Source organism: Pseudarthrobacter polychromogenes, assembly GCF_014644495.1.
In the GTDB taxonomy this organism is placed as follows: domain Bacteria; phylum Actinomycetota; class Actinomycetes; order Actinomycetales; family Micrococcaceae; genus Arthrobacter; species Arthrobacter polychromogenes.
Map to the genome: position 1 here is coordinate 1 of NZ_BMKU01000012.1, position 115343 is coordinate 115343.

At 66.3% G+C, this 115343-nt stretch carries 98 protein-coding genes, 7 tRNA genes, 3 pseudogenes and 1 riboswitch (1 of these 109 running past the window's edge); of the genes and pseudogenes, 47 read left to right on the plus strand and 61 right to left on the minus strand.

Annotation, left to right across the window (positions count from 1 at the left end; genetic code table 11):
- Positions 1–152 precede the first annotated feature (152 nt).
- From IEX43_RS16380 to IEX43_RS16390, 3 genes are read left to right on the plus strand one after another with little or no spacing between them, the layout of a single operon-like run.
- On the plus strand, positions 153–1433 hold the full coding sequence (locus IEX43_RS16380; protein ID WP_188812699.1) for a Y-family DNA polymerase: 1281 nt from the start codon (positions 153–155) through the stop codon (positions 1431–1433).
- A gap of 36 nt (positions 1434–1469) precedes the next feature.
- Positions 1470–1784, plus strand: coding sequence for a hypothetical protein (locus IEX43_RS16385; RefSeq protein ID WP_188812701.1), 315 nt, complete (start codon positions 1470–1472; stop codon positions 1782–1784).
- Between the two features lie 25 nt (positions 1785–1809).
- Positions 1810–2832 (plus strand): ATP-dependent DNA ligase, encoded by a 1023-nt coding sequence (locus IEX43_RS16390; protein WP_188812703.1) that lies wholly within the window; start codon positions 1810–1812, stop codon positions 2830–2832.
- On the opposite strand, the gene IEX43_RS16395 is transcribed toward IEX43_RS16390, so the two are convergent.
- The 6 genes and pseudogenes from IEX43_RS16395 to IEX43_RS16415 all read right to left on the minus strand — a co-directional run bounded on the left by IEX43_RS16395 (position 2829) and on the right by IEX43_RS16415 (position 6778).
- Positions 2829–2975 carry a hypothetical protein gene (locus IEX43_RS16395; protein WP_188812869.1) on the minus strand — a complete coding sequence of 49 codons (147 nt, stop codon included), beginning with the start codon at positions 2973–2975 and terminating at the stop codon, positions 2829–2831. The two genes, IEX43_RS16390 and IEX43_RS16395, sit on opposite strands and share 4 nt — an antisense overlap.
- 9 nt (positions 2976–2984) lie before the next feature.
- Positions 2985–3980, minus strand: coding sequence for a hypothetical protein (locus IEX43_RS16400; RefSeq protein ID WP_188812705.1), 996 nt, complete (start codon positions 3978–3980; stop codon positions 2985–2987).
- Positions 3981–4963: 983 nt separating this feature from the next.
- Complete coding sequence (locus IEX43_RS16405) at positions 4964–5185, minus strand: hypothetical protein (RefSeq protein WP_188812707.1); 222 nt, start codon at positions 5183–5185, stop codon at positions 4964–4966.
- Between the two features lie 197 nt (positions 5186–5382).
- Entirely contained in the window at positions 5383–5790 is a 408-nt protein-coding gene (gene mscL, locus IEX43_RS16410; RefSeq protein WP_188812709.1) for a large conductance mechanosensitive channel protein MscL, read from the minus strand.
- Between the two features lie 190 nt (positions 5791–5980).
- Positions 5981–6263 (minus strand): annotated as a pseudogene (locus IEX43_RS20340) (IS21 family transposase); the annotation flags it as partial.
- A gap of 371 nt (positions 6264–6634) precedes the next feature.
- On the minus strand, positions 6635–6778 hold the full coding sequence (locus IEX43_RS16415) for a hypothetical protein (protein ID WP_188812711.1): 144 nt from the start codon (positions 6776–6778) through the stop codon (positions 6635–6637).
- 286 nt (positions 6779–7064) lie between these two features.
- Here IEX43_RS16415 and IEX43_RS16420 point away from each other — a divergent pair, with 286 nt between their 5' ends.
- From IEX43_RS16420 to IEX43_RS20465, 10 genes and pseudogenes are all read left to right on the plus strand, one after another.
- The gene (locus tag IEX43_RS16420; protein WP_188812713.1) at positions 7065–7508 is read left to right on the plus strand and encodes a hypothetical protein; all 444 of its coding nucleotides are present in this window, start codon (positions 7065–7067) and stop codon (positions 7506–7508) included.
- A 125-nt stretch (positions 7509–7633) separates the two neighbouring features.
- Positions 7634–7794 (plus strand): annotated as a pseudogene (locus tag IEX43_RS20345) (IS5/IS1182 family transposase); the annotation flags it as partial.
- Positions 7795–8556: 762 nt separating this feature from the next.
- Positions 8557–9153, plus strand: coding sequence for a recombinase family protein (locus tag IEX43_RS16425; protein ID WP_188812715.1), 597 nt, complete (start codon positions 8557–8559; stop codon positions 9151–9153).
- Between the two features lie 6 nt (positions 9154–9159).
- The gene (locus tag IEX43_RS16430) at positions 9160–10545 is read left to right on the plus strand and encodes a Mu transposase C-terminal domain-containing protein (RefSeq protein WP_188812848.1); all 1386 of its coding nucleotides are present in this window, start codon (positions 9160–9162) and stop codon (positions 10543–10545) included.
- Positions 10545–11351, plus strand: coding sequence for an AAA family ATPase (locus IEX43_RS16435; protein WP_188812850.1), 807 nt, complete (start codon positions 10545–10547; stop codon positions 11349–11351). Before IEX43_RS16430 ends, IEX43_RS16435 begins: the two co-directional genes overlap by 1 nt.
- Positions 11352–12322: 971 nt before the next feature.
- Entirely contained in the window at positions 12323–12556 is a 234-nt protein-coding gene (locus IEX43_RS16440; protein ID WP_156380227.1) for a hypothetical protein, read from the plus strand.
- Between the two features lie 375 nt (positions 12557–12931).
- On the plus strand, positions 12932–13999 hold the full coding sequence (locus tag IEX43_RS16445; protein WP_229666507.1) for a serine hydrolase domain-containing protein: 1068 nt from the start codon (positions 12932–12934) through the stop codon (positions 13997–13999).
- A gap of 85 nt (positions 14000–14084) precedes the next feature.
- Complete coding sequence (locus IEX43_RS16450; RefSeq protein ID WP_229666508.1) at positions 14085–14414, plus strand: cupin domain-containing protein; 330 nt, start codon at positions 14085–14087, stop codon at positions 14412–14414.
- A 458-nt stretch (positions 14415–14872) separates the two neighbouring features.
- A complete protein-coding gene (locus tag IEX43_RS16455; protein ID WP_188812720.1) occupies positions 14873–15415 on the plus strand; it encodes a hypothetical protein in 543 nt (180 codons plus the stop codon).
- 193 nt (positions 15416–15608) lie between these two features.
- Positions 15609–16028: pseudogene (locus IEX43_RS20465) on the plus strand (IS1634 family transposase); the annotation flags it as partial.
- 1462 nt (positions 16029–17490) lie between these two features.
- Here IEX43_RS20465 and IEX43_RS16465 read toward each other — a convergent pair.
- A tRNA-Leu gene (locus tag IEX43_RS16465) sits at positions 17491–17572 on the minus strand.
- 203 nt (positions 17573–17775) lie between these two features.
- Between IEX43_RS16465 and IEX43_RS16470 the strand changes: the two genes are divergently transcribed.
- A complete protein-coding gene (locus tag IEX43_RS16470; RefSeq protein ID WP_009358190.1) occupies positions 17776–18381 on the plus strand; it encodes an ANTAR domain-containing response regulator in 606 nt (201 codons plus the stop codon).
- Between the two features lie 105 nt (positions 18382–18486).
- Here the strand turns inward: IEX43_RS16470 and pyk are convergent, their stop codons facing one another.
- The 11 genes from pyk to hisI all read right to left on the minus strand — a co-directional run bounded on the left by pyk (position 18487) and on the right by hisI (position 33843).
- Positions 18487–19977 carry a pyruvate kinase gene (gene pyk / locus IEX43_RS16475; protein ID WP_188812724.1) on the minus strand — a complete coding sequence of 497 codons (1491 nt, stop codon included), beginning with the start codon at positions 19975–19977 and terminating at the stop codon, positions 18487–18489.
- Positions 19978–20041: 64 nt separating this feature from the next.
- The gene (locus IEX43_RS16480) at positions 20042–21499 is read right to left on the minus strand and encodes a glutamate synthase subunit beta (protein WP_188812726.1); all 1458 of its coding nucleotides are present in this window, start codon (positions 21497–21499) and stop codon (positions 20042–20044) included.
- Positions 21492–26105: a glutamate synthase large subunit gene (gene gltB / locus IEX43_RS16485; RefSeq protein WP_188812728.1), complete on the minus strand. Its 4614-nt coding sequence runs from the start codon at positions 26103–26105 to the stop codon at positions 21492–21494. Before gltB ends, IEX43_RS16480 begins: the two co-directional genes overlap by 8 nt.
- Before the next feature lie 263 nt (positions 26106–26368).
- Entirely contained in the window at positions 26369–27523 is a 1155-nt protein-coding gene (gene lgt / locus IEX43_RS16490; protein ID WP_188812730.1) for a prolipoprotein diacylglyceryl transferase, read from the minus strand.
- A 4-nt stretch (positions 27524–27527) separates the two neighbouring features.
- On the minus strand, positions 27528–28352 hold the full coding sequence (trpA, locus tag IEX43_RS16495; protein WP_188812732.1) for a tryptophan synthase subunit alpha: 825 nt from the start codon (positions 28350–28352) through the stop codon (positions 27528–27530).
- Positions 28349–29689: a tryptophan synthase subunit beta gene (gene trpB / locus IEX43_RS16500; RefSeq protein ID WP_188812734.1), complete on the minus strand. Its 1341-nt coding sequence runs from the start codon at positions 29687–29689 to the stop codon at positions 28349–28351. The genes trpA and trpB overlap by 4 nt, the downstream gene beginning before the upstream one ends.
- 113 nt (positions 29690–29802) lie before the next feature.
- Positions 29803–30624 (minus strand): indole-3-glycerol phosphate synthase TrpC, encoded by an 822-nt coding sequence (trpC, locus tag IEX43_RS16505; protein WP_188812736.1) that lies wholly within the window; start codon positions 30622–30624, stop codon positions 29803–29805.
- Positions 30624–30911: an HGxxPAAW family protein gene (locus tag IEX43_RS16510; RefSeq protein WP_066275356.1), complete on the minus strand. Its 288-nt coding sequence runs from the start codon at positions 30909–30911 to the stop codon at positions 30624–30626. Before IEX43_RS16510 ends, trpC begins: the two co-directional genes overlap by 1 nt.
- 103 nt (positions 30912–31014) lie before the next feature.
- A complete protein-coding gene (locus IEX43_RS16515) occupies positions 31015–31719 on the minus strand; it encodes a Trp biosynthesis-associated membrane protein (RefSeq protein WP_188812737.1) in 705 nt (234 codons plus the stop codon).
- A complete protein-coding gene (locus IEX43_RS16520) occupies positions 31719–33281 on the minus strand; it encodes an anthranilate synthase component I (RefSeq protein WP_188812739.1) in 1563 nt (520 codons plus the stop codon). Before IEX43_RS16520 ends, IEX43_RS16515 begins: the two co-directional genes overlap by 1 nt.
- A 118-nt stretch (positions 33282–33399) precedes the next feature.
- A complete protein-coding gene (gene hisI / locus IEX43_RS16525; RefSeq protein WP_188729999.1) occupies positions 33400–33843 on the minus strand; it encodes a phosphoribosyl-AMP cyclohydrolase in 444 nt (147 codons plus the stop codon).
- A 111-nt stretch (positions 33844–33954) separates the two neighbouring features.
- Here hisI and IEX43_RS16530 point away from each other — a divergent pair, with 111 nt between their 5' ends.
- Complete coding sequence (locus IEX43_RS16530) at positions 33955–34599, plus strand: TIGR03085 family metal-binding protein (protein WP_188812852.1); 645 nt, start codon at positions 33955–33957, stop codon at positions 34597–34599.
- 82 nt (positions 34600–34681) lie between these two features.
- Here the strand turns inward: IEX43_RS16530 and hisF are convergent, their stop codons facing one another.
- From hisF to IEX43_RS16600, 14 genes are all read right to left on the minus strand, one after another.
- The gene (gene hisF / locus IEX43_RS16535; protein ID WP_188812741.1) at positions 34682–35458 is read right to left on the minus strand and encodes an imidazole glycerol phosphate synthase subunit HisF; all 777 of its coding nucleotides are present in this window, start codon (positions 35456–35458) and stop codon (positions 34682–34684) included.
- Positions 35459–35530: 72 nt separating this feature from the next.
- Positions 35531–36391: an ATP phosphoribosyltransferase gene (gene hisG / locus IEX43_RS16540; protein ID WP_066275344.1), complete on the minus strand. Its 861-nt coding sequence runs from the start codon at positions 36389–36391 to the stop codon at positions 35531–35533.
- A gap of 90 nt (positions 36392–36481) precedes the next feature.
- Positions 36482–36745, minus strand: coding sequence for a phosphoribosyl-ATP diphosphatase (locus tag IEX43_RS16545; protein ID WP_015936881.1), 264 nt, complete (start codon positions 36743–36745; stop codon positions 36482–36484).
- Positions 36746–36847: 102 nt separating this feature from the next.
- Positions 36848–37336: a 6,7-dimethyl-8-ribityllumazine synthase gene (ribH, locus tag IEX43_RS16550; protein ID WP_188812743.1), complete on the minus strand. Its 489-nt coding sequence runs from the start codon at positions 37334–37336 to the stop codon at positions 36848–36850.
- Between the two features lie 72 nt (positions 37337–37408).
- Positions 37409–38197 (minus strand): GTP cyclohydrolase II, encoded by a 789-nt coding sequence (ribA, locus tag IEX43_RS16555; RefSeq protein ID WP_229666509.1) that lies wholly within the window; start codon positions 38195–38197, stop codon positions 37409–37411.
- Positions 38194–38925 carry a 3,4-dihydroxy-2-butanone-4-phosphate synthase gene (gene ribB, locus IEX43_RS16560; protein ID WP_377102747.1) on the minus strand — a complete coding sequence of 244 codons (732 nt, stop codon included), beginning with the start codon at positions 38923–38925 and terminating at the stop codon, positions 38194–38196. Before ribB ends, ribA begins: the two co-directional genes overlap by 4 nt.
- Entirely contained in the window at positions 38922–39566 is a 645-nt protein-coding gene (locus IEX43_RS16565; protein WP_188812745.1) for a riboflavin synthase, read from the minus strand. Before IEX43_RS16565 ends, ribB begins: the two co-directional genes overlap by 4 nt.
- Positions 39566–40747, minus strand: a complete 1182-nt coding sequence (gene ribD / locus IEX43_RS16570) for a bifunctional diaminohydroxyphosphoribosylaminopyrimidine deaminase/5-amino-6-(5-phosphoribosylamino)uracil reductase RibD (RefSeq protein WP_188812856.1) — start codon at positions 40745–40747, stop codon at positions 39566–39568. Before ribD ends, IEX43_RS16565 begins: the two co-directional genes overlap by 1 nt.
- 176 nt (positions 40748–40923) lie before the next feature.
- Positions 40924–41073, minus strand: a riboswitch (FMN riboswitch).
- 39 nt (positions 41074–41112) lie between these two features.
- Positions 41113–41793, minus strand: coding sequence for a ribulose-phosphate 3-epimerase (rpe, locus tag IEX43_RS16575; RefSeq protein WP_188812858.1), 681 nt, complete (start codon positions 41791–41793; stop codon positions 41113–41115).
- 35 nt (positions 41794–41828) lie between these two features.
- The gene (locus IEX43_RS16580) at positions 41829–43400 is read right to left on the minus strand and encodes an RsmB/NOP family class I SAM-dependent RNA methyltransferase (RefSeq protein WP_188812747.1); all 1572 of its coding nucleotides are present in this window, start codon (positions 43398–43400) and stop codon (positions 41829–41831) included.
- On the minus strand, positions 43397–44317 hold the full coding sequence (gene fmt / locus IEX43_RS16585; RefSeq protein WP_188812749.1) for a methionyl-tRNA formyltransferase: 921 nt from the start codon (positions 44315–44317) through the stop codon (positions 43397–43399). Before fmt ends, IEX43_RS16580 begins: the two co-directional genes overlap by 4 nt.
- Positions 44314–44913, minus strand: a complete 600-nt coding sequence (gene def, locus IEX43_RS16590; RefSeq protein ID WP_188812751.1) for a peptide deformylase — start codon at positions 44911–44913, stop codon at positions 44314–44316. The genes fmt and def overlap by 4 nt, the downstream gene beginning before the upstream one ends.
- A gap of 93 nt (positions 44914–45006) precedes the next feature.
- Positions 45007–45867, minus strand: coding sequence for a cytochrome (locus IEX43_RS16595; protein ID WP_188812753.1), 861 nt, complete (start codon positions 45865–45867; stop codon positions 45007–45009).
- A gap of 101 nt (positions 45868–45968) precedes the next feature.
- Positions 45969–46040 (minus strand) — tRNA-Val (locus tag IEX43_RS16600).
- Between the two features lie 306 nt (positions 46041–46346).
- Here IEX43_RS16600 and IEX43_RS16605 point away from each other — a divergent pair.
- The 7 genes from IEX43_RS16605 to IEX43_RS16635 all read left to right on the plus strand — a co-directional run bounded on the left by IEX43_RS16605 (position 46347) and on the right by IEX43_RS16635 (position 48764).
- Positions 46347–46419: transfer RNA gene (locus tag IEX43_RS16605), tRNA-Gly, on the plus strand.
- A gap of 47 nt (positions 46420–46466) precedes the next feature.
- Positions 46467–46537 (plus strand) — tRNA-Cys (locus IEX43_RS16610).
- 41 nt (positions 46538–46578) lie between these two features.
- Positions 46579–46653, plus strand: a tRNA-Val gene (locus IEX43_RS16615).
- A 59-nt stretch (positions 46654–46712) separates the two neighbouring features.
- Positions 46713–46785: transfer RNA gene (locus IEX43_RS16620), tRNA-Gly, on the plus strand.
- Between the two features lie 41 nt (positions 46786–46826).
- Positions 46827–46898 (plus strand) — tRNA-Val (locus tag IEX43_RS16625).
- A gap of 224 nt (positions 46899–47122) precedes the next feature.
- Positions 47123–47386, plus strand: coding sequence for an antitoxin (locus IEX43_RS16630; protein WP_174179273.1), 264 nt, complete (start codon positions 47123–47125; stop codon positions 47384–47386).
- Between the two features lie 154 nt (positions 47387–47540).
- Positions 47541–48764, plus strand: a complete 1224-nt coding sequence (locus IEX43_RS16635; protein WP_188812755.1) for a benzoate/H(+) symporter BenE family transporter — start codon at positions 47541–47543, stop codon at positions 48762–48764.
- A gap of 16 nt (positions 48765–48780) precedes the next feature.
- Here the strand turns inward: IEX43_RS16635 and zapE are convergent, their stop codons facing one another.
- Positions 48781–49818: a cell division protein ZapE gene (zapE, locus tag IEX43_RS16640; RefSeq protein ID WP_188812757.1), complete on the minus strand. Its 1038-nt coding sequence runs from the start codon at positions 49816–49818 to the stop codon at positions 48781–48783.
- Positions 49819–50079: 261 nt separating this feature from the next.
- On the opposite strand from zapE, the gene IEX43_RS16645 reads away from it, so the two are divergent.
- Genes IEX43_RS16645 through ybaK form a run of 3 tightly spaced genes read left to right on the plus strand, consistent with a single transcriptional unit; the run spans position 50080 to position 52018 of the window.
- Positions 50080–51003 (plus strand): sulfurtransferase, encoded by a 924-nt coding sequence (locus tag IEX43_RS16645; protein ID WP_188812760.1) that lies wholly within the window; start codon positions 50080–50082, stop codon positions 51001–51003.
- Between the two features lie 38 nt (positions 51004–51041).
- Positions 51042–51500: a SufE family protein gene (locus IEX43_RS16650; RefSeq protein WP_188812762.1), complete on the plus strand. Its 459-nt coding sequence runs from the start codon at positions 51042–51044 to the stop codon at positions 51498–51500.
- 20 nt (positions 51501–51520) lie between these two features.
- Positions 51521–52018, plus strand: coding sequence for a Cys-tRNA(Pro) deacylase (gene ybaK, locus IEX43_RS16655; RefSeq protein ID WP_188812764.1), 498 nt, complete (start codon positions 51521–51523; stop codon positions 52016–52018).
- Between the two features lie 5 nt (positions 52019–52023).
- Here the strand turns inward: ybaK and IEX43_RS16660 are convergent, their stop codons facing one another.
- Positions 52024–53298: an alpha/beta hydrolase family protein gene (locus IEX43_RS16660; RefSeq protein ID WP_188812765.1), complete on the minus strand. Its 1275-nt coding sequence runs from the start codon at positions 53296–53298 to the stop codon at positions 52024–52026.
- Between the two features lie 125 nt (positions 53299–53423).
- On the opposite strand from IEX43_RS16660, the gene IEX43_RS16665 reads away from it, so the two are divergent.
- The 9 genes from IEX43_RS16665 (at position 53424) to IEX43_RS16705 (ending at position 63676) form a co-directional block, all read left to right on the plus strand.
- A complete protein-coding gene (locus IEX43_RS16665) occupies positions 53424–53915 on the plus strand; it encodes a hypothetical protein (protein ID WP_188812767.1) in 492 nt (163 codons plus the stop codon).
- A 14-nt stretch (positions 53916–53929) separates the two neighbouring features.
- Positions 53930–54439, plus strand: a complete 510-nt coding sequence (gene msrB, locus IEX43_RS16670) for a peptide-methionine (R)-S-oxide reductase MsrB (protein WP_188812769.1) — start codon at positions 53930–53932, stop codon at positions 54437–54439.
- A 143-nt stretch (positions 54440–54582) separates the two neighbouring features.
- A complete protein-coding gene (locus IEX43_RS16675; protein WP_188812770.1) occupies positions 54583–55950 on the plus strand; it encodes a DUF6421 family protein in 1368 nt (455 codons plus the stop codon).
- On the plus strand, positions 55947–56666 hold the full coding sequence (locus IEX43_RS16680; RefSeq protein WP_188812772.1) for an SDR family oxidoreductase: 720 nt from the start codon (positions 55947–55949) through the stop codon (positions 56664–56666). The genes IEX43_RS16675 and IEX43_RS16680 overlap by 4 nt, the downstream gene beginning before the upstream one ends.
- Before the next feature lie 30 nt (positions 56667–56696).
- On the plus strand, positions 56697–57782 hold the full coding sequence (locus tag IEX43_RS16685; protein WP_188812860.1) for a threonine aldolase family protein: 1086 nt from the start codon (positions 56697–56699) through the stop codon (positions 57780–57782).
- 75 nt (positions 57783–57857) lie between these two features.
- The gene (locus IEX43_RS16690; RefSeq protein ID WP_188812774.1) at positions 57858–58508 is read left to right on the plus strand and encodes a DUF3000 domain-containing protein; all 651 of its coding nucleotides are present in this window, start codon (positions 57858–57860) and stop codon (positions 58506–58508) included.
- A 114-nt stretch (positions 58509–58622) separates the two neighbouring features.
- Positions 58623–59957 carry an HRDC domain-containing protein gene (locus IEX43_RS16695; protein ID WP_188812776.1) on the plus strand — a complete coding sequence of 445 codons (1335 nt, stop codon included), beginning with the start codon at positions 58623–58625 and terminating at the stop codon, positions 59955–59957.
- Between the two features lie 276 nt (positions 59958–60233).
- Entirely contained in the window at positions 60234–61520 is a 1287-nt protein-coding gene (locus IEX43_RS16700) for a thiolase family protein (protein WP_229666510.1), read from the plus strand.
- A complete protein-coding gene (locus IEX43_RS16705) occupies positions 61517–63676 on the plus strand; it encodes a 3-hydroxyacyl-CoA dehydrogenase NAD-binding domain-containing protein (protein ID WP_188812778.1) in 2160 nt (719 codons plus the stop codon). The genes IEX43_RS16700 and IEX43_RS16705 overlap by 4 nt, the downstream gene beginning before the upstream one ends.
- Here IEX43_RS16705 and IEX43_RS16710 read toward each other — a convergent pair whose 3' ends face one another.
- Genes IEX43_RS16710 through IEX43_RS16720 form a run of 3 tightly spaced genes read right to left on the minus strand, consistent with a single transcriptional unit; the run spans position 63677 to position 66843 of the window.
- On the minus strand, positions 63677–65263 hold the full coding sequence (locus IEX43_RS16710; protein ID WP_188812780.1) for an ABC transporter ATP-binding protein: 1587 nt from the start codon (positions 65261–65263) through the stop codon (positions 63677–63679).
- Between the two features lie 3 nt (positions 65264–65266).
- Positions 65267–66010, minus strand: a complete 744-nt coding sequence (locus IEX43_RS16715; RefSeq protein WP_188812782.1) for an energy-coupling factor transporter transmembrane component T — start codon at positions 66008–66010, stop codon at positions 65267–65269.
- 17 nt (positions 66011–66027) lie between these two features.
- Positions 66028–66843, minus strand: coding sequence for an ECF transporter S component (locus IEX43_RS16720; protein ID WP_188812783.1), 816 nt, complete (start codon positions 66841–66843; stop codon positions 66028–66030).
- Between the two features lie 214 nt (positions 66844–67057).
- On the opposite strand from IEX43_RS16720, the gene IEX43_RS16725 reads away from it, so the two are divergent.
- Positions 67058–68482: a mycothione reductase gene (locus IEX43_RS16725; protein WP_188812785.1), complete on the plus strand. Its 1425-nt coding sequence runs from the start codon at positions 67058–67060 to the stop codon at positions 68480–68482.
- Between the two features lie 21 nt (positions 68483–68503).
- Here IEX43_RS16725 and IEX43_RS16730 read toward each other — a convergent pair whose 3' ends face one another.
- From IEX43_RS16730 to IEX43_RS16765, 8 genes are all read right to left on the minus strand, one after another.
- Positions 68504–69529, minus strand: coding sequence for a nucleoside hydrolase (locus tag IEX43_RS16730; RefSeq protein ID WP_188812787.1), 1026 nt, complete (start codon positions 69527–69529; stop codon positions 68504–68506).
- A 7-nt stretch (positions 69530–69536) separates the two neighbouring features.
- The gene (locus tag IEX43_RS16735) at positions 69537–70514 is read right to left on the minus strand and encodes an aldo/keto reductase (protein ID WP_188812789.1); all 978 of its coding nucleotides are present in this window, start codon (positions 70512–70514) and stop codon (positions 69537–69539) included.
- A gap of 7 nt (positions 70515–70521) precedes the next feature.
- Positions 70522–71082 (minus strand): hypothetical protein, encoded by a 561-nt coding sequence (locus IEX43_RS16740; protein WP_188812791.1) that lies wholly within the window; start codon positions 71080–71082, stop codon positions 70522–70524.
- Positions 71079–71696, minus strand: coding sequence for a DUF402 domain-containing protein (locus IEX43_RS16745; protein ID WP_188812793.1), 618 nt, complete (start codon positions 71694–71696; stop codon positions 71079–71081). Before IEX43_RS16745 ends, IEX43_RS16740 begins: the two co-directional genes overlap by 4 nt.
- Positions 71693–73666, minus strand: a complete 1974-nt coding sequence (gene dxs / locus IEX43_RS16750; RefSeq protein ID WP_188812795.1) for a 1-deoxy-D-xylulose-5-phosphate synthase — start codon at positions 73664–73666, stop codon at positions 71693–71695. The genes IEX43_RS16745 and dxs overlap by 4 nt, the downstream gene beginning before the upstream one ends.
- Positions 73667–73807: 141 nt before the next feature.
- Complete coding sequence (locus IEX43_RS16755) at positions 73808–76633, minus strand: aconitate hydratase (RefSeq protein ID WP_188812796.1); 2826 nt, start codon at positions 76631–76633, stop codon at positions 73808–73810.
- 179 nt (positions 76634–76812) lie between these two features.
- Positions 76813–78198 carry a class I SAM-dependent RNA methyltransferase gene (locus tag IEX43_RS16760; RefSeq protein WP_188812798.1) on the minus strand — a complete coding sequence of 462 codons (1386 nt, stop codon included), beginning with the start codon at positions 78196–78198 and terminating at the stop codon, positions 76813–76815.
- Positions 78195–80171, minus strand: a complete 1977-nt coding sequence (locus IEX43_RS16765) for an APC family permease (RefSeq protein WP_188730065.1) — start codon at positions 80169–80171, stop codon at positions 78195–78197. Before IEX43_RS16765 ends, IEX43_RS16760 begins: the two co-directional genes overlap by 4 nt.
- Before the next feature lie 120 nt (positions 80172–80291).
- On the opposite strand from IEX43_RS16765, the gene IEX43_RS16770 reads away from it, so the two are divergent.
- A complete protein-coding gene (locus IEX43_RS16770; RefSeq protein WP_104187624.1) occupies positions 80292–80966 on the plus strand; it encodes a potassium channel family protein in 675 nt (224 codons plus the stop codon).
- Positions 80963–81703 (plus strand): potassium channel family protein, encoded by a 741-nt coding sequence (locus tag IEX43_RS16775; protein ID WP_104187621.1) that lies wholly within the window; start codon positions 80963–80965, stop codon positions 81701–81703. Before IEX43_RS16770 ends, IEX43_RS16775 begins: the two co-directional genes overlap by 4 nt.
- Here the strand turns inward: IEX43_RS16775 and IEX43_RS16780 are convergent.
- From IEX43_RS16780 to dut, 4 genes are all read right to left on the minus strand, one after another.
- Positions 81700–82491: a DUF3159 domain-containing protein gene (locus IEX43_RS16780; protein WP_188812800.1), complete on the minus strand. Its 792-nt coding sequence runs from the start codon at positions 82489–82491 to the stop codon at positions 81700–81702. The two genes, IEX43_RS16775 and IEX43_RS16780, sit on opposite strands and share 4 nt — an antisense overlap.
- A complete protein-coding gene (locus tag IEX43_RS16785; protein WP_188812802.1) occupies positions 82488–82847 on the minus strand; it encodes an OB-fold nucleic acid binding domain-containing protein in 360 nt (119 codons plus the stop codon). Before IEX43_RS16785 ends, IEX43_RS16780 begins: the two co-directional genes overlap by 4 nt.
- On the minus strand, positions 82840–83583 hold the full coding sequence (locus IEX43_RS16790; RefSeq protein ID WP_188812804.1) for a DUF3710 domain-containing protein: 744 nt from the start codon (positions 83581–83583) through the stop codon (positions 82840–82842). The genes IEX43_RS16785 and IEX43_RS16790 overlap by 8 nt, the downstream gene beginning before the upstream one ends.
- Positions 83584–83691: 108 nt before the next feature.
- Entirely contained in the window at positions 83692–84222 is a 531-nt protein-coding gene (gene dut, locus IEX43_RS16795) for a dUTP diphosphatase (RefSeq protein ID WP_188812806.1), read from the minus strand.
- 190 nt (positions 84223–84412) lie between these two features.
- Here dut and IEX43_RS16800 point away from each other — a divergent pair, with 190 nt between their 5' ends.
- Together IEX43_RS16800 and sepH are read left to right on the plus strand one after the other, a co-directional pair.
- Positions 84413–84901, plus strand: coding sequence for a DUF3093 domain-containing protein (locus IEX43_RS16800; protein WP_188812808.1), 489 nt, complete (start codon positions 84413–84415; stop codon positions 84899–84901).
- Between the two features lie 123 nt (positions 84902–85024).
- Positions 85025–86365, plus strand: coding sequence for a septation protein SepH (sepH, locus tag IEX43_RS16805; RefSeq protein ID WP_188812810.1), 1341 nt, complete (start codon positions 85025–85027; stop codon positions 86363–86365).
- Between the two features lie 56 nt (positions 86366–86421).
- On the opposite strand, the gene IEX43_RS16810 is transcribed toward sepH, so the two are convergent.
- The 4 genes from IEX43_RS16810 to IEX43_RS16825 are packed head-to-tail and all read right to left on the minus strand — an operon-like array spanning position 86422 to position 91901.
- Positions 86422–87147, minus strand: a complete 726-nt coding sequence (locus IEX43_RS16810) for a thymidine kinase (RefSeq protein ID WP_188812812.1) — start codon at positions 87145–87147, stop codon at positions 86422–86424.
- Complete coding sequence (locus tag IEX43_RS16815; RefSeq protein WP_188812814.1) at positions 87140–88432, minus strand: alkaline phosphatase family protein; 1293 nt, start codon at positions 88430–88432, stop codon at positions 87140–87142. The genes IEX43_RS16810 and IEX43_RS16815 overlap by 8 nt, the downstream gene beginning before the upstream one ends.
- Position 88433: 1 nt before the next feature.
- The gene (locus IEX43_RS16820; RefSeq protein ID WP_104187600.1) at positions 88434–89174 is read right to left on the minus strand and encodes a DUF5998 family protein; all 741 of its coding nucleotides are present in this window, start codon (positions 89172–89174) and stop codon (positions 88434–88436) included.
- Between the two features lie 42 nt (positions 89175–89216).
- A complete protein-coding gene (locus IEX43_RS16825) occupies positions 89217–91901 on the minus strand; it encodes a bifunctional acetate--CoA ligase family protein/GNAT family N-acetyltransferase (protein ID WP_188812816.1) in 2685 nt (894 codons plus the stop codon).
- Positions 91902–91989: 88 nt separating this feature from the next.
- On the opposite strand from IEX43_RS16825, the gene IEX43_RS16830 reads away from it, so the two are divergent.
- Both IEX43_RS16830 and IEX43_RS16835 read left to right on the plus strand, forming a co-directional pair.
- Positions 91990–94506 (plus strand): DNA gyrase/topoisomerase IV subunit A, encoded by a 2517-nt coding sequence (locus IEX43_RS16830; protein WP_188812818.1) that lies wholly within the window; start codon positions 91990–91992, stop codon positions 94504–94506.
- Positions 94507–94525: 19 nt separating this feature from the next.
- Positions 94526–95044: a DinB family protein gene (locus tag IEX43_RS16835; protein WP_188812820.1), complete on the plus strand. Its 519-nt coding sequence runs from the start codon at positions 94526–94528 to the stop codon at positions 95042–95044.
- Here IEX43_RS16835 and cydD read toward each other — a convergent pair.
- Genes cydD through IEX43_RS16850 form a run of 3 tightly spaced genes read right to left on the minus strand, consistent with a single transcriptional unit; the run spans position 95026 to position 101255 of the window.
- A complete protein-coding gene (gene cydD / locus IEX43_RS16840; protein WP_188812822.1) occupies positions 95026–98568 on the minus strand; it encodes a thiol reductant ABC exporter subunit CydD in 3543 nt (1180 codons plus the stop codon). The genes IEX43_RS16835 and cydD overlap by 19 nt on opposite strands.
- 1 nt (position 98569) lies before the next feature.
- Entirely contained in the window at positions 98570–99619 is a 1050-nt protein-coding gene (gene cydB / locus IEX43_RS16845; protein ID WP_188812824.1) for a cytochrome d ubiquinol oxidase subunit II, read from the minus strand.
- Positions 99620–99650: 31 nt separating this feature from the next.
- A complete protein-coding gene (locus IEX43_RS16850; protein ID WP_188812863.1) occupies positions 99651–101255 on the minus strand; it encodes a cytochrome ubiquinol oxidase subunit I in 1605 nt (534 codons plus the stop codon).
- Positions 101256–101525: 270 nt separating this feature from the next.
- Here IEX43_RS16850 and IEX43_RS16855 point away from each other — a divergent pair, with 270 nt between their 5' ends.
- Both IEX43_RS16855 and IEX43_RS16860 read left to right on the plus strand, forming a co-directional pair.
- Complete coding sequence (locus tag IEX43_RS16855; protein ID WP_013600699.1) at positions 101526–101912, plus strand: BlaI/MecI/CopY family transcriptional regulator; 387 nt, start codon at positions 101526–101528, stop codon at positions 101910–101912.
- Between the two features lie 6 nt (positions 101913–101918).
- Positions 101919–102911 carry a M56 family metallopeptidase gene (locus IEX43_RS16860; RefSeq protein WP_188812826.1) on the plus strand — a complete coding sequence of 331 codons (993 nt, stop codon included), beginning with the start codon at positions 101919–101921 and terminating at the stop codon, positions 102909–102911.
- A gap of 51 nt (positions 102912–102962) precedes the next feature.
- Here the strand turns inward: IEX43_RS16860 and IEX43_RS16865 are convergent, their stop codons facing one another.
- Positions 102963–105071 (minus strand): DNA gyrase/topoisomerase IV subunit B, encoded by a 2109-nt coding sequence (locus tag IEX43_RS16865; protein WP_188812828.1) that lies wholly within the window; start codon positions 105069–105071, stop codon positions 102963–102965.
- 256 nt (positions 105072–105327) lie between these two features.
- Between IEX43_RS16865 and IEX43_RS16870 the strand changes: the two genes are divergently transcribed.
- The gene (locus IEX43_RS16870) at positions 105328–105549 is read left to right on the plus strand and encodes a DUF7455 domain-containing protein (RefSeq protein ID WP_013600696.1); all 222 of its coding nucleotides are present in this window, start codon (positions 105328–105330) and stop codon (positions 105547–105549) included.
- A gap of 220 nt (positions 105550–105769) precedes the next feature.
- Here IEX43_RS16870 and IEX43_RS16875 read toward each other — a convergent pair whose 3' ends face one another.
- The 4 genes from IEX43_RS16875 to IEX43_RS16890 form a co-directional block, all read right to left on the minus strand.
- Positions 105770–107074 (minus strand): RNA polymerase sigma factor, encoded by a 1305-nt coding sequence (locus IEX43_RS16875; protein WP_188812830.1) that lies wholly within the window; start codon positions 107072–107074, stop codon positions 105770–105772.
- A 302-nt stretch (positions 107075–107376) separates the two neighbouring features.
- A complete protein-coding gene (locus IEX43_RS16880; RefSeq protein ID WP_188812832.1) occupies positions 107377–108627 on the minus strand; it encodes a DUF4192 domain-containing protein in 1251 nt (416 codons plus the stop codon).
- Positions 108628–108727: 100 nt separating this feature from the next.
- Positions 108728–110074, minus strand: coding sequence for an MFS transporter (locus IEX43_RS16885; RefSeq protein ID WP_188812834.1), 1347 nt, complete (start codon positions 110072–110074; stop codon positions 108728–108730).
- A 50-nt stretch (positions 110075–110124) separates the two neighbouring features.
- Positions 110125–111063 carry a proteasome assembly chaperone family protein gene (locus IEX43_RS16890; RefSeq protein ID WP_188812836.1) on the minus strand — a complete coding sequence of 313 codons (939 nt, stop codon included), beginning with the start codon at positions 111061–111063 and terminating at the stop codon, positions 110125–110127.
- Between the two features lie 258 nt (positions 111064–111321).
- Between IEX43_RS16890 and IEX43_RS16895 the strand changes: the two genes are divergently transcribed.
- From IEX43_RS16895 to sucB, 3 genes are all read left to right on the plus strand, one after another.
- On the plus strand, positions 111322–112845 hold the full coding sequence (locus IEX43_RS16895) for a leucyl aminopeptidase (RefSeq protein WP_188812838.1): 1524 nt from the start codon (positions 111322–111324) through the stop codon (positions 112843–112845).
- A 261-nt stretch (positions 112846–113106) separates the two neighbouring features.
- Positions 113107–114489 (plus strand): dihydrolipoyl dehydrogenase, encoded by a 1383-nt coding sequence (lpdA, locus tag IEX43_RS16900; protein WP_188812840.1) that lies wholly within the window; start codon positions 113107–113109, stop codon positions 114487–114489.
- Between the two features lie 113 nt (positions 114490–114602).
- Positions 114603–115343 carry the beginning of a 2-oxoglutarate dehydrogenase, E2 component, dihydrolipoamide succinyltransferase gene (sucB, locus tag IEX43_RS16905; protein ID WP_188812842.1) on the plus strand. Its footprint extends 1032 nt past the window's final position, so the window shows 741 of its 1773 coding nt (coding positions 1–741); its start codon is at positions 114603–114605; its stop codon lies beyond the right edge, outside the window.

Consider the following 115343-nt stretch of genomic DNA (forward strand, 5'->3'; position numbering starts at 1 on the left):
TAGCATTAGGTATCGAACATATATTCGACAAAGGGCGTGTCATGAGCATCTCGATGGGTCAATCTGTGCTAGGCGAAGTGCCCCCTACCAGCTCACGAGGAGGGAAAAGCGCGGGCATCAAAAACGCGCATTACCGGCATAAGCCGGCCTTGATGCGGCACATGCCGCAGATCGCCCACGTAGACGTGAACTGCTTCTACGCCTCTGCCGAGCGGGCGTTTAACCCTTCCTTGGAAGGCAAGCCCGTCATCGTGCTGTCCAACAACGACGGCTGCGCTGTCACCCGCTCCCCCGAGGCAAAAGCCCTGGGCATCGGCATGGGCGATCCCTGGTTCAAGCTCGCCCCGCGGGCGAAGGAATGGGGCCTGATCGCACTTTCCAGCAACTACGAATTGTATGGCGATATTAGCTCCCGGGTGATGGAGTTGCTGGGCCGCTACTCGGCCTGGCTGGAGGTCTACAGCATCGACGAGGCCTTCCTCGGCGTCAAAGGCTCCCCTGCAGAGCTTTTAGCAATGGGCCGGTCGATGAAAGCGGCCGTCCGCCGGAACGTCGGCGTGCCGGTCTGCGTCGGGATCGCGCCGACGAAGACGCTGGCAAAGCTGGCCAATAAGTGGGCGAAGAACAACAAGGCCTTTGCCGGGGTGTGCCACTGGGACTCCGTCCCCGCAGCGGAGCGGGAGGCACTGCTGGGCCGGCTGTCGGTAGAGGAGGTGTGGGGCATCGCCGGGCGGCTGACCAGACGGCTGAACGTGATGGGCATCTTCACCATCGCTGACTTGGTCCGGGCCGATCCGGTCGCGATTCGGGACAAGTTCAATGTCGTGATGATGCGTACGGTCCTGGAGCTGCAGGGAACCCCCTGTATCCCTATGGAAGAGGAACGGATCGGGCGGGACCAGCTGATCTTTTCCCGCTCGTTCGCCAAACCCATCACCACCGCCGCGGGGATCCGGCAGGTCATGAGCGTGTACGGGCAGCAGGCCTCGGCGCGGCTGGCCAAACACGGGCTGCAGGCCAAGGTCCTGACCGCGTTCGCCGGAACCTCGCACTTCAACCCCAAAGACACCTCTTACCCGTCGGTGTGCGTGCCGTTGCCGATGCCGACCGCTGACCCGGTGATCCTGACCAAGGCCGGGCACGCCCTGCTGCCCAGGATTGTCGAAGGCGTCCGGTACGCCAGGGCCGGGATCATGGTCACCGACCTGCGCCCCAGCGGAAACCAGGCACCGCTGTCACTGTTCGAGAACCCCCACGAGGAACGGCACATCGGAACCCTGCTGGAGGACGTCACCCGCCGGTACGGCCGCGGGTCCATCGGCCTGGGCCACGGCGGGATCCGCGGCGGGCCGGACTGGACCATGAAACGAGACATGCTCTCTCCCAGATACACCACCCATTGGGACGAACTCCCCCTCGTCAAAGCCGCCTGACCAGCCCTCTGCACCACTTAGGAAGACACCAAACTCATGACCATCACCCCGGAAGCCCCTACCCTCAATGCCCCGGTGGACGTCCGTTTCACCAAGGCCGGCACTCCCCTGGCCGTCCGCTACGACGGCCGCATTTGGGCTGTCACCGAAGAACCTGTCCACTGGTTCACCAGGGACTCATGGTGGGAGACCCGCCGCAGCGTCCCCGTAGGCGTCGGGAACGTCGTCGATATCGAACACTGGCGCGTCCAGGTTCGCCTCGGCGGCTCGGACACGCAGCTGCGGACCTTTGAACTGCGCCGCGAACCCCTCGCGGAGCAGTGGGTGCTGGAGGCCATCACTGACATCTGAGCCAGCTCCTGCGTAGCGTAGGGTCATGGGAATCACGGCCGGGTTGCCGGCGGGGCTTGCACCGCCGGTAAAAGTCGCTCTGGCTCGCGCCGTGGACAAGATGCCTCGTGGTGGCGCATCGCACGGGGACCTGCTGTTTGAACCCAAGTGGGACGGGTACAGGTGTGTTGCGGTTCGTGATGACCGAGGGGCCACGCTGTGGTCCCGGCAAGGGAAGGAACTGTCGAAGTACTTCCCTGAACTTTGCGCCGCGATCGTTACGGCCGTACCCCAAGGATGCGTGATCGACGGCGAAGCCGTGATCTGGAACCAGGGCCGGCTGAACTTCACCGCCCTGCAGCAACGCCTGAATGCCGGAGCAAAGACCCTGCCCGGCTTGGTAGCAGCGGCGCCTGCCAATTACGTGGCGTTCGACGTTCTGGCCGTTGCCGGGCACGATGCCCGGGCCCTGCCTTTGAGCCAGCGGCGGGCGCTCCTGGAAGAACTCGCCAACGGCTGGAATCCCCCACTGTCCCTCTCGCCCACCACCACGGACCTGGACGTGGCGACACAGTGGTTCGAAGACCTGCCACCAACGGGGATCGAAGGGCTGGTCATCAAGGATCTGAATCAGCCCTACACGCCAGGGGCCCGTACCTGGCTGAAGCTTAAACACAGAGAAACCGTAGACATCATCTGCGGGGCAGTGATCGGCCCCATTAGCCAACCCGGAGAAGTCGTTGCCGGCCTCATCCTGAATGGGAAGCTGCGGATCGTGGGACGGTCCACGCCCCTAAAGGCGAGGGACAGCCGGGAACTCGCACGGTGGCTGCACCCGCCTGTGGGTGAACATCCCTGGCCAACCAGCGTGAAAGGTACCGCTTTGGACAGGTTCAACCGGGATAAGGAAGCCGTGACACTGACGCTCGTTGAACCCATGGTTGTGGAGGTCTCCGCCGACATTGCATGGTCAGGAAGATCCTTCCGGCACCCCTTGCGGCTTCTCCGCGCCAGGCCGGAGCTGTCCCCTGCCGATGTCACCCTGCCTGACGCGCTTCACCCGGGTTAGCGATCCGTGCGGATCACTAGAAGGTTTTGGCCCTCTTCCAGAAGCGCGTAGAGGTTTTCTCGTGCTTCTTCATACGTATCGTCTTCGGCCTCAATGTGGTTGTAGCTGCCGTCCAGGTTGCTAATAGTGCCGGTGAGTATCACCGCATGAGTCTATTTGGCTTCAGGTTCGGCGGCCTCGACAAGCTCTGGCCCGACTTCGAGTGGGGCATTGAAGAAGTCTGGGATCACCGCCTCGATCTTGCTCTCAAGAGTCCTCAGTGCCGTCTCGGGCCAACCGTAGTAACTAGTCACGTAGGTCATAGCGTTGTAGAAGGCCGCCAGCGCTGCACGAACGTCCTTTTCAACTGACTCGATAGTCACGCTAACGTTCGCGACGTGGTCGCCTTTCTTTTCGTCCTTAGTCCAGACGCGCATCTCTCTCACCGTGTAGAGCGTCGGGTGGGTGAGGTTCGACAGCAGCCCATATAGACCCGAGGCGATAGTCGCATCGATATTGCCACCGAAACGCGCGGTGAGTTCGTACATCCACTTGACCGAGGCTTCAAGGCCCGGCAGCGCCTGACCGTGAAGCCTGTACTTGCCCAGCTCCTCAGGAGTCGAGTCAGGGAAGCGGGCGGCAATGTCCGCCTTGACCTTTTTGTAGGCGTTCGCCGTGCGCGTGTAAGTGGGGTCGCTCTTACCGCTTAGACGGCCTGAGTTCATCTTGGCTTCCTCGGCGCTCTTCAACTCCTCGAGGTAGGCACGAGCAAGACGCTCTTCCGGAGCCTCCGTGGGATCGTCGCCCGTCACCCACACCGCGTGTGCGCAATTCTCGATTACGGCGCGCAGAAGCAATGGTGGAGTGGCAACCACCTCTGCCGCCCTCAGTAGAGCAGCCCAACTACCCAAATGCGCCGCGCTGTTGAAGAGAAAAATCTGGATGGCCTCAGTGATGAGGCGGTGGCCAGTTTCGGCAGTCGGCTTATCGATTGCCGGATCAGGCGATGGCAGGGACGTCGCCGCTTGAGCAGCCCCCGATCCTGCTGCCGGTTCCCACCCAAACTCGCTGGCGGTTTCGTGGAAGGCATCGCGGCAAGCCGATAGCGTCTGGGCCAACTCCTCAAGGCGGTCGGTGTACGTGGACGGAGTGGTCTGCCAGTAGGTCATCGTCAAGCCTTTCGGGCGAATCGGCGGAGGTTTAAAGATAGCGGCATCGTTCGTACCAGGCTGTAAATCATGACGCCGTGGCTATGGCAGCATTGAGCGCTTGCGACCGCTGATGAGCAGTCCAGTCAAAGGATCCTTTATCTAGACAGGGGAACCGACCTGTCAGCCGTGTGGATGTTGGCGTTAGGTGGCGGCTTTTTATGTTCGCTCTCTGTCGCTAGTTGCCGATGACGAGGATGCTTGCTGCTGCTTCTACGACGTCAGCAAGGCTGCGCCTGACCCTGCTAAGCGCGGACTCCGAGGGCGCCATGTATGCAGTGCTCAGTATTCGCTCATCCAGCCAAATGATCGGCGCTGAAGGACTCGCAAGCTTGGCCTCGCACCTGGAACAGGCCCTACGCGCAGCTGCAGGCCACAATGACCCTGACACCGCTCTCCCGCAGCTCGCCACAACCCACCTGCAACGACTCAACCAATGTGCCGAGCAAACCAGGCAGCAGTTACAAAAGCACCTACCCTGAAACCCTCAACTACCCACTAATGGCGTCGCAGCCCCACGCACACGGCCCTCCTAGGAAGGTTCAGGGGGTCCGGAACTCTGCGACGGCACGCCCTGCACTCAAACAGTCGGCCGCGAAGCGGACGCCCGAATGGCTGCGAGCTCGCGGGACGGTGTGTAGGCCTCGTGGGCGGGGTCGTCTGGGGCGTCGGAGGCCGGCGTTGTAAGGGTTCAGATGCGGGTCGGCGCGGCTGTCTTGCGGTATAACGGCACCTCCGGGCTTTTCGCACCGGTTGGGTAAGGGTGTTCCTGTATCCCGCGAGGGAACAGCAGATGCCGGCCGGGGGTATGGAGTCGGGGCGCCGTCGTTGCTAGCATGTCAGATCTCTTGAGTGGGAGAAATCCATTCTGGAATGGAAAAGGTCCGACCTGGCGTGCGCCGGGCCGGACCTTTTCAGTGAGACGCGCTAACAGTCCAGACCGACTATCCGACCTTGCCGGAGAGTGCGACCAGTACACCTGCCGTAGCGAAGTATTTGTTGCTTCCCAGATCGCGGATGGTTTTGATTCCCATACCGGCAAGCAGTTCAGCCTGCTTTTCGGTCAGGCCGGCAAGAGCCGAGGGCGGGGCCGACAGGACCTCGTCCAGAGTCGAGTTCTCGTAGGCCTTATCCAAGGCCTTGCCCAATTCAATCGAAACAGCCACTTTCATGTCCTTTCATCGATGACGGAAAACAGGCACAGCCAGCCTGCGGCTGCACGAACGCCGGGATTTATCCCTTGCGCCGCTGAGAGACAGGCTATCGCAGCGTCGGTCTGTGGAACGTAAACATACTGAAGCCACTGGGTGGCGGTTCAGCCCTGACAGCGGATTTTTGGTGGGGTTTGGGTCCGCCGACTTGATTAGGGCTTGCGGTGTTGCTGTAGGGAATCCCGGATTTCCGTGAGCAGGGCAATCTGGGGGTCTTCGGCCGCTTCTTCCTTGACGTCCGGGTTGATGCCGAGGCGCCGGTTGCGGCGCTCGATCATGTGGTTCATGGGCACGACGATGACGAAGTAAATGGCTGCCGCCACGAGCACGAAGTTAACAATTGCCGTGAGCAGGACACCGAATTTGATGTCGTTTCCGTTGAGGGTCACGACGGCGAAGCTATCGAAGTTCGGAGATCCGACCAAGGCCGCGATGAACGGCATGAGAACGCTTTGGACTAGGGCCGTGACTACGGCACCGAAGGCGGCACCAATCACGACGGCGACGGCAAGGTCTACGACGTTGCCCTTCATGATGAAATTCTTGAATCCGGTCAACATAGCGATCAAGCTACCCCACGCGGATGCCGTATCGGATACTTTTGGGGAAAGTTTCGAGAGGAGTTACCCAATGCCTGCCGGCGCCCGTGGCATGAGGTCGGATTCACCTCTGCGGGGACCTTGGGTTCCTGCAGCGAGGATGTTCACCTGTTCCGAACTTTTACGCGCGATGCCCTGGGCCATTCTGCACACCGTGCTCTTCGATGAGCCGGGCCAGGATCCTGCGTGCGGTATGACGCTGCTTCCGCGGCCGCCGTCGTATCCTCGATCAGCATCGCGTAGATCGCGCCCTTGAACGGCTCCAGCCTCCAGGACAGACCTTGTCTCTGTTTACGTTCCGGAGGGGCAGCTGAATCCAATGCCGGCCTCACCGTTCGCCTGTGAACCCCGTACCGGACCGCCAACCCACGGACTGACAGGCCCTCAACCCGGGCGATTCGGATCCGCGCGAACAACTCCACTCTCGACTCCATCCAGATTGAGACGTTCGTACTCAGCATCAACAGACCGCATGAAGCCAAGCGCGTTGCCAGTGTCTTGAAAAGCAATCCACTATCAAGACCGGACGACATGGTCGTCAACTAAATTCGATGTGGAGTTGGTCGCTCTGGGGCGCTTTTTGGTCGCTCCGTGTCCCAAGACTGCGCGTAGGCAAACGACTTAGCGATGTGGCGGGTCTGCAGAAGCAGGAGTGGGAGCGCTCGTGCCGCGACAACGCTGGCGCTATGGAGTCCTTGCCAGTTGCCGCCCCTGGGAATGGCTTAGGCCCTTGTTGGGTGAACGTGTGGCAGGACATGCACGTTGTCCTGCCTCGCTATTTGGTGTGAGTAACGCTTCGAGGAACCTACAAGAGTTCAGCAGCCTCTTCTTCGGTCAACTCAATTTCCTGGCCGTTGTCGCCCACCCAGCGGTACGCCTGTTGCCCGGCTGTCACGTTGGTTCGCTTAATGAGTGTGTACGTCGAGCCGTCTTGAATCTTTATCTCCATGGATCGAGGCTACTGCAACCCCCTATGCTGAATGATCCTCAAGCGAAAAGGCATCGGATTGGTTATCTCTGAAGGGTCGAGCACTGAACCGTCCCGGGAATCATGCCGCCTGTTTGTTGGCGGCGTCGTCGGGTAACGGGCCGGTTTGTAGATCATAATATGTCTGCTCATATTCCTCTGGCGTCTGGTGATCCAGGGCGGAATGCAGGCGTAACGGATCTTCGGGACGTGCACGCCTCTTGCCAACCAGTCCGCGCCGAGCGCTACGCTAATCCAAAGGGGGGAAATGACGACGAAACCTAAGGACCGTAGCGGGGCGTGGGCCGACTTCGGCACCGGCGTCCTCGCTTGGATCAGCGGCGCAGCGGTGCTCGGCTTTGGCGCATGGTTGCTCTTCGGCCAGCCCGACCTGACTGGGGCGTCTAACGGAGATCGACAGACCCGCACCTCTCAGCGTCCCGTTCAGTATGTTGATGAGGACAAAGAGCCCACCGACCAGGAGATCGAAGAGGCGGTACAAGAGTCGCGGGAGAAAGTCTTCGGCAAGGGGTGGTCATGTTTCTACGACCCGACCATGAACGAGAATTGGCACGACGACGTGCGCTGCACTAACGGAGCAAAATCATATCGCCCCGTCCTTCTCGCCGACCGGGGGTTTGTGACCGAAGAAGACATGCGCGCGGCCGGTCAAGACTATGAGAACCACCTAAACTCCGGCGTCAAGCCCTAAGAGGTTCCGCCGGTAGGTGAGGGCGTGCTGGATTTAACGGCGCAGGCACAAGCCTTGATAAACACGTGTTTGTCTAGAACCAGTGTTGCCTCGGGAAGCTTGTGCCTGTCGTCCTATCACCCGTCATGAATCCCCTCTGGGCCCAATTCGAGGCCCTGATTCCGCCCGTGATCGACACCCATCCTTTGGGGTGCCACCGGCCCCGGGTGTCGGACCGGGTCGTGTTCGACAAGCTTGTCCAGGTCCTCGTGCTCGGGGCATGTACGAGAAGATCGCCGATACGTCCTCCCAAACGAACGCTGTGTAAGGACGGGGGCTAAATCCGCACCGCGGTCAGTTGCCCCTGAAGATCAGCTGTTCTACCTGCTCGGGTTCAATGATGAGGTCTTGTGCCCATTCGGTCATACAAGCCGTGTACTTGCGGTAGCTGCCGGCGCTGTGCCAGGTAAGCCACAGTTCCTTCTCTCGAGATTCCCTTTTTATGCTCGGAACACCTTCCAACCCACTCCACGCACGAAGGCTAGGATCGGGACATAGCGGGCTTCCCACCGCTCATAGTTGGGGGAAAAATGGTCTTTTTGGCAATCGCCGCGTGGGTCTTGACGGGCCTGATTGCACTCCTCGGGATCAGTACCGGGCAAACCATCTGGTTCTACATGGAGCCGGTAGTCGATTCCGTACCTGATCCGGCGAGTTACCTTGTTGCCGTCAGTGCCGGTTTCTTGGCACTGGTCCTGAGTTTGGCTGTCAGTGTGGGTGTCACTGTTCATGCAACTCGCTGCGGTGTCGGCCGTCAGCACACAAGCTGACAGGAGTCAGCTCCTCCTTCGAGGAACCGCCGCCCATTATGACTAGGCAAATGAGGCGAACAGATGCACGCCGCACCCTGTGTCTTGAAAAACAAAAGCTTTTCAAGACACTGATCGGGGCGTTGGGAGGAGCCAGCTGCGGACTGAGAAAACCGGCTAGCCGATGTCCCGGAAACCCGTCTCACCGTAAATCGTCTCAGCATAGCCTCGTGACGGACTTTTTGAGTCAGAATGGCCTGATGAGGCAATTGGGCTACACGCGGGTGAGTACTTCGAACCAGGATGCCCAGCTGCAGCTCGACGCTCTGCTCTCCGTCGGCGTGCAAAAGCGCGACGTCTTTGCCGACGTAACCTCGGGAAGTAAGACGGCGATCGAACGGCCCGGGATGAAGAGGCTCCTCGAGTACGCCCAGGAGGGCGACACCGTCGTTGTGTGGCGGGTCGATCGGCTGGGCCGGTCATTGATCGACGTGCTGAATACCGTGAACCTGCTGCGCGAACGCGGCGTCCAGGTCCGTTCCATCTCAGACGGTATCGACCCGGCGACCTCGACGGGTCGGTTGATGCTGAACATGCTCGCCACCTTGGCCGAATATGAGCGCGAGCTGATCGTCGAGCGGGTCAATGCCGGCATCGCCGCCGCCAGACAGAACGGAACACGCTTTGGCCGCCCGCCGACGGATCCGGTTGTCATTGCGGACAAGCTGGCGATCGCGCAGGACGCCCGGGCGAAGGGACGCACCGCGGAAGACGCCGCCCGTCTCGTTGGATGGAGCCGGGCCACTCTCTACCGCCACCAGCAAGCCCTCGCCGCCCGCGAGAGCACCAGAAAGTAGGTAATCCTGAACGGCGATGAGCGCTGGAAAGTCCTTCGACTCTACGTCGAGGACCAGATCCCGCTTGCCGCCCTCGCCCGCGAAACCGGAATCAGCACCCGCACTCTTCAGCGCTGGCTCCGGCTCTACCGAACTGGTGGCGGGAGTGCTCTTGACCTGCATCCGCGCGCCGATGCCGGCATACGTCGCACAGAGCCAGGAATGGTTAGGTTTATCGAGGGACTCGCGCTGACCAGACCGCGCCCGAGTATCGCAACGTTGCACCGACTTACGGCGGCCGAAGCGTGCAGACGAGGCGCCCAGGCGCCGAGTTACTCCGTCGTCCGCAAGATCGTCCAGGCACTGGACCCCGCCCTGGTGACCCTGGCTCTCGAAGGTCCCGCATCCTACCGGGACCGGCATGAACTTGTCCTTCGCCGCCGCGCCGACCGCCCAAACCAAATCTGGCAAGCGGACCACACCCAACTCGACATCCTCATCAACGGCGCCAACGGCAAACCCGACCGGCCCTGGCTGACGACAGTGATGGACGATTACTCCCGGGCGCTCTGCGGCTACACCGTCTTTACCGGTGCGCCCTCCGCGCTCAACACAGCCCTCGCCCTCCGGCAGGCCATCTGGCGCAAGAGTGATCCCAGCTGGGCAATGTGCGGACTGCCCGACATCCTGCACGTGGACCACGGCTCTGACTTCACGAGCCGCCGTCTTGAACACACTGCCATCGAGCTTCACATCCGCATCATCCACTCGACCATCGCCCGGCCGCAGGGCCGGGGAAAAATCGAGCGGTTCTTCGGGACCATCAACACCGAAGTTCTTCCCACCCTCCCCGGACATCTGGGGCCGGGGAACAGAAAACCTCAGCCCGCACTCGATCTGCCCGGACTGGATCGCGCCATCGGAGGCTTCGTCGCCGTCTACAACGACCGGCCCCACAGTGAGATCGGTATCTCACCACGGGATGCTTGGGTCGCTGACGGCTGGCTTCCCCGGATGCCCGAAAGTCTGGAGGACCTCGACGGACTCCTCCTGACAGTTCCAAAGAACCGAACTGTGCAACGCGACGGCATCCACTTTCAAGGCCAGCGCTACCTCTCACCCACGCTGGCGCCCTTCGTGGGGCAAACCGTCACCATCCGCTACGACCCCAGGGACATCTCCGAGATCCGCGTCTACGACCACGAGACCTTCGTTTGCGTCGCAGTCGATGAAGACCACCCCAACCTTCGTCTGAGTCTGCGGGACATCGAGGCTGCACGCAGAGCGCGCCGGAAAGAACTGCGCCGCACCATCAACGACCGCATTCCAACAATCACCAGCCGTGAAGAACCGCACGCCAGTGAACCAGTACGGCGCCGGCGCCGACTTCGCACCTACGAAGAGGACGAATGATGAACACCACCTTCATCGTCACCAAAGAACACCGACGCTTCACCGAGTTCGCCAATGCAGTCCGAAAAGAACGAACAATAGGGATCTGCCACGGAGATGCCGGAGTGGGTAAAACACTCTCCGCGCGTCGCTACGCCAACTGGGATGACCTGGAGCCTTACATCACCGAATGGGGACCACGCGGCGACCAGGACGAAAAGCACTACACCCTCGCCAACCGCTCCCGCACTGTTTTCTACACCCCAGACGTACTCTGCCGTCCTAAAAACCTCATGGATGACATACACCGATACCAGGTAAGAATCGGCTCGTGCATCGACGAACACCTGCACAAACTCGATGCCGCACCACGCTCAATGAACAGAGTCACCGAGCTAGTTGAGCTGCTCATCATCGACGAAGCCGAACGCCTCAACGCGACAGCCCTTGAGCTCCTCCGTGACAACCACGACCGAACCCACCTGCCGATGATCCTCATCGGTATGCCTGGCATAGACCAACGATTCCGGCACTATCCCCAGCTTTACAGCCGTCTTGGCTTCTCCCACCGATACCGCGCCCTTGGCAGAGACGAGCTCCTCTTTGTTCTGGACCGACATTGGAAACGGCTCGGCCGGACCCTCGACCCGGATGACTTCACCGATGCCCAGGCAATTGCCGCAGTAGAGCGCATAACCCGAGGCAACTTTCGTCTCCTCGAACGGCTATTCCCCCAGATCACCCGCGTCCTCAAGATCAACCAGCTCGAAACCATCACCGACGACGTCGTGGAAGCAGCAGCAAGCATCCTCGTTATCGGGAACTAGCGACACAGAGCAAAACAGAACGAAGCCACCTATCGGACAAGTCCACGTTGAGATCAGCCTTCAGGGCAGTCTCACGAACGACCGTTTTTGAAATGCCATCCTCCTGACCTTTCCAGCTGACAGCACGCGCCCATATTGCTGGCAAATGTCAATCAATCAGGAGCACGCGTCGGGCTGCGTCATGCCCTAGCCTGACAAACCGCCAGTTCCCCAGCGAGGGGGCGAAGGCCATAGTTGAAGGTACAGAGCGCTGCGATTTGAATCGGAGGCTGCCATGATCCAGGCCCTGCTGTGCAAGCTGAACATCCGGCACGATTGGCACATCGAACATGCCGAAGACGGCGGCGTGTATAAACGCTGTCGCCGATGTGGCAAGGATGACGATAGCGGCGGCGGAGGAACAGGAGGCAACTACAGTGCCTGGATAGGGCCGACGGCAGGAGGGTGAGTCCAGCCGCCCCCGCAAGTACATGAATGCCCCGGGCGGTTGAAGGTGACGGCGTGAAGTACTTCTACATCCAGGACGTGGCCGTGCTTCCTGACTACCAGGGCCAAGAAGGGGGTAAAGCGATCCTTGTACGGACACTGCGGCAACACGCCTGCCCTCCGGGTGCACCCTCGGTTAAGTCGTTCGCGAACTGGTTACGAGCGCGCCGGTAGCAGTGCTTGGCCCTACTGATTCCCCTTCTATTGCGGTGGTGTGAAGGCCATCATTGGAGTCATCGAGCGCTGCGGTTCAGATCGGAGTTGGCCATGATCCAGGCCCTGCTGTGCAAATTTGGTATCCACCACCATTGGCACATTGAACATACTGAAGATGGAGGCCTGTATAAGCGTTGCCTGCGCTGCGGTAAGGGTGAGAGTGGTCGTGGCGCCACTAACGGCTGGGCGCTGAAGAAATGGTGGACGTGATCAATCCTCTTCAACTGAGGCGGACTTCCATCGATGAAGACCTCCGAGGGGCATCCGAAATGGTCCGCAACTACATCACCTTGCGAGGCGAACGCCTCGACGTCACGCAGGCTGAAGTCGATATGGGAGCACCATTCGGTGGTGCCGTCTCAACCATGTCCGACGTCAACACCTTTTTCGGGGCCCTCTTCCGCGGAGACCTGGTGTCCGACGCATCCGTAAACGAGATGAAGAAAATTGGCAGCAGCTTCCCCGATTACGGTCTCGGGATTCGCAGAGATGAGCGTAGTTAGCGGGCTCATTCTCGCCTTGGCTGTATTCGCAGTGCGCTGGCTGTATCGCACGCGGAGGCGCGCCCCTATTGCCCTGGCGGCCGGAACGCTGTTTGGGCTGCTGGGTTCTGCAGTCACGCACGGCTGAGGACTGCGTTTACGGCGGTGCCGCCGTTGCCTTGACGCCACGGGAGGGGTTGAGGAACATGGGCGGTATCGGCGCAGCCTGCCCGTCCGTGCTCCCTGCGCCTCCCGACCCACAAGGGACGTGCTGACATGTCGGAGCCCACGAGACCCCATTCACGGAAATTCCTCCCGCCGCTCCTGCGCTTCCTGGTTCCGGCTGCCATCATGGCTATAGTGCTGACCGGATGCACCGCGGCCCCGGAGGCGCCTGTGCAGACCACCCAGTCCGCCGAGAAGTACAGGGCCGGCCTTGAGGATTTCAGCAGGCGGATGCTGGACCTCGGGGCTCCGGCCGTCCTGATCGAGACGCGGATCAACGGCGACGTCTGGTCACATGCCGGTGGGGTCCGCAGTCTGGGCAGCCCGGCGCCGGCTGAAGCCTCGAATTCCACGCACATCGCCAGCGTCACCAAGTCCATGGTGGCCGTCTCGGTCCTCAAACTGGTGGAGGAAGGCCACGTTCAGCTGCAGGATCCGGTAACGAAGCACCTCCCCGAATTCGACAGCCTGGTGAATCCCCGGGGCGCCGTCACGGTGGCTCATCTCCTCCGGCACGAAAGTGGAATCCCCAGCTACGAGGAGGAACTGTTCAGCTCCCGGCCCATCCGCCAGGCGTTGACGCAGAAGTTGTCGCTGGGTGAGAGCCTGGCCTTGTCAAAAGCAATGCCATGGGTGCGGACGCCCGGCAGCGGCGCGGACTACTCAAACTCGAACTACCTCGTGCTCGGCCTCATGCTGGAGCGCCTTCACGGCCGGCCAGTGGCCGAGATCCTGCGAAACGATGTCTTTGAACCACTGGGAATGAAGGACACGCATCTGACAGGCACCGGTCCGCCTCCGTCGACCATGATCCACGGCCAAGTCGAGGTTGACGGCGAACGGCTGGACTCAGCCTATTTAGGTGCAATCGTAGGCAACCCCGCGGGCGGCGTAGTCTCGACTGTCGGCGACCTGAACACGTTCTACGCCTCGCTCATGGAGGGCCGGCTCCTGAAACCGGCCACCATCCAGCAGATGCAGCTGGCTCCTTTCGGCTTCTACGGAATGGGCCTGCTGCGATGGAAGGACGTCTGCGGTGGCTTTTACTACGGGCACGACGGCGACTGGGCCGGGTACCGGACCACGGTGATCACCAGCGCGGACGGCAAGCGCCAGGTGGCCATTGCCATCACGTACCCGCCGGAATCGTGGGACCCCTCGGCATACAATCCCGATAATCCTCTCGGACCGGACGCGCTGTACAGGGCCGCGCGGACGGCACTCGACCTCAGCTGCTAATGCGGTGACGCAGGCATTAGCTATGGGCTGATACGGCGGATGAACGGCCCTCGGCAATGCCCGCAATCGTGGGTACGGTTGCGTCATGCAAGAGATGTCGATTGAGGCTTTGGCCCGTCAGCAGATCGCTGCCGCTGTTGTGGCACCCAGCGGGCGGGCAGCCGATACGGCTTTCGGCGGGCATGAGAAGAAGCTGCGCCAGACTGTCATGGCTTTCCGTGCCGGCACGGAGCTCAGCGAGCACCAGAGCCCGGGCGAGGCCGGGGATCTCCTGATCGTGCCGGACGGGCTGCACAGCCTGGAAGCGGAAGAGGACTCGACGGCGCTGTTCACGGTTGGTCAAGACCGACCGCTAAAGATCGCTCGCCAGACGTCGCAATTACAATCACTCAGCCGACTCGTGGACTGGCCTTAAGGTGCTTAGCCAAGGACAGGCCTGCCAAAGGCAATCCGTACGCCGGCCCTGGAGAGATCCTTCTGTTTCGCCTAAGCCCCAGCTTGACTGTTTCCTGTAGAAGGTTCGGCTGACGGGCGGCCGGGGTGACATTTATCGCAGCGAAAACGCCGCCATTTATCGCTGCGATTCACAATCCCGAGCCAGGACTGCTTACGTCTGGCTCAGTAAAGGATCCATAGATGAAACAGCAGACACCGAGTGTCCGAGGGGGAGTGACCGTTGGGCAAGTGCCGCCGCCCAGGAGGCCGTACGGAAAATGTCGGTGCCCATCGAGAACCTGTGCGGTCCAACTTGTCCATGACGCCGCGCATAGCAAAGAATGGTGCCACCGGCGATCAGTCGGAGAGACCGGCCGGTCGTCGGCCGATCGAATGGGGGAACATTTGCCAAAGCGAGCGGAAGTCGACACGAGCCTGTTGCGTCGGTCAGAACTGGCTGAGTACAGGCGCCTGAAGAGGATTGCGGACTCGGCCGAACTCGTGAAGATGGTTGAGGCCTCGAACGCGCCAATGGCCCCCGTCGCCGCCCGCCGTCTCTGGGTCGCCCGCCTGGTCTACGTCATCATCTGGATCATCGGCATCGTCGTCGCTGCGACGGTGGGTGGCGCGATGTACGGAACGACCTTCATCATGGGCGCTGCGATGTATACCGCGTTCACGCTCGGGTGCCTTCTGAGCGTCACATTCAATTGTCAGTCGGAGTTTGCGGCAGGCAGGGCGAAAAAGGACGCGCTACGTGCGGTCGACGAGTACCTCAAGAGCATTGGATACGCGAACAGACTGGAGCGGACTCGCGACTCCGACCACGACGACTTCCAGTTCAAGTCTCGTCGGCGGATGCAGCACGAGTGGTACGGAGACCACAGCGAACTGAATTGGCAACATCGCGAGCAAGCCACGGTCCTCGGCATGGACGCGGATACCTACGTGAGCAACTTCTTGGAGAACGACAAGGACTGAGCACTAGACCGGCGTGGTGGCCCCGGAGGAAACCCAACATCCAAGCCGGGCTGACAATCGTGAACTTCTGGGTCGGCGTCCTGACTTGGCTCACGCGGTGGCGGTTCGCGTCGGTGAGTGCCTTCTGACGTGCGGTGATGCCCGTTGAAGTGGGCGGTTTCACGCACTAACGGGGGTGCTCTAGGGTCGCTCTGTGGCGTTCATCAGGCGGGTCCGGACGGCATCGGGGGCGACGGCGGTGCAGATCGCCGAGTACGTCCAAGGCCGGCAGAGGATCGTGGAGCACGTCGGCTCGGCGCATACCGATGCCGAGCTCGGAGTGCTGCTCGAGCGCGCCCGTGAGCTGCTGGCGGACCCGGCCCAGGGCGTCCTGGATCTGGGGGTGGAGCCGGCGCTGCCGGTGAAGGGGCTGGTCGGCCTGGCCGGGGATGCGGGCCTGTTCGGGCCCCTCGCTGCGGCGGCCCCGGCCGCACGCACGGGCCCGGGCCGGGTGGTCGGCACTGACTCCCGTGCGCTCTTTGCCGCGCTGGCGGACGTCTTCACCCAGCTGGGGTTCGACGGGCTCGGCGACGAGGCCGTCCGGGACGGGCTCGCGATCGCCAACGTCGTCAAACAGCTCCGGCCCCTGCGCTCGGCGACCATCGCCATCAACGGCACCACCCAGACCTTCGCCCCCGACATCCCAGCGCCTCAGCAGACCGTCCTCGACGCCATCCACGGACCAGAACTCACGCACTAAGCAAATGACCCAACTCAAGTGGAGCAGCATTCGTTGGTTGCAGAGCCGCTGTGGCGCGTCCGCTAAAAGATATTGCTCTCGGGTGACATTCTAAGTTCCAAGGTGACGGCGGTTGTGCACGCACCTGTCATCGACGCCAATGTCGTGAAGCAACAAGACATGGTTCCTGCGCCCCAGAAGAGTTGGTGGTTTCCGGGGAAGGGTCCCTTACGGGGCAGCTGAAACCATGCTCTACTCTCACGCGATGTGTCTCGAAACCTCTGCGCCTCAAATCCCTAGAGATTCAAGACGGCCGGCGCGCAGTGGTGCGACAAAGAGCGATCACAAAATGCCGCCATTTATCGGCAAAATCCACAGTCAGCCGTTTGAAAGCCCCGTGCTTCGCAGCGGTTCAAGAGAACGATGGCGTCTCAACAACGTGTCTCACTTGGGACTATCTCACTAAAGGGAAAGTGACCTTTGATGCCCCGGCGCACCCTGATACATCGCCCTGCACGACCTGGTTGGAACAATGACACGGCCGGCCTGCTTCGATGCCGCAGAGGGGAGAAAACCTTGCGACCCATCTATGAAATGTTCCAGAACGGGGATGTTCCAGAGCGTTAGAACTGGAACACATATGGTTGAGCCTGTTCTTCATTTGGTCCATATCAGGTCGTCGAGTATCAGAGCGGACCAGCCGGCGGAGCAGCACGGCGAAGTGCCAGGTTAGAGGGCGGCAGCACCGGGAGTAACTGCCCTCCGTTCAAACACTCAAGGTGCCAGTTATCGGTCCACTCTTGTCCGTCCGTCATGGAGCGCTCCTCCCCCGCGCACTTGAACCGCACGAGCCGGCTTCGCTGTTTGGTCCTTTTGCCAGGCTGCTAGGCGGCTTTCCTGCGCTGTCAGGACACCAGGCACCGCCAGCAACCCCTAAATTCGCTACGTCATTTTTCCGCCCGGCGATCAAACAAAGCAGACGTAAGTGTGGACAGTGTCCACACCCCCTTTGGCAGGACAAACCGAGCTCATACGGCTCCGGCATCGGCGAAGAGGAGCCCTTTGAAACGTACTTCGCAGCCAAAGTCGGCAATGTCATGTCGTCACCGCAACCTTGGACCATGAATAGGTGTTGGACAACCACGCCCAACCCGACAGAAACGAAACGAGGAAGCGCTCAGCCCCACCACAGCAGGCGGAAGGCCCACCAGCCAGGGACTTGAACCCGCCACCCCACACACCTGAATAGGCTCAGCGGCAGCCAGGCCACAGCCCGCAAATCTAGCGTCAGAGGGACGCCAGCACAAGCCATGTCAACACGTTAAAGCAAAAACCCCTCTGATGAGGGGATATGCCGTGCCCGAGGTGGGACTCGAACCCACACACCTTTCGATACCGCATTTTGAGTGCGGCGCGTCTGCCAATTCCGCCACTCGGGCGCGGAATACGCAAAGCAAACCGGTACGCCCACAGCTGATTGTGAGCAACGCGATCGCTTCACGTACGCGGAATTACTCTACAGCCAGATAGGCTGAATTCCAGAATCGCGCCGCCGACGCCGCAACCGACCATGCAGATCATGTACAGGACCGGGCGCACCTAAGATAGTGATGTCCCCGCCGTACCTTTCCAAGGAGATCCCGTGACTGAACAGACGGAGTCAAAGCCCACGTCCCAGCCGGCGCGCCGCGTCATTGTGGCCGAGGATGAAACCCTCATCCGCCTCGACATCATCGAAATCCTTCGCGGCGAAGGCTACGACGTTGTGGGCGAGGCGGACAACGGTGAGAAGGCCGTCCAGCTGGCCGAGGAACTGAAGCCGGACCTCGTCCTGATGGACGTCAAGATGCCCGTTATGGACGGCATTTCCGCAGCCGAGAAGATCGTCAAGGCCCGCATCGCCCCCGTGGTGCTGCTGACCGCATTCAGCCAGAAGGAACTCGTGGAGCGTGCCCGCGACGCCGGTGCCATGGCGTACGTGGTGAAGCCGTTCACCCCCGCAGACCTCATCCCGGCCCTGGAGATCGCACTTTCCCGCCACGAGGAAATCAAAGCACTGGAAAGCGAAGTCTCCGACCTCCAGGAGCAGTTCGCCACCCGCAAGCTCGTGGAACGCGCCAAGAGCCTGCTCACCACCAAGATGGGCCTCACGGAACCGGAAGCCTTCCGCTGGATCCAGAAGACCTCCATGGACCGCCGCCTGAGCATGCGAGAAGTCGCCGAGACCATCATCAACCAGGTCAACTAGGTCCGCACGGTCGGGTCTGCCAAAATCCGGCAGGCCCAACCAGCGGACCACAACGTAAAAGGACCCCTGCCGGCCGGCAGGGGTCCTTTCACGTAATCCGAAAGCCTAGGCCTTCTTCTTCTTTTCCGGCCAGGGGCCGAGCTTTTCCTTGTTGCTGGTTGCTTCGCCAACGCGGGTGGAGTCGGCGAGGTCGCCCACCTTGTGCACCTTCAGCGAGTTGGTGGAGCCGGCCTTTCCGGGAGGCGAACCGGCGGCAATAACCACCAGGTCGCCGTCGTCCACCAGGCCCATCTCCATGAGGCTGCGGTCAACCTGCGCGGTCATCTCATCGGTGTGGTCCACCATCTGGACCAGCACCGGCTGGATGCCCCAGGTCAGTGCCAGCTGGTTCCAGACCTGCTCCACCGGAGTGAAAGCGAAGACCGGCTTGATGGGGCGCAGGCGGGACAGGCGGCGTGCGGAGTCGCCGGACTGGGTGAAAGCACAGATGTACTTTGCGTCCAGCTGGTCGGCAATTTCGACGGCGGCACGCGTGATGGCGCCGCCACGGGTCTTGGGCTTGGTACCCAGCGGGGGGACGCGCTCAAGGCCGTGGACCTCGGTGGACTCGATGATCCGGGCCATGACCTTGACGGTCTCGATGGGGTACTTGCCCACGCTGGTCTCGCCGGAGAGCATTACAGCGTCTGCACCGTCGAGGACGGCGTTGGCGCAGTCGGAGGCTTCTGCACGGGTGGGGCGCGGGTTGTCGATCATGGATTCCAGGACCTGGGTTGCCACGATGACCGGCTTGGCCCAGCGGCGGGCCAGCTCGATGGCACGCTTCTGGACGATCGGCACTTCCTCCAGGGGAAGCTCAACGCCCAGGTCGCCACGGGCCACCATGATGGCGTCAAACGCATCGATGATCTCGGACAGCTGCTCCACGGCCTGGGGCTTCTCGATCTTGGCGATGACCGGCACGCGGCGGCCTTCCTCGTCCATGATCTCGTGCACGCGGACAATGTCCGACGCGTCCCGGACGAAGGAAAGTGCCACCAGGTCAACGCCGCGGCGCATGGCCCAGCGGAGGTCGTCCTCATCCTTTTCGCTCAGGGCGGGCACGTTGACGGCTACGCCGGGAAGGTTGATGCCCTTGTTGTTGGACACCATGCCGCCCACGGTCACCTCGGCGACCACCTTGACGTCGTCAACAGCCGTGGCACGCAGGGCCACCTTGCCGTCGTCGATCAGCAGGGCGTCGCCCACGTTGACGTCATCGGTGAGGCTCTTCAGCGTGGTGGAGCAGATGTCCTTGGTGCCGGGAACGTCTTCGGTGGTGATGGTGAACGTGTCGCCAACGGCGAGTTCGTGCGGGCCGTCAACGAAGCGGCCCAGGCGGATTTTGGGACCCTGCAGGTCAGCCATGATGGCCACGGCCTTGCCCAGGTCCGCCGCTGCCTTGCGGACGTTCTCGTAGGTGTTGTCGTGCACGGAGTAGTCGCCGTGGCTCATGTTCATGCGGGCAACGTCAACACCGGCTTCCAGTACCGCGAGTGTGTTTTCGTAGCTGGCGATGGCCGGGCCGAACGTAGCCACAATTTTTGCGCGTCTCATATACCTACCCTATTGGTCTCTTGCATTGGTTAAGTTGTCGCGGAGGTGAACCTCCGGTGCATCGCTAGAGGACGGCGATGGCGCGGTCCGTCGGGGCCACGGGAGCGGGCAGGATGGTGCTGCCCATCAGGTACTTGTCCACGGCTGCGGCGGCGGCGCGCCCTTCGGCGATGGCCCACACAATGAGGGACTGGCCGCGGCCGGCGTCACCGGCCACGAAGACGCCCTCGGTGTTGGTCATGTAGTAGCCGTCGCGGGACACGTTGCCGCGGCCGTCGAACTCCGCCTTGACCTGCTCGGTGATGCCTGCGGGCTCCGCTCCGGTGAAGCCGAGTGACAGGAACACCAGGTCCGCGGGAATGATCCGTTCCGTGCCGGCCTTGGGCAGGCGCTTGCCGTCAACGAATTCCGTCTCGGCAACCTTGACGCCCGTCAGCTTGCCGTCCTCGCCCACGAACTCCACGGTGGAGGCAAGGTACGTGCGCTCACCGCCTTCCTCGTGGGCGCTGGCAACCTCGAACAGCGTGGGGAACGTCGGCCACGGCTGGTGGCCGGCGCGCTCCGCCGGCGGCTGCTTGCCGATTGCCAAAGTGGTCACCGAGGCGGCACCGTGCCGGTGTGCGGTGCCGAGGCAGTCCGCGCCGGTGTCGCCGCCGCCGAGGATCACCACGTGCTTGCCCTGGGCGTGGATCTGGTTCTCGATTGCCTCCCCGGCCACGGCACGGTTTGCCGGAACCAGGTAGTCCATGGCGAAGTGCACGCCGTCCAGTTCGCGGCCCGGGATGGGCAGGTCCCTCGGGACGGTGGCGCCGGTGCAGACAACAACAGCGTCGTAACGCCGCCGCAGCTGCTCCCAGGTCACGTCGGTGCCCACGGCGACGCCGGTACGGAAGCGGGTGCCTTCCGCTTTCATCTGCTCGACGCGGCGGTCCACCTGCTCCTTTTCCATCTTGAAGTCGGGGATGCCGTAGCGGAGCAGGCCGCCGATCTTGTCGTCGCGCTCGTACACGGCCACGGTGTGGCCCACGCGGGTCAGCTGCTGCGCCACTGCCAGCCCTGCGGGGCCGGAGCCGACGACGGCGACCGTCTTGCCGGTCAGGCGTGCGGGAGGCAGGGGCTCTACCCAGCCGTTGTCCCAGGCTTCGTCAATGATGGAGACTTCCACCTGCTTGATGGTGACCGCAGGCTGGTTGATCCCCAACACGCAGGACGCCTCACACGGTGCCGGGCAGAGACGGCCGGTGAACTCCGGGAAGTTGTTCGTGGCGTGGAGGCGCTCGATGGCTTCCTCACCCTTGTCCCGCCACGTGAGGTCGTTCCACTCGGGAATCAGGTTGCCCAGCGGGCAGCCCTGGTGGCAGAACGGCACGCCGCAGTCCATGCAGCGGCCGGCCTGGGCCTTCAGGGTGCCCTTCTCCTGCGCCTCGTACACTTCCTTCCAGTCCATAATGCGGACGGGAACGGGACGGCGCGGCTGGGTTTCACGCTGGCGTACTTTCAAAAATCCGCGTGGATCAGCCACCGGTTACCTCCAGGATTCGGGACCACACTTCTTCGCCGTCGGGGTCCAGGCCCTCTTCGATGGCGTCGAGACGGGTCTGCAGTACGGCAGCATAGTCGCGCGGCAGCACCTTGGTAATGCGGGCGGCGGTGTCATCGAAGTTTTCGAGGAGGCGCGCCGCCAGCTGGGAATCAGTTTCTTCAACGTGCTTGACCAGCAGGCCGTGCACGATGTCGCGGTCCTCGGCGTCCAGCTCGCGGAGCTGGAGTTCGCCGGACTGCAGGGCGTCCTTGTTGACGCGGGCAGCGTCCAGGTCAAGGACGTAGGCGGTACCGCCGGACATGCCGGCGCCGAAGTTGCGTCCGGTGCGGCCGATGATCAGCGTCTGGCCGCCGGTCATGTACTCACAGCCATGGTCGCCGATGCCTTCGACGACGGCGGTGGCGCCTGAGTTGCGGACCAGGAAGCGTTCGCCCACCTGGCCGCGCAGGAACATCTCGCCGCTCGTGGCGCCGTAGCCGATCACGTTGCCGGCGATGACGTTGGTCTCCGCCTTGAACACGTTGGTCCGGTCCGGGCGGACGATGATGCGGCCGCCGGAGAGGCCCTTGCCCACATAGTCATTGGAGTCGCCGAACAGCCGCAGGGTGATGCCCGCGGGCAGGAACGCGCCCAGGGACTGTCCGGCGGTGCCGCTCAGGGTGATATCGATGGTGTCCGTGGCCAGGACATCGGTGCCGAACGTCTTGGTGACGACGTGCCCCAGCATGGTGCCTACAGAACGGTCCGTGTTGATGACGTCCACGGCAATCTTGACCGGGCTGCGGTCCGTGAGTGCCTCGGTGGACATGGTGATGAGGCGCTGGTCGAAGTGCTTGTCCAGCTCGTGGTTCTGGCCGGTCATGTTCCGCAGCGGGGCGTCGTCGTCGAACTCCAGCCCGTGCAGGATCGGGTCCAGGTCCAGGCCGTCGGCCTTCCAGTGGTTGACGGCGTCCCGGGCGTCGAGGACCTCGGCGTGGCCGATTGCCTCCTCCAGGCTGCGGAAGCCGAGCTCGGCCAGGATTTCGCGGACTTCCTCTGCGAGGAACTCGAAGAAGTTGACCACGAATTCGGGCTTGCCGCTGAAGCGTGCGCGGAGTTCCGGGTTCTGCGTTGCCACGCCCACCGGGCAGGTGTCCAGGTGGCAGACGCGCATCATGATGCAGCCTTCCACCACCAGCGGGGCGGTGGCGAAGCCGAATTCCTCGCCGCCGAGCAGCGCTGCGATCACCACGTCACGGCCGGTCTTGAGCTGGCCGTCAACCTGCACCACCACGCGGTCGCGCAGGCCGTTGAGCATCAGGGTCTGCTGGGTCTCGGCGAGGCCGAGCTCCCACGGAACACCAGCGTGCTTGAGCGAGTTCAGCGGCGAGGCGCCGGTTCCGCCGTCATGGCCGGAGACCAGTACGACGTCGGCCTTCGCCTTGGTCACACCGGCGGCAACCGTGCCGATTCCCACCTCGGAGACGAGCTTGACGTGCACCCGGGCCGAGGGGTTGGCGCGCTTGGCATCGTAGATCAGCTGCGCGAGGTCCTCGATGGAGTAGATGTCGTGGTGCGGGGGCGGGGAAATGAGCCCGACGCCCGGCGTCGAGTGCCGCGTCCGGGCCACCCATGGGTAGACCTTCTGCGCCATGAGCTGGCCGCCCTCGCCGGGCTTGGCGCCCTGGGCCATCTTGATCTGGATGTCGTCGGCGTTGGTCAGGTACAGGCTGGTCACGCCGAACCGGCCGGACGCAATCTGCTTGACGGCCGAGCGGCGCTTGGGGTCGAGCAAACGGTCAACGTCCTCGCCGCCTTCGCCGGTGTTGGACTTGCCACCCAACTGGTTCATGGCGATGGCCAGCGTCTCGTGGGCCTCCTGGGAGATGGAGCCGTAGCTCATGGCACCCGTGGAGAACCGCTTCACGATGCTGGAGACGGGCTCCACTTCCTCGAGCGGAACGGGCGGGCGCTCGTTCTTGAACTTGAGGAGGCCGCGGAGGGTCATCAGGTTCTCGGACTGGTCGTCCACTCCCCTGGTGTACGCCTTGAAGATGTCGTAGCGGCGCTCACGGGTTGCGTGCTGCAGCCGGAACACGGTCTCCGGGTTGAACAGGTGGGGCTCGCCGTCGCGGCGCCACTGGTACTCGCCGCCGCCCAGCAGCGGGCGGTGGGGCTGCTCGATGCCGCCCTCGGGGTAGGCCATCTGGTGGCGCGCCGAAACCTCCGCGGCGATGACGTCCAGGCCCACGCCGCCAAGCTGCGAGTGGGTGCCGGCGAAGAACTCGTCTACCAGCTCCTGGCCCAGGCCGAGCGCCTCGAACGTCTGGGCGCCGGTGTAGGACGCCACCGTGGAGATGCCCATCTTGGACATGATCTTCAGGACGCCCTTGCCGAGGCCCTTGATCAGGTTGTACACGCCGTCCTGCGGGGTGACCCCGGTGACGTCGCCGGCGGCAATCAACTGCTCCACCGATTCCATGGCCAGGTACGGGTTGACGGCGGAGGCGCCGTAGCCGATCAGGACGGCCACATGGTGCGTCTCGCGGACGTCCCCGGCTTCCACCACCAGGGCAGTCTTGGTGCGGTTGGCGCTGCGCAGCAGGTGGTGGTGCACGGCGCTGACCAGCAGCAGTGACGGGATGGGCGCCCACTGGGCGTTGGAGTCGCGGTCGGAGAGCACCACGTACTGGACGCCGCGGTTGATGGCACCGGACACCTGCTCGCAGATCTCGGTGAGCCGTGCACGGAGCGCGTTCTCGCCGCCCTCGGGGCGGTACAGCCCGCGGACCTTCATGGCCACCTTGTCGCCGTCGGCGTTTTCAATGTTGGCGATCTTGGCGAGCTGGTCGTTGTTGATCACCGGGAACGGCAGCTGGACCTGCGGCTGGCGGACCTGCTTGGTGTCCAGGAGGTTGCCGTTGGGGCCGATGGCACAGGTCAGGGAGGTGACCAGCTCCTCGCGGATGGCGTCCAGCGGCGGGTTGGTCACCTGCGCGAAGGACTGCACGAAGTAGTCGAAGAGCAGGCGGGGGCGCTTTGACAGCACGGCCACCGGGGTATCGGAGCCCATGGCGCCCAGCGGTTCGGCGCCGGTGCGGGCCATCGGGCCGAGCAGGATCTTCAGTTCCTCGGTGGTGTAGCCGAAGGTGCGCTGGCGAATGTTCACCGACGCGGCCGTGTGGACCACGTGCTCGCGCTCGGGGAGCTCGTTAAGGTCGATCAGGTTGTCCTTGACCCACTCCGCCCACGGGTTGGCGGCGGCGACCTCGGCCTTGACCTCTTCATCGTCGATGACGCGGCCGGCCTCGGTGTCCACCAGGAACATCTTGCCCGGGGACACACGGCCCTTCTTGACCACCTTGGAGGCTTCGACGTCGATGACGCCCACCTCGGAGGCAAAGACAATCAGGCCGTCCTCGGTAATCCAGAAACGTCCGGGACGCAGGCCGTTGCGGTCCAGGGTGGCGCCCACCAGGCTGCCGTCGGTGAACGAGACGGCTGCGGGGCCGTCCCACGGTTCCATCAGCAGGGAGTGGTACTCGTAGAACGCGCGCCGGGCCGGATCCATGGTGGCGTGGTTTTCCCAGGCCTCGGGGATCATCATCATGATCGAGTGCGTGATGGGGCGGCCGGACAGCCACAGCAGCTCGGCCACCTCGTCGAAGGACGCGGAGTCCGAGGCACCCGGGGTGCAGATGGGGTACAGCTCTTCCGGGGTGTCGCCCAGCAGCGGGTTGGCCAGCTGCGACTGGCGGGCGCGCATCCAGTTCCGGTTTCCCTTGACCGTGTTGATTTCGCCGTTGTGCGCGATGGTGCGGAACGGCTGGGCCAGCGGCCAGGACGGGAAGGTGTTGGTGGAGAAGCGCGAGTGGACGATTGCCAGCTTGGTCTTGAAGCGCTTGTCAGAGAGGTCCGGGTAGAACGGCTCCAGCTGGGCGGTGGTGAGCATGCCCTTGTAGACAATGGTGCGCGAGGACAGCGACGGGAAGTAGACGCCGAACTTGTTCTGGGCGCGCTTGCGGATCCGCCAGGCGCGGGAGTCCAGCTCATTGCGGTCCAGTTCCTCGCCGGTGGCGGATCCCAGGAAGGGCTGGGAGAAGTACGGCATGCAGGCGCGTGCCATGGCCCCGACCAGGTCCGCGACGATGGGCACTTCGCGCCACCCGAGCACCGTCAGGCCCTCGTCGGCTGCCAGGCCCTCGATGCCGGCCTTCGCGGCGTCGGCCTCGCGCTGTTCGGCGGGAAGGAAGGCGGTGCCGGCCACGTACTGGCCGGGAGCGGGAAGTTCGAACTCCGTGACCGCGCGGAAGAACTCGTCCGGGATCTGCATGAGGAGGCCCGCGCCGTCACCGGTGCCCTCGTCCGCGCCCACGGCACCGCGGTGCTCAAGGTTGCGCAGGGCAGTGAGGGCGGCGTCCACGATGTCATAGCCGGGCTCGCCGCGGAGCGTGGCGATGATCGCAAGACCGCAGGCGTCCTTCTCCTGCTCCGGGTTGTAGAGCCCGGCCGCCTCCGGCAGGGCTGCGAAGCGCTTGAACGGCGACATGGCAGTCTCAGGCTGGTCCGGTTCTGACCAGCTGGGAGTGTGAAGAGTTTGGGTCATGGGAGACGTCCTTCCTCCTGATCGTGCGTATGGAAGGGACACCGTTGGCCCCACTCGTCGGCGCCGCTCTGATGGGCACAACAAAGTGTTATTTACTGGAAATTGTAGGTCAGCATGGCCTGCTGAACTAACAGTTACGCAGGCCCCTGCCCCGGGCAACACCGGACAGCAGCTCTATGCTGTCCAGGGTGGCCCCGCTGCCACGACGCTGTGGTGATTGGGCGCTTCGAGCGGTGGCTCTGCTGCCCTGCCTGGCCCGCGCGCTACTTGGTAGCGCCGGCTTCCGGCCCGGTTCCTGTGGCGGTGCTGCCGGACTTTCCGGCGGCCGTTGCATCCGGTCCGGGCGTGGTGCCCGCCGGTGCAGCCGCGGCCTCTTCCGTTGGCACGGAAGCACGCCGGGAACCGTTTTGGTTATCAGGGAGATTATCACGCGATTCACTATCTGAGACAACAGTGTCCGGATCACGGACCTCGTCGCCGGCGGCGGCTGCAGCCTTCGGACCGTCAGCCTTCTCCGGCTCACGGCCCGCCAAATACACGGTGTCCCGCCCGGTGCGCTTCTTCCGTCCCAGCAGGATGAAGGCCACGAGGGCTGCCAGGAACACGAAGATGCTGGTCCAGACGTTCAGGCGGGTGGTGATGCCAAACAGTTCAATCTGCTCGGCGTCATCGATCCGCATCGCCTCGATCCAGACCCGGCCCAGCGTGTAGTACATGGCGTACAGCCAGAAGAGCCTGCTGCGCCGGAAGTTGAACTTCCGGTCCAGTGCGAGCAGGAGGACGACGCCGGCCAGGTTCCACAGCGATTCGTACAGGAACGTGGGGTGGAACAGCGTGTCCGCCGGAGTTCCGGCCGGAAAGTTGGGGTTGTCGGCATCGATCTGCAGGCCCCACGGCAGGGTGGTGGGGCTGCCGAAGAGTTCCTGGTTGAAGTAGTTGCCCCAGCGGCCAATGGCCTGGGCCAGCAGCAGCCCGGGCGCGGCGGCGTCCAGGAAGGCGCTGAGCTTGACGCCGCTACGGCGGCAGCCGATCCAGGCGCCCACGACACCCAGCACAACGGCGCCCCAGATGCCGAGTCCGCCGCGCTGGATCTGGGGAATGAGGGACAGGTCGCCGGTGCCGTCGAAGCCGGGGCCGAAGTAGGCATCGGGTGAGGACACCACGTGGTAGAGGCGTCCGCCGATGATGCCGAAGGGAATGGCCCAAACCACGATGTCCCAGACGCTGCCTTCAGGCGCGCCACGGCGTGCCCAGCGGACGGAGGTCAGCCAGAGGCCCGCCACGATGCCTGCCAGGATGCACAGTGCGTAGGCGTGGATGCGCAGCGTTCCCCAGGGAAGGGGAATATCGAACCCGGACCAGTCCGGGCTCGGAATGCTGGCCGGCACCATGGCGGCTGCCTGAAGGAGGGTCTGCATGGGTTTAGGCTTCTTCCTCTGTCAGTCCGGAGCGGCTCAGTCCGGTGCTGAGGTCCTTGGTGAGGGCAGCGACGGCGTCCACACCGCCGTCTCTGATTGCTGCCACCAGGGCGGTGCCCACGATGACCCCTTCGGCGTAGGCGGCGATCTCGCGGACCTGGCTGGCGTTGGAGACGCCAAGGCCCACGCAGACGCGGTCGGCGCCGGCGGCGTGTGCTGCTGCCACTACGTCCTTCGCCGCGGTGCTGACGGAGGTCCGGGCGCCGGTGACGCCCATGATTGACACGGCGTAAACGAAGCCCCGGCTGGCGTCCACTGTCCGCTGCATGCGCTCGGGGGTGGAGGACGGCGCCACGAGGAACACCCGGTCCAGGCCGTACTTGTCGGAGGCTTCCATCCACTCGGAAGCCTCGTCCGGAATGAGGTCAGGGGTGATGAGCCCGGCTCCCCCGGCTTCGGCCAGGCGGCGGGAAAACTCGTCCACACCCATGCGGACCACGGGGTTCCAGTAGGTCATGACCAGGACGGCGGCATCGGTGCTGCTGGTGATGCCCTGCACGACGTCGAACACCTGGCTGACGGTGAATCCGTTGGCCAGTGCCTCGGTGGTGGCGGCCTGGATGACCTGGCCGTCCATCACTGGGTCGGAGTAGGGAATGCCGATCTCGATGAGGTCGGCACCGTTCTCAGCCAGGGCGATGCCCGCGGCGATGGTGTCTTCGACGCTGGGGTAGCCGGCGGGAAGGTAGCCGATCAGGGCGGCGCGGCCCTCGGCACGGGCCTTGTCGATGGCCGCTGCTGACTTGCTGGTGGTCTGTGCAGTGGTCACAGCTGCTCCCCCTCTTTGCCGATTTCCGACTCGGCGGAATCCTTGTCCAACAGGTCGAACCATTCGGCTGCGGTGGCTACATCCTTGTCGCCGCGGCCCGAAAGGTTCACGATCACGATCTTGTCCTGCGCAGTCCCGCCGCTGGCCGCGGCTTCGGCTGCGAGGCGCTGGCCCACCTTGATGGCTCCGGCCAGGGCATGGGAGGACTCAATAGCGGGAATGATGCCTTCCGTGCGGCACAGCAGCCGGAAGGATTCCATGGCCTCGCTGTCCGTGATGGGCTCGTAGCTCACCCGTCCGATGTCCGACAGGTAGGAGTGTTCCGGTCCGACGCCGGGGTAGTCGAGGCCGGCGGAGATCGAGTGGGACTCGATTGTCTGGCCGTCGTCGTCCTGCATGAGGTAGGACCGGGCACCGTGCAGCACGCCGGGCTTGCCCAGCGTGATGGTGGCTGCGTGGCGCCCCGTGTCCACGCCGTCGCCGCCGGCTTCGAAGCCGTAGATCTTCACGGACGGATCGTCAAGGAAGCCGTGAAAGATGCCGATGGCGTTGGAGCCGCCGCCGATGCAGGCACAGACGGCGTCCGGGAGCCGGCCTTCCTGCTCCAGGATCTGGGCACGGGCTTCCTCCCCGATGACTTCGTGGAAGTACCGCACCATGGCCGGGAAGGGGTGCGCGCCTGCCGCGGTGCCAAGGAGGTAGTGGGTGTTGTCCACGTTGGCCACCCAGTCGCGCAGGGCGTCGTTGATGGCGTCCTTGAGGGTCTGCGATCCGCTGGTCACGGGGATGACTGTGGCGCCAAGGAGTTCCATGCGCGCAACGTTCAGCGCCTGGCGGCGGCAGTCCTCGGCACCCATGTAGACGACGCACTCGAGCCCCATGAGGGCAGCGGCAGTGGCGCTGGCCACACCGTGCTGGCCTGCGCCGGTCTCAGCGATGACGCGGGTCTTACCCATCCGCTTGGCGAGCAGCGCCTGGCCGAGGACGTTGTTGATCTTGTGCGATCCGGTGTGGTTGAGGTCCTCGCGCTTGAGGAAGATGCGGACCCCTCCGGCGTGCTGGGAGAAGCGCTTGGCTTCGGTCAGCAGGGACGGGCGGCCGGAGTAGTTCTTGTTCAGGTCGGCGATCTGTGCCCGGAATTCGGGATCTTCCTTGGCCTTGTTGAAGGTGTCCTCAAGCTCGTCCAACGCGGCGATCAGGGATTCCGGCATCCAGCGTCCGCCGTAGCTTCCGAAGTAGGGCCCCGGGGCGTGCTTCAGGGAGCCGCCCTGCAGGAATGCTTCGGCGGCATTGTTGTCAGTATCGTTGCCGGCGTTGCCGGAGGGTGCTTCAGCCATCAGTCCCGTCCTGTTCCAGTTGGATGTTTCTCAAAGTGTGGTGCCCGCGGGCCGGGTATACAGGACCGGCCGGCCGGGCGAGCCCCGCCTTCCGCTCCTGCACCGTGTGTGCGTCAGGCGCGGGCTGCGATGGCGGCGGCGCCTGCCGCCTTGAATTCGGCGATCCGCTCCCGCGGCGTCGAGTGGCTGACCAGGGCCTCGCCGACGAGCACGGCGTTGGCGCCGCTGGCGGCGTAATGCGTGACGTCGTCGGCGTCCCGTACGCCGGACTCGGCGACCACCACTGCCCCGGCCGGGATCTGCCCGGCCAGTGAGGCAAAGACCGAACGGTCGACGTCGAGCGTCTTCAGGTTCCGCACGTTGACGCCGATAATGCGCGCCTGCGCGGCAACCGCCCGCTCGATTTCCTCTTCAGTGTGCGTTTCCACCAGCACGCTCATGCCAAGGTCGCGGCTGAGGGCACTGAACTCGGCGAGCTGGGCGTCGGAGAGCGCGGCAACGATGAGGAGGATCAGGTCCGCGCCGTGGGCACGGGCTTCCCAGATCTGGTACTCGTCAAGGGTGAAGTCCTTCCGCAGGAGTGGAACGTCGACGGCGGCCCGCACGGCGTCGAGGTCCGCGAGGGACCCGCTGAAGCGGCGCTGTTCGGTGAGGACGCTGATGACGGAGGCACCGCCGTCGGCATACTGCCTGGCGAGGGACGCGGGGTCCCCGATGGCGGCAAGGTCTCCCTTGGAGGGGCTGCGGCGTTTAATTTCCGCGATGACTTTGAGCTCAGCCCGGGAAGGTGATGGGCCGCCGAGCGCTGCCCAGGCGTCGCGGGCAGGTGCCGCGGCCTGCGCCAGGTCCTTCAGTTCAGCCAGCGAAACAAGCTGTTTCCGGGCCTCCATATCCTCCCTGACACCGGCATTGATGTCATCGAGAACAGTGGACATCAGTGGCCGGAGTTCTTCAGCTTGCTGCCTTCAACGCCGTAGCCTGCCTTGCGCATGACGTAGCCCAGGATCAGGCCCAGCACCATGACGCCGCCGCCGGCGATGAAGATGGGGGTGTTGGCAATGACGAATGCGATTGACATGATCAGGGCGCCGACCAGCATCACGATGACGCAGGTCCAGGCTGCGGGGCTGTTGCCGTGGCCAAGTTCCTGGCTGTGGTCGATGACGCCCGGGGCAACGGTGCGGGTGCCGGACTTGGAAACGGACGCAGGTGCTTTGCTCATGGAAATCTCCTCAGGGTGAATACTGCTTACATTCTGCCATTTTTTGGCCCGCAACCGGTTATCGGGCGGCGCGCAGCCGGTGCCGCGGCCAGTCCAGGCCGGGTCAGGTGGGATCGTCGCCGCGGGAGAGCCGGTCCCAGCTGTCGATCTCGTCCACCGGGCCTGCTGCCGCGGGACTGCCCGCCGCCGGTGCGTCATATTTCGTCCGGGCCTTCCAGTACCGCCCCGCGGGGACAATCAGCAGGGCAGCCAGGGCCAGCAGGCATCCGGCCGCGACGGCGAGGAGCGGGAAGGCAGTGACAGCCACCTGGGCCTGGCTTCCGGTAACGCCGGTGGCTTCCGCAATGGAACCCTGGGCGGCCGCCAGCGGGCTGGAGAGGACCGTCGCGGCCGCGGCGACAATTCCGGCGGCGGCCAGGACGATGATGGCGGTGATGATCCACCGGGCAATCCTGCCGGCAATGGCGGCTGCCAGTCCCCCGGCGAGGGCCACCAGGGCCAGGGCCGTGACGGCGGTGGCGGCCTTGCTGCCCTGCACCGGGAGTGGTTCCTGCGCGGCGCCGCCCTGGCCAAGCTGGTTGGGATCGAGGGTGACACTGATCCAGGTCTGGGTGGTGGTGCCGAAGACCGCCAGGGCCAGGACGGAAATGAGCAGCACCAATGTGGACCTGCGTGCCCAGGCGGGCGCCGCCGGGCCCGTGCCCGCAGCTGCCGCCTGTCCTGCGCCTGCTTGCCCTGCTGCAGGTTCCTGTGCTGCTGCGGGTTCCTGTGCGGGTGCGGGTTCCTGTGCGGGTTCCGGACGGGGCATCAGGACTCCGACCCGCCGGGAAGCGAGTCCGCGGAGATGTTCTGCAAGGTACCCGCGGTGTGGACGGCGCGGAGGGGCGCTGCGGCCTTGTTGACGGTTTCCAGGGCCTCGGTGTCGTTGACCGAATCAGCCACGATGCCGCCCCCGGCCTGGACATAGGCGCGCCCGTCCCGGATCAGCGCGGAGCGGATGGCGATGGCCATGTCCATGTCGCCCGCGAAATCGAGGTAGCCCACCACTCCGCCGTAGATACCCCGGCGGTGCGGTTCGAGTTCGTCCAGGAGTCGCAGCGCACGGGGCTTGGGGGCGCCGGAAAGGGTGCCGGCCGGGAAGGTTGCCTTCAGCACGTCATAGGCCTTGGCCTGCGGCGAAAGCTGTCCCACCACGGTGGACACCAGGTGCATGATGTGGCTGAAGCGCTCCACCTCCATGAACTGGGTGACGTCCACCGTCCCCGCCACGCAGACCTTGGACAGGTCGTTCCGTGAAAGGTCCACCAGCATCAGGTGTTCGGCACGTTCCTTCTGGTCCGCCAGGAGTTCCTCGGCAAGTGCCTTGTCCGCCTCCACTGTTCGGCCCCGCGGCCGGGACCCGGCAATGGGGTGGGTGATGACTTCCTCACCGGTCACCGTCACCAGCGCCTCGGGCGAGGAACCAACAATGGAATACTCCCGGCCCTCGGCGTCCTCGAGGCTGAAAATGTACATGTAGGGGCTCGGGTTGGTGTTCCGCAGGACCCGGTAGACGTCCAGGGCCGATGCCTGGCACTCCATTTCGAAGCGGCGGGAGATGACCACCTGGAACACCTCGCCGTCCACGATGGCCTCCTTGCCGCGGTCCAGGGCAGCCAGGTACTCGGCCTCGTCCCAGCGCTCCTGGACGCTCGAGGCGAAGTCCAGTGCCGCGGGAGCCAGGACCGAGACGGGCTGCGCCACGGGAGTGCTGACCTTGGCAAGCAGCGCCTTGACCCTGGCCACGGCGTCGTGCCAGGCCTCATCCACGCGCTCGGAGCTGTCATCGAAATTGATGGCGTTTGCGATGAGCAGCACGGTGCCGTCCACATTGTCGTGGACGGCCATGTCCGTGACCAGGTTCAACGCCATCTCCGGGAGCTGCAGGTCGTCCTCGGGCGGGCTGACCAGGCGTTCCCAGTGCCGGACCGTTTCCCAGCCCAGGAATCCCACCAGGCCGGAGGTAAAGGGCGGCAGTCCGTCGAACCTGTCGGTGCGGAGGGCTTCGATGGTGTCGCGAATGGCGTCCACCGGGCTGCCGTCCACGGGGACGCCGGCGGGAGGCTGGCCCAGCCAGTGTGCGTTCCCGTCCTTGGTGGTCAGGGTGGCCCTGGACCTCGCGCCGATGAACGAGTAGCGGGACCACGCCCCGCCTACTGCCGCGGATTCCATCAGGAACGTGCCGGGCTGGCCGTTCGCGAGCTTCCGGTACAGGCCGATGGGGGTCTCGGCGTCCGCGAGCACCTTGAGCCGGACGGGGATGACGCGGCTGTGCCCGGCCAGCTCCCTGAATTCCTCGAGGCCCGGGCTGATGATTCCAAGGTCCTGCATGGCTATGCTGTTCCGCCTGTTCTCGTTGGGCCGTCTGCGCCGGCGCATGTGGGTGTGCTTGCGGGGGCGGCCGGCCCTCCCCCGCGTGACCGCAGCTGGCTGCGGCTCCTGAAGATGTTCAGCCCGCCTGGCCGGTCGTGACAGCCAGGTCCCGGCCGTCGAAGCAGGTGCGGGTGCCGGTGTGGCACGCTGCGCCCACTTGGTCCACCCGCACGAGCAGCGCGTCGCCGTCGCAGTCCATCGCCACGGACTTGACCCACTGCACGTGCCCGGAAGTGTCCCCCTTGCGCCAGTATTCCTGGCGGGAACGCGAGTAGAAGGTGACCCGCCCGGTGGTCATGGTGCGGTGCAGGGCTTCGTCGTCCATCCAGCCCAGCATCAGGACCTCGTTGGTGTCGTACTGCTGCACCACCGCGGCCACCAGGCCGGCGCTGTCACGCTTGAGCGCGGCGGCCAGTTCCCCGGGAAGCGGGCTTGGGGATGACGCGGCGGCCGGGCCGGGCGTGGCAGCCACAGGCACGGCGGAGCCGGGGTTCGGGACGGGGGCGGGGTACTCAGACATCAGGTCAAGTCTAGTGCCTGCACCGCGGCCCCGAACGTGTGTGAACAACGGCACGCCAGCGGGGTGGCCGCGCTGCCCAACTCCGCGCCGGTCATGCTAGTTTCACAAGTGATGCATTTCGTCGAACCGTCCCGAGAAGTCCTGGCCGAGACCCTGCTTGCGGCCGGCCCTGATGCGCCCACGCTGTGCAAGGGCTGGCGCACCAGGGATCTTGCCGCGCACCTGTACCTGCGCGAACGCAAAGCAGCCGTAGGGCTGGGCCTGATTATCAAACGGCTGGCTAAAGCCTCGGACCAGGCCACTGCCAGGCTCGCCGCGAAACTGACCACTCCGGAAGCTTACGCAAAGCTGGTCAACACATTCCGGGCAGGGCCGCCTGCGCTGTCCCCGATGAACATCAAGGCCCTCGACGAGAGCTCCAACCTCATCGAATACTTCGTGCACACAGAGGACATCCGCCGCGCCGTTGACCGGTGGGCGCCGCGGGCACTCGACGAGGCGTACTCGGAGGCCCTCTGGGACGAACTCGTCAAGCGCGCCGCGATCCTTTACCGCGGCGTTGACCTGGGAATCGTCCTGGTCCGCCCGTCCGGGCCCCGGCACGTCGCCAAGCGCGCACCTGTATCGGTGGCCATCGTGGGTGAGCCCGGCGAGCTGCTGATGCACGCCCACGGCCGCACCCGCCACGCCCTGGTGACCTTCGAAGGCCAGCCCGACGCCGTCGCGCTCCTCCAGTCAGCCGAAGTAGGCCTCTAACCCCTCCAACTGAGTAGCGCTAAGTGTCGTTATGAGCCCCCAAAACGACACTTAGCGCTACTCAGTTGGGTTGGGACACACTTCAGCGGACTTCGAAGCCTGCGTTCCGGATGGCGTCCTTGACCTGGGACATCATGTTGTCCGGTCCCCAGTGGAAGATCGATGCTGCCAGCACCGCGTCGGCACCCGCGGCGACGGCCGGCGGGAAGTGGGCAGGCTCCCCTGCCCCGCCCGAGGCAATAATTGGCACCTTGACCGCTGCCCGGACCAGCCTGATGAGCTCCAGGTCGAAGCCGTCCTTGGTGCCGTCAGCGTCAATGGAGTTGAGCAGGATCTCCCCTACGCCGCGGTCCGCGGCTTCCCTGGCCCACTCAATGGCGTCGATCCCGGTGCCGGTCCGTCCGCCGTGGGTGGTTACTTCAAAGCCCGACGACGTGGGCTGGGACCCGGGGCGGGTGCGGCGGGCATCGAGGGACAGGACGAGGACCTGGGAGCCGAAGTGCCGGGTGATTTCGTCGATGACGTCGGGCCGGGCGACGGCGGCGGTGTTGATGGAAGCCTTGTCCGCGCCGTACCGCAGCAGCTTGTCCACCTCGGCGACACCGCGGACGCCGCCGCCCACCGTGAGCGGAATGAAGACTTCCTCAGCGGTGCGGCGGACCACGTCGAACGTTGTTTCCCGGTTCCCCGAGGACGCCGTGACGTCCAGGAAGGTCAGCTCGTCCGCGCCAGCGTTGTCGTAGCGGTGCGCCAGCTCCACGGGATCGCCGGCATCCCGCAGGCCCTCGAAGTTAACGCCTTTGACGACGCGCCCGGCGTCCACGTCGAGGCAGGGAATGACGCGTACTGCTACTGCCATGGGAGCTCCTGGAAATTCTGTCTTTTGCTGCGCTGGGTTGTTAAAGCGCGGGTTGGTACTGCGGGGGCCGGCTCAGATGCGGCAGGCGTGGATGCTGCTGACCAGGATGGCGCGTGCACCGAGGTCGTACAGCTCGTCCATAATCCGGTTGGTTTCCTTCTTCGGGACCATAGAGCGGACGGCCACCCAGTCCGAATCCCGCAGCGGGGAGACGGTGGGCGATTCCAGGCCGGGGGTCAGCGCGGCGGCACTTTCCACCAGTTCCTTGCGGATGTCGTAGTCCATCAGCACATACTGGCGCGCCACCAGCACGCCCTGGAGGCGGCGGATCAGGACCTCGATCTCCTTGGCGGTGCCGTTCGCGGCGCCGCCTTCGCCGGTGCGGCGGATCAGCACGGCCTCGGACTTCAGGATGGGATCGCCGAAGATTTCCATCCCGGCGGCTTTGAGGGTGTTGCCGGTTTCCACGACGTCGGCGATGGCGTCTGCCACGCCCAGCCTGACCGATGATTCAACGGCGCCGTCCAGGCGAACCACCTTGGCGTTGATACCCTTCCCGGCGAGGTAGCCGCGGAGCAGGCCGTCGTAGCTGGTGGCCAGCCGCTTGCCCTCAAGCTCCTCAACCTTGGCAAAGTCCCCAACGGGACCTGCGAAACGGAACGTCGAGGCAGCGAAGCCCAGCGGAAGCAGCTCTTCCGCCTCCACCTCGGCATCCAGGAGAAGGTCGCGTCCGGTGATGCCGACGTCGAGCGTTCCCTGGCCGACGTACACCGCAATGTCGCGGGGGCGGAGGAAGAAGAACTCGATGTCGTTGTCCGGGTCCACCATGACCAGTTCGCGGGTGTCGCGGCGCTGGCGGTAGCCCGCTTCGGACAGCATGGCGGAGGCGGCTTCGGACAGGGAGCCCTTGTTGGGGACGGCTACTCGCAGCATTGGAGGTCTTTCTGGTGTGGGGAGGTCTAGGTGTTCAGGCAATGCAGGCCACGGCGGGCACCGGCGGCGTGGAGCGCGCCGGACCGGTGGCTACAGATGCTTGTAGACGTCTTCCAGGGTCAGGCCTTTGGCGAGCATCAGAACCTGCAGGTGGTACAGCAGCTGGGAGATTTCCTCTGCCGCGGCTTCATCGGATTCATATTCGGCAGCCATCCATACTTCGGCTGCTTCCTCAACGACTTTCTTGCCGATGCCGTGGACACCGGAGTCCAATTCAGCGACGGTGCGGGAGCCTTCCGGGCGGGTGGCTGCCTTCTCGCTGAGCTCAGCGAACAGCGTCTCGAAATTCTTCACGCCCTCCAGCCTACTTGCTGCAGCCCACAGGGCGCTTCCCGGGCCGTTGCATGACGGGCGCGATGTGAGCGAATACACAAGCGCGCCCGTCGTGCGGGATCCTTACTTGCCGTACTGCTTGAGCACGACGGCGGTGGCCAGCGCCGCGGTGACGGCCTCGTGGCCTTTGTCTTCCTTGGAGCCGGGAAGGCCGGCCCGGTCCAGGCCCTGCTGTTCGGTGTCGCAGGTCAGGACGCCGAAGCCCACCGGGACGCCGGTGCGCACGCTGACGTCGGTGAGTCCCGACGTCGCTGCCTGGCACACGTAATCAAAGTGCGGGGTTCCGCCGCGGATCACGACGCCGAGGGCAACGACGGCGTCGAAGTGCGGTGCCAGCCGTGCGGCAGCGACCGGCAGCTCAAAGCTGCCTGGAACGCGCAGGACCGTGGGCTCGGCGATGCCGGCGTCCTTCGCTGCCCGGAGTGCACCGTCCAGGAGTCCGTCCATAATCTGGGTGTGCCAGCTTGCCGCCACAATCGCCAGCCGCAGCTGCGACGTTTCTCCGGGGTTGAGGGTGCTGAGATCGATATCGGGGGCGCCGTGTCCGCTCATGGTCAGTCTGTTCCGTTCAGTCGTGGTGGTGTGTCTTGCCGGTGCTGCGGCTGATGGGTGTGCCGCAGCGCGTCAGTCTTGTTCGTGCTCGAAAGTTTCGGGAGTGGTGACGGGAACCGCCACCACATGGGTGTCCAGCAGCAGCCGGTGCTCCATGCGGTCCTTCTTGGTCCGCAGGTAGCGGATGTTCTCATCGCGGGACGGCACCTCTGTGGGAACCATCTCCACAACCTTCACGCCCGCCCGTGCCAGCCTGTTCTGCTTGTCCGGGTTGTTGCTCAGGAGCCGCACCTCATGAAGGCCCATTTCCGCGAGGACCTGCGCTGCGGCGTTGTAGGAGCGGGCGTCCACAGGGAGTCCCAGCTGCTCGTTGGCCTCCACCGTGTCAAAACCCGCCTCCTGCAGCGCGTAAGCCTTGATCTTGTTGGCCAGGCCAATGCCCCGGCCCTCCTGCCCGCGCAGGTAGAGCAGCGTCCCGCCGTTTTGCTGGATCATTTCCAGGGCGAAGGCAAGCTGTTCCCCGCAATCGCAGCGGTAGGAGCCAAAGATGTCGCCGGTGAGGCATTCCGAGTGCAGCCGGACGAGGGGTGCTTTACCGTCCTTGGGCGGGTTGGGTGAGCTGACGGCAAGGTGCTCGACGCCGGTGACCAGGTCCGTCCAGGCCTGCGCCACAAAATCACCAAAAGCCGTGGGCAGCTGCACTACCGGGCCACCGCTCACGGGGTGCGGGGCAACGCCGCTGCCGCTGCGCTCCTGCCCGTTGGCAGAGGGTCCGTGGCTCGCCGTGGAAGCCCCGTGGCCGTTCCGGGACGTTCCGTGGCCGTTCGGCGAACCGCTGTCGCGGGCTGTCGAAGAGGTCATCGTGTCTCCTTCTTGCCGCCCGCAACTTCGCGGGCGCTCTCCGTGGGCTTGCCTTGCCCCGCTGCGAGGTAGGCCGCGAGATCCTCAATGGAGATCAGGGGGCAGCCATGCTCAGCAGCGAAGGTCAGGAGCCCGTCCAGGCGCATCATCTCGCCGTCGTCGTAAACAACTTCCGCAATCACGCCCACCGGCTCGAGGCCAGCCAGGCGGCACAGGTCCACCGCGGCCTCGGTGTGGCCGGGGCGTTCCCGCACACCACCGTCAACTGCACGCAGCGGAAATATATGCCCGGGCCGGGTCAGGGATGCCGGCACGGCGTGGGGGTCGGCCAGGACCCTGGCGGTGAGGGCCCGGTCCGTGGCGGAAATCCCTGTGCTGACACCCAGGGCGGCGTCGCAGGAAACGGTGTAGGCGGTCCCCTTGGCGTCCTCGTTGACCGCCACCATGGGAGGCAGCGCAAGGGCATCCGCCCGGTCGCCGGACAGCGGAACGCAGATGACGCCCGAGCTGTGGCGGATGGTCCACCCCATCAGCGCGGGGGTGGCATGCTGTGCCGCGAAGATGATGTCGCCCTCGTTTTCGCGGTCCTCGTTGTCCACCACGAGCACCGGCCTGCCGGCGGCCATGGCCTGCACCGCCACCTCGATGGAGTCGAGCCCGCGGACACCGGGGGCAGGCACAACACCTGCCTGCGCTGCCTCGGGTTCGAGCCGGAGAACGGCGTTCACAGTGCACCTCCGTCAGCAACTGCCGGCGCTGACGTGCTGAACGCCAGGAGGCGTTCCGTGTACTTGGCCAGGACGTCCACCTCGAGGTTGACCCGGCTGCCCGTGGTCTTGGACCCCAGCCCGGTTTCGGCCAGGGTGGTGGGGATCAGGCCCACTTCAAACCAGGGCTCGGGCTCGGCGGCCGCGCTGACGGCGGTGACGGTAAGGGAGACGCCATCGATGGCGATCGAGCCCTTTTCCGCGATGTAGCGGGCCAGGTTGGCCGGCACGCCGAACCGGAGCCGCTCCCAGTTGCCCAGCGCTTCCCGCTCCAGCAGCACGCCGACGCCGTCAACATGCCCCTGCACCACATGCCCGTCCAGCCGGCCGCCCGCAGGAACGCAGCGCTCAAGGTTGACGGCGTCGCCCGGAGCCAGTTCGCCAATGGTGCTGCGGACCAGGGTCTCCCCCATCACGTCGACGCTGAAGTCCGTGCCGTTGATCTCGGTGGCCGTCAGGCAGACCCCGTTCACGGCCACAGAGCCGCCCAGGGCGAGCCCTTCAGTGCTGCCGGGCGCGTGCAGCCGGAGGGTGGCGGTGGCGTCCCCGTCCCGCTCGACGGACAGAACGTGCCCTTGTTCGGCAATAATTCCGGTAAACATCAGTGGCCTTCCTGGGCTTGCTCCGCTGTTGCGCGGGATGGTTGGGGGTCTAGGGCAACGGTTCGTTGCGGTCTGAGGTGGAGTCTCAGGTCGCGGCCAAGCCTGCGCACGGCCCCGCCGTCGGATTCGTCCCATTGCCACTGCTGGGCATCGGCGAGGGTGCTGATTCCGAGGCCGTCCAGGGCAGGGGTGCCGGAGCCGAGCAGGGTGGGCGCCAGGTACACGATGAGCTCATCCACGAGTCCGGCAGCAAGGAACGCGCTCAGGATGCGCGAGCCTCCCTCCACCATGAGGTGGCGGGTCCCGGACGCGTACAGCAGGGACAACGCCTCGTGCGGGTCGCGGGTGCGCAGGTGCGTGACCCGCCCGTCAGTTCCGCGTACGGCGGCCCCGCCGGGGACGTCCCGCAAGCCCATGACAGCCCGGACCGGCTGGTTCGGCGCCGGTGTTCCCTGCGGGTCGCGGGCGGTGAGCCGTGGGTTGTCCACCAGGACGGTCTGGGTGCCCACCAGGATGGCGTCGATCCGCCCGCGGATGGCGTGGTTGTCCGCGAGGGATTCCGGGCTGGATATCCACTGGCTGGTGCCGTCCTGGGCGGCGATGCGGCTGTCCAGCGTCTGGGCGATGTGGAGGGTGACGAAGGGCCGCTTCGCGGTCACCGCTTCGAACCACTGCCGGTTCACGTCCAGGGATTCAGCGGCTCCCAGGCCGCTGCGGACGCGGACGCCGGCGGCGCGCAACGTTGCTGCTCCACCCGCCGCGGGGTCATGCGGATCGTCCACGGCGTACACCACGTCCGTGATTCCGGCGGCAATGATGGCCTGCGCGCAGGGGCCGGTGCGCCCGCGGTGGTTGCAGGGCTCCAGCGTCACCAGCATGGTGCAGCCTGTAAGGTCCAGGCCCGCTGCTGCCGCCTGGGCGATGGCATCGGCCTCCGCATGCGCGGTGCCGGCGCCGCGGTGGAACCCGGTGATCAGGTGGTTGCCATCAGGATCGACGACGACGGCGCCCACCAGGGGGTTCGCCCCACGCGGGCCCCGCAGGGCTGCTTGCAGCGCAGCCTCCATAGCCCTGGTCTCGCCGGCGCTGAAGGCGGTAACCACGCCATCGGCGGGCTGGAGCGGGTGGCCCGAATGCAGGGCGGTGCCGGCTCCGGCACCGAAAGATTGTGTGGCCGCCATCATGCCGCGACCATCGCCACGGCTGCGTCCTCCGCTGAAGCGGCGGAACGTTCGGCATCTAAGAGCCATCGCTTGGGGTTCATGCTGTGTCGTTCCTTCCCTTTCGAACCGCGATGGCTCCGGGGGTATACGACAGCAGAAAGCTGCGGGACCGGGACGGCCCCACAGATACAGCTGTACGTGCTTCTCTCATCCAGACTTTAACTGTCGGTACCGGAATTTCACCGGTTCAACCGTCTGCCGGGCTTTCCTTGCGGAAGGCACCGGCTCGCGGGTCGCGGACTGTCACCGCCGGTTCGGACTTACACCGACCCCGGAGCACGTATGTGTGTTGCTATTGTGCCATAACAGGCGCGGGCTCCCGGCTATTCCGCAGACGCCGCACGTAACGGACGGCTGCCCTGGACGCGGAGCCGCTCGATGGCTGCGGCGGGATCGTCAGCGCCGTAAACAGCGGAACCGGCAACAAAGACAGTGGCGCCGGCTTCTGCTGCCCGGATAATCGTTTCCTCCGTGATGCCGCCGTCCACCTGTATGGCCACGCCGGCTCCGGAACCGTCGATAGCTGCCCTTGCCCGCCGGATCTTTGGCAGGGTGAGGTCCAGGAAGGCCTGTCCACCGAACCCGGGTTCAACGGTCATGATGAGCAGCATGTCCAGCTCCGTGAGCATGTCCAAGTACGGTTCCACCGGGGTGGCGGGCCGAAGCGCCATTCCTGCTTTCGACCCCCTGCTGCGGAGTTCGCGTGCCAGCTTTACCGGGGCGAGGGAGGCCTCGGCGTGGAAGGTGACCGAGGCCAGGCCGGCGTCGGCAAATCCCGGCGCCCACCGGTCGGCGTCGGCAATCATGAGGTGGGCGTCGAGGGGGATGGGGCTGACAGCCTGGATGCGCTGCACCACGGGCAGCCCGATGGTCAGGTTGGGGACGAAGTGGTTGTCCATGACATCCACGTGCACGGCGTCAGCGGTGCTGATGCGCTTCAGTTCCGCTTCCAGGTTGACGAAGTCGGCGGAGAGGATGCTCGGGTTGATGCAGCATTGCGTCACGGGGTTGCCTTTCACTGGTCTGTTGTTGCTTTCGCCTAGGCCTTTTTATGGATGAGCGCCAGGAACATGGCGTCCGTGCCATGGACGTGCGGCCAGAGCTGCGCCGTGGACTCGTGGCCCGCGTCCAGCTTCCCCGGAAGGCTGACGGCGTCCAGAGCTGCCCCCGCGTCCAGGAGCTCCAGGTCCTCACGCTTGCGGAGGGCGTCGGCAACCACGGCGGTGGTCTCCGCCGGATGCGGGGAACACGTCACGTAGGCCACCACTCCCCCGGGCCGCACGGCTGCCAGCGCCGAGGCGAGGAGCTCGCGCTGCAACGGGCCGAGGTCCGCCAGATCCTTGGGCGACCGGCGCCAGCGGGACTCGGGCCGGCGCCGCAAAGCGCCCAGCCCGCTGCAGGGAACGTCCACCAGGACGCGGTCAAAGGAGCCGGGCTTTTCGGAGCCGAGCTCGCGGCCGTCGCCGGTGCGGACCTGCCACGTTTCGGCCGGCACGGCCGAGAGGGCCTGGCTCACCAGCTTGGCCCGGTGCGGGGCGGGCTCATTGGCCAGCAGCGTGGCGCCCTGCTGCTTTGCCAGCGCGCCGAGCAGGGCAGCCTTTCCGCCGGGGCCGGCACAGAGGTCCAGCCACGCCTCGGCCCTTCCGTCGCCTGTCCCGCCCGCTGGCTGGCCAAGATCTACGGCCGCCATGGCCCGGGCCACCAGCTGCGAGCCAACGTCCTGGACGCGGGTGGTTCCTTCCCTGACTGAGGAGAACCGTCCCAGGTCACCGCCGCTGGAAAGAGCCGAACCCTGGACGAGTCCACCCGGAGTAGCGCCGTGTTCCAGGGCCTCGTCCAGGTTGCCGAGCCCCGGGAGGGCTACCAGGTTAACCACGGGAGCAGCATTGTCCGCTTCCAGCAGGTTGTTGATTTCATCGGCGGAGCGCCCGTGTGCAACCAGGGACTGGCGCATTGCACGGACGATCCATTCGGGGTGGGCGTAGCGGAGCGCAGCGATCTTCGTTGCGTCAGTCTCGCCTGCCACGAGCTTGTCCAGCCACTCCTCCAGGGTGTGCGCGGCAACTTTGCGCAGCACGGCATTGATGAGCGCAGACGGGCCTGCTCCGATCACGGCGCGCGCCAGGCCCACGGTTTGGTCCAGGGCGGCGTGTGCCGGCACGCGCATGGCCAGCAGCTGGTGCGCCCCGATGCGCAGGGCATCCAGGATGGCGGGATCCAGCTGGTCCAGCGGGCGGTCCACGCAGCGGGCCAGGATGGCGTCGTAGGTGCCCTGGCCGCGCAGGGCGCCGTACGTCAGTTCGGTGGCGAATCCGGCGTCGCGCTTGTCCAGCCCGTGGTGGCGGATCCGCGCCGGCAGGACAAGGTTGGCGTAGGCGTCCTCCGCCGCCACGGCGCGCAGGACTTCGAAGGCGACAAGCCGGGCGGGATCGGCCCGGCGGGTGCGCTGGGACGGGGCGTTGTCCGTGAAGCTCCGCTGCGGACCGCGGTTGCGTTCACGTCCCTGGGCGTTACGACGGCTGTTGTCCCGGGGTCCGCCCTTGCCGCGGCCGTGCCCGGAGTTGCCCTGCCCGCCGCCGCGCCCGCCTGGATTGCCGCCGGACCCGCTCATTCGAACACCACGCTTTCAAGGGAAGCCATGCCGCGTGCCCAATCAGCCGCGGCCATCATTTTTTTGCCCGCAGGCTGGATCCGGGTCAGTTCCACGGCGTGGGAACCCGTGCCCACCAGCACGCTCTTGCCGTGCAGCGCCAAGGCTCCCGGAGCAAGCGTCGTGACATCCGGACGCAGCCGGACCGGTTCCAGTTTCACCCGCTGCCCGTCAAGCACGGTCCACGCACCCGGTTCGGGAGTGACGCCGCGGGCCTGCCTGCTAATGGCAAGGGCGGGATGGCTCCACTTAAGGTGGCCATCCTCAAGGGTCAGCTTGGGTGCCAGTGACACCTCGCCGGCCTGCGGCTGCGCCGAGGCTTTGCCTGCCCCAATGGCGGACAGCGTCTGGGCCAGGAGGACCGCACCGCTGCGGGAGAGCCTTTCCAGGAGTTCACCCGCGGTGTCTTCCGGACCCACGGATTCGGTCAGGGTGCCGAAGACGGGGCCTGTGTCCAGCCCCTCTTCCAGCAGGAAGGTCACGGCTCCGGTGACGTCGTCCCCGGCCATGACGGCGCGCTGCACTGGCGCGGCGCCGCGCCACGCAGGCAGCAGCGAAAAGTGCAGGTTGATCCAGCCGTGCCGGGGAACGTCCAGGGCAGCAGGCGGAACCAGCCCGCCGTAGGCAACGATGGCGGCTACATCCGGGTTTACGGCAGCGATCCTGGCGGTTGCCTCAGCGTCAACGCGGGCTGCGCGGATGACCTCGATTCCGAGTTCGGCGGCGCGCGCAGCGACGGGCGACGGCGTGAGGACGCGCTTCCGGCCAACGGGGGCATCGGGACGGGTCAGCACGGCAGCGATGTCGAAGCCTGCCTCCACCAGCGCATCAAGGGAGGGGATGGCGACGGCGGGGGTTCCCGCGAACAGGACCCTCACCCGGCGTTACCGGCCGCTCCGGGACCAAAACTGGAGCCGGGCAAGGAGCCGCCGAAGCTGGATCCGACCGTCTTGGCGCGCTTGGCGGCTGTCCGCTCGGTGACCGAGCCGTAGTTGGCGTTACGGATGGACCGCAGGGCGGCCTTACGGTCCTCCCCCTCAAGCCGGTCGGTGTAGAGGATGCCGTCCAGGTGGTCGTTCTCGTGCTGGAAGCACCGTGCCAGCATCCCTTCCCCTTCCACCGTGACGGGATTTCCGTGCATGTCCACACCGGTCACACGGGTGGAGCGGAAACGCCGGACGGGAAAGCCGAGGCCGGGGATGGACAGGCATCCCTCCACGTGGTCGTCCTGGTAATCCTCGCTGTTTTCCAGGACGGGGTTGATGATGTGTCCTTCCACGCCGTCAATCCGGTAAGTGAAAACCCGCTGGCTGATGCCCACCTGGGGCGCGGCCAGGCCTGCGCCGTCCACGTCCTCCATGGTTTCGGTCATGTCCGCGACCAGCTTGGCCAGCTCCGGCCCGAATTCCGTCACGGGATCGGCCACCGTGCGCAGCACAGGATCGCCGATGATGCGGATATTCAGGATAGCCATGCGCAGTAATTCCTTACAGTTGGCGGAAAAGGGAACCTGTCCAGTTTAGGCGCAGTCATCTGGTCCGCAGACATACCAAATGCAGACAAAGTGCTAGGCGGTGCGCACCTGCGCCAGCGGCGGCGGGGCGATGGGAAGCAGCGCGGAACCGGCGCTGATGGTATCCGCGTTGAGCTCCCACACCCGCCGCAGGGCACAAAACTTCCACCAGTGGTGCTTGAGGACCTCGGGATTGGCCCGCACCGGACGCACTTCGGTTTCACCGATGGCCACCGCCAGGAGGACGGGGTCTTCCCCGTACTTCCACGGCTCCCAGGTCCCGGCCTCGGGGTCAACAAGGCTCTCTTCCGCCTTCATCCCGGCGACAAGCTGCATCACCACCTTGTCATCGAGCGGTTTGACCAGGCCGTCCCGGGTGGTGCCTTTGGTTTTGTAGTCGATGAGGCAAACGCGGCCGTTGATGCGGGCCACCAGGTCCAGGGTTCCCGCATACCCCACCGCGTTGTTCCAGACCGTGATTTCCGGGGCGATAGGCTCCACCCGGAACAGCTCCCACCACTCGTCAAAACGCACCGCGAAGGCTTCTTCTCCGTTGGCCGCCAGGGCCTCACGGGTTTCCTTCATGGCGTGCGGCCGGCCCAGGGCGCGGAGCGCCACCTGCTCGCAGTAGTTGTGCACCCGGTCCCCGCGCCTGGCGGCTTCATCGCGGTACGTCTCAGCCGCCTTGGCTGCCCGGCTGACAGCCTGTTTGATCTTGGCAGGGCTACCCAGGCAGTCCGCCAGCAGGGGATCGTTTGCCAGGCTGCTCGCGCCCATGTAGCCGAACCAGCCATCCAGCCCGTGCGGCTGCTGGCTGATGACGGTGGTAATGGACGGAACCGAAAACTGCTCCGACGTGGAGCGGGCGTACATCCGGCCGTATTCGGTGGCATGGGCAAGAAGTGGAGCTGTCATGGAAAAAACTCTTTCACAGGGGGCCGACAAAATCTGGAGGCACGGATCCGCAGACAAAAAAGGTCCGTTTCCGCTGCGAGCGGAAACGGACCTTTGTACGGTGGGCGATACTGGGTTCGAACCAGTGACCTCTTCGGTGTGAACGAAGCGCGCTACCACTGCGCCAATCGCCCTGATGCACTTGAATGCTAGCCGACGCCGCACCCAATTCAAAAATCGGCACGTCGTGACCCATTCCATGGCAGCCGGACGCCGGCCGGCCCGTCCGGCACCCTGCCGGATACGGCACCCAAGGCACCCGCCCGTCGTCGTAAATTACACAGTTGTAAGTAAGCCAAACCGCGCCATTGCTGGGAAGAACGGACACATAGGGCAATCGGGGCGCAGGCGATTTGGAGAATCCTTGAACCTCCTATATTGTTTTTACTCGTTGGAACGCGAGGAAATGCCGGGAACGGCAGGGAATCAGCCTCCAAAATGCGGACGTAGCTCAGCTGGTAGAGCACCACCTTGCCAAGGTGGATGTCGCGAGTTCGAATCTCGTCGTCCGCTCGCAGGACACTGTCACGGCAAAGGTTCTTTGGAACCGACGCTTACACGGTGGGTTGGCCGAGAGGCGAGGCAGCGGCCTGCAAAGCCGTATACACGGGTTCGAATCCCGTACCCACCTCGGTGAAAACCATGGTTTCCGGATCACCTCCGGATGGACATGGGCGATTGGCGCAGCGGTAGCGCGCTTCCCTGACACGGAAGAGGTCACTGGTTCGATCCCAGTATCGCCCACCAAGCAAGGAAACTTGCTTCATGCAGTTCGACCGGCTCCGGCCGGAACGCACTTCATATCTGCGGACGTAGCTCAGCTGGTAGAGCACCACCTTGCCAAGGTGGATGTCGCGAGTTCGAATCTCGTCGTCCGCTCTCTTGTTTCTTAGGATCCCATCAGCCGGTCTTCCGGTTCCGGGCGATTGGCGCAGCGGTAGCGCGCTTCCCTGACACGGAAGAGGTCACTGGTTCGATCCCAGTATCGCCCACAGGCAGCAGCTCTCCGGAGCTGCTTTTTTCTTGCCCGGCCACTGTGCGCGCACTCGCCTACGGTTCCCCTACGGGTGACATGGGAACCGCACCCGCTGCAGGCAGGCGTACATCCGCTGCGGGCGAACGCCCGGAACCCCTGATTTCCTTGGCAGGCCTTCCCGGCGGCGCTAGGATCGAATGCGGAGGAGCGACCTGGCTCCGCGATTGAAGGGAGGTGCTCGTGGGACTGATTGACGATCTAAAGGGCAAGGCTCAGGGTCTCATCCGCGGCAACGAGCAGGCCATCAAGAACGGCATCAACAAGGCCGGTGATTTTGTGGACACCAAGACCGGAGGCAAGTACTCGGGCCACGTCAACAAGGTCCAGGATGGCGCTTCCAAGCTCATTGACAAGAACGGCACCCCGGGACAGGCACCTGCCGCCGAGCAGGTTCCGCCGGTCACTCCCGTCAACCCGGTTCCGCCGGCTGACAGGACTCCGTAAACAGGATTTGGCCAGGGTCTTGCCCTAGCACGTCAAGGGGGTGCAGGTCCCGCCGGGAGGCGGCACCTGCACCTTTGGCGTTTAAGCGGCACGTCTAAGCGGCATGTCCCAGGCCGATGAAGGCTTCACGGAACAGGGCCGGTAACCTGCCCGTATGGCGAAGTCCCCCGCATATCCCACGGCACAGCAATCACCCGGGCAGCACAAGCTCGACTCCCGGCCCGTTGTGGCAGGTATCGTCACCGCGCTGGTGGGATTTACGTCCTCCTTCGCCGTGGTCCTGGCCGGGCTCAGGGCGGTGGGCGCCAGCCCCGCGCAGGCGGCGTCCGGACTGCTGGCACTGACCGTTGCCGTGGGCCTTGGGGTGCTCTGGCTTTCCTGGCGTTCCAAAGTGCCGGTGACGCTCGCGTGGTCCACGCCCGGCGCTGCCCTGCTGGCAACGTCCGGGACGGTCGACGGCGGGTGGCCGGCCGCCGTCGGGGCCTTCCTTGCCACCGGGGTACTGATTGCGATGACCGGCCTGGTCCCTGCCCTGGGGCGGCTGATGGCAAGGATCCCGGCAACCCTTGCGCAGGCAATGCTCGCCGGCGTCCTGCTGCAGCTTTGCCTGGCACCGTTCAAGGCGTTGGGGACAGTGCCGCTGTTCATTGCACCGGTCATCCTGTGCTGGCTGTTGATGATGAAGCTGGCGCCCCGCTGGTCCGTCCCGGCAGCCCTGCTGGTGGCCCTGGCCGTGATCGGGATTTCCCTGGCCTCAGGGGGCACCTCCCTGGGGGATGGCGAAATTCTTCCAGTCCTTGCCTGGACCACGCCGGCCTTCAGCCTGCAGGCAATGGCGGGTATTGCGCTTCCGCTGTTTGTGGTGACGATGGCGTCCCAGAACGTCCCGGGCGTGGCAGTGCTCCGGTCTTTCGGCTACGACACCCCGTGGCGTCCGGCCATGCTGGTGACCGGTGCGGGGACCGCGGCAGCAGCGCCGTTCGGCACCCACGCCGTTAATCTCGCCGCGCTCAGCGCCGCCCTGGCAGCCGGTGAGGAGGCGGGGCCGGACCGGCACCGCCGGTGGGTGGCCGGCTTCACGTCCGGGCTTGCCTACCTTGTGCTGGCTGCGTTCTCCGCCGCGCTGGTGACCCTGGTGACGGCCGCACCGGCCGGCATGCTCGAGGCAGTGGCCGGCCTGGCACTCCTGGGGACCCTTGCGGGTGCCGTGTCAGCCGCGCTGGCCGATCCGGAGGACAGGATAGCCCCGGCCGTCACCTTCCTCATGGCGGCCTCGGGCCTTGCTTTTGCCGGTATCGGGTCAGCGTTTTGGGCACTCGCCGCGGGGCTGGCGGTCCGGCTGGTGCTGCAGCCGCGCCGTCCCGGAGCAGCCAGCTGACCGGGCCGGGCCGCCGCTAGGACGGTTCGTGGTTCTGGCCTTCCCGGGCCAGCGCGGTGAGCCGGGAGACGGCGCGGAAGTACTTCTTCATGTAGCCGCCGGTCATCATTTCCTCGGTGAACAGCTGGTCGAACGGAACACCGCTGGCGAGGATAGGGACATCCTTGTCATAAAGCCGGTCAGCAAGCACCACGAACCTCAGCGCCACGGCCTGTTCGGTGATGGTGTGGACGTTGCGCCACACCACGCCGTCAACGCCGTCAATCAGCTGGCGGTAGCGGCTGGGGTGCACGCCGGCCAGGTGGTGGATCAGCGTGCTGAACTCGTCCTGGGCCACCGTCTTCCCGTCGAATTCCGCCTTCATGTGCGAGGACAGTTCACTGTTTTTCAGGGGCGCCGGCGCTGCCGGCAGCCCACGGTGCCGGAAGTCTTCCCCGTCGATTCGGAGGACGTCGAACTGGTCCGCGAGGACCTGGATTTCACGCTGGAAGTCGACGGCTGCGAACCTGCCGTCGCCCAGCGATCCGGGCAGGGTGTTGGAGGTGGCTGCGAGTTTCACCCCGGCGTCGGCGAGTTCACGCATGAGCCGGGACATGAGGACGGTGTCGCCCGGATCATCGAGCTCGAACTCATCGATGCACACAAGCTTGTAGCTGCTGAGCGCGTCCACCGTCTTGCGGAAGGACAGCGCACCCACCAGGTTGGTGTACTCCACGAAGGTCCCGAAGGCTTTGGGGCCGGGCGAGGCGTGCCACAGCGAGGCGAGCAGGTGGGTCTTGCCGACGCCGAACCCGCCGTCGAGGTAGATGCCGGCGCGGGTTTCGTCCTTCTTGGCGAAGAACTTCTTGAACAGTCCTCCCCCGCCCGCGGAGCCCACGCCGTCGGCAAACCCCTCCAGTGCCCTGACGGCCGCAGACTGGCTGGGCTGCTTGGGATCGGGGCGGTAGCTGGAAAAGGAAACCTGGCCGAACCGCGGCGATGGATAGAAACCTTTGAGGAGCTCATCCACCGAAACTGCCGGAGTGCGGGCGGCAAGCTGTTCGATCTGTACCAAGGGGGTCCGTTCTGCTGGTGGTTGGTCCCCAGAAAGAATACCGGCAATGCGGCGCCGCATTGCCGTCCCATGATGCGTCACACAGTGCTTCCACACACTGCGTCACAGGTTCCCGCCCGCGCAGCGTGATGAAGGCAACATGTCGTCCTGTTAACGGAATACGGACACGGGCCGGGGTGCTGGCTAGTGTGGAAGCAGGTCCCCATGCCGGCGCCGCCAGGTCCAGCAGGCTCTCCGTGTCCTCAATGAAAGGCCAAGATCATGCCCTACCCCGTTGAACAGAACGAGAAGTTCGCAGCTTACGCACACCCGGAGCGGCTGGTCTCCACAGGGTGGCTTGCTGCTGCTATCGAAAGCGGCGCCGTCGCCAACGGTGAGCTGGTGGTGGTCGAATCTGATGAGGACGTGCTGCTCTACGAAACCGGACACATCCGCGGCGCCGTGAAGATCGACTGGCACACGGACCTGAACGACGACGTCACCCGCGACTACGTGGACGGCGCCGCGTTCGCCGAGCTGGCGGCGTCGAAGGGCATCTCCCGTGACAGCACCGTGGTCATCTACGGGGACAAGTCCAACTGGTGGGCTGCCTACGCCCTCTGGGTTTTCGAGCTTTTCGGCCACCAGGACGTGCGCCTGCTGGACGGCGGCCGGGACAAGTGGATTGCCGAAGGGCGGGAACTCACCAGGGAGAAGCCGGCCCCGGCCAGGGGCGACTACCCCGTCGTCGAGCGCAACGACGCCCCCATCCGTGCCTTCAAGGAAGACGTCCTTGCCCACCTGGGCAAGCCGCTCATCGACGTCCGCTCCCCCGAGGAATACACGGGCCAGCGCACGCACATGCCGGCCTACCCGGAGGAGGGCGCCCTCCGCGGCGGCCACATTCCCACCGCCGCTTCAATCCCCTGGGCACGCGCCGCCGCAGACGACGGCACCTACCGCAGCCGTGCGGAACTTGAGGCCCTCTACCTCGACGAAGCAGGGCTGGCCGAAGGCGACGACGTTGTGGCGTACTGCCGCATCGGCGAGCGTTCCAGCCACACCTGGTTCGCCCTCAAGTACCTCCTGGGCTTCGATTCCGTCCGCAACTACGACGGTTCATGGACCGAGTGGGGCAACGCCGTGCGGGTGCCGATCGCCAAGGGTGCGGAACGCGGTTCTGTTCCTGTTGCAGTAGGCTCCTGACGCGGCCCGTACCGCAACAATTGCGTAGACTTGAACCGATGACTACTCAAGCCCTGCCTTCCGCCCTGGCGGCCATCGTGGACGATTTCCAGGCCATGTCCGAACCCGAACGGCTGCAGCTGCTGCTGGAATTCTCCGAGGGCCTGCCGGAACTTCCGGACCGGCTCAAGGACCACCCAGAGCTGCTGGAGCAGGTGGTGGAGTGCCAGTCGCCGCTCTTCCTTACCATTGAGACGGAAAAGGACGGCGGTCCGGCCGGTACCGTGCGGTTGTTCTTCAAGGCTCCGGCAGAGGCCCCCACAACCCGGGGGTTTGCCGGCGTGCTGCACGAGGGGCTGGACGGGTTGTCCGCGGAAGAGATCCTCTCGGTCCCGGACGACATGCCGGAACTTCTCGGACTCACCCGTGCCATCACGCCGCTCCGCATGCGCGGCATGACCGCCATGCTGGGAAGGATCAAGCGCAAGGTCGCTGCCGCGTCCGGCGTGCGCTCCTAGCCGCAGCCCGGACCAGCATCATGGCCCGCAGGAACGCATCACAGGGAACCCCGGCAACGGCGGCACTGACCGCGGCCGGGGTTCCCTTCGTGCTGCACCCCTACACGCACGATCCCTCAGCAGCCAGCTATGGGGCGGAGGCTGCCGAGGCTCTCGGCATTGATCCCTCAAGGGTTTTCAAGACCCTGATGGTAGAGGTGGAGGGCCGGCTGGCCGTGGGTATCGTCCCCGTCAGCGGAACCTTGGACCTGAAGGCGCTGGCCACCGCGCTCGGGGCCAAGAAAGCGGCAATGGCAGATCCGGCGGCAGCCCAGCGTCGCACCGGCTACGTGCTGGGAGGCATCTCCCCGCTCGGCCAGCGGCAGCCCTCCCCCACCGTCCTGGACTCAAGTGCCCTGGCCCTGGAGACCCTGCTGGTCTCCGGCGGAAAGCGTGGCCTGGACATAGAACTGGCACCGGCTGACCTGGTCCGCCTCACCCAGGCAGTGACGGCACCGATCGGCTCGCCAGCCGGCTGACCGGCTCAGGGACTGACCGGGGCCAGGGCGCCCGGATTCAGCCTGGGTGCCAGCTGCTGCCGCAGCCACGCCTTCACCAGGCTTTCCCACCGCTCCGGATCGACATTCCATTCCTTGGTGTGCCGTGCCTGGCGGAAGGGCTCGAAGGTCACCATCTCCGGGTTTCGCTCGGCGAGCAGGGCCGAGGGCCCGTACGGCACGTATTCGTCGTCGACGCTGTGCAGCACCAGCGTAGGCGTGCGGAGTTCCACTGCACGCGACACCCAGTCCATCGCCTTGAGGTCAACCGGGGCGGACAATCCCGTGAGTCGCCTCCCCAGGGGATGGCCCAGCATGAGCTGGCCATACCGGCCCACCAGGGAGGGAATCCTGTTCAGCTGTGCATGATGGGCCAGGACATTCACCCAGTCAGTGACGGGCGCATCGAGCACCATCGCCCGGATCAGGTGCCGGCAGCGGGACAGGTCGGCCGCCTGCAGGCAGATGGCGCCGCCCATCGACCACCCGAACAGCACTATTTCTTCTGCACCGTTGGCCAGCGCGTACTCGATCGCCGCCTCGACGTCGCGCCATTCCGTGGAACCCAGGCCGTACCGGCCGTCGTCCGCGGAGGGGGCAAGGCCGTCGTTGCGGTAGGACACCAGGAGGCTGGTCAGCCCCAGCTCCAAAGCGGGGCCTACGGCGCGCAGCGCCTCCTGGCGTGTGGCTCCGCGTCCGTGCACCATGACCGCCCAGGTCCGGGCCGTACCGCCGGCGCGGACAAGCCATGCCGGGGCCTGCCCCCGGTCGACGTCGATCATTACCTCCTCATACGGAAGTCCGACGGCGGCGGGGTCCGGATGGACAGCCCCGCTCCACCAGCCGCGGCGGGCCGTGGAGAGGTCCCCGGCGTACACCGCTTCAACGTCCCGCAGGACGGTCCGCTCGGCGGGCGAATAGGAGACGATGCGGCCAATCCGCGCGTGCCCTTTGCCGCCGTCGAAGAAGAACCCGTAGACACCGTCCACCGTGGTGTCGTCCGTGGCGGCGAAGATCGCCTGCTGCCGCTGGCCGTCCCTGATGAGCGCGAGCATTTCCTGGTCTGCTGCCCGCTGCCGTGCCGGTGTGATGACCCGCCGCGCGAAGTACACGGCGAGCGCCGATGACCCTGTGGCCAGGAGTCCTGCCAGGCCGCCCCCACCGATCGCTCCGCCGATTGCCCATTTGGTCTGCAGGGACATCCCCCCGGAATCGGGGCTGCTCTGGACGGGGGCGGGGCGGGTTCGCTGGAAAGATGCCATGAACTATTCTTACCGGCCCGGGACCGATGCCCGCATTCCGCCGCGTGCGGCCATCGCCTGTTGGCGCCAACAGACGGGCGCGGCTGCCCCTGCGCAGGGCAGCGCTGCAGGACTAGGCTAGGGCCATGAGTGAACCCATCGTCATCCTGACCGAAGAACCCCTGGGGGCGGACGACCGCCTGAACATCGAACGCCTCGTGGCCGGCGCGGATACCCGCCTGGTTGTCCTGGTGCCGGCAAACACCGAGCGGCACCTGCTGGTGGACTTCCTCGAAAACCTTTCGCTGCTGGACATCGCCAAGGCCTTCCGGGAGCTGACCTCCCACGCGCCGGATCCCTCCCAGGAACGAGCCCAGGCGGCGGAGACCCTGTCCGTGTCCCTGGCGGCCCTGGAAGGACTGGGCTCAGGCGTCACGGGGGAAGTCGTGGACGGCGGGGCCGTCAGTGGACTGGTCGCCAAAGTACGGGAGACCGGCGCTGCGCAGGCAGTGGTGATTACCCGGCCGCATGCCGTGGCGGACACGTTCCACACGGACTGGGCCAATAAGGCACAGGACCAGCTGGGTCTTCCCGTGCTTCATCTGTACGCGGGCTCGGGATTTATTGGTGACTCGTGAGCGTTGACAAGGCTATGAGCATCTTCGGAAACAGCATCTTCGGACACAAGGCCCCAGACACAGCTCCGGGAGCAACATCCGCCGTGGGCGGCAAGGGCGTTGAGAAGACCGATGCCCAATGGCGTGAGGAACTCACGCCGGAGGAATACCATGTGCTCCGCCAGGCGGGGACCGAGCGTCCGTACACCGGTGAATACTGGGACACCCACACAGCCGGCGTCTACCAGTGCCGCGCGTGCGGGACAGAGCTTTTCACCAGCAAGGAAAAGTTCGATTCCCACTGCGGCTGGCCGTCCTTCTGGGCCCCGCTTGCTGAGGGGAACGTCCGCTACATCCACGACCGCACCATGGGGATGGAGCGGGTGGAGGTCCGCTGTGCATCGTGTGACTCCCATTTGGGCCATGTGTTCGAAGGCGAGGGTTTCGGAACCCCTACGGACCAGCGTTACTGCATCAACTCCATCTCCATCCGGCTGGTCCCGCAGGAGGATACGCAGGTCAGCGCAACGGAGCCCGAGCACTGATCCCCCAGCTGCGGGCCTCCTCCCGTGGCAGATTGGGCACCTGAGCCCAACGCTTTCTTAGGCTAAAGCCCTTTCCGCATTAGCCCTGCTGGTTGCTTGCTACGCTCGGCATTAGTAGCAAGCAACCAGAAAGGCAGCCGACGATGACCGAAACCCTGACCACCGCCGTCACCGGGATTTCCGCAGAGAACCAGGACTGGAAGCGGCTCAAGGCCGCCGCCACTGCCCTGCAGGCCCTCCAGGTCCAGGACGGCTCCATCCCGGACGCCGCCCACCACTCCGAGGCCGCTTCCCGGGTGGAGGACATCGTCAGCGCCGTCCGCGCCCTGGCCCCCGCCTTCCCGCACGACGCCGCCTACCTGGACGCTGTGTGCGCGGATTTTTCAAGCTGGGCCGGCACCGGGTTTGCCACTCCAGACTTCCTGTCCTCCCTCCTCGCCTTCCAGCCGCAGGAGCAGCGCCGGAACGGCCTCCAGCACCTGGTCGTCTTCCCCATGTACACGCAGAACGGCAGCAGCAGCCGCATGGTGGAGGCAGTCCTGGTCGAGGTGATCTGGCCGGAGTTCATTGCCGGCCTCGAGGCGGGAGACTACTCGAACAAGCTGTTCGTTCCCATCCGCTTCGTGGACTTCACCGCCGGCTATGACACCAATTCCGCCGTGCTGTTCCCGGAGACCGTTGCGGTCAGCAAGACTCCCACCTTCACCTGGGGGGCCATCTTCGCGGACCGGGAAGCGGCCAGGTTCCGCCGCGTGCTCAAAGCCGCAGCCGAGACCACCTGCCTTGAACTGCCCGAAGGCGCAGCGGAGATGCTCGCCGACCAGGACCTGACCGAGGCCACGTTTGTCATGTGGGACCTGATCCACGACCGGACGCACATGCGTGGGGACCTGCCGTTCGATCCGTTCATGATCAAGCAGCGGATGCCCTTCTTCCTGTACTCGCTCGAAGAACTGCGCTGCGACCTGACGGCGTTCCGCGAATCCGTACGGATAGAACAAGACGAGGACGCCGATCCCGAGGCCCGGCGCCACGCCAAACTGGTGCAGTACGCCATCATCTTTGACCGCATCTTCCGGTTTGCCATCACCGGCAGCCGGGTCCGGAACTACGATGGCCTGGGCGGCCAGCTCCTGTTCGCCTGGCTGCACCAGCAGCGGGTCCTGCACTGGACGGACACCAGGCTCACCATCGACTGGGACGAAGTGGCCAACGCCGTCATCGCCCTCGGCGCGGGCATCGACGAGCTGTACTGGCGCTCCATCGACCGGCCCAAGACTGCCCACTGGCTGGCCGCGTACCAGCTGATTTCCGCGACCGTCACGCCCCACCCGGCCTCCGTCTGGGCGAAGGGCCCGGAGGCCCTGCCGCTGGCCGGTCCGCCCCGCGGACTCACCGACCAGGTGCTCGACGACGAATTCCCGCTGTCCATGTTCTACGAAGCGCTGGAGAAGAAGATGCGCCCTGTCATTGAGTCCACGGCGGGCATCACCGGAGCCACTGCCCTGTGACACAACGGAGGCTGAACGTGCTGGTCACCGGCGGCAGCGGAGTGTCCGGCATCGCGGTGGCCCGCGCCCTCCGGGAAGCGGGCCACCGCGTCTTCACCGTAGGGTCTGACCAGGCCAGGATCAGTGCGGCGGCGGAACAGGCGGGCGACGGCGTTGCCCCCTTCGTGTGCGACCTCGCACGGATGGAGGAGGTGCAGCAGCTGCGGGCCGAGGTCTCCGCTGCTGCCGGGCCGATGGATGCCGTGATCCACCTGGTGGGCGGCTGGCGGGGCGCGCGCGGCATCACGGACCAGACGGACGAGGACTGGGACTTCCTTGAGCGGGGAGCCATCACAACGCTCCGCAACGTCTCGCGCGTCTTTTACGACGACGTCGCCGCCTCCCCGGACGGCCGCCTGGCCATGGTGTCCTCCACCGCCGTCGCCAAGCCCTCGGCGGCGGCGGCCAGCTATGCCGCAGCGAAGGCCGCCGCCGAGGCATGGACCATGGCCGTGGCGGACGGTTTCCGCCGGGACTCCGGCAGAGTCGACGGCGGCAAGGCAGCCGCCGTCGTCCTGGTGGTCAAGTCCCTGGTGGATGATGGGCTGCGGCGCAGCCACCCGGAGCGTTCATTCCCGGGGGCGACGGACGTCCGGGACCTGGCGCGCGCCGTCGTCGGCCTCTTCCACGTCCCTGCCGCTGAACTGAACGGCAGCCGGATGCTGCTGGCGCCCTGACCTACCTAGACTGAAAGCGTGAGCAAACCCATGACAACAACTGCTGAAACCGCCGCCGGGATCCGCCTCCACGATCCGAACGTGCGGGGCTTCGCCTCGGACAACTATTCCGGGGTGCACCCGGAAGTCCTCGCGGCACTGGCTGCCGCGAACGACGGCCACCAGGTCTCCTACGGCGAGGACGACTACACAGCCAGGCTGCAGGAACTGATGGAGGAGCATTTCGGGCCCGGGATTGAGTGCTTTCCGGTCTTCAACGGCACCGGCGCGAACGTCCTTTCGCTGCAGTCGCTGCTCCCCCGCTGGGGTGCTGTGGTTTGTGCCTCCACTGCCCACATCAACATGGACGAAAACGGTGCCCCCGAGCGCGTCGGCGGCATCAAGCTGCTGCACGTTCCGACGCCCGACGGCAAGCTCACGCCCGAACTCATTGACCGGGAGGCCTGGGGCTGGGGCGACGAACACCGTGCCCAGCCGCTCGCCGTCTCCATCACCCAGACCACGGAACTTGGCACCTGCTACACGCCGGAGGAAGTCCGCGCCATCGCCGACCACGTCCACGCCAGGGGCATGAAGCTCCACATGGATGGTGCCAGGCTGGCCAACGCCGCAGCCCACCTCCAGGTTCCGCTGCGTGCCTTCACCCGCGATGCCGGCGTGGACATCCTGTCCTTCGGCGGAACCAAGAACGGCCTGCTCTTCGGTGAAGTGGTGGTGGCGCTGAACCCGGAAGCCGCGCACGGGCTGGTGTACCTGCGCAAGATGAACATGCAGCTGGCATCCAAGATGCGCTTCATGTCCGCGCAGTTCATCGCGCTCCTGGAGGGCGACCTGTGGCTGCGCTCCGCCGCCCACGCCAACGCCATGGCCGCCCGGCTCCGCGCCGCCGTCGACACCATCGACGGCGTCCATCCCACCCAGAAGACCGAGTCCAACGGTGTGTTCGCCATCCTCCCCGAAGGCGTGGCTGACAGGCTGCGCACGTCCTTCCGCTTCTACGACTGGAATGAAGCTGCCAGGGAAGTCCGCTGGATGTGTTCCTTTGACACCACCGAGGAGGACGTGGATTCCTTTGCTGACGCCATCCGCCGGGAGCTCAGGCAGCGTGCGGGCTAACGCTTCCGGCAGCCGGGGCAAGGGGCGGCGGCGAGCCTACCAGCCCGTCCCGGCACAGTTGCGTAACCTGCGAAGGTGAACGCACTTGACCAGGTTCCCCCGGAGTTTCTCCACGCCTTGGGAACCCTCAGGAAAGCCCAGTGCCGCCGGGAGCTCCGCCTGGCGGAGATTCCGGCGCCTGCCCGCCTGGCGCCCTTTGCCGTGGCCCTCGGTGCCGAGGTTTACGCTCCCGGCGCCGGCACACCGGGAACGCCGCTCCACGGCCCGGCTGCCATGGCACTGGCTGCCGCGTCGGGAACGGAAGACGACGGCGGCACGGAACTGGCAACCGGCCGCTTCATCCTCCTGCATGACCCGGACGGATCGGAGGTCTGGGGCGGGGAGTTCCGCATCGTCACCTATATCCGCGCGGAACTGGAGCCCGAGATGGGCAACGATGAGATGCTCGGAACAGTCGCCTGGACCTGGCTCGTGGAGGCACTGGAAAACCACAAGGCGCCGTACCGGGCAGCGGGCGGTACGGCCACGCGCGTCCTCTCCGAAAGCTTCGGCACCCTCTCGGAGCGTCCTGGATCCATCGATATTGAACTCCGTGCCTCCTGGACCCCTGCCACATCCGATGTCAGGGCCCACCTCGAGGCGTGGTCGGACATGGTCTGCACGTTCGCCGGCCTCCCGCCACTGCCCGACGGCGTCACGCCGCTGACGCACCGGCGGCGGAACTGAGGACCCTGGCCGGTGGCGCACACATCGCGCCCGGGACGGAAGGTGGCACTGTGCAGGCCCGCACGATGGCACGCACGCAGGCGCGGACCGGCCGGCCGGTAAACTGAAGGCATCATGACCCCAAACATTCCGGATAACACCACGGCCGGCGTCCCGGCTGCTGATACCGCACCCCACATCACGGTGGAAGGCTTTGACAGCCCCGTCCCCGAAATCGTCGAACTTGCGGCACCCCGGGACGGCGTTCCCCTGGTCATCGAAACGCAGTCCGGCCTGGAGCGCTGCGCTGCGGCCATAGCGGCAGGAACGGGGCCCGCGGGGGTTGACGCTGAGCGGGCTTCCGGCTTCCGGTACGGGCAGCGGGCTTTCCTTGTCCAGATCCGGCGTGAAGGCGCCGGGACCTGGCTGATCGATCCTGAACCCTTCGGGAACCTGGACATCATCAACGACGCCCTGCGCGGCGTCGAGTGGATCCTGCACGCTGCCAGCCAGGACCTGCCCTGCCTCTCCGAACTTGGCATGTGGCCGGACAAGCTCTTTGATACCGAACTCGCGGCGCGGCTCGCCGGGCTCCCCCGTGTGGGACTCGCCGCAGTCATCGAACAACTTCTGGGCTTCGGGCTCGCCAAGGAGCATTCCGCTGCCGACTGGTCCACCCGTCCCCTGCCCGAACCCTGGCTGCGGTACGCCGCCCTGGATGTTGAGGTCCTGACGGAACTGCGGGAGGAGCTGATCGAACTCCTGGAGGCCGACGGCAAGCTGGAGTACGCCGAGCAGGAGTTCGCGGCGATCCTGGCCGCGGGACTGGCGCCCGCCCGCGTCGACCCGTGGCGGAAAACCTCAGGCCTCCACCAGATCCGGGACCGCCGGCAGCTTGCTGCCGTGCGGGAACTGTGGCTGGAGCGGGACTCCCTGGCGCAAAAGCGGGATGTTGCACCCGGCAGGCTGATCCCGGACTCTGCCCTGGTGGCAGCAGCCAAGGCGATGCCGTCCACGGTGCCGCAGCTGCTGGGGACCAAAGGCTTCCACGGCCGGGCTGCCCAGCGGGAGGCTCCCCGCTGGCTGCGGTGCATCGCGGCAGCCCGGGACCTGAATGAGCTCCCGCCGCTGCACCTGCCCACCAACGCACCACCCCCGCCGCGCGTGTGGGCCGACCGCGATCCGGCAGCGGCTGCCCGGCTGTCCACCGCCCGGCCACTGCTGCAGGCACGGGCCGAGGAGTTGAACCTGCCACTGGAGAACCTGCTGACCCCCGACTACCTGCGGCGGGTGGCCTGGCGGCCACCGGCGGATGTCAGCGAGGATGCGATTGCCGCGGAACTGCGCGCACTGGGGGCACGGGACTGGCAGGTGGAACTGGCCGCCCCCCTCATCTCCGACGCGTTCCTGCACCCCCAGCCGCTGCCCGCCAAGGAACCCAAAGCGGACGCAGCCCCGGCCGGCCAGTAGCCCAGCCAACAACTCCCCAAACGCTCTCTCACTCAATGCCGGTCAAACCCCAACGCTCTCTCACTTGATGCGTGATTATTAGTGACGCTCGCTCACTTTTCCTGAAGAGAGTGAGAGAGCGCTGGCCAAAATATCGCATTAGGTGAGAGAGCGTCCCTTCAAACTGCGGGCCTTGCGGGCTAAGTTACTCACGAGTAACATCGAAGGTATTGCCGCCAGGCTGGCTGCCGCATCCCGGCATGCAACCGGCGCCTACGTCTCGATGAGGAGTTATACGTGAGCCACCAGGAAAGCGGCGCATCCATGCGCACTGTCCGGGACGTCGTCTTTGTGGACGGCCTCCGCACACCGTTCGGCAGGGCCGGGGAAAAGGGCATCTACGCGGGCACCCGGGCTGATGACCTGATGGTGAAATGCATCCGCGAACTGCTGCGCCGCAACCCCTCGCTGCCGCCGGAACGTATTGATGAGGTGGCCATCGCCGCCACCACCCAGACCGGAGACCAGGGCCTTACCCTGGGCCGGACCGCCGCCCTGCTGGCCGGCCTGCCCAGGACGGTCCCCGGCTTCGCTATAGACCGGATGTGCGCAGGGGCCATGACTGCGGTGACGGCTGTGGCCGGCGGAATCAGTTTCGGAGCCTATGACGTGGCGGTGGCAGGGGGCGTCGAGCATATGGGGAACCACCCCATGGGTTCAGGCGCCGATCCGAATCCGCGCTTCATGTCCGAACGGCTGGTGGACCCCGCCGCCCTCAACATGGGGAACACCGCAGAGAACCTGCACGACCGCTTCCCGTCCATCACCAAGGACCGCACGGACGCATACGCCGTAGCCTCCCAGGACAAATATGAGGCCGCCCGCCGCAGCGGCCGCATCCAGCCGGACCTCGTGCCGGTGGCAGCCATGAAGCCCGGCCAGGGCTGGACGCTGCACACCGTGGACGAGCCGCCGCGGCCCGGGACCACCCTGGCTGACCTCGCCGGCCTCCGCACTCCGTTCCGGGCGCACGGGCGCGTCACTGCGGGCAACGCCGCGGGCCTGAACGACGGCGCAACCGCCGCCGTCCTGGCATCCTCCCACGCCGCAGCGGAGCTTGGACTGCCGGTCAGGATGCGTCTGGTCAGCTACGCCTACGCGGGTGTTGAACCGGAAGTCATGGGCATCGGCCCGGTGCCGGCCACCGAGAAGGCCCTGAAGAACGCGGGGCTGGCCATCGGGGACATCGGCCTCTTTGAGATCAACGAAGCCTTCGCCGTCCAGGTACTGAGCTTCCTGGAGCACTTTGGCATTGCCGACGACGACCCCCGGGTCAACCGCTACGGTGGCGCCATCGCGGTGGGCCACCCGCTGGCCTCCTCCGGCGTGCGGCTGATGACCCAGCTGGCCCGGCAGTTCGAGGAGGACCCTTCCGTCCGGTACGGCATCACCACCATGTGTGTTGGCCTTGGCATGGGCGCCACGGTGGTCTGGGAAAACCCGCGTCACTCGGAATACACAGACTACAGCGGAGCCCGGCCGACAAACTCCGCCACCCACACCGTTTCCGAAGGAGCCGCATGAGCGCCGAAGATTTCACCCGACTTGCCGACCTGTTCCCCCACGAAACAGTGACGCATTCCTACGTCCAGGACATCGAACTGCCTGCACCGGCCGGGAAGCCAAGCCCGGGCACGTTCGCGCTGATCACCCTCGACAACGGCCTGGACCATTCCAAGCCCACCACCCTGGGGCCCAACACGCTGGTGGAGCTCGGCAAGGTCCTGGAGGGCCTGCGGGAACGCGCTGACCGGGGTGAGATCATCGGCGTCGGAGTAACCGGCAAGCCCTACTACCTGGTGGCGGGCGCCGACCTTTCCGCCGTCAAGAACCTGGATAAGCGCGAGCACGGGCTGTGGATGGCGCAGCTGGGCCACGACGTGTACAGCACGCTGGCCGGCCTGGGCGTCCCAAGCTTCGCCTTCATCAACGGCGCGGCACTGGGCGGAGGGCTGGAGATTGCCCTGCAGTCCACGTACCGCACGGTCTCCACCGGCGCGGGCGCACTTGCGCTGCCCGAGGCCGTCCTGGGCCTGGTCCCGGGTTGGGGCGGCGTGTATATCCTGCCGCGCCTCATCGGCCCGGAAAACGCCGTGAAGGTAATGATTGAAAACCCGCTCAGCAACAACCGGACCCTGACCGGGGCCCAGGCGTTCGGCCTCGGCATCGCGGACGCCCTGTTCGAGCCAGCAGATTTCCTGGAGCAGTCCCTTGAGTGGGCGGCCGGCGTCATCTCCGGCGACGTGGTTCCGGAACGGGCCAACGCCGTCGATCCCGCCGACGCCGCAACCGCTGCACGGTGGGATGCTGCCGTCAAGGCCGGCCGGGCCATCGTGGAAGCGAAGACGTCCAATGCGGCGCCGGCACCGGGGAAGGTCCTGGACATCCTCGAGGCAAACCGCACCATGACCCAGGCGGAATCCGCTGCCCTGGAATGCGAAACCCTGGCCGACCTCATGCAGACCGACGAGTTCCGAGCCACCGTCTACGCGTTCCTGGACCTCGTCCAGAAGCGGTCCAAGCGCCCCGCCGGAGCCCCGGACCGCAAGCTCGCCCGTCCTGTCACGAAGGTGGGCGTTGTTGGGGCCGGGCTGATGGCCAGCCAGCTGGCGCTCCTCTTTGCCCGCCAGCTCAAGGTCCCCGTGGTGATGACGGACATCGACCAGGCCCGGGTGGACAAGGGCGTGGGCTATGTCCATGCCGAGGTGGACAAGCTGCTGGGCAAGAAGCGCATCAGCCAGGACGCCGCCAACCGGACCAAGGCCCTGGTGACGGGGTCTGTGTCCAAGGACGTTTTCGCCGACGCCGATTTTGTGATCGAAGCCGTCTTCGAAGAGCTGAACGTCAAGAAGCAGGTCTTTGCGGAACTCGAGGCAGTCGTCACACCGGACTGCATCCTGGCCACGAACACCTCTTCACTGTCCGTCACTGCCATGGCGGAGGACCTGCAGCACCCCGGGCGCGTGGTGGGTTTCCACTTCTTCAACCCGGTGGCCGTGATGCCGCTGCTGGAAATCGTCCGTGCCCCCAGGACCGACGACGCCGTGCTCGCTACCGCCTTCGAGCTGGCCAAGGGATTGAAGAAGACGGCTGTGCTGGTCAAGGACGCCGCCGCGTTCGTGGTCAACCGCATCCTGCTCCGGCTGATGGGAGAGGTGACGGCAGCCTTTGACGAGGGCACCCCCGCTGAGGTGGCGGACAACGCCCTGCGGCCCATGGGCCTGCCCATGACGCCTTTCACCCTCGGCGCCATGGTGGGGCTCCCCGTTGCCCAGCACGTCCAGGAGTCGCTGCACGCGGCCTTCGGCGAACGCTTCACGGTGTCTGCCAACCTGCAGAAGCTCATCGACAACGGCGTGAAGAGCCTGTGGGCGGCCGGACCGGACGGTTCACAGGAAATCCCGGAGTCCACGCTGGCGCTGATGTCCTTCGGCACCTCCCCCTCAACGGCGGAGCAGGTGCTGCGGCGCACGCAGGATGCCCTGGCGGAGGAAATCGGCCTTATGCTCGCCGAGGGCGTGGTTGCCGCTCCCGAGGACATCGACCTCTGCATGATCCTGGGCGCGGGCTGGCCCATGTTCCTGGGCGGCATCACGCCCTACCTCGACAGGGTGGGTGCCTCCGAGCGCGTCAACGGACAGCGTTTCCTGCCGCCGGGAGTGGCATCGCGCCCGGCCTGATCAGCCGTCCAGCCGGCCGCCGTCGAGCATCACCACGCGGTGCGCCGCTGCCCTGGCGTAGTCAAGGTCATGCGTGACCAGCACGACGGCGGCGCCCTCCCCTGCCGCGGAACGCACCGCAGCGTCCAGCAGGGCGAGGCCGCCGCCGTCCAGCGCCACGGTGGGTTCGTCCAGGGCCAGGACTGACGGTTTGCGGGCAAGGACCGCCGCCAGGGCGAGGAGGCGCTGGCCGGATGCGGGAAGTTCGGCTGGGTGCGCGTCGGCTGCACCTGAAAGGCCGACGGCGGACAGCGCGTCCAGGGCACGGCCGGCGGCCTCGCCGGGGTGGAACAGGCGGTCCAGGCCGAAGCACACTTCGCGGAGGGCGGTCCGCTCGAACAGCTCGTCCCGGGGCTGCTGGAACAGCAGGCCCACGGAGCGTGCCGCCTCGCCTGGCGGTTCCCCCGCAATGTCCCTGCCGTGGACCAGGACGTCGCCGGCGGTGGGCCGCAGGAGTCCGTTGAAATGGCGCAGCAGCGTTGATTTTCCTGCCCCGTTGGGACCGGTCACTGCCACGACCTCCCCGGGCTTGATGCTCAGGTTGATGTCCTTGAGCACCTGCGCGGAGGCGTCGCCTGCCGGGCTCCCGCCCCGGGCCCGGCGCCGCGTTGTTCTGCCTCCTGCTGCCCTGCCCCCACCGCCGTAGCCGAAGCAGACCCCACGGAGTTCCAGCGCAGGAACACCGGCCCCGCCGCGCGGCAGCAGTGTGTCCGCGTGCACCGCCCCGGTATGGTCCCTGGCTGGTGCAGGCGCGCCGCCGGCGGCCCGGATTCCGGGCGGCAGCAGACCGGCTCCGGCCTGCAGCCCGGCCGGGGGGCCGCTCCCCGTGACTTTACCGTTGTCCAGGACAAGCCAGGTTCCGGCGTCCAGGAGGGGCGCATCGACCACCTGGCTGAGCACTACGACGGCGGTTCCGAGCTTCACAAGGTCCTGCAGCAGGCGTGCCAGTCCGGCAGTTCCGGCACTGTCCAGCGATGCGAAGGGCTCGTCCATGATCAGCACCTGAGGCCCCGCAATGATGGCGCAGCCGATGGCGAGGCGGCGCAGCTGGCCGCCGGAAAGCGAGCCCGGGTTCTGTTCCAGGAGCTCCGTGAGCCCGAGGACGCCCGCAGTGTGCTCCACCGCGGTTTTCATGGCCTGCCGCCCCAGGGCCGCGTTTTCCAGCCCGAACGCCAGTTCTTCCGCCACAGTTCCCCGCACCGTGGAGAGGACGGCGGCGGGGTCCTGGGGAACGAAGCCCACGTGGCGGCCCCATTCCGCGGGGTTGATCCGCGGGTCCCCGCTGCCGCCAAACTCCAGGCGCGAGCCCGCGAGTTCGAGGAAGCCGCGGAGGGTGCCGCCGGTTCCCGGCGGAAGCCATCCGGAGAGCAGCCGGCCCAGGGTGGACTTGCCGCTTCCTGAGGCTCCGAGGACGGCAGTCAACGTTCCCGGAGCAAGGTCGAGATCAATCCCCTCCAGGACGGGGAGGCCTTCCCCGTGGTACGTGAAGCTCCGGATGCGGGCTGAGAGTATCGGCTTGGTTTCTGTTGAGTGGTGCGCGGCGGACATGGCTCAGCTTCCTGCCTGCGTCAGCAACAGCCGCGCCGCGACAGCGGCCGCGGCGGCCGCCAGCAGGGCGGCCCGGAGCACGCGCTGGCCCCGCGGATCCGGAACGTCCCGGTAGCTGGTCCGGGGCCCGGGATTGCTGAAGCCCCGCGCTTCGAGGGCCGCCGTCCGGGTGCCGGCGTCCTCGATCAGGGAAAGGACCAGCGGCACCGCCTGGAGCCGGAACGCGGCCGCGCGGTGCAGCACTCCGCGGCGGACCACCAGTCCACGGGATTCCTGCGCCTGCCGGATCCGTTCCACGCGGGAAGTGATGGCCGGCAGCAGGGTCAGGGTGGAGGCCAGTACGAACGCGAACCGTCCGTGGACACCGCGGGAGGGCAGCACCGCCACCAGGTCCGGCACGCTGACGCTGAAGGAGAACACCAGGAGCGCAAGGACCACCGCCCCCAGCTGCGCTGCCCGCTCCAGGGCGAAGGCAAGCCCCTCCGCGGTAACGCGGGCTACTCCCCACTGGGCCAGGACTGTCCGCCCCTCGGGGAAAAACAGCCCGTGCATGACCAGCAACGACAAGCCCAGTGGGAGCAGCACTGCCGCTGCCGCGGGCAGCAGCCTCCGAGCCGTGCCGCCCCGGGCCGAGAGGACCACGGCCGCGCCCATGACGGCGAGGGACAGCGGCAGGCTGGCTGCCGCCGTCGTGATCACTGCCGTGCTGCAGGCGGCGGCCAGGGAGGTCAGCGGGTGGAGGCGCATGGGCGTGGCGGTGGCGGTCAGGAGCCCTGTTCGGGCGACGTGCCAGCCAGCACGCGGTGCCGGCGGACAAACGGGAACTGCAGGCGCGTGCGGCGGGGAAGCGCGTAGGCCAGGACGGCCACCACGGTGAAGACGATCGCCTTGTCCATGGGATCGGAGATGAGCGCCTGCTTGGTGATGGCGGCCAGCAGGGTGTCCCCCATGGACCGGAAGGCGCTGACGATGGCCCCGGTGGCCACGCCGGACGTGCCGCCGAAGACGAAGGCCGCCACCGGCGCGGACACCACGCCGCCGATGATCCCGGTGACGAAACCGGCAACGGGGGCGAGGTATAAGCGGCGGAACATTCCGTGGCGCGCGGCGAGTCCCGCCAGGCAGCCGATCAGTGCGGCGCCGGCTGCGAACGGCAGCACCGTGGGGTTGAAGAAGGACCAGACGATGCTGCTGAGCGCTCCGGTTGCGGCACCTGCGGCCGGTCCTGCCAGTACCGCGATCAGGACCGTGCCGATCGCGTCGAGGTAGAACGGGACCAGGGTGCTGCCCACGAACTGACCGAGGACGATGTTCAGCACCAGTGCCACGGGGATCAGCACCACGGTGGAGGCCGGCAACGTCGGGAGGACGGCCACGATCAGCAGGATGGCGCCCACCAGGAAGCCGGAGAGGGCAATCAGGGCGGATGCGCTGCCGGGCCCGCCGGTGATATCGGCCGGCTGGTTGAGCACAAGGTAGACGTAGGTGGCGGCGATGGCCGCTGCGCCGAGGATTTCCAGCAGGCGGCGTTTTCGGGCGGCGGCCGGTGCCGGGGCGGGCAGCGTCAGGGAGGGCGACATGGAGTTCCTTCAGGGTGCGCGGGGAGGGCCCGGGAGTACGGGCCGGTGGAACGCTGCGTATGTCACCTCGGCAGCTGGCGGCAGGCTGCTGCGCCTGTTCCGTCCGCGATTATTCTACTGGCGGCGCACCGCTGCCGGGGCATCCGGTCCCGGACTGCCCTAGACTGCCCGGACAGGCAAAATCCGCCTGCCGTTGCCCGTGGAAAGACCTGCCATGCCCCACTATGACCTTGCCATCATCGGATCCGGCTCCGGCAACTCGCTGATCACGCCGCACTGGGACAACAAGCGGGTGGCCCTCATCGACGGCGGCGTGTTCGGCGGCACCTGCCTTAACGTGGGGTGCATTCCCACCAAGATGTTTGTGTATCCGGCCGGCCTGGCCGCGGCACACCAGGAGGCAGCCCGGCTCGGGGTGGACCTCAGCCTGGACAAAGTGCACTGGAACGACATCCGGGACCGGATTTTTGGCCGGATCGATTCCATCTCCTCGGCCGGGCGGGACTACCGGGCAACGGAGCTGGACCATGTTGACCTCTATCAGGACCATGCGCACTTCACCGGCCCGCGGGCGCTGCGGACCGCATCCGGTGTGGAGATCACTGCTGAGCAGGTTGTGGTTGCCGCCGGGTCCAGGGCCGTCCTGCCCGACGTGCCGGGAATCGACTTGCCGCAGGTGCACACCTCGGACACCGTGATGCGGATCGATGGGCTGCCGGAAAGGGTTGTGGTGGTTGGCGGCGGATACATCGCTGCTGAGTTCGCGGGGATATTCCACGGATTCGGTTCCAGCGTGACCCAGGTCAACAGGACGAGCCGCCTGTTGCGCGGCCACGACGCCGAAATCTCCAGGCGGTTCGCCGCGGCGGCAGCAAGCCGCTGGAGGCTGGAACTGGGCTTCTCGCTCCAGTCCATCCAGGACAACGGCAACGGCACCGTTGTGGTGAACTTCGCCGATGCCGACGGCCGGCCCCTGCGCGTCGCTGCGGATGTTGTGCTCATGGCCACCGGCAGGGTTCCCAACACGGACCGGCTAGGCGTGGAGGCCGCCGGGTTCGACGTGGACGACGACGGCACCCTCGCCCACGATGCCAACCTGCGGATCCTTTCAGGCGGCACGCCCCTGGACGGCGTGTACGCCCTGGGCGACGTCGCCAACCCGTACCAGCTCAAGCACGTGGCCAACCGGGAAGCCCGCGTGGTGGCGCACAACCTGGAGAACCCGGACCGGTTGCGCCGAATCGACTACACCGCCGTGCCCTCCGCAGTCTTCTCCAACCCGCAGGTGGCATCGGTTGGCCTCACCGAAGCAGAGGCCCGTTCACAGGCAGCCGCGGGAACCGACGTGGTGACGGCGGTCCAGGACTACGGCAGCACCGCCTACGGCTGGGCCATGGAGGACGGGGAAGGGGTGGTGAAGCTTGTGGCCGAACGTTCCTCGGGCAGGCTGCTGGGCGCCCACATCCTGGGCCATGAAGCGTCCATCCTCCTCCAGCCCCTGGTCCAGGCCATGGCCGGGTCGGTGCCCGTCCATGAGCTGGCCCGTGGCCCGTACTGGATCCACCCGGCGCTGACCGAGGTGGTGGAAAATGCCCTCCTGGCACTGGACGTCGACCTGCCGGAGGACGCCCCGCTGTAGTTCCGCCGTCGAAAGCGGTCCTTAGGCGAGCCGGGCGGCAAGGCCGCCGACAGCTGAGACCAGCTCGGTGAAGGCCGCTGCGGGATCGTTGGCGGAGACCACGCGGGCGTTCGGCGGTGCGCCCCAGAGTCCGCGGAAGTCTGCCACCGTGGTGCCCGCCAGGAGCGGCGACCCGGTCTCGACGTCCACCGTGGCTGGACGGGCCTCAAACTCCAGGGTGCCCGCTGCCACGCCAGCGGCGAAGAAGTCGTGGACGTGGGCTAGGTATCCCTGGTCGTAGTGCCGGTGGAACTCGAAGTAGAACCGCAGGGCGTCGGACAGGTGCCGGATGAGGGTGTTGTCGGAGGTGCTGCGCAGTCCCTCCGGTTGTTCGGGCAGCACCAGTTCCGGGATGCGGGCACCGGCCGCTTCCGCCAGCCGGCGCACATGGTGGGGGTGCAATTCCATCCGCTCGGTGGTGTCCAGGGAGCAGACAATGGGAAGTTTTTCCGGTGCCCGGCCCCGGAAAGCGGCGTACACTTCCTTGGCGGCGTGCGGGTCAACGTGGGTGTTCCACTCCGCAGTGGGCGTGGTGTTGCCCTGGTGGTAGAAGCTGCCGCCCATGATCACCACCTTGGCGAGCAGTTCGGGAAGTTCCGGTTCCTGCCGCAGGGCCAACGCAAAGTTGGTCAGCGGCGCAGTGATGAGGGCGGTAAGCTCCCCGGGCCGGTTGCGGGCGTGTTCAACCCAGAGGTCGACGGCGTTCCGCTCCGACACAGCCCCAGCCGGCTGGGGCAGGACCGCGTAGCCAATTCCCTGGGGTCCGTGGGTCTCGGGAGTAGTGAGCAGCGGTATGGCCAGCGGTTCGCGTGCGCCGATGGCCACTTCCACTCCGGGCCTGCCGCACAGTTCGAGCAGTGCCAGGGTGTTGCGCGCCACCTGGTCCGCATCCACGTTCCCAGGGGTTGCGGTGACGGAAACGAATTCCGTATCGGGCAGGGCGGAAAGGTAGGCCAGGGCCAGGGCATCGTCGATGCCGGTATCCACGTCCAGCAGGAAGGCGGTCATCCCGGTCCTAGAACAGCGCAACCCTGGGAGCGGCAGGGAAGATGCTGTCCAGCTCCGCGAGGTCTTTCTCCGCGGGCACCCAGCCGGCTGATTCGGCGTTCTGGCGGACCTGTTCCGGCCCGGTGGCGCCTGCGATGACGCTGCCAACCGAGGGCTGGGCTGCCAGCCAGGAGAACGCAACCTGGATTTCGGTCAGGCCACGTTCCCGCGCGAAAGTGCTGAACCTGCCCAGTTGGTCCCAGTCGGCGTCGTGGACCAGGTGCTGGCGGGTGTGGCTGAGGCGCGATCCGTCCGGGGCATGGCCTGGCGAGTACTTGCCGGTCAGCAGTCCGTTGGCGAGCGGGAAGTAGGGCAGGACGCCCAGGCCGAACTCCTCCGCTGCCGGTGTCACCTCAAGTTCGGCGCGCCGGTCCAGGAGGTTGTAGTGGTTTTGCGTGGAAATGAAGCGGGCGCACCCCAGTTCCCGCGCAACGTACTCCGCCTGGGCGATCTGCCAGCCGGAACGGTTGGAGTGCCCGATGTAGCGGACTTTGCCGCTGCTGACGAGGGTGTCCAGTGCGGACAGGGTCTCGTCGATGGGGGTCAAGGGGTCCGGCGTGTGGAACTGGTAGAGGTCGATCCAGTCGGTGCCCAGCCGCCGCAGCGAGGCCTCCACGGCCTGGAGGATGTAGCGGCGTGAGCCGCGGGCACCGAAGTCCGGGCCGCTGGCACCCTTCATGTCCATGCCGAACTTCGTGGCCAGGACGATGTCCCCACGCCTGGTGCCGAGCGCCTTCCCGAGCATCATTTCGCTGAGCCCTGGTTCCCGCCCGTACGTGTCGGCGACGTCGAACAGGGTGATCCCGGCGTCGATCGCTGCGTTCACCACGCCGTCCGTAGCCTCCTGGAATTCGGTGGCGGTATTGGCGCGGCCGAGATTGTTGCAGCCCAGGCCGACCGTGGACACGGTCAGGCCTGACTTGCCGAGGCGGCGGTACGTGGGCATTGTGCTCCTAGAGGCTGAAGCCGGCAGCGGGCTTGGCGGAGTGCTTGAGCTTGAAGTTGGTGGGCTCGGCGAAAGGGGCGGCACCGATGCTCAGCTTGGTGAAGTCCAGGTCCTCGCCGCGGATGCAGACCTTGACGGCATTGACGGCCTTGTTCACCTCCGGGCACAGGCAGAAGATGTTGAGCTTGTAGTCCGTGAATTCGGAGCGTTCCACCGTCCCCAGCCCGCGCCAGGCCAGGTGGCTGATGAGGGCGTCGGTGGCCTTTTCCTCCAGGTAGCGGTCCCTGTCGGTGCCTTCCCGGGTCTTCAGCGCGAACTGGGCCACCACCCAGGACTGTTCCTGCTCCGGAATTTCGGCGTAGCCGTCCTCGGCGCACTGGGCTGCGAAGGCGTCCAGGAGGCTCTCCGCCGCCTCGGGTGTGGCGACGTCCGTTTCCTCGGTTTTGCTCTGGTGCCCCACGGCGCCGTAGTTCATGACGAACTGACCGTAGTCCTCGTCGTACCAGGCCTCCCGGAAATGGAGGGTGCCCTCTTCGTCGCGCTTGTAAACCCTGACAATTCCGCTCATGACCGTCCCTTGGTAAACCATTCGGCGTCGGTGCCGTCGAACGGTGCGTGCTGCGCCTTCACGGCCTGGTAAAGCTGGTCCGCCGATGCCTGGAGGGATTCCACCAGAACTGCGGGGTAATCCATGGCAACGCGGTGTTCCGCGAATTCGTCCTCATCGTCGATGAACACGCCCCTACCGGCCGTGTGGACGATGTCCAGGTCCATGTCGATGACGTGGAATTCGGTGACTGCGGGGCGGATGGTGCTCCACTCGTGGGCCACCGCAAGGTCGATGTAGACCCGCATGCCGCCCGGATGGGCGTCGTCGTAGAAAGTGGCCACCCAGTCGCCTTCGCGCGGCACCAGGAGCACGGCGTCCGATTTGGTGTAGAACGCCGCGCCCGGGCGGGAACAGAACTCATTGGTGCCCTGGAAAATCCACCAGCCATGCCGGTCCTCGCCGAGGTAGCGCCCGGGTACCACCCAGTGAGCTTTGCCGTTCCATTTACGGTTCCGTGCCACCACCAGCTGGCCGGGCTGCAGGTTCTCCGGTACCCGCGTTGCTCCCGGGTGGCTCTCCCCTGCGGGCTCCCCCAGGACGTCGGGGTATTTCAGCTCAGCCTCTCCCCTCACAGGATCGGAAGGCTGCCGGTGGTGGGGTGCTGCTGGCCGGGCAGGGGACGCGCAAAGGGGACCTTTGTGCCGAGGACCTGCGCAACGACGTCGTGCGTGATCTGCTGGGCGGTCAGGCCGACGCGGTCCAGGATCTGGGCGCGGGTGCCGTGGTCCAGGAATTCGACCGGCAGGCCTACCTCGTTCAAGGCCGTATCCACGCCGGCCGCCCGCATTTCCTGGCGGATCCGCGAACCGACGCCGCCGGCGCGGACACCGTCCTCGATGCAGATCACCAGGCGGTGGTGCGATGCCAGCGCGATGATGGAACGCGGGACGGGCAGGACCCAGCGCGGGTCCACCACGGTGGTGCTGATGCCCTGCGCGCCGAGGCGGTTGGACACGTCCAGCGCCAGTTCGGACATGGCGCCCACGCTGACGATCAGGACGTCGTTCTCTGTGGAACCGCTGGGCCGCCGGGCCAGCACGTCCACGCCGTCGCTGAGGCGTTCAAGGGCTTCCACTTCCGCCCCCACGGATCCCTTTGAGAAGCGGACCACGGTGGGTGCGTCGCCGATTGCAACGGCTTCGCGGAGTTCCTCGCGCAGCCTGCTGGCGTCGCGGGGTGCCGCCAGGTGGAGTCCGGGGACGATCTGGACCATGGACATGTCCCACATGCCGTGGTGGCTGGCGCCGTCGGGCCCGGTGACGCCTGCGCGGTCCAGGACGATGGTGACGCCGGCCTTATGCAGGGCTACGTCCATCAGGAGCTGGTCGAAGGCCCGGTTCAGGAAGGTTGCGTAGACGGCAACCACCGGGTGCAGGCCGCCGAAGGCCATGCCGGCGGCGGAGGTGAGGGCGTGCTGTTCGGCAATTCCGACGTCGATCACGCGGTCAGGGTGCCGGGCCGCGAATTTGTGCAGGCCCACGGGGATGAGCATGGCTCCGGTGATGCCGACGACGTCCTTCCGCTCATCCGCGATGGCCGCTATTTCGTCGGCGAAGACCGAGGTCCAGGACTGGGCGCCGGCGGCGCCTGTGGGCTCGCCGGTTTCGGGGTCGATGATGCCGACGGCATGGAACTGGTCCGCCTCGTGGGCGCGGGCGGGTGCGTAGCCGTGGCCTTTTTCGGTCATCGCATGCACAATGACCGGCCCGCCGTAGTGCTTGGCCGTGGACAGGGCATGCTCCATGGCCTGGAGGTTGTGGCCGTCCACGGGGCCGATGTACTTCATGCCGAGGTCCTCGAACATGCCTTGCGGGGCCCACCAGTCCTTGATGCCCTTTTTCATGGCGTGCAGGCTCTTGTAGGTGAACTGGCCCGCCGGTCCCCCGTTTTGGAGTTTCTTCTTCCACCACTCCAGCGCGACTTCGTAGGCCGGTGCCGTCCGGAAAGAGTCAATCGTGGGGCGCAGGGACGCGAGGTAGTCCGCGAAGCCCCCCACTGTGGGGGCGTAGGACCTGCCGTTGTCATTGACCACTATCACCACTCGGCGTTTCTTGTCCGCGGCGATGTTGTTGATGGCTTCCCAGGCCATGCCGCCGGTCAGCGCACCGTCGCCCACCACGGCCACGACATACCGGTCGCCTTCGCCGGTGAGCTGGCGGGCGCGGGAGATACCGTCCGCCCAGGACAGCGACGAGGAGGCGTGCGAGCTTTCGACGATGTCGTGCTCGGATTCGGCCCGGGAGGGGTAGCCGGAGATTCCGCCTTCCTGGCGCAGCGTGCTGAAGTCCTGGCGCCCGGTCAGCAGCTTGTGGACGTATGACTGGTGGCCGGTGTCGAAGACGATGCTGTCACGGGGCGAGTCGAAGATGCGGTGCACGGCAAGGGTCAGTTCCACCACGCCAAGGTTTGGTCCGAGGTGCCCGCCCGTCTGGGAGACGTTCGTGATCAGGAAGTCCCTGACCTCCGAAGCCAGCTGCTTCAGCTGGTCTTCGGACAACTCGTTCAGGTCCTGCGGATTCCGGATGGTCTCCAAGATTCCCACTGACCCCTCCTTCAGGTGGTAGACGTGCCGTTTAACTCTAACGCCTTGGCCCGCGGGACAAGGCTCACCTGCACAGCCGAAGCCCCGGCTGGTCGGTGACCGGCCGGGGCTTCGGGAGGTGGTGCCCGCTGTCAGGAACCGCTAGTTAGCGGAGATCTGGCGCAGGACGTACTGCAGGATTCCGCCGTTGCGGTAGTAGTCCGCTTCACCGGGGGTGTCGATGCGCAGGACGGCGTCGAACGTCGTCGAGCTGCCGTCCTCGGCAATTGCCGTGACCTTGAGGGTCTTGGGCGTGGTGCCCTCGTTCAGGGCGGTGACACCCTCGACCGAGAACGTCTCCGTGCCGGACAGGCCCAGGGTGGCTGCGGACTCGCCGGCCGGGTACTGCAGCGGCAGGACGCCCATGCCGATGAGGTTGGAGCGGTGGATGCGCTCGTAGCTTTCGGCGATGACGGCCTTGACACCCAGCAGGGCGGTACCCTTGGCAGCCCAGTCACGGGAGGAACCGGAACCGTACTCCTTGCCGGCCAGGACCACCAGCGGGGTGCCGGCTGCCCGGTAGTTCTGCGCGGCATCGTAAACGTAGGCCTGCGGGCCGCCGTCCTGGGTGAAGTCGCGGGTGAAACCGCCCTCGACGCCGTCCAGGACCTGGTTCTTGATGCGGATGTTCGCGAACGTTCCGCGGATCATCACCTCGTGGTTGCCGCGGCGGGATCCGTAGGAGTTGAAGTCCTTGCGCTCCACGCCGTTGGCCAGGAGGTACTGGCCGGCAGGGGTGTCGGACTTAAACGAACCGGCCGGGGAGATGTGGTCGGTGGTGACCGAATCGCCCAGCTTCAGGAGCACGCGGGCGCCCGTGATGTCCTTGACCGGCTCCGGCTTGGCCTGCATGCCCTCGAAGTACGGGGGCTTACGGACGTAGGTGGAGTTCGGATCCCAGGCGAAGGTGTCGCCGGCAGGGGTGTCGAGTGCCTTCCAGCGGTCGTCACCCTCGAAGACGCCTTCGTAGCCCTTGGCGAACATTTCCTTGTCGATCGAGGAATCGATGACCTGCTGGACCTCAACCGGGTTGGGCCAGATGTCCTTCAGGAAGACGTCGTTACCGTCCTTGTCCTGGCCCAGAGCGTCGGTCTCGAAGTCAAAGTCCATGGAACCGGCCAGGGCGTAGGCGATGACCAGCGGCGGGGAGGCAAGGTAGTTCATCTTGACGTCCGGGTTAATGCGGCCTTCGAAGTTGCGGTTACCCGAGAGGACTGCCGCAACGGCGAGGTCGTTGGCCTGGATCGCTTCGGAGACCTCGGCTTCCAGAGGGCCGGAGTTGCCGATGCAGGTGGCGCAGCCATAGCCCACGATGTAGAAGCCGAGCTTCTCCAGGTAGGGGGTCAGGCCGGACTTCTCGTAGTAGTCGGTGACAACCTTCGAGCCGGGTGCAACAGAGGTCTTGACCCACGGCTTGGACGTCAGGCCCTTGTCCACGGCGTTGCGTGCCAGGACCGCGGCGGCCAGCATGACCGACGGGTTGGACGTGTTGGTGCAGGACGTGATGGATGCGATGGTGACCGCACCGTGGTCCAGCTCGAACTCGCGTCCATCGGCCATCTTGACCGGAACCGGCTGGGAGATGCGTCCCGCTCCGCCGTGGCCTGCCGAGTACTTCGGGGGTTCGCGGTCGGTGTCGGAGATGTGGGTCGATCCCGCCGTGAAGGAAGGCGCGTCGGAGGCCGGGAAGGACTCCTCGAGCGACTCGTCCAGGGTGCCGGCGTCGGCGTCGTGGGCGACGTAGTTCTTCAGGTCGTGGCGGAATTCGTCCTTGGCCTCGGTCAGTTCGATGCGGTCCTGCGGGCGCTTGGGGCCTGCGATGGACGGAACAACCGTGGACAGGTCCAGTTCCAGGTACTCGGAGAACTTGATCTCGCGGGAAGGATCGTGCCAGAGGCCCTGTTCCTTGGCGTAGGCCTCCACGAGTGCCACGTTCTGGTCTGAACGGCCGGTGAGGCGCAGGTAGTCCAGGGTGACGTCGTCGATCGGGAACATGGCAGCCGTGGAACCGAATTCCGGGCTCATGTTGCCGATGGTGGCGCGGTTGGCCAGCGGCACGGCGGCAACGCCTTCGCCGTAGAACTCAACGAACTTGCCCACAACACCGTGTTTGCGGAGCTGCTCGGTGATGGTGAGTACCACGTCGGTGGCGGTGGCGCCGGCCGGGATGGAGCCGGTCAGCTTGAAGCCCACAACACGCGGGATCAGCATGGAAACAGGCTGGCCCAGCATGGCAGCCTCGGCTTCGATGCCGCCGACGCCCCACCCGAGGACACCCATGCCGTTAACCATGGTGGTGTGGGAGTCGGTACCGACGCAGGTGTCCGGGTACGCACGGAGCGCGCCGTCCACTTCGCGGGTCATGACCGTGCGGGCCAGGTATTCGATGTTGACCTGGTGCACGATGCCGGTTCCCGGCGGGACAACCTTGAAGTCGTCGAACGCGGTCTGGCCCCAGCGCAGGAACTGGTAACGCTCCCCGTTGCGCTGGTATTCGATCTCCATGTTGCGCTCCAGTGCGCCGGAGTTGCCGAAGGCATCGATCTGGACCGAGTGGTCAATGACCATCTCGGCAGGCGCCAGGGGGTTGACCCGCTTGGGGTCGCCGCCCAGTTCCTTGACCGCTTCGCGCATCGTCGCCAGGTCCACCACGCAGGGAACGCCGGTGAAGTCCTGCATGATCACGCGTGCAGGCGTGAACTGGATTTCTGTATCGGGCTGGGCATTGGGATCCCAGCCTGCCAAGGCGCGGACGTGATCGGCAGTGATGTTCGCGCCGTCCTCGGTCCTCAACAGGTTTTCAAGCAATACCTTGAGGCTGAACGGAAGGTTTTCTGCACCTTCAACGGAGTTCAACCGGAAAATTTCGTATTCGGTTCCGGCTACATTAAGTTTGCCTTTTGAACCGAAGCTGTCCACAGTGCTCATCGCAGGACTCCTCTCGCAACAGTTTCATCTTTGTCGCGCGGTTGACCGCCTGCTAGTTAGGAAGCCCTAATTAGATCCGGGCCCGAAAATTGCACACGGCCGGCCGTGATTACGGAGCGCGACGTGGGACTACTACGGCCATCGTAGTCGAAAACAGCGGTGGCATCATGGACCGTTCCTCAGGCGCGCGGCGTCAAGAGGGCCACGGTCTCCAGGTGGTGGGTGTGTGGATACAGGTCGAAGGCCCGTAGGCCTGACAGGTCCCACCCGGCCTGGCGGAAGTACCCCACGTCCCGGGCGAACGACGCCGGATCGCAGGACACGTAGGCAATGGCACGGGGCTGCGCCTCAACCAGCTGCCCAACCACGGACTTCCCCGCGCCTGCCCGCGGAGGATCAAGGACCAGGGCGTCAAAGTTGCGCGGTTTCTGGCGGAGGACCCGCTCCACCCGGCCCTGGACGATCTCCACCTGCGGCGCTGCGTGCAGGTTTTTGCGGGCGTCCCGGCTGGTTCCGGGTGCCCCCTCCACTGACAGGACGGACCCCGTCTCCCCCACGGCGTCGGCCAGGACGGCAGTAAACAGTCCGGCGCCCGCATAGAGGTCGGCCACCACCGCGCCGGGATGCAGGAAGCCGCCGTTTTGGAGGAATTCTGTGACGCCCCCCACAAGCGCCCCGGGCGCGTCGCGGTGGATCTGCCAGAACCCGGCGCCGGTCACCCGGTAGTCATGGCCGGCTGCTGTTTCCTGCACCCAGGTGCGGCCGCGCAACTGGTGCACCTCGTCGGTAGCGGGATCGAACGTGGCTACGGACACCTCGGCGGGCAGTTGGGCAGCCACGGCGTTAAGCCGCTTGGGCTTGGTTCCCTGACCTGGTGCCAGCAGCACCAGCGGACGTGAGCCGTTGGCCGGGGCCGCCACTTCCACCCGGTCGATGCCCTGCAGGTCGAGGTCCCAAAGGCGAAGGGCGTTGATGGCATGGACGGCGAGGGGCATCTCCCGGACGGCAACGATGTGAGTGGAGCGGTGCGCGTGCATGCCGAGCTTCCCGCCGGGGGTGACCGAGAAACTGGCGCGCGTCCGCCACCCGAGGCCGTTCCCGCCGTCGTCCTGTCCGCCCACTGCTTCGACGCTGTGGACGGCCCCATTCGGCAACTCTTCGACGCCGGCAAGGCGCGTGAGCTGTTCAGCCAGGACTTCTGCCTTGAGGCTGCGCTGCCGGGCCAGCGTCATGTGGCCAAACTCCGCTCCCCCCACCGGGGGATGCCCGTGGCCCCACGCCCGCAGCGAATCGGCAGCATGCCAGAAGTGGCCCACGCGGTCCGGAGAGGCGGCAAGAACCTCCACGACGTCCGCCCGCCAGAACTTGGCCTTCTCTTCGGCGTCCGTCAGCCGTACCCGCACCTTCTCGCCGGGAATGCCGTGCCGGACGAAAATTACCCGCCCCTCGTGCCTTGCGACGCAGTGGCCGCCATGGGCCACCGGTCCGACGTCGAGCACTACTTCCGTGCCGGTCGCTCCGGCGGGTGGCTGGTGAATCGTGTGCAACGGGGCCTTCGCAATCATTGGACGTCCTGCAGGTTCTTGGCTTCTTCGGATGATTTCAGCTGCCAGGGAACGCTCGCCACCATCACGCCTGGTTCAAAGTGCAGCCGGGTCTTGATGCGGAGGGCTGTCTGGTTGTGGACCAGCTGTTCCCACCATTTGCCCACCACGTATTCGGGGATGTACACAACGATCAGGTCCCGGGGCGAGTCAAGCCGCATCTGCTTGACGTAGTCCATGATCGGCGTGACCGTCTCTCGGTAGGGGCTTGCCAGTACCGTCAGCGGCACGGGGATCTCCAGCTTGTCCCAGTCGGCCACGGTCTGCGCGGTTTCCTCCGGATCGATGTCCACGGTGACGGCGTCAAGCCGGGAGGGCCGGGAAGCCCTGGCATAGGCAAGGGCCCGCAGCACGGGCTTGCGCACGTGGGACACCAGCAGCACGGCGTGCACCCGGGTGGGGAGGGCACGCGGCGAGGCGTCCTCATCCACTGCCAGTTCCCTGGCCACGTTGTCGTAGTGGGCTTTGATGCTCCACATAATCAGGAACAGGATGAACATGGCCAGCAGGGCAATCCAGGCGCCCTGCTCGAATTTGGTGACCAGCACGATGACAAGGACCGTGGCGGTCATGCCGAAGCCGATGCTGTTGATGACGCGTGACTTGGCCATGCGGCGCCGGGCGGCTTTGTCCCTGGCCAGTTTGAGCTTCCGGCCCCAGTGCCGGATCATTCCCAGCTGGCTGGCTGTGAAGGAGATGAAGACCCCCACGATGTAGAGCTGGATGAGTTTGGTGACGTCCGCGTTGAACGCCAGGATCAGCACCAGTGCACCGGCGGCGAGGGCAAGGACGCCGTTGCTGAAGGCCAGCCTGTCGCCCCTGGTCCGCAGCTGCCGGGGAAGGTATCCGTCCTGGGCGAGGATGGAGCCGAGCACGGGGAAGCCGTTGAAGGCCGTGTTGGCCGCGAAGACCAGGATGACGCCGGTTGCGGCCACCACGATATAGAAAGGTATGGATCCCGGCCCAAAGATGGTGTGGGCAATCTGGCTGATGGCCGGCGTCTGGATGTACCCCTCGGGGAGCGGGTTGCCGTTGAGGAGGAACTCCGTTGCGGGGTCGAGGACGATGTGTACCTTGGTGGCGTTGGCCAGGTACATGATGCCCGCAAGCATGGTGGCGCCGATGACGCCCAGCAGCAGCAGGGTGGTGGCCGCATTCTTGCTTTTCGGCGGGCGGAAGTTGGGCACGCCGTTGCTGATGGCTTCGACGCCCGTCAGCGCCGCAGCTCCTGACGAAAAAGCGCGCAGCAGCAGGAAAGCACCGGCCAGCCCTACCAGCCCCTCGTCAAACCCGGGGGCCGGGACGATCGTGAACGCGGCGGAGGGCGCCTCCCCCAACTGTCCGGTGGCGGCTTGGAAAATGCCCACGGCCGTCATGCCCAGGATGGCTGCCATGAAGAGGTAGGTGGGAATGGCAAACATGGTGCCTGCCTCTTTCACGCCGCGCAGGTTCACCAGGGCGAGGATCGCAACGCCGACGGCGGCAATGGCCGCCTGGTTGCCGTGCAGCGACGGGACGGCGGTGGTGAGGTACGTGGCGGCCGAGGAGATGGAAACCGCGACGGTCAGGACGTAGTCCACCAGCAGCGCCGAGGCTACGGTGAGGCCGGCGTACTTGCCGAGGTTTTCGCCGGCGATTTCGTAGTCGCCGCCGCCCGATGGGTAGGCGTGGACGTTTTGCCGGTAGGACGCCACAACGGTGAGCAGGACCACCATGACGGCCAGGCCCACCCAGGGTGAGAACGCAACTGCGCTGACGCCCGCCAGCGCCAGGGTGAGCAGGATCTCATCGGGTGCGTACGCCACGGATGAGAGGGCGTCGGATGCGAAGACGGGAAGTGCGATCCGCTTGGGAAGCAGCGTATGGGCCAGCCGGTCATTTCGGAATGGCCGGCCCACCAGCACACGCTTGGCGGCGTTCAATATTGTCAGCACCCCACAAAGCTAGTCTGATTCCCGGACTATGTCATGACGGGCGGCGGGCGGCTGCAGCCCGGACGCTGGCGGTAGAGTTCTAGCAGCAGGACCTTGACAGGATTACAGAGGAGAAACACCGTGGCGCATTTCGTGATCATGGGATGTGGCCGGGTGGGGGCGACGCTGGCTCACACGCTGGAGGACGCCGGGCATTCTGTGGCCATCATCGACCAGGACGACCGCGCCTTCCGCCGGCTCCGGCAGGGGTTCACAGGCCGCAAGGTCACCGGTGTTGGCTTCGACCGGGACACCATGAAGCAGGCGGGGGTCGCCGAAGCGTACGCCTTCGCGGCGGTGTCCAGCGGTGACAACTCCAATATCCTCGCCACCCGCGTGGCGCGGGAAACGTTCCACGTCCCCCACGTCGTCGCCCGGATCTACGATCCCGGCCGTGCCGAGATCTACCAGCGCCTGGGCATTCCCACTGTGGCGGCGGTCCGCTGGAGCGCCGACCAGGTCCTCCGGCGCATCCTGCCCGAACAGCACCTCGCCGGTGATTTCCGGGAGCCCTCCGGCCGCCTGGTGCTGGCCGAACTGGACCTCGACGCCGGGTGGATCGGGCACCCGGTCAGCAGCATCGAAAAAGCCGCCGATATCCGGGTGGCGTACCTGACCCGCTTCGGTGAGGGGATCCTGCCGGCTGCGGGCACCGCGTATCAGGACGGCGACACCGTGCACGCCATGCTCCCGGTGGACCGCAGCTCACAGGTCGCCCAGATCCTGGCCAAAGCCCCTGCCAAGGAGTCCCAGTGAAAGTCGTGATCGTTGGCGCGGGAAGCGTCGGATCGTCCATTGCCAGGGAATTGCTGGCGCACAAGCATGAGATCCTCCTGATCGACCTCAAGCCGGAAGTGATCGGACGGAGCGGCCTGCGGGGGGCGCACTGGCTGGTGGGCGACGCCTGCGAGCTGAGCACGCTCCAGGGAGCCAAGGTTGAAGACGCGGACGTGGTGGTCTCGGCCACCGGTGACGACAAGGTCAACCTGGTGGTCTCGCTCCTGGCCAAGACGGAGTTCGGGGTGGGCCGCACCGTGGGGCGGGTCAACAACCCCAAGAATGACTGGATGTTCAACGATTCCTGGGGCGTGGACGTTGCCGTCAACACCCCGCAGCTCATGACAGCCCTGGTGGAGGAAGCCGTGGAGATCGGCGACCTTGTCCGGCTGCTGACGCTCCAGACCGGGGTGTCCTCCCTGGTGGAGTTCACCGTCCCGCACGATTCGCACGTTATCGGCAGCACCGTGGGACAGATCCAGTGGCCTGAGGATTCCACTCTGGTGGCTATCCTTCGGGACCACGCGCCCATCACGCCGAGCCGGGATGACGTGATCGACGGCGGCGACGAGCTGTTCTTCGTGACGACTATCGCCGCCGAGGACGAACTGCGCGCGCTGCTCTCCCCCGACTCCTCAGAACCGCAGCCCCGGCCCGCCGACGACGCGGGCCACCTTGAGCAGCAGGGCCCGGAGGACGACGGGTTCGACGGCTAGTTTGCCGCAGCCGGGCCGTCCGTCGGCTGGGGTTCCGGCCCGGACTCGGCCGGAGCGGGCCGCGTGACAAGCCAGGCGATCCAGACACCGAGGATGTACAGCGGCGCGCCCATGATGAGGCGGGTGGTTGCCAGGGCAGCAAGTCCTTCAGGCCCCATGAGGTAGAGCGGGACCTGTACGGCAAGCCGAAGCGCAAGGACCGCAACGATGATCCAGGTGCCCAGCTGGTAGGCCTTGACCCGTGCCGGGTCCTTGCGCCAGTCGAGGCCTTCGTTCCGGATGAATCCGAAGAGCAGGCCCGCTACCGGCCATTTGAGGAAGATGGAGAGGACCATCGCCAGGATGTACCCGGCGTTGGTGAAGAAACCGGGCAGGTAGAAGTCCTCTGCCTTGCCGGTGGTATTGGCCAGCCAGGCCGAGATACCCACGCCCACCACGCCGGCGAGTGCCTGCGTCAGGGGCTTGCGCTGGACCAGCCGGACCACTGTGAAGACGGCTGCGGCGGCAAGGGCCGCCACAAGGGACAGCGTCAGTTCCCGGGTCACGGTGAAGGCGACCAGGAAGACGAGTCCCGGAGCGATGCTCTCGGCAATGCCCTGGATCCCGCCGGCGCTCCGGAGGACGTCCACGCGGCCGTCGTGGGTCCGGTGCAGTCCTGCCTTGGCGGCATATTCCGCTGCGAGGCCCGCCACGGGGGAAGGCTCCTGCGCCGGGCCCGGCTTGCCTGCGTGGCCGGGAGTATCCGGCCCCTGGGATCCGGCGGAGGGGTCGGGCTGGGGCGCGGTCATTCGTTCTCCTGGCGGGACAGTATTTCGTAGCGTGGGTTGAACATGGTGGGCAGTCCGTTGTTCGTGGAAAGCATTCCGTCCAGCCGGATCTCCGCGCCGGCTTCAATGCCCGGCACGCGCCGGCGCCCCAGCCACACAACGCGGAGCCTTCCGCGCCGTGCACCAGCCTGGGCGGAGGCTTTTTCCGGCTCGGCGTCGGAGACCATGGCGCTGAAGGCGGCAGCCTGGTCTGCCGGGAGGAAAGTCACCGATTCGATGCGCCCCTGGCAGGTGACACGGCCCTTGTCCGGAAGCTGGCTGATAGGGAGTGTTCCGGCGTGGTGCCGGGGCACGCCGTCCGGTGCAGGATCAGCCAATCTGTGTGGTTTCCGGGCCACGTTCCGGCTCCTGGAGCGCGGGGGCGGGCTGCGCGGGGGCGGGCTGCGGGGTGGCGGCCGGCGGTGGGGTTGCGGCAGCGTCCTTGGGCAGGCGGAGCTGCAGCAGGTCCCGCGGCGGCATGGGGCTGCCGCCCCGGATCACCACAACCTGCCTGAAGAGGGCTTCCAGCGGCTCGGCAGCAGCCCGTTCCAGGGCTGCCGGGCCGCCCAGCACGCCACGGAGGAACCAGCGGGGACCGTCAACGCCTACAAAACGCGCCACCCGGTATCCCTGGCTGCCGTCAGGCAGCCCGGCCGGCAGTTTCGCTACGAGTTCAGTGCCGAAGCCTCCCTCGACTTCCTCGACCTGGCCGCCCTGTGCCCCGACGGACTGGCCGATCTGCTCACGGATTTCGTCCCACAGGCCTTCGGTCTTGGGGGCGGCGAAAGCCTGAAGCTGCAGGCTCGACCCGTTCAGATCCAAGGTAACGGCCACCACGCGCTGGGTGGCTTCTTCAACCTCGAGGCGCAGTTGCAGGCCCTCACTGGGTGCGATCAGGAGCGCGCCGAGGTCCACGTAACCGTCGCGGCTGGTGATTTCGGATTCATCAAACGGTCCGTTGGCGCGGACACCGGAGCCTGCCGCGGCGTCCTCCGGGGACTCCGCGGTGGTCAGGGAGTCATCCGGTTCGGATACTTCTTCCTTCTTGGCTTTCCTGCCGAGCCCAAAGACCATGAGGGTGTCTCCTTAGTTGTGAAATGTGCCGGTCCGGCCCTGAGGGGGTCCCGCCGTCGTGCTCTGCCGCTTGCCGGCAGCGAGCCTGCCGGAACGGAAATACTTGTCTCAGGCTCCGGGCCGCCTGAACCCGCCGGTGGACCCGAATCCTCCGGTGCCGCGCACGGACCCGCTCAATTCGTTGACGGGGATGAACTGGGCGTACTCAACCCGCTGGATCACCATCTGGGCAATTCTATCGCCGCGGTGCAGCTCAATGGGCTGGGTGGCATCGGTGTTCAGCAGGGTGACTGCTATTTCCCCGCGGTACCCGGCATCCACCGTTCCCGGGGCGTTGACGATAGTCAGCCCGTGCCTGGTGGCCAGTCCGGAGCGGGGGTGGATGAGGGCCACGAATCCCTCAGGCAGGGCAATGGCCACTCCGGTGGGTACGAGCTTGCGCTCTCCCGGCTGCAGGACAACGTCTTCCCTGGCGCGAAGGTCAGCGCCGGCATCGCCCGGGTGCGCGTACGACGGCGCTTCCAGGCCCGGGTCCAGCATCTTCAGCTGGACCTGCAGGGTCGGGGCCGAGGCAAGGGGCTCGTCCCCGGAAGGCGGGTCCGGGGGAAATGTGTCTACTGCTGCGGATTGATCAGTCACAGTAACTCACTCTAACCCGCGCCCGCGGATGGGACCTAGGCCGCGGGCGGCTGCCCACTGCGTACAGCCTGCGTACAGCCTGCCGGGCCGGACCTCCCAGTGCGGTCCCGCCCTGAACGGCACCGGCCGGCACAGCCGGGACGGGCCCGGCCGGGATGAAATAGCCACGGAAAGGTGGAAAGCTTGGTCCATGCCCGAATCCAGTTCCGCCGCGTCCGTGCCCAATACTCCCTCAGCCGAAGCTGACGTGATCTATCGCGAAAAGTTGTGGCCGAACGTATGGATCTGGATCATCTCGGCAGGCGTTTCAGGGGCGGGGATCCTGGTGTTCGCCCCGATCAGCGCAGCTGCCGGGTACACGGCCGCAGTGGTGCTTTTTGCCATCATCGCCGTACTCCTGGTCCTTTCCACCCCGAGCATCGTGGTGACCCCGAAAACCCTGACCGTGGGGCGGGCCACCATCGAGCGCCGCTTTGTGGGTGCCGTCCAGCCGTTCCGCGGCGGGGAAGCGACGGCGGAACGCGGCACCCGGCTGAACGGGCTGGCCTACCTCTGCATCCGGGGCTGGATCGATCCGGTGGTCAAGGTTGAGATCACCGATCCATCAGACCCGACGCCGTACTGGCTGACCTCCACCCGCCGCCCCGATGAGCTGACGGCAGCCCTCTCAAGGCACTAGCCCGCAGGTCCCCTTTCACCCGGATCTCCCGGAAAATCGCGGCGCGCCCTGCCCCTTGAGCCAAAACCCGGCCGCCGGATGGCAAAGTTTCGAGTGATAGTAATGCCAGGGTGGAGGATTTGTATGCAGGATCTACGGCTTGTAGGCGTACACGACGACGGGACTCACCTCCTGTTGAGCGGGGCCGGCGGCGAGATGTTCCAGCTGCCGATCGATGAAGCGCTGAGGACGGCCAGCAGGTCCGCGGTTAAGCCGCGGGTCGAGCGGCCTGCCATTCCCATGTCCCCGCGGGACATCCAGGCCCGGATCAGGGCCGGAGCCACGGCGGCGGACGTAGCCGAGGCTTCCGGGCTGCCGCTGGCCAAGGTTGAACGGTACGAGGGCCCGGTCCTCGCAGAACGGGAGTACGTGGCCCAGCAGGCCCGCAAGGTGGAAGTGGCCGCGCCGTCGCCCGGGCACGACATCTACCGCTCAGCATTCGGTGACAGCCCGGCCACGTTGGGCGACATGGTGGCGCACAGGCTTTCGGCGCATGGCATCGACCCCGCCTCCGCGGAGTGGGATTCATGGCGCCGCCAGGACGGGACCTGGACTGTGTCTGCCACCTTCGAGGCGAAGAACGGCGGCGCACAGGGAATCGGCGAGGAGCCGCCCGCGCTGTGGACCTTCAGCCCGGCCCGGAAGACCCTGCATAACGCCAACCGCTGGGCCCAGCAGCTCAGTGAGCTGGAGCCCCTGGACGGACCGGTCCCGGCCCGCAGGTTGTCCGCCGTCTCCGACCGGCCCTTTGATTTTGAGACCGATGCCGACTCCGCTCCCGGCAACCAGGGCGGCAACGCCGGCCAGGCGGCCGGCAAGGATAAGGAATCCGACGGCCTCCTGGACATGCTGCGCTCCCGACGGGGCCAGAGGCTTGGCGTGGATGAGGACTCCGACGACGCCCTGGCGCTGCTCCTGACCACTGGCGTTCCTGCCGCCCACCCCCGGCCCTCGGAGATCACTCCGGAAGCGGAAGAACACGACGCCGGACAGGAACCTGACCGTACCGAAGCGCCTGCTGCCCAGGGCGACTCCTTCGTCCGGCGGCGGGATGCCCGGCCGTCCATGCTGTCCCGGCTCAGCCTCCTGCCGCCCCAGCACGAACCCGCCGACGAGAACCTGCGGCTGCATAACGGCGTCAGCACCGATACCCGGGAAATAACCATTGTGGCTTCACCGCAGCGGGCCTCCGGCGCCACGGCAGCGGACGCAGCACCGGGCAACGGGAACGGCACATCCAGTGGCGCGGGACTGGACGAATTGCTGGGCGGCGCCCCGAAGCGTCCTGCGCCCCGGAACGAAGACTCCTCCCCCACCACCGGCCAACTGCCGGAGGCGGGAACTCCCGAACGCCAGCCCGCCAGGCCCAAGCGCTCCAGCGTTCCATCCTGGGACGAAATCGTCTTCGGTACCCGCGGGGACTGACTCCCGGGCCGGCGGCTGGCTCCCGGGCCTGCGGCCCGCACCGCCGGAAGGACTGTCTAGGCGTCCACGCCGGTCCCGCCGGTGCCCCGCCACAGGCACGCATCCACCTCGAACGGCAGCAGCTGGTCCTGTTCGGCCATGAGGTTGGCGCCATGCGCCGTGACGCGGCGCATGAAATGGCGGCGGCACAGCGTCTCATATCCCACTACGGGGATGTGGCCTGCCGCCGTGGCGGCCGGGCCGTCCACGGCCATGTCAACGTCGCCCACCACTACCTGCGCGCCCTCGGTGACCATGACGCCGTCGACCGTGCGTGCGTTGTGCGTTGCCCGGCGGCCGCACCAGCACAGGGCCTCCACCTGCAGGACCTGCACCCGGTCCGCGAGTTCGATCAGCCGCTGGGAGCCGGGGAACAGCCGGGTGCGGAAGTCAGCGGTGATGCCGAAGGCGAAGACGTCCACGTCGATCTCGTCCACGACTTTCGCCAGCTGCTCCACCTGCTCAGGCGTGTAGAACTGGGCTTCATCGCAGATCAGGTAGTCCACACGCTGGCCCTGGGTGCGCCGCCGCATGACTTCCTCCCAGAAATCCGTCCCGTCCACTACCTCCACGGCGTCGGTTTCCAGTCCAAGCCGGCTGGAGATACGGGACTCGCCGGCGCGGTCGTTGCGGCTGAAGCGGACGCCGCCCCGGCCACGGACCCGGTGGTTGTGGTCCATCTGCAGCGCGAGCGTGGACTTGCCGCAGTCCATGGTGCCGGAGAAAAAGACGAGCTCAGCCACGGCGGGCGCTCCTGCCGTCGGCCGTGAAATAGAGGAGCGGAACCTCCCGCTCAGCCCTGGTCAGCGATCCGTGCTGACCCACGACCTCCATCGCGGTGGGGCGGACACGCCTCGTGTCGTAGAGGGCGAGCTCGTCGCGGGCCGCAATCATCACGTCGCCGATCCTGCGCTCGACTGCGGGCCGGACCGGACCAAAAAGTCCTGCGGCAATGGCGTCCTCCCTGGTGAACGCCCAGATGCGGGTACCGAAACGGCCGCGCCAGGCGGCGAGGAGCCGCTCCCGTGCACCGGCGTCTGACGCGTCGTCCAGGTACAGGTGCACCATCCGCGGTTCGCCTGCCGTGTGGCGTACTCCTTCCACCAGCTGCGGATCCGCCGAGAAGTCGATGCGCTGCTGCTCCGGCACGTCGAGCATGCCGTGGTCCGCCGTCAGCAGGATGCTGGTGCCCGCCGGCAGGGAGGAGTTGAGCCGCTTCATCACGGCGTCCAGCTCTTCAAGCTGGTGTTCCCATTCCTGCGACTGGCAGCCGTGGCGGTGGCCTGCCTTATCAAGCTCGTTGACGTAGAAGTACATCAGGCCTGGCCCTGGCGCTGCCAGGGCTTCGGCGGCCGCGGCGGTCCGGGCGTGGGAGGTGGTGGCGGGAATGAAGGTGCCGCCGCGGAGGGCGGCGCGGGTCATGGGTGAGTCCCCGAACTGGGGAAGGCTGACAGTGGTCACTGCCGCCTGGCCGGCAGCGCGTTCCAGCACTGTGGGGAACGGCTGCCAGGCCACCGGGTCAACCCCGGGGTCCCAGTTGCCAAGAAGGTTGACCACCTTGTCCTGCTCCGGATCCAGCACGTCGTAGCCCACCAGGCCGTGCTGGCCCGGGGGCAGGCCGGTGCCGAAACTTGCCAATGCGGCGGCCGTGGTGGAAGGGAACGCCGAATCGAGCCACACGGGGACGGCGCCCTGGCCGGCCTGGATGACGGAGCGCAGGAAGGGGGTATGGGCGGACTTCTGCTTCAGGAGGTTCCGGCCAAGGCCGTCGGCGACGACGACGCATACGCGGGACGCGGCAGGAAGGCCAAGGGTGTTGGTGAATCCGTCCAGGCCCAGGCTGGCTGCGGCACTGGTCAGCACGTCCGCCACGGAACGCCGGCCGTAGGCGGGAGCGGGCGGCAGGTCCGGGGCTTTGGCCGGCCGGCCGGCTGGGGCGCCGGCCGGGACAGGAGCGCCGCTGGCTGGGGTTCGTGGGACGTTGCCGGCTGGGGGGACGTTGCTGGTTGTTCGTCGTTCGTCCGGCATCTCAGCGCTGCTGGTGCCCGCGGCTGAGCCGGTTGCCGAACACGCCTGAACGCGGCCGGGCCGGGAGTGACTGGATGTGGGGCGCCGGGGCGGCAGAGCCCGTGTTCACGGCGCGCAGCGCGCGGGCGAAGAGCTTGGCGTCCTGGACGGCCTGCAATCCGTCCGCCTCGGCGCTGATCCGCAGGACAATGTCCTCCTGCGCAATGGTGCCGCTGTACCCGTGGTCCGCCTCGCACTGGGGATCCCCGCAGCTGGCGGGGCCCATGTCAAGCCTCTGGCCGCCGGACCATGCTATGGACAGCGTCACCTCGCGGACCGGGTCTGAAGGCTTGTAGTCCTGAGGCTGCGCGTACATGTAGCTGAGGACCACGGAGCGGATCTGCGCCACGGGCACGGACTCAGTGGAGATCTGGGCCACGATTTGCTCACCCGCCTCATCCAGCTGCTGGTCGTCCACGTGGGTGATCACCAGCATGTCCGCGGTCAGCACCAGCACGGTGATGTGGCGGCGTACCTCGGCACGGTCGAAGTGGGTTTCCAGGTGCACCAGGTGGGCAACGCACTCGCGGCCGTCCAGTGCGTCGTCCACCACGTCAGCCACCAGGCGCGGGTAAAAACCCGCCTTCTGGAGCGCGCCGTCCAGGCTTTGGCCCTGGGCGCTGTGGCTGTGTGAGCTGTGGCGGACTGCCTGGTTTTCATTGCCGGGCGTTTCGGGCGCCGACGCGGGAGGCTGTGAGCTCATTCCCCCATTTTCACAGATCGGCCCGCCACATTGCTAACCGCGTCAGCCCAGCATGGCCCGGCGGGCGCTGTCGGTGCGCTGGGCCGCGTTGCCGATCCGGACATCCGCGGCCAGGATCACTGCACCGGATACGCCGCACAGCACGGGGTTGAATTCCACCAGCGCGATTTCCGGGTGGCTGTCCTTGAGCCAGGCAAGCCTGCCGGCCAGGTCCTCAAGGGCGGCCACGTCCACGGCCGGCAGGCCCTGGTAGCCGAAGAGCTTCCGGGCCGCCCGCGGCCCGCGGATGAAGTCATGCACGTCTGCGGCTGACAGGGGCGGTACCCGGTGCGCCCAGTCGTCCAGCAGGTTGACGGCGTCCCCGGCCAGGCCGAACGAGATGACCGGGCCCAGGAGCGGGTCCTCGATGGCCCGGAAGGTACAGGCCTGTCCCACCGGCGCCATGCTCTGCACTTCCAGTGCCGGGTCGCCGTAGCGGGATAGGGTCCGCCGCATCTGCAGGACGTTCAGGCGCAGGGACTCGGCGTCCTGGATATCCAGGCGGACTCCCCCGAGGTCCAGGCGGTGGCGCAGCGAGGGGTCGGTGGTCTTCAGCGCCACCGGCCAGCCCAGCATGTCCGCCGCCTCAACGGCCTGGTCCGGGGTGTCGAAGCCAACCGAAGGCAGCACGGTGATGCCGTAGTGGCCCAGGAGGGAGCGGGTGGCCGCCGGGTCCAGCTGCTTGAGCTGCTCCCCCTTCACGTCGCGGAGGAGGCCCTCCAGCTCGGCCCGCGCGCGCTGCGGATCGCAGCCTTCCGGCTCAACGAAGTGCCCGTGGTCGCGCGAGACCCACTCCGAGTACCGCACCACGGCGGCGAGCGCGGCCACCGCAGCGCCAGGATTGGAGAAGCAGGGCACGGCCTGCTCCACGGACCCCACCATGCCCTCGACATAGACCGAGGGATCCAGGATTCCGGTGAACGCGGCCACCACGGGTTTTCCTGCCTTCACCGAGCATTCGGCGAGCACCTCGGCAATGCTGTCCACCGTGAGCCCGCGGGCGGGCAGCAGTGCCGCGACGGCCCCATGGACGGCGTCGGACTCGAGGGCGGCGAGCAGGGACGAACGCAGGGCGGGGAGGGCAACCGACTGGCCGGCGTCGAGGTCCACGCCGGTCACCAGCCGGGCAACGTCGAGCCCATGCGACGACGCGCTGTCTGCCACCACTTTTCCCAGGGCCTGGGAGTTGCTGAAGATGGCCAGCCCGGGCCCGGCGGGCAGCGGCTGGTTGGACACCACCTGCGCCACGTCCACAAGCTGCTCTATGGTCTCCACCCGGATGACCCCTGACTGGCGGAGCATCGCGTCAAGCGCACCCGCAGGCGCTTGGGTGGTGCGGACGGCGTGGCCGGGCGGCAGCCGCAGCCCCATGGCATCGGACTTGGCCACAATGACCGGCTTGATGCGCGCCAGGCGCCGGGCCAGCCGGGAAAACTTGCGCGGGTTGCCGATCGATTCCAGGTACAGGCCCACGGCGGAGGTGTCGGCGTCGTCCTCCCAGTACTGCATCATGTCGTTGCCCGACACGTCCGCGCGGTTCCCGGCGGAGAGAAAGGTGGACAGTCCCAGCCGGCGCCTGCTGGAAGCGGCGTAGAGCGAAACGCCGATGGCCGCTGACTGGGAGAACAGCCCAAGCCCGCCGCGCAGCGCCAGCGCGGGCGCCATCGAGGCGTTCAGCGACACGGCCGGGTGGGTGTTCACGATCCCCAGGGACGCCGGCCCAATCACCCGCATCCCGTTGGCGCGTGCCTGTCGCACCAGGTCGCGCTGCCTCATGAGGCCGCGTTCGCCGTCGTCCGCGAAGCCTGCTGAGGCGATTACCAGGCCCTTAACCCCTGCCGCCGCACAGTCTGCGACGACGGCGGGCACTTCCTCGTAAGGGACGGCAACAACGGCCAGCTGCACAGGTTCAGGGACCTCTGAGAGCCTGCCGAAGGAGATCATGCCGGCCAATTCCAGGGCCTCGGGATTGATGGCAAACACGGGCCCCGGGAAGCCGCCTTCGATGATGTGCTCCAGGAGCTGGTAGCCCACCGTCCCCCACTTGCGGCTCGCCCCGATGACGGCAATGGACGACGGCGTCAGCAGGTCGCGGACACTCCTCGCCTCCGCGCGGTGCTCGCGGGATTCCATCACCGCCCGGGATTTTTCGGTGGGGTCGATGTTGAACTCAAGGCTGACGACGCCGTCGTCGAAATGCCGTTTGACGTCATAGCCGGCGTCGGAAAAGACCATCAGCATCTTGCGGTTCTCCGGCAGCACCTCCGCGCTGAAGCGGCGGATCCCGTTCTCGTGGGCGGCGGCGGCGAGGTGTTCGAGCAGGATGGAGCCGATGCCCCTCCCCTGGTGCGAATCGGCGATGTTGAACGCCACTTCGGCTTCGGTGGGGTCGTCCAGCCGGTCATACCGGCCGATCCCTACGATTTCACCGCCGATGGTGATGACGAACGCCACCCGGTCCCGGTAGTCCACCTCGGTGAACCGCTTGAGCTCCTTGCTGGAAAGCTTGGCCTTGAAGGCAAAGAAGCGCATGTAGATTGAGTTCTGCGACTGTCCCATATGGAACTTCTGGACAGCGTCCGCGTCCGCGGGGTGGATGGGGCGCAGATGTGCCGTCCCGCCGTCCCGCAGCACGACATCGGCTTCCCAATGTTCCGGATATTCGCCGTCCACGGGCTGTTCCACCATAGGCTTAGCCTAGCCAAAAACTCCCGCAGCACTGCCGCTTGCGCCCAACAAACCATTGCACCGCTCTGCAGAAGGATCCACCAACCCCATGGCCCGCCGCCAAAGTTCAGCCCCTCCCGAAGACACCACCCCCTACACGGAGAACATCGTGGACATCGATGTCACCTCCGAAATGGAAGGTTCCTTCCTGGAGTACGCGTATTCGGTGATCTACTCCCGGGCGCTTCCGGACGCCCGCGACGGGCTCAAGCCGGTGCAGCGGCGCATCCTCTACATGATGAGCGACATGGGCCTGCGCCCGGACCGCGGCCATGTGAAAAGCGCCCGCGTGGTGGGCGAGGTCATGGGCAAGCTGCACCCGCACGGCGACACCGCCATCTACGACGCCATGGTGCGCATGGCCCAGGACTTCTCGCTGCGGCTGCCCCTGATTGACGGGCACGGCAACTTCGGATCGCTCGACGACGGCCCTGCGGCTCCGCGGTACACGGAAGCGCGGCTCGCGGCGGCTGCCCTGACGCTCACCAACCACCTCGACGAAGACGTGGTGGACTTCGTTCCAAACTATGACAACCAGCTGACCCAGCCGGACGTCCTTCCGGCCGCGTTCCCCAACCTGCTGGTCAACGGCGCCACCGGCATTGCCGTGGGCATGGCCACCAACATGGCCCCGCACAACCTGGTGGAAGTCATTTCCGCCGCGCGGCACCTGATTGCCCACCCGGACGCCACACTGGATGACATCATGCGGTTCGTGCCCGGCCCGGACCTGCCCAGCGGCGGGCGGATCGTGGGGCTGGACGGCATCCGCGACGCCTACGCCACGGGACGGGGGTCCTTCAAGACGCGGGCCAAGGTGGAGGTGGAACAGCTGTCCGCGCGGCGGACCGGCCTGGTGGTCACCGAGCTCCCCTACATGGTGGGCCCGGAAAAGGTCATCGAGAAGATCAAGGACGCCGTCAACGCCAAGAAGCTGACCGGCATCAGCGACATCGTGGACCTGACGGACCGCAAGCACGGCCTGCGCCTGGTCATCGAACTCAAGAACGGCTTCAACCCCAACGCGGTGCTCCAGCAGCTGTACCGCTACTCGCCGATGGAGGACTCTTTCGGCATCAACAACGTCACCCTGGTGGACGGACAGCCACAGACCCTGGGCCTGGTGCAGCTGCTGTCTGTCTACGTCAACCACAGGATCGACGTTGTCCGCCGCCGGACCGTGTTCCGGCTGGGCAAGAAGAAGGACCGCCTCCACCTGGTGGAGGGCCTCCTCATCGCCATTGTGGACATTGACGAGGTCATCCAGATCATCCGCTCCTCCGATGAGGCAGCCGCCGCCCGGGCCCGGCTGATGTCCATCTACGACCTCACGGAGATCCAGGCGAACTACATCCTGGAGCTCCGGCTGCGCCAGCTGACCAAGTACTCCCGGATCGAGCTGGAGAAGGAGCAGGACGAGCTGCGCCGCGAGATCGCGGAGCTCGAGGCGATCCTGGGCTCCGAGGAGCGGCTCCGGACCCTGGTGTCCGACGAGCTGGGAGAGATTGCCGAGGAGCACGGCACTCCGCGGCGCACCGTCCTCCTCGAATCCGAAGCCGTGGCGCCCACCGTGGCCGCCGACCTTGCCCTGGCCGCCGGGAAAAAGGGCAAGGCGGCGCCGCTCGCCCTGGAAATCGCCGACGACCCCTGCTGGGCCATCCTGACCGCCTCCGGACAGGTGGCCCGCACCAGCAACCAGGAGCCGCTGGCGGAGGCGGGCCCCCGGGCAAAACACGATGTGTTCACGTCCGTGGTCAAGACCTCCGCACGGGGCGAGATCGCGGCGGTCACCTCCCTGGGGCGGATGCTGCGCCTCCAGGTGATGGACATGCCGGTGCTGCCGCCCATGTCCGGCCTGCCCAACCTCGCCGGCGGGGTTCCGGCCAGGGATTTCCTCACCCTGCTCAAGGGGGAAACCCTGGTGGCGTTCGTGCCGCTGGACGAAGTGCTGGCCATCGGCACATCCCAGGGCGTGGTGAAGCGGGTGCAGCCGGACTACCCGCTGAACCGGGAAGACTGGGACGTCATAGCCCTCAAGGACAAGGACTTCGTGGTCAATGTGGCACCGGCGGGAGCAGATGATGCTGAGCTGGTGTTCCTGACCAGCCAGGCCCAGCTGCTGAAGTTCGGAGCCGCAAGCGTGCGCCCCCAGGGGCGGACGGCCGGCGGCATGGCGGGAATCAAGCTGGCCGCCGGTGACCGGGTGCTGTACTTCGGCGCGGTCCAGCCCACGGACGAGGCCGCAGTGGTGGTGACCATCGCCGGGACAACGGGAGCCCTTCCCGGGACCGCCCCCGGCACGGCCAAGGTCACGGCGTTCTCCGAGTACCCCGTGAAGGGCCGTGCAACCGCCGGCGTGCGGGCACACCGCTTCCTGAAGGGAGAGGACACGCTGCTGCTGGCCTGGGCGGGGCACGGACCGGCCAAGGCCGCCTCAGCCGCGGGGGTTGCCAGGTCCCTGCCGCAGGAGCACGGCCGGCGGGATGGCTCCGGCGTCCCGTTGTCGCAGCCGGTGGACGTGGTGGGTCCCGCCATGGCGTGGCCTGATCCCGGCCAGACTGCCTGATCCGGCCTAGACTGCATGCATGCCTATCGTTCCTGATGAGAAGGACTGGACCTGGGTCCTGACGCGTCCCTGCCCGGAATGCTCGTTCGACGCCGCAACGGTGACCCCGTCCACCGTCCCGGGGAGCATCGACAACATGCTGCCCCGCTGGCGTGCCGTCCTGCGCAGGCCGGACGTGGCCGAGCGCCCCAATGAGCGCACCTGGTCCGCGCTGGAGTATTCCTGCCACGTCCGGGACGTCTTCAGCCTTTTCGACCAGCGGCTGAACCTCATGCTCGAATCGGATGACGCACGGTTCGAGAACTGGGACCAGGACCAGACGGCCATCGACAAGGATTACGCCAACGCGGATCCGGCAGTGGTCAGCGCAGAGCTGACGGCTGAGGGAAAGCAGGCGGCGGAGTCCTTTGCCCGGGTCCGCGAATCAGAATGGGCACGGACAGGGCTGCGCAGCAACGGCTCGGAGTTCACCGTCCTGACGCTGGCCCAGTACTTCCTGCACGACGTCGTCCACCACCTTCACGACGTGGACGGCTGACCCTCCGCCACCGCGGCATACGCCGGTGCGCCGTTGTGTCCGCTGCCTCCGGCGTTCCCGGATCCGGCCAGCACCAGCCTCGCATCCTCAGGATGGATATCAGCCGGGTTGTGGGTCACCAGCACCACGGTCCGGTTGCCGAGTCCCGCGCGCAGGTCGGCCAGCATGGCCTCTGCCGATTCAGCATCCAGGTGCGCTGTTGGCTCATCCAGCAGGATCACCTCCGCTCCCGTCATCAGCGTGCGCGCCACGGCCAGGCGCTGGCGCTCTCCCCCGCTCAGGAAGGCCCCGCCCGGACCGATCCTGGTGTCCAGGCCGGCCGGCAGGCGCTCCACCAGGCCCGCCAGCCCCACGGACTCCAGCACCTCCATCAGCTCGCCGACTCCGGCCGGGCCGTTCGCGGGGGGCCTGCCCAGCAGCAGGTTGCCGCGGATGGTCGAGTCAAAAAGGTGGGCTTCCTGCGGACACCAGGCGGCCCGGCCGGTCACCCGGGCTGCCCCGGCTACTGCAGGGAGGAATCCCAGCAGGACCGAGAGCAGGGTGGACTTTCCGGAACCGGACGGTCCGGTGACGGCCAGCCACCGGCCTGGCTCCGCAACGGCGTTGATCCCGGAAAACACCGGAGCACCGCCCGGCCACGCCGCCGCGAGGTCAACGAGTTCGACGCCGGGAGCACCGTCGCGGCGGGCCGGCACCGTGTGCAGGCCGTCGGCTGGGGAACCGTCGGGGCCTGCAGTGGCGGCATCCAGGGCGCCCGAGGCGGACACGCGCCGCATGACTGTCCGTAGCGCTGGGAACTGGCGCACCGCCGTCGTCATGGCTGCGTAGGGCTCCACCAGTGCGAGGAGCATCAGCACCACCACCGCCGCCGTCGCCGGGGCAAGCCGGCCGCCGAGCACGGCGGGAGCGGCCAGCCAGGCAGCTGCGAAGGCAGCCGCGCAGCAGGAGGCTGTGGTGACAGCGTGTCCCAGGCCGTCTGCCCACGCTGACCGCTGGGAAGCGCGGGTGGCGCTGCGGTCCTGGGCGCGCAGTCCGGCCAGCACCGGGGCGGCGACGCCGTTGGCGTGGAGTTCGGCGCGTGCATCGAGGGCTGCGGAAATCCGGCGCAGGACCCCGGACCTCAGGACCTGCTCGACACTGGCTGACTTCCGGTCGGCCCACAGCGCCACGGCCGGGGCCAGGAGCAGGCTGGCTGCGGCGGCGGCCAGGACGGCCGGGACGGCGTCCGGCACCAGCAGCCAGGTGGTGGCCAGGGCCAGGGCGGAGACAGCGAGCGCCGTCACCGGCGGCAGCGCAACCCTTGGCAGGAGGTCGCGGACGGTATCGACGTCGTCGATGACCGTCCCCAGGACGTTGCCGCCCTGCAGCAGCCGGCGGAGGGCGAGGGCCCTGCGGCTCAGGGACTCCCAGAGCCGCCCGCGGAGGCGGGTGAGGGCGGCAAACACCGCATCGTGGAGCAGGAGCCGCTCGCAGTAGCGGAGCACGGCCCGCCCGATCCCGAAGAACCGCACGCCAACAATAGCTGTCAGCAGGTACAGGATGGGCGGCTGCTCGCTGGCCCGGATGATCAGCCAGCCGGACAGGCCGGACAGGGCGACGGCGAAGACGGCCGCCAGGGTGCCCACGACGGCAGCCGCTGCAAACTTGCCGCGGACCGGCGCCAGGAGCGCCGCGAGGAGCCGGGCCGTATGGCGGGTGCCTGCGGCCCCGCTGGCGGGCGCACCGGCACCGGCACCGGCACCGGCAGCAGCGGGGGCCGGCCAGGCGTCTGCTGCGACGTCCACGCCACCCCCTGGTTTCGGCCCGGCCTTCTGCAACGCGGCCTGCCCCGGCGCTGCGGCTGTGGCCAGCACCCCGGCCCGCACGCCTGGTTCCCCTGCCCGGGCAGGCTCTGCCTGGACTGGCTCTGCGTGGACTGGCTCTGCGTGCGCAGCCACCGGCACCAGATGGTCGGCAAGGTTGCGGGTGCGTCCGTTGTGCGCCACGAGGATCACGGTGACGCGTCCGCGCAGGTGGCGGATCGCGTCTTCCACCACCATGGCCGAGACGTCGTCCAGGTGCGCGGTGGGCTCATCGAGCAGCAGCACTGTGGCTCCTGCCTCGATCCGGGCCAGTCCCCTGGCCAGTGCCACCCTCCGCAGCTCCCCGGGGCTCAGCTCGGCGGGGTGCTGGTGTGCCAGATGGCCGGCAGCGGCGCGGGCCAGGCATGAGCGTGCGGCGGCTTCCACGCCGGCGTGGCCGCGGGCGCCCTCGATATCCCCGGAGAGGTACAGCAGCACCTCGTCCAGGACAGTTTCGGCGAGCATGACCGGATGCTGCGGCACCCAGGCCAGCGCACTGCGGTCGATGCCCTGGAGGGTGCCGGTGACCGTGGTGCCGGCTCCGTCCCCGATGGTTCCCGCCAGCACACCGAGGACTGTGCTCTTTCCTGCGCCGCTGGCTCCGTCCAGGGCGGTGATCCTGCCTTGCGGCGCGGTGAAGGTGAGCGGGCCGACGGCGGGGCCCGACCTTCCGCTGTAGTCCACGGTCAGGTCCGTGACGGAGACGGGGCCACCGGGCCGTCCCGCCCTGGTTGCCGGAAGCGGCCGGGGTTCGGGGGCCTCCGTGACCGCGGTGGTTTCCGCGAGGGCCACCCGCCCGTCGTCGCTGGCATGGTGGGCGGTGCCCAGTTCACGCAGCGGGAGATAGCAGTCCGGGGCCAGGATCAGTGCCAGCAGGCCGGCCTCGAGCGGCATGTCCCCGTGCACCAGCCGGACGCCGATGAACACCGCCACGACCGCCACGGAGATGGTGGCGATCAGTTCCAGTGCCAGCGCCGAGAGGAATGCGGTGCGCAGGGTGCCCATTGTGCGGGTGCGGTATTCCTCGGAGATCTCTTCGAGGGCCTTGCGATGCGCCGTGGCGCGTCCGAGCCCCACCAGGACCGGCAGGCCTTTTGCCAGCTCCAGCATGTGGGCGGACAGCCTGCCAAGGGCCGCCTGCGCTTCACGGACGTTGTCTTCGGTGTACCGGCCGATGAGTACCATGAACAGCGGCACCAGCGGTACCGTCAGGACAATTACCACCGCGCTGACCCAGTCCGCAAAGAGGATCCGTGCTCCCAGCAGCAGCGGGATCACCGCGCAGTTGACCAGTGCCGGGAGGAACTGGGTGTAGTAGTTGTCCAGCGCATCCAGTCCACGGGTTGCCAGGACGGCGAGCCCGCCGTCGGCAGGGCCGGTTCCCCTGGCGCCGTTGCGCAGCGACCGTTCGAGCAGCCCGGCACGCAGCTCCTCCTTGATGCCAAGGGCCGCCCGCCGGGCAGCGACGGCCTGTGCCCAGACGGTCAGTGACCGCAGCACGACGCCGGCCAGTCCCAGGGCAACCTGGCCTGCCCAGTCCGGGTCCCCCGCCACCAGTCCGGCCAGTACCGAGGCAACGGCCTGGCCCATCAGGACAAGTGACAGGGCCTTCAGGGCTGCCAGCAGTCCCAGCAGGTAGACGGCGGACCGGGTGGCCGGACCGGGAGGGAAACTTGGCCGCATGTCAGCCCTTCGTTGTGAAAGCCCTGGCGGCGATGGCCGGCAGGAAGCTGTGGGCCTCCGGGATGTGCGCTGCACTGACCCGGCGGCGGAACACCCAGTAAGTCCAGGCCTGGTAGGCGATGACAAGGGGAAGGCCGAAGGCCGCCACGATGCTCATGAGCCCCAGGGTGTAGTCGGAGGAGGAGGCATTGGAGATGGTGAGGTCAAAGGCCTCGTTGAGGGTGGACGGCAGAACCACCGGGAACACCGCCGCAAAGATCGATGCCGATCCCAGTGCCAGGAAAGCGCCAAGCCCGGAGAAGGCCTTGCCTTCGGCTCCCTTACGGGCCCACACCCAGGCTGCGGCCGCGGCGGCAACAGCCAGCAGGACAAGGGCCCAGGTCCAGGGCTTCCCGTCCAGGAACTGGATGCTGAGTGCCCATGCCGCGATGGGCAGGAGCAGGACGGGGAGCAGGCGCACGAACCATGTCCGTGCCCGGTGCCGCACGTCGCCGTCGGTCTTCAGGGCCAGGAAAGCCAGGGCGTGGATCAGCGAGAAGCCCACGACGGCGAGGCCGCCCAGAACGGCGTATCCGCTGAACCATGCCAGCGGGCCTCCTTCGCGGTCGCCGTTGGCGTTCAGCGGCAGGCCGGTGGTGGTGAGCGCCAGCGCGGCACCCACGCCGAAGGCCGCGAAGAAGGATCCCAGCGCGATGGCCCAGTCCCAGCGGGCACGCCACTGGTCGGTGTCCACCTTGCCCCGGTACTCGAAGGCCACCGCCCGGAAAATCAGGGCAACAAGCACCACCAGGAGCGGGAGGTAAAGGGCGGAGAACAGGGAGGCGTACCAGAGCGGGAAGGCGGCGAACGTGGCGCCGCCGGCCGTCAGGAGCCATACCTCGTTGCCGTCCCAGACGGGTCCGATGGTGTTGAGCAGGACGCGGCGCTCGGTGTTGTTGCGGGCGAAAAGCTTCATGAGCATCCCGACGCCGAGGTCGAAACCCTCCAGGAAGAGGTACCCGGTCCACAGCACCGCGATGGCGATGAACCAGACTGTTGGCAGCAGTTCCATGTGTGTATTTCCTCTGCTCTTCGTGCGCGGCTTAGTAGGCGAACGCCAGGACGTCGTCGCCGGGTTTGCCGCCGCCCGGTCCACCGGTTCCGGGGGTGGCGTCCTCATTTTCGTCGGCCGGTGCATGGACCAGCTCAGGCATGGCGGAGACCACTCCGCCGCGGATGTATTTCACCAGCAGCTTGACTTCTACCACCAGCAGGACTGCGTAGACCGCCGTCAGGGTGACCAGCGAGGCCAGCAGCTCCCCGGCAGAGACACCGGGTGATACCGCCGCCGCCGTGAACATAAAGACCTGGTCGATGCCGCTGGGATCCGGATTGGGGGCAACGACGAACGGCTGGCGGCCCATCTCGGTGAAGATCCAGCCGGCCGCGTTGGCGCCGAAGGGTGCCAGGATGCCGAAGACGGCGAGCCGCATGAGCCACCGGGATTCGGGGACGGTCCCCTTCCGGGTGATCCACAGCGCCACGAGGGCTGCCAGGGCGGCGAGCCCGCCGAAGCCGATCATCATGCGGAAGCCCCAGTAGGTGACCTCCATGACGGGAAGGTAGTCGATTTCCTGGCCGGCGCGTTCGCCGTAGATGGGGTTGTCCGGCAGGTGGGTCCCGTAGGCCTCCTTGTACTGCGGCAGGAGGCTGTTGACGCCCTGGACTTCGGTGGTGAAGTCGCCCTTAGCCAGGTAGGAGAGGATGCCGGGGACTTCAATGAGGGCAACGATGTCGTCGCAGTTCTGCGAACCAAGGTTGCCAATGCTCAGGACGGAGAACCCGGTGCCGTCATGGCAGGCGGCTTCCGCTGCGGCCATCTTCATGGGCTGCTGTTCGAACATCAGCTTGCCCTGGAGGTCCCCGGTGAGGGCGGTGCCGGCGAAGGAGATCATGGCCACCACTGCGCCGATGCGCAGGGAACGGAGCCAGACTTTGTGGTCGTCGCGGTCCCGGCCGGGGATGTCCGCAGATTCGCCCGGGATGACCTTGCCGTCGGCACCGACTGTGTCGACGCCGTCGCGCCGCCGGCGCCACAGGTGGTACCAGGCGATGCCCAGCAGGAAGCCGCCGGCAACGGCGAGGGCTCCGAAGAGGGTGTGCGGAACGGCAACGAGCGCGGTGTTGTTGGTGAAGACGGCCCAGGCGTCGGTCATGACGGGCCGGCCGTCGATCATCTCCACGCCCACGGGGTGCTGCATCCAGCTGTTGGCCACGATGATGAAGTACGCGGAGAAAATCGACCCGATCACTGCGATCCACAGGCACGCCAGGTGGATGCCGGGCTTGAGCTGCTTCCACCCGAAGATCCACAGTCCCAGGAAGGTGGATTCGACGAAGAACGCCAGCAGCGCTTCCAAGGCCAGGGGCGCTCCGAAGACGTCGCCCACGAACCGGCTGTATTCACTCCAGGCCATCCCGAACTGGAACTCCTGGACGATGCCGGTGGCCACACCCATGATGAAGTTAATGAGGAACAGCTTTCCCCAAAACTTGGTCATCCGGAGGTATTCGGGGTTGCCCGTGCGGTGCCAGGCCGTCTGCATGACTGCGACAACCAGGCCAAGGCCGATGGTCAGCGGGACCATCATGAAGTGGTAAACGGTGGTGATCCCGAATTGCCAGCGTGCGATTTCCAGCGCGTCCATAGCGTCCAAGGCGGTCCCTCGTGTCAGCGAATGCAGATCTTCTACGTTTTGTAGAACTCAACTTCTACCGAGTGTAGAACAACCGCGGCGGTGGTGTAAAAACCAGCTTCCACTCCCCCGGCGCGGCAGGCAAGGGCCGCGTCAGGCCACGTGTTCTACCCAACGTAGAAAGTCTCGGGAAAACCGGGTAAATTGGAGGTGTAGTTCAAACACAGCATGCAGCCACCTCCGCCCGGCGGCGGTGGCGCGGGGAAACAAAGGAAAAGTGCAATGGCTAGTCTTGGTGAACTGGAACGGGCAGTGATGGATCTGCTCTGGGCGGGCCAGGAAGCAGCCACAGCCAACACGCTGCGGGACAGGCTCGCGCAGACCTCGGCCGGGCAAGGCGGTGCAGCCGGCCACGAGGGCAAGGAGCTTGCCGTGACCACTGTGCTCACCGTGCTGTCCCGGCTGGAGAAGAAGGGCCTGGTGGAGCGCGAACGCGGCACCCGTCCGCACCGGTACCAGGCAGTGTCCAGCCGCGAGGACCACACCGCCGAGCTGATGCACGAGGTGCTGGGGTCGGCTCCGGACCGCGAAGCAGTGCTGGCCCGCTTTATCGGGTCCGTATCCGAGGGTGAAGCCGAGACTCTGCGCAAACTGCTTGGCCACCTCTAGCGGACCATGTTCTGGGCCTCGTACCTGCTGGCGGTCCTTGCGATAGTCCTGGCGTGGCCGGTGCCTGTCCTACTCTCACGCGCGCAGTGGCCCGCCCGCTCACCCTTTACCGCCATGATCCTGTGGCAGGCGATAGCGCTGGCCGGCGGGCTGTCCATGATCGGCGCAATGCTCGTGTATGGCCTGGAACCGATCGGGGACAACCTGATCGCAGGCCTGCGGGCGCTGGCCGGCATGGTGCTGTACAACGCCCCCACCACTGCCCTGGGTTTCTGGCATATTTTCGCCCTGTCCGCGGCGGCGCTGCTCACCGCCCACCTGGTGTTCACGCTCCTGCTGACCTACTACAAGATTGAGCGCCAGCGGCGCCGGCACCGCGAACTGCTGTCCCTGCTGGCCTCGCCGTCCGCTGAGGGGACGGGAACCCTGGTCATCAGCCACAACTCCCCCGTGGCGTACTGCCTTCCCGGCGGCGCCCGGTCCGTGACTGTTCTTTCGGATGGCCTGATGGCGGCCCTTGAGCCCGCAGAACTCCGTGCGGTCCTGATTCATGAGAACGCCCACCTCAGCCAGCGCCACCACCTGCTGCTGTGGGCATTCGCTGCCTGGCGGCAGGCACTACCCTGGCTGCCAACCACCCGCCTCGCCCAAGAGTCAGTGAACTCCCTGATCGAGATGCTGGCGGACGACGTCGCGCTCAAGACCGAAAGCAAGGCCACGCTGATCAAGGCCATCGCCATTGTGGCCAGCGGGTCGGCCGGGAACAGCGGCGGCGCGGACCTCCGACAGGAGGTGTCCAGCCTGGCGCTCTCCGGACTTGACGCCGCCGCCGGCACGTCCGGCGCGGACTCCGCCCGGACCACCGCCTCACGGGTCAGCCGGCTGCTCTCGCCCCGGCCTGAGCTGCCGGCGCCCATCCGCAGCATGGTCGTGGCAGGATCCGTACTGCTCCTTGCTCTGCCCACCCTGCTGCTCGTGGTGCCCGGCCTGCTGGGGTGAGTCCCGCCGTCGTCCTCCCTCTCCGGCCTGGCACCGGCTGCCCTGCTGCCGTCAGGCGTCGATGCGCTCCCGGTCCAGGCTGGAGGCGCCTGCAATGATGAAGTCCTTGCGCGGTGACACGTCCGAGCCCATCAGCAGGTCGAAGATCTCCTCTGCCTGCTGCGCGTTTTCGATCCCCACCTTGCGCAGGGTACGGTGCCGCGGGTCCATGGTGGTCTCGGCCAGCTGCTCGGCGTCCATTTCGCCCAGGCCCTTGTAGCGCTGGATGGGCTCTTTGTACCGCTTGCCCTCCTTCGCCAGGCGGGCCAGCAGGACGTGGAGCTCCGCCTCGGAGTAGGTGTAGATCATCTCGTTGGCTTTTTGGCCCGCGTTGATGACCTCCACCCGGTGCAGCGGCGGAACCGCCGCGAACACCCGGCCCTCCAGGATCATGGGCCGCATGTAGCGGAAGAAAAGGGTCAGCAGCAGGGTCCGGATGTGGGCGCCGTCCACGTCGGCGTCAGTCATCAGGATGACCTTGCCGTAGCGGGCGGCAGAGAGGTCGAAGCTGCGTCCGGACCCGGCCCCCACCACCTGGATCAGGGCGGCGCACTCGGCATTGGAGAGCATGTCCCCCACCGAGGCTTTCTGGACATTGAGGATTTTGCCGCGGATGGGCAGCAGCGCCTGGAAGTCGGAGGACCTGGCCAGCTTGGCGGTTCCGAGCGCCGAGTCGCCTTCCACAATGAACAGTTCGGAACGTGCGACGTCGTCCGTGCGGCAGTCGGCCAGCTTGGTGGGCATGGAGGAGGTTTCCAGCGCGTTCTTGCGCCGTTGGGTCTCCTTGTGCACGCGGGCCGAGATGCGTGACTTCATCTCGCTGACGATTTTTTCGAGCAGCAGGGCGGACTGGGCCTTGTCATTGCGGTTCGCGGAGCTGAGCTTGGCGCTGATCTCGCGTTCCACCACCTTGGCAACGATGGCACGCACGGCTGATGTGCCCAGGATTTCCTTGGTCTGGCCTTCAAACTGCGGCTCCGCAAGCCGCACCGTCAGGACCGCCGTCAGTCCTGCGAAGATGTCGTCCTTTTCGATCTTGTCGTTGCCGGCCTTGAGCTTGCGGGCATTGGTTTCCACGGCTTTGCGGAAGGTCTTGACCAGGGCCTGCTCAAATCCTGACTGGTGGGTTCCGCCCTTGGGCGTGGAGATGATGTTGACGAAACTGCGGACCGTGCTGTCATAACCGATCCCCCAGCGCAGCGCGACGTCCACCTCACAATCCCGCTCCACCTCGGCAAGCTGGCTGTGCCCGCGCTCGTCCAGGACGGGCACCGTCTCCTTGAACTTTCCGGATCCGTGCAGCCGCCACACATCGGTGACTGCCGGATCGGCGGCGAGGAATTCGACGAATTCCGAGATGCCGCCGTCATGGTGGAACACCTCTTCGTGGACGCCCGCCTCGCCGGGGGTTCCCGGGACCCTCCGCTCATCCCGCACTGTCAGCTTGAGGCCGGGAACCAGGAAGGAGGTCTGCCGGGCGCGGGCGGCCAGTTCCTCATAGGAGAACTTGGCGTCGGGGGTGAAGATCTGCCGGTCGGCCCAGTAGCGGATCCGGGTTCCCGTGACGCCGCGCTTGGCCTTGCCGGCGATATCCAGGACCGAGTCGTCAACGAACGGTGTGAAGGGCGCGGCGGGGTCCGTTTTGGAACCGGTGTCCTTGAAGCGCCCGGGCTCGCCGCGGCGGAACGACATCTTGTAGGTCTTCCCGCCCCGGTCCACTTCGACGTCCAGGCGGGAGGACAGGGCATTGACCACGGACGCACCCACACCGTGCAGGCCGCCCGAGGCGGTGTAGGAGCCACCGCCGAACTTGCCGCCGGCGTGCAGTTTGGTGAAGACAACCTCCACGCCCGTCAGGCCCGTTTTGGGTTCCTTGTCGATGGGAATGCCGCGGCCGTCGTCGTGGATCTCCACGGAGTTGTCCGCGTGCAGGATGATTTTGATGTCGTGGCCGAATCCGGCCAGCGCCTCGTCGACGGAGTTGTCGATGATTTCCCAGAGGCAGTGCATGAGGCCGCGGGAGTCGGTGGAACCGATGTACATGCCCGGGCGCTTGCGGACGGCCTCAAGGCCCTCCAGTACAGACAGGTGCCGGGCAGTGTAATCAGAACTGGGTGCCACTGGTGATGAGCTCCTTCAGGGACGTAAAACAGCGGGCTGGGATCGCTTCCTCTAGGGTAGTCGGCGCGGCGCCTGCGGTCCGGCTGCCACACCTGGCGGAGGGTGTGGACCGCGCCACGTCAGGGCGTGCGCAGGCTGCTTGGACGTTCTTGAGCCAACATTGCGGATACGCGCACAGCGAACTTGCCCCATCCTTGCGATGGTTTTGTTACGAATGCTGGTTATATAGACGTACTGATCTACTAAGGAGGCCGACATGACAACAGCAGTGGCAGACCGCACACTCAATGCACTGGACCGGTGCGACCGTTGCGGAGCTCAGGCCTATGTCCGGGTTGTATTGGAGTCCTCCGGCGGTGAGCTGCTCTTCTGCGGCCACCACGCCCGCGCAGTCGAGGCGACTCTGAAGCCCTTGAGCTCCGACTGGCACGATGAGACGGGCAAGCTTCACGAGAAGGCAGCCGTAGAAATCGACTAGCTTCCCCAAGCTGTCGGGACTCCACCGGAAGGTGGGGTCCCAATTCTTTTAAGCCCCGCCCTTCGTTTAGGCCGCGCCCGCGCCCTCGCCGGGCCCCGTCCCGGCCGGCCAGGCCCTGCGCCCGCGCATCCTGCCCCGAACGGAAAAGCGGCCCGCCCGGCTGCCACGCCCTCGAGGGGCCACGGCAGCCGGCGGGCCGCTTTTCCAGCTCATCCTGCTTTTAGTCGAGGTAGTCCCGGAGTACCTGCGACCGCGAGGGGTGGCGGAGCTTGGACATCGTCTTCGATTCGATCTGGCGGATGCGCTCACGCGTTACTCCGTAGACCTTGCCGATTTCGTCTAAAGTCTTCGGCTGTCCGTCGGTTAGGCCGAAGCGCATGGCCACAACCCCGGCTTCGCGCTCGGACAGGGTGTCCAGGACGGAGTGGAGCTGTTCCTGGAGGAGCGTGAAGCTCACGGCGTCCGCGGGAACAACGGCCTCGGAGTCCTCGATCAGGTCACCGAATTCGGAGTCGCCGTCTTCGCCCAGGGGCGTGTGCAGCGAGATCGGCTCACGGCCGTACTTCTGGACTTCGACAACCTTTTCGGGGGTCATGTCGAGTTCGAGTGCGAGCTCCTCGGGCGTGGGTTCGCGGCCGAGGTCCTGGAGCATCTGGCGCTGGACACGTGCCAGCTTGTTGATGACTTCAACCATGTGGACCGGAATACGGATGGTACGGGCCTGGTCCGCCATGGCGCGGGTGATGGCCTGCCGGATCCACCAGGTGGCGTAGGTGGAGAACTTGAAGCCCTTGGTGTAGTCGAACTTCTCCACTGCACGGATGAGGCCCAGGTTGCCTTCCTGGATCAGGTCCAGGAAGAGCATGCCGCGTCCGGTATAGCGCTTGGCCAGCGAGACCACCAGGCGGAGGTTGGCTTCGAGGAGGTGGTTCTTGGCGCGCTTGCCGTCATGGATGATGAATTCAAGCTCGCGCTTGTACTTCGGATCCATGGACCCGTCGTCCGCGTTGATCTTCTCTTCGGCGAACAGCCCGGCTTCGATCCGGAGGGCAAGGTCCACTTCCTGCTCGGCATTGAGCAGTGCCACCTTGCCGATTTGCTTCAGGTAGTCCTTGACGGGGTCGGCCGTGGCTCCGGCGGACATGACCTGCTGGACAGGCGCGTCGTCGTCGTCAGCGTCCGAGTAGACGAAGCCCTTGCCGGAGCCGGCAACTGCCTTGGCGGGATCAGCCTCGGCGTCCTCCTCAACGACTTCAGGTCCTTCGAGGACGATGTCGTCGAGGTCTTCCTCGACTTCTTCGGCGTCGTCGGTGTCACCGGCAGCGGACTTTGCGGCTGCCGCCTTCGCACCGGGCTTGGGGCCGCGCTTCTTGGGCTCGGGCTTGCCGTCCGCTGCAGCCGCACCGGCCGACGCCTTGTTGGCTGCCCGCGTAGCTGCACGCTTGGCGTTGGTCGCAGCCTGCTTCTCCTCGGCGGACAGTTCGTCCGGGGCGGCGGGGTCCTTCTTCGTGGAAGACGGGGTCACAGAAAACCTTTCTAGCGGTGGTCTGTGGAATCACCATACGGGCAACACCACTATGACCCTGTCAAGTCCGTGGTGAAAACCAAGCGCCACCACGGCCTGCAGAGTCTGTTAAGACAACTGCCGGAGCCGCTGTTATGTTCCCCGCGGGGTCCACGACTGTGCGCTCAATACACGGACCCAACCGGGTCTCGGCCTCCATTGTCTCATGTTTTCCCCGAATCGGGCCTCCCCGTCATTCGCCCACACCGGGTGTCCCCGCCGTCCAGCCCCGCCTGCCGCCGCTCCCCCGCCCCCGGGAGCGGTCACGCCGCGTCCGGGCCGAACTTCTGCCAGGCAGCCTCCTTCCGTGCCGCCCAGCCGCAGAGTGTTCCGCGCCGGACCAGTTCCAGCAGCAGTTCCGCGAGGCGGTACCCGGGTTCTGCGTCAAGGGCCTGCCGGAGATAGGCCGCCGAGTAGGAGCCGCGGCCGCGGCACCAGGCAATCCAGCCCCTCCCCGTGAACGATGCAGCCGCCGCCCGGCCGCCAGCTGCGGCAAGCCGCCCAAGGACCAGGTCCAGGGCGTTGAGCCGTTCCCAGTCCGGGACGGCAGGTGCCACGCCCATCAGGACGTCCCCGTAGCCTGGGATGTCTGCACCCGGCGGTCCTTCCTGGGGCGGTCCTCCCTCCGCCGCACGGCCCTGCAGCCCATCCGCGGATGCCCAGGCCCCCTGAAATTCCTCCTGGGGCGCCACAGGGTCCAGCATGCATTCATCCCGGAAGAGCCCCAACTGCCCGGCACCGTCTTCGGCAGCTTGTGTGCCCGCTGCCGCCATCATCAGGACAGCATCCCGGTACGCGGGGACCAGCAGCGACGCCCGCAGGAATCCGTCGCGATCCGCCCCGGGCAGCCAGGCTTCCCCCTGGGGGCGGTTCAGCAGATCCCGCCAGATCCTGAGGACCGCGTCGAACTGCGGCCTGCTTGGCCGGCGAAGGTCCAGTTGTGCGGACCACGCGGTTTCAGCCTCCCTGACGGCAGCCAGGTAGAGGCTTGAAACCGGAAGCGCGCGTGCCTGCTCCTCCGGCTGCGGGCCAACGCTGCTTCCGCGGTACACCATCTCGGCGTTCAGGGTGCTGTCACGGATCTGCTGCACTGGCCGGCCGGGGAGCGGGCAGCATGAAACATCCCTGCACCAGGCCTGCCGCCAGAAATCATCGCCGACGTACCAGGCTTCGCGGACTGGCATCCCGGCCCTTTCCAGCGTGGAGTCCAGTCCGGCCAGCAGACCGTCGTACCGGGACGGCGACGACGCGCTGCCGTTGCTGGTGAAGAACGCCAGCAATGTGCCGTCAGCTTCCTTGTCCGCTTCCAGGTAGCGGAGGACAGCCTGCAGGAATTTTGCCGGTGCGGCCAGGACCTCGGGTCCCGGCAGGTCCAGCCGGAGGGTAGCGCCAAGCCTCGTACCCTGCAGGGTCATCGCCACGAGGCTCTGCGCCGGCCAGTATCCGAGTGAGTGCGGAATGAAGCCCAGGATGTCTTCCGGGCTGCGGACTGTCAGGTGGTCTGGAGAAGTCATGGCTCCAGCTTCCGCCGCCCGCCGGCGCCGGTTAAGGACGGAAAGCGGCTATGTGCGGAAACCAGGCCTGTGGAGGACCAGTGCTAGTGGATGACCAGTGTCACTCGTCCGGGAGGGAGGAGCCGCGGCGCCGTGCAAGGTTTTCGCGCCGCTGGCGGGCCAGGGCGCTGCGCAGCGGTGGCACAACCACACCCTGGGCGGCCATCTGCCGCCGCACTTTGCGCCGGCACACGAGCATGGCTGCTGCCCCGAACCCCAGCAGCAGGAACTGGACGCTCAGGGCGATCCGGAAAGGATCCAGGCCGTAGAGGACGCCCTGGGAAAAGCCGCTGGCAAAAAGGATGTCCAGCACGAGCCCGATCAGGAAGATCGCCACGAGGGCGGCGATGAACCCGCCCACATTGACGATGCCCGTGGCCGTCCCGATCCGGTGTGCAGGGTTGAAGGTGCGGGCAAAGTCGAAGCCGATCATGGACCCCGGCCCGCCGACTGCGAGCACCACCACAAGACCGGCCAGCAGCCACAGCGGAGCACGGCCGGGGGTCAGCAGGACGGCGGCCCACGCGGCCGCAGTTGCGCCGGCGATAAGCAGGACCATGGTGGAACGCCGCAGCGGGTGGCGGGAGACGAAGCGTCCGATGAAGGGTCCCACCGCCATCGCGGCGGCGACGTAGAGGGCCATCAGGGCCGCCACCGTTCCGGCGTCCAGGCCCTGCCCGGAGAGCAGGAACGGGTAGCCCCAGGTCATGGCGAACACGGTGCCGCTGAACTGGATGGTGAAGTGGCTCCAGAGCCCCAGGCGCGTCCCAGGCTGGCGCCAGGCCCGGGCCAGCGAGGCCCCGGTAGCCCGCAGCCCCTGCTGGGCCTGCGGGCGGGCGGTTCCCGGCGGGACGTCCTGCAGCAGCACCAGGGTCAGGACAACGGCGAGGGCTGACATCCCGGCCAGCATGAGGAACGCCGGGGTCCAGCCCGCGAGATGCAGGACGAAGGCGAAGGGGATGACGCTGAACAGCTGGCCGAGCTGGCCGGACATGCCCGTCAGCTGCGTTACCAGCGGGACCCGGGCAGGAGCGAACCAGAGCGGAATCAGGCGGATCACGGAGATGAATGTCATGGCGTCCCCGGCGCCCACCAAAACCCGGCCTGCAACTCCCCCGGGAATGCTGTCTGCGAAGGCGAGCTGGAGCTGGCCCAGGCCCATAAGGACTGCGCCGCCGGCGATCATGGCACGGGAGCCGAACCTGTCCACCAGCAGCCCCACGGGAATCTGCAGCCCTGCATAGACAAGGAGCTGCAGGACGGTGAAGAAGGAGATCGCTGACGCGCTGGCCTGGAACCTCTCGGTGGCCTCCAGTCCCACAACGCCAAAGGACGTGCGCTGCGCCACGGCCACCAGGTACCCGAAAATTCCGATGGTCCAGATAAGCCAGGCGCGGGGTGCAGTCACCACTTCATTATGCCCGGGCGCCCGCCGCAGGCTTTTATCGGTCCAGCCCTTTACTGGCCCGGGTTCTCCCGGGCCAGGTACGCCTCCACCGCAGCCCCGAGGTCGTCGGCGTTGGGCAGCTCATCGTTCTCGTCCGCCAGGAGCGACCGGCGGACCGTGCCCTCGGCCTTTTCGTCGTAGCGGGCCTCCAGCCGCGACACCACCTGCTGGACGTCCTCGGAAGCGTCGATCTGCTCCGCGATCTGGCGGCTCACCTCGCGGCCTGCTTCGCGGAGCCTGTCCGAGGGGAGCATCAGGGATGTGGCTGCGCCCAGGTATTCAAGGCCCGCGACGGCGGCGGTGGGGTATTCCGCCTCGGCCAGGTAGTGCGGCACATGGATCACGTAACCGGCCACGTTCCGTCCTGCCTCCACCAGGCGGAGTTCCAGGATGTGGCCCACGGCGGCGGGGACCTCGACTGTCGGCTTCCAGACGGAGATGCCCTCGATCAGGTCAGGGCGGTTGCCGTGCACTGTCACTCCCACCGGCCTGGTGTGGGGAACGGGCATGGGGATGGAATGGATCCAGGTCACCAGGTTCACGTCGAGTTTCTCCACGATACCCACCACGGCCCGTGCGAACCTCTCCCACTGCAGGTCCGGTTCGAAGCCTGCCAGCAGCAGGAAAGGCTTACCCAGCCCGTCCATCAGCCGGTACAGTGCCAGCCGGGGTTCCTGGTAATCCTGGAGGTGGTCCTCCACGAACGTCAGGTGCGGCCGGCGCGAGCGGTAGTCAATGAGTTGGTCCGCATCAAAAACGGCCACCGGCTCGGCGTCGAGGGAGTCCAGCAGTTCGGCATTGATCTGCTTCACCACGTGCCCTGCGTCAGCGAAGCCTGTAAAGCCCATCACCAGGTTCAGTCCCCGGAGTTCAGGGCTGTGGAACAGCTCAATGTTGCTCGCATAGAGCGCATCGGGGTCCAGCAGTGAGCCGGAGATCCGTTCAAGCACGGCATGTTCCTTTCATGGGTGTGGGTGGACATTCTGTACAACGCCCGGGGACAGCCGGGCATTCCGGCGCCGGCTGTGGCGCACCTCTCACGAAATTCACCAGCTCAGACAGGGACGGGCTACGATCGGAACTGGCCTGCCAGGCGGGCCCGCAGACACCCGGACTGCGTTCCGAACGGCCGTACCCGGGCAACCATGGCAGAGCGCCGAACATGCACCCCTGCCCGAACATCTTTCGAGAATCGAGGACTGATCCGCGTGGTCAAGAATACTGAAATCAACCTTAGTACCCTCTCGCGGGACCTGAAGAAAAGCCCCAGTGACGCCGTCGTCATAGGCGTGGGGCAGGGTGCGGACGGACCGGTCCTCCTGGACAATCCGCTGACCGCCCGGTCCGCCGAGGCGCTGGCTGATTCCCTCAAGGCCCTCGGCATTACGGGCGCGGCGGACCAGCTGGTGCGCCTCCCGGGCCTTCCCGAGACCGGCGCGGGCGTTTTGGTCCTCGCCGGGGTGGGCAAGGTATCAGCCTCGAAGCCACTGGCAGGGGAAGCCCTGCGGCGGGCAGCAGGCTCCGCCGTCCGCCAGCTCGCCGGCCTGGCCACGGTCGCCCTGGCATTCCCGACGGCGTCCCTCGCCGACGTCGAGGCCGTGGCTGAAGGTGCCGCGCTGGGCGCCTACTCCTTCAACGAGTTCCGGTCCTCCACGGACGGCCTGAAGGACCCCGTCCGCAACGCCGTGATTTTCACCGAACTGGCCGGCCAGAAGGAACTGGACGAGGTCCTCAAGCGGGCCACTCTGATCGGCAGGGCCGTCAACGCCACCCGGTCCCTGGTCAACCAGCCGCCAAGCCACCTCTATCCGGAAACCTTCGCCGACGCCGCGAAGGACCTCGCCAAGGGGCTGCCCGTCAAAGTGACCGTCTGGGACGAGAAGCGACTCGAGAAGGAAGGCTTCGGCGGCATCATGGGCGTGGGCAAGGGGTCGGCACGCCAGCCCCGCCTGGTGAAGGTGGAGTACTCCCCTGCCAAGGCAACCTCAAAGATCGCGCTGGTGGGCAAGGGCATCACGTTCGACACTGGCGGCATTTCCATCAAGCCGGCCCTGGGCATGGGCGACATGAAGAGCGACATGGCAGGGGCCGCCGTCGTCCTTAACACTGTCCTGGCCCTCGCGGGACTTGGCCTGCCGGTCAAGGCCACCGCCTGGCTCTGCATCGCCGAGAACATGCCCTCCGGTGCCGCCTCCCGCCCGGCGGACGTCCTCACGATGTTCGGCGGTAAGACCGTTGAGGTCCTGAACACCGATGCCGAGGGCCGTCTGGTGATGGCCGACGGCATCGTCGCCGCCAGCCGCGAGTACCCCGATGCCATCATCGACGTTGCCACCCTCACCGGTGCGCAGCTGATCGCACTGGGCAACCGGACCGCCGGCGTCATGGGAGCAGACAGCGTGACGGGGCCCCTCAAGGCAGCAGCAGACCGGGCCGGCGAGCTCGTCTGGCCCATGCCGCTCCCCGAGGAACTGCGCCCCAGCCTCGATTCGCAGGTCGCCGACCTCGCCAACATCGGCGAACGCCACGGCGGCATGATGACCGCCGCCGTTTTCCTCCGCGAGTTCGTGGGTAAGGGCAAGGACGGGGAACAAATCCCCTGGGCCCACATCGACATCGCCGGGCCCTCCTTTAATAACGGGAGCCCCTATGGCTATACGCACAAGCAGGGAACGGGCTGCACGGTCCGGACCCTGGTGGCGTACGTGGAGGACATCCTGGCTGCAGACTGACCCCTTTGGCCGGGCCTCCGGCGTGCTGTCACGCGGCTTTGCGGGACCGGTGATCCCTGTGCCACAAAGCCGCGTGACACTCGACACAAGCGCTCCACAAACGTGGTGCCAGGGTGGAGCATGGATAAGTGGTTCGCTAAGGTGAACCACGGTAGTCACAAATGCAAGAGAATCGGCCTGCTGGCATAATCACGGCAGTGCAAGTTCCAAGACCAGATGATGCGCAGGATCGCGTCATCGTTCACGCGAGGGAGCGTTTTAGTGGCCGATCAGGCAACTGCGCAAGAATTCGACATCCTGGTACTCGGTGGCGGCAGCGGCGGATACGCCGCCGCGCTCCGGGCAGTACAGCTTGGCCTCACCGTCGGCCTCGTGGAGAAGGCAAAGCTGGGCGGCACCTGCCTCCACAACGGCTGCATCCCCACTAAGGCCCTCCTGCACTCGGCGGAGCTGGCCGACCACGCCCGCGACTCCGCCAAGTACGGCGTGAACGTCACCCTTGACAGCATCGACATCAACGCTGTCAACGCGTACAAGGACGGCATCATCGCCGGCAAGTACAAGGGCCTGCAGGGACTCATCAAATCCAAGGGCATCACCGTCATCGAAGGCGAAGGCAAGCTCCAGGGCACCGACAGCGTCGTGGTGAACGGCACCGCGTACAAGGGCAAGAACATCGTCCTGGCCACGGGTTCCTACTCGCGCACCCTGCCCGGCCTGGAGCTCGGCGGCAAGGTCATCACCTCCGACCAGGCCCTGACCATGGACTTCATCCCCAAGAGCGCCATCATCCTCGGCGGCGGCGTCATCGGCGTCGAGTTCGCCTCGGTGTGGAAGTCCTTCGGCGTGGACGTCACCATCGTGGAGGGCCTGCCCTCGCTGGTTCCCAACGAGGACGCCACCATCGTCAAGAACTTCGAGCGTGCCTTCAAGAAGCGCGGCATCAAGTTCTCCACCGGCGTGTTCTTCCAGGGCGTCGAGCAGAACGACGACGGCGTCAAGGTCACCCTGGTGGACGGCAAGACGTTCGAAGCCGACCTGCTGCTGGTTGCCGTGGGCCGCGGCCCCGTCACCGCCAACCTCGGCTACGAGGAAGCGGGCATCACCATTGACCGCGGCTTCGTGATCACCAACGAGCGCCTCCACACGGGCGTCGGCAACATCTACGCGGTGGGAGACATCGTCCCCGGCGTGCAGCTGGCGCACCGCGGCTACCAGCAGGGCATCTTCGTGGCCGAGGAAATCGCCGGCCTGAAGCCCGTGGTGGTCGAGGACATCAACATCCCCAAGGTCACCTACTCCGAGCCGGAGATCGCCACCGTGGGCTACACCGAAAAGGCCGCCAAGGAGAAGTTCGGCGAGGACCAGGTGCAGACCCAGGAATACAACCTCGCGGGCAACGGCAAGAGCTCCATCCTGGGCACGTCCGGCCTGGTCAAGCTGGTCCGGCAGAAGGACGGCCCCGTGGTGGGCGTCCACATGATTGGTGCCCGCATGGGCGAGCAGGTGGGCGAGGCCCAGCTGATCGTCAACTGGGAAGCGTACCCGGAGGATGTTGCCCAGCTGCTCCATGCCCATCCCACCCAGAACGAGTCCCTGGGCGAAGCCCACATGGCACTCGCCGGCAAGCCGCTTCACGGCTAGTCTCCCCAACACCCAAGGGCCTGGTGCACCCGGCACGGAATGCCGGGTGCACTAGGCTGGCCAAACGGCAGCAATCATCCGCACTAAAGATCAATAAGGAGAACGGGGACGACATGTCTGAATCCGTTAACTTGCCCGCCCTCGGTGAGAGCGTCACCGAAGGAACCGTCACCCGCTGGCTTAAGCAGGTAGGTGACCGGGTAGAGGTGGACGAGCCGCTGCTCGAAGTCTCCACCGACAAAGTAGACACTGAAATCCCCTCTCCTGTAGCTGGCGTGATTGAGGAAATCCTGGTGGCCGAGGACGAGACCGCCGAGGTCGGCGCTCCCCTGGTCCGCATCGGGGACGGCTCCGGCGGCGGCGCACCCGCCGAAGAAGCGCCCGCCGAGGAGGCCCCCGCTGCCGAGGAAGCGCCGGCTCCCGCCGAAGCACCCTCCACCGAGGCGCCCGCTCCCGCAGAAGCACCTGCGCAGGAAAAGTCCGCACCCGAGGCACCGGCCGCCAGCGGCGAAAGCCACGACGTCACCCTGCCGGCCCTCGGTGAGAGTGTCACCGAAGGTACCGTCACCCGCTGGCTCAAGGCTGTTGGCGACGCCGTGGAGGTGGACGAGCCCCTGCTGGAGGTTTCCACCGACAAGGTCGACACCGAAATTCCCTCCCCCGTGGCCGGTACCCTCCAGGAAATCCGCGTCAACGAGGATGAGACCGCAGAGGTCGGATCCGTCCTTGCCGTTATCGGTTCAGGCGCTGCTGCCGCCCCGGCCGAAGCCCCCTCCACCGAGGCACCGGCCAAGGAAGAGCCCAAGGCCGAAGCACCGAAGGCTGAAGCACCCGCACCGCAGGCCGCTCCCGCC

Coding starts and splice junctions, on each gene's coding strand:
- IEX43_RS16380 (WP_188812699.1), top strand. CDS start 153: ATGCGGCACATGCCGCAGATCGCCCACGTAGACGTGAACTGCTTCTAC.
- IEX43_RS16385 (WP_188812701.1), top strand. CDS start 1,470: ATGACCATCACCCCGGAAGCCCCTACCCTCAATGCCCCGGTGGACGTC.
- IEX43_RS16390 (WP_188812703.1), top strand. CDS start 1,810: ATGGGAATCACGGCCGGGTTGCCGGCGGGGCTTGCACCGCCGGTAAAA.
- IEX43_RS16400 (WP_188812705.1), bottom strand. CDS start 3,980: ATGACCTACTGGCAGACCACTCCGTCCACGTACACCGACCGCCTTGAG.
- mscL (WP_188812709.1), bottom strand. CDS start 5,790: ATGTTGACCGGATTCAAGAATTTCATCATGAAGGGCAACGTCGTAGAC.
- IEX43_RS16415 (WP_188812711.1), bottom strand. CDS start 6,778: ATGGAGATAAAGATTCAAGACGGCTCGACGTACACACTCATTAAGCGA.
- IEX43_RS16420 (WP_188812713.1), top strand. CDS start 7,065: ATGACGACGAAACCTAAGGACCGTAGCGGGGCGTGGGCCGACTTCGGC.
- IEX43_RS16425 (WP_188812715.1), top strand. CDS start 8,557: ATGAGGCAATTGGGCTACACGCGGGTGAGTACTTCGAACCAGGATGCC.
- IEX43_RS16435 (WP_188812850.1), top strand. CDS start 10,545: ATGAACACCACCTTCATCGTCACCAAAGAACACCGACGCTTCACCGAG.
- IEX43_RS16440 (WP_156380227.1), top strand. CDS start 12,323: ATGGTCCGCAACTACATCACCTTGCGAGGCGAACGCCTCGACGTCACG.
- IEX43_RS16450 (WP_229666508.1), top strand. CDS start 14,085: ATGCAAGAGATGTCGATTGAGGCTTTGGCCCGTCAGCAGATCGCTGCC.
- pyk (WP_188812724.1), bottom strand. CDS start 19,977: ATGAGACGCGCAAAAATTGTGGCTACGTTCGGCCCGGCCATCGCCAGC.
- gltB (WP_188812728.1), bottom strand. CDS start 26,105: ATGACCCAAACTCTTCACACTCCCAGCTGGTCAGAACCGGACCAGCCT.
- lgt (WP_188812730.1), bottom strand. CDS start 27,523: ATGCAGACCCTCCTTCAGGCAGCCGCCATGGTGCCGGCCAGCATTCCG.
- trpB (WP_188812734.1), bottom strand. CDS start 29,689: ATGGCTGAAGCACCCTCCGGCAACGCCGGCAACGATACTGACAACAAT.
- trpC (WP_188812736.1), bottom strand. CDS start 30,624: ATGTCCACTGTTCTCGATGACATCAATGCCGGTGTCAGGGAGGATATG.
- IEX43_RS16510 (WP_066275356.1), bottom strand. CDS start 30,911: ATGAGCAAAGCACCTGCGTCCGTTTCCAAGTCCGGCACCCGCACCGTT.
- IEX43_RS16515 (WP_188812737.1), bottom strand. CDS start 31,719: ATGCCCCGTCCGGAACCCGCACAGGAACCCGCACCCGCACAGGAACCC.
- IEX43_RS16520 (WP_188812739.1), bottom strand. CDS start 33,281: ATGCAGGACCTTGGAATCATCAGCCCGGGCCTCGAGGAATTCAGGGAG.
- hisI (WP_188729999.1), bottom strand. CDS start 33,843: ATGTCTGAGTACCCCGCCCCCGTCCCGAACCCCGGCTCCGCCGTGCCT.
- IEX43_RS16530 (WP_188812852.1), top strand. CDS start 33,955: ATGCATTTCGTCGAACCGTCCCGAGAAGTCCTGGCCGAGACCCTGCTT.
- hisF (WP_188812741.1), bottom strand. CDS start 35,458: ATGGCAGTAGCAGTACGCGTCATTCCCTGCCTCGACGTGGACGCCGGG.
- hisG (WP_066275344.1), bottom strand. CDS start 36,391: ATGCTGCGAGTAGCCGTCCCCAACAAGGGCTCCCTGTCCGAAGCCGCC.
- ribH (WP_188812743.1), bottom strand. CDS start 37,336: ATGAGCGGACACGGCGCCCCCGATATCGATCTCAGCACCCTCAACCCC.
- ribA (WP_229666509.1), bottom strand. CDS start 38,197: ATGACCTCTTCGACAGCCCGCGACAGCGGTTCGCCGAACGGCCACGGA.
- IEX43_RS16565 (WP_188812745.1), bottom strand. CDS start 39,566: ATGTTTACCGGAATTATTGCCGAACAAGGGCACGTTCTGTCCGTCGAG.
- ribD (WP_188812856.1), bottom strand. CDS start 40,747: ATGGCGGCCACACAATCTTTCGGTGCCGGAGCCGGCACCGCCCTGCAT.
- IEX43_RS16580 (WP_188812747.1), bottom strand. CDS start 43,400: ATGAGCGGGTCCGGCGGCAATCCAGGCGGGCGCGGCGGCGGGCAGGGC.
- def (WP_188812751.1), bottom strand. CDS start 44,913: ATGGCTATCCTGAATATCCGCATCATCGGCGATCCTGTGCTGCGCACG.
- IEX43_RS16595 (WP_188812753.1), bottom strand. CDS start 45,867: ATGACAGCTCCACTTCTTGCCCATGCCACCGAATACGGCCGGATGTAC.
- IEX43_RS16635 (WP_188812755.1), top strand. CDS start 47,541: ATGGCGAAGTCCCCCGCATATCCCACGGCACAGCAATCACCCGGGCAG.
- IEX43_RS16645 (WP_188812760.1), top strand. CDS start 50,080: ATGCCCTACCCCGTTGAACAGAACGAGAAGTTCGCAGCTTACGCACAC.
- IEX43_RS16650 (WP_188812762.1), top strand. CDS start 51,042: ATGACTACTCAAGCCCTGCCTTCCGCCCTGGCGGCCATCGTGGACGAT.
- ybaK (WP_188812764.1), top strand. CDS start 51,521: ATGGCCCGCAGGAACGCATCACAGGGAACCCCGGCAACGGCGGCACTG.
- IEX43_RS16660 (WP_188812765.1), bottom strand. CDS start 53,298: ATGGCATCTTTCCAGCGAACCCGCCCCGCCCCCGTCCAGAGCAGCCCC.
- IEX43_RS16665 (WP_188812767.1), top strand. CDS start 53,424: ATGAGTGAACCCATCGTCATCCTGACCGAAGAACCCCTGGGGGCGGAC.
- msrB (WP_188812769.1), top strand. CDS start 53,930: ATGAGCATCTTCGGAAACAGCATCTTCGGACACAAGGCCCCAGACACA.
- IEX43_RS16675 (WP_188812770.1), top strand. CDS start 54,583: ATGACCGAAACCCTGACCACCGCCGTCACCGGGATTTCCGCAGAGAAC.
- IEX43_RS16685 (WP_188812860.1), top strand. CDS start 56,697: ATGACAACAACTGCTGAAACCGCCGCCGGGATCCGCCTCCACGATCCG.
- IEX43_RS16695 (WP_188812776.1), top strand. CDS start 58,623: ATGACCCCAAACATTCCGGATAACACCACGGCCGGCGTCCCGGCTGCT.
- IEX43_RS16705 (WP_188812778.1), top strand. CDS start 61,517: ATGAGCGCCGAAGATTTCACCCGACTTGCCGACCTGTTCCCCCACGAA.
- IEX43_RS16710 (WP_188812780.1), bottom strand. CDS start 65,263: ATGTCCGCCGCGCACCACTCAACAGAAACCAAGCCGATACTCTCAGCC.
- IEX43_RS16715 (WP_188812782.1), bottom strand. CDS start 66,010: ATGCGCCTCCACCCGCTGACCTCCCTGGCCGCCGCCTGCAGCACGGCA.
- IEX43_RS16720 (WP_188812783.1), bottom strand. CDS start 66,843: ATGTCGCCCTCCCTGACGCTGCCCGCCCCGGCACCGGCCGCCGCCCGA.
- IEX43_RS16725 (WP_188812785.1), top strand. CDS start 67,058: ATGCCCCACTATGACCTTGCCATCATCGGATCCGGCTCCGGCAACTCG.
- IEX43_RS16730 (WP_188812787.1), bottom strand. CDS start 69,529: ATGACCGCCTTCCTGCTGGACGTGGATACCGGCATCGACGATGCCCTG.
- IEX43_RS16735 (WP_188812789.1), bottom strand. CDS start 70,514: ATGCCCACGTACCGCCGCCTCGGCAAGTCAGGCCTGACCGTGTCCACG.
- IEX43_RS16740 (WP_188812791.1), bottom strand. CDS start 71,082: ATGAGCGGAATTGTCAGGGTTTACAAGCGCGACGAAGAGGGCACCCTC.
- IEX43_RS16755 (WP_188812796.1), bottom strand. CDS start 76,633: ATGAGCACTGTGGACAGCTTCGGTTCAAAAGGCAAACTTAATGTAGCC.
- IEX43_RS16760 (WP_188812798.1), bottom strand. CDS start 78,198: ATGATTGCGAAGGCCCCGTTGCACACGATTCACCAGCCACCCGCCGGA.
- IEX43_RS16780 (WP_188812800.1), bottom strand. CDS start 82,491: ATGACCGCGCCCCAGCCCGACCCCTCCGCCGGATCCCAGGGGCCGGAT.
- IEX43_RS16790 (WP_188812804.1), bottom strand. CDS start 83,583: ATGGTCTTTGGGCTCGGCAGGAAAGCCAAGAAGGAAGAAGTATCCGAA.
- IEX43_RS16800 (WP_188812808.1), top strand. CDS start 84,413: ATGCCCGAATCCAGTTCCGCCGCGTCCGTGCCCAATACTCCCTCAGCC.
- sepH (WP_188812810.1), top strand. CDS start 85,025: ATGCAGGATCTACGGCTTGTAGGCGTACACGACGACGGGACTCACCTC.
- IEX43_RS16815 (WP_188812814.1), bottom strand. CDS start 88,432: ATGCCGGACGAACGACGAACAACCAGCAACGTCCCCCCAGCCGGCAAC.
- IEX43_RS16820 (WP_104187600.1), bottom strand. CDS start 89,174: ATGAGCTCACAGCCTCCCGCGTCGGCGCCCGAAACGCCCGGCAATGAA.
- IEX43_RS16825 (WP_188812816.1), bottom strand. CDS start 91,901: ATGGTGGAACAGCCCGTGGACGGCGAATATCCGGAACATTGGGAAGCC.
- IEX43_RS16830 (WP_188812818.1), top strand. CDS start 91,990: ATGGCCCGCCGCCAAAGTTCAGCCCCTCCCGAAGACACCACCCCCTAC.
- IEX43_RS16835 (WP_188812820.1), top strand. CDS start 94,526: ATGCCTATCGTTCCTGATGAGAAGGACTGGACCTGGGTCCTGACGCGT.
- cydD (WP_188812822.1), bottom strand. CDS start 98,568: ATGCGGCCAAGTTTCCCTCCCGGTCCGGCCACCCGGTCCGCCGTCTAC.
- cydB (WP_188812824.1), bottom strand. CDS start 99,619: ATGGAACTGCTGCCAACAGTCTGGTTCATCGCCATCGCGGTGCTGTGG.
- IEX43_RS16850 (WP_188812863.1), bottom strand. CDS start 101,255: ATGGACGCGCTGGAAATCGCACGCTGGCAATTCGGGATCACCACCGTT.
- IEX43_RS16855 (WP_013600699.1), top strand. CDS start 101,526: ATGGCTAGTCTTGGTGAACTGGAACGGGCAGTGATGGATCTGCTCTGG.
- IEX43_RS16860 (WP_188812826.1), top strand. CDS start 101,919: ATGTTCTGGGCCTCGTACCTGCTGGCGGTCCTTGCGATAGTCCTGGCG.
- IEX43_RS16870 (WP_013600696.1), top strand. CDS start 105,328: ATGACAACAGCAGTGGCAGACCGCACACTCAATGCACTGGACCGGTGC.
- IEX43_RS16880 (WP_188812832.1), bottom strand. CDS start 108,627: ATGACTTCTCCAGACCACCTGACAGTCCGCAGCCCGGAAGACATCCTG.